Source organism: Mycobacterium sp. IDUB_19, from assembly GCF_055419445.1.
Map to the genome: position 1 here is coordinate 1 of NZ_JBVAXR010000021.1, position 92,417 is coordinate 92,417.

A 92,417-nucleotide genomic window follows, 5' to 3' on the forward strand; every position below is an offset into this window, starting at 1 on the left:
GTCGGGCGCCACCATGCCGGGGCGCGCTGCGATGTCCACGTCGATGGCGATCTGCTGCGGTTTTTCATCGGCGACGAACTGGTCAAGACCGCCGCCAGAACCAGTCGCGGCGAGGTAAGAAACAAACGGGCTCTTCGCACCAGCGGACAGACCTAAGCGCTAACAAAGAGTGTCAAGGATCAACCGATACCAAAACGTCAACCATCAACCGACTCTGAACAGGGGCACCACCTGACCAGTACTTGTCGCCACCTCACTGCGCGTCACGAGTCGGTGACGCTCGGGCAATGAGCGATGCCGAACTGCTTTTGGGGATACAGTGAGGTCAGTGTGCCCGTAGCAGCGGTTATCGCATGCTCTGAAGGGCATAACCATGAATTTTGGTTTGCTGGAACCGTTGGCCAGGCTGGTGACGACAGCGGAGGCGATCGAGGGACTTCGAGACCTCTTCGCCGCCGAAGAGCCATTGGACGATATAGCCGCGCGGGTCGCGGCCACGGCAGCCGCCGCGATCCCGAATGCGGACGCCGTCAGCATCACCGTGCTGTCGCGTCTTGGTGCGCGTACTGCGGCGTCCACAGATGCGCGGGCGCTGGAACTCGATCGCCAGCAGTACGCATCAGGCCGGGGGCCGTGTCTGGAAGCCGCGTCGGAGCGCAGGCCGGTGCGCGCGGTAGTCGGCGCCGAACATGACCGGTGGCCCGAATTCGTTGAGGCCGCCCGGCGCGTCGGGATCCGCGCAAGTTTGTCGGTTCCGCTGCTGATGCTCGGCCTGAATGAGGAGAACGAGCTTGTCGGCTCGCTCAACATCTACAGCCACACCGCATCAGCATTCGATCCGTTCGACGCCGAACTCATGCGCCTGTACACCGTTGCCGCCGGTCAAGCGATCAGCAACGCCGGCCGCTGGCAGCACTCCCGAGAAACTGTCACCCACCTCGAGCAAGCACTCATCTCGCGTTCCGACATCGACATGGCCAAGGGAGCTCTGATCGCGGTGCACGGCTGCGAGCCAGACGAGGCGTTCGCCATACTGGTGCATGAATCCCAAAGGCGCAACATCAAAGTGCGCGACGTCGCCCTCGAATTGCTCGACCGATTGAAGGCGTCTTCGTAGGTACTGCATTCGTAATTCAGACCCCATCGGGCGGTGTGTCGAATGCTGCGATTGCATACCACCCGTCGCCGTCGCGTCCATCGCGCGCCAATTGCATGGGCGGATAGTTCACCACGTGCGACGCGTCCGGCTTGTGCTGCTCCCAGGACACCGATGCCCGCAGCGTGTAATGCCCGGGCGTCAGGCCCGCCAGGTCCATAGAAACCAGCTCGGTGATCGCTACCGGGACCGGTTTCATATCGGAGTTGTCGCCGGATTGCTCCTGCACCAGGCCTTTGAGTTTCACCGTTGACGGCAGGGTTCGAACCACCGCTCCTACAGAATCCTCCAGCCGGTAGCTGGGGACCCATTTCTCAATCGCGGCGGCGGAGCCCTGGTTGGTCCAAGCCAGCGACATCGAAGCCAGCTTGCCGTGTATCGATTTCGATCCCGGCGGCACTTCGACCGAATACCGATAGCCGGCGAACGCGTTGGCTTGTGCCCACAGCATGTACAAGTCGGGGTCCATCGAAACGGTTGAATCCACGTCCGGGAAGTTGTAGGACGACGTCATCGAGACGTGATACTTGATGATGTCGTGCAGGCCCTTTTCGTAATACGCTCGCAGATCGCTTCCCATCGGCAACTGGCACCACTCGGTGATCACTAGCGCCGAGGCCAGCCGAGCTTTCAGCTCGCTGACGAGCGGATCGTCGGCCTGCACGTAATGAGAGCCTCCCGACTCGGCCCACGCCGGCAACGGCGCCTGGACGCCGAGGCAATCCGCGCGGATGCCTACCGGCGCGGCCAATTTCGCCGTGACGCCGTCGGCGAGCAGTTCGCGCACAATCTCCGGGTTCAGCGCTGTCGTCACCAATTGCGTATGGGGAAAGGCATTTACGTTCGCCGCGACCAGCTGCCGAATAGCCCCAACGGTAATGCTCTGATCACGAAACTGGCTGTAATACCCCAGCTTTGCGACGCTTTCATCAGGTGCCGGACCCGGCGCGCCCAGCTTGTCACGCAAATACGCGACGTGGTTCTCGCTAAAATCCCCATAACCGGAGAACTCAAAAACACTCAACCGCTCGTCGCCGTCATAACGGTGGCCCAGAGCGGCAAGCAATTGCCCGAAAGCGTTCAGGTAACTGGGATCATTCCAATTCGGTACCACCTGCGTCACCCCGGGTGCATCGCTGTTCGGCGGTCCGGGATAGTTGGTGGCCGCTGAACGCATCCAGTCGGGAATCGCAATGTTGGTGCTGTTCGGAAAGACATTGTCGCAGCAGGAGTTGTAGGCGACCACACGAAGAGTCAACCGCACGTTTCGGCAAGCCAGTTTCGCCAGCGCGTCATCGATCACACTGAAGTCGAACTTGCGACCGTCAGGAGCGTCGGGGGGCAGCGCGCTCGGATCGGTGGGCTGCAGCTGTCGCCAAGACACACGCAAGCTGGCGTCATATGACGCGGGCCATGCGCCATAGCGTTGCTGCGCGGGATTGCACTGTGGGAAAAGTGGTTTCAAGAGATCTTCGTACTGGCCGCGCAGTGGATTAGGGATATCTTCAACGGCGCGGTTGGCCTCGTTGCCTGAAAGCGGTGCTCGCACATACGATTCGAGCGACGCCGTCGTAACGCCGGAAATGACAAAGGACGGACCAAGGATGCACGCGAACAGTCGATTCCGGAGCTGCGGCAGTTGTAGGGTATTCATTTGTCACACCCCCTCACTGCGAGGCATCCGTGACGTTGACCGCAAATCGAGTTCGAAACGCTGCCATCCTTGTGGACATCCGAGCACTTGGCGGAAGGGGGCGCAATGGACTTAAGTCCCACAAAGTCGCGACGTTCGGAGTGGATCGCACCGTGCGTCAGCCGCGAGTGGCGCGGATGACCGCCCGACTGGGATGACGCGCGTGGAATATCTGGCCGCGTGCCGGCTCCGCAGGGAAAATTGCCCGGCTCAATGCTTTCAGCGAGTCACGAGTCTCGTTGAGGCAGGTAGGAATCACCGACCACAAACCCCGCTAGCGCAGCGTACGCGGCATCAATTCCGGAGAGTGACACACCCGATTGCCCCCGGCGCGCTTGGCCTCATACATCGCGGCGTCGGCGGTGCTGATCAAATCGTCGATGACTTGCATGTCGGGTATCGCCGGAAGCTCTACCAGTGCGACGGCCGAAGTCCCGATGCTCGCGGTAATCGGGAAGGGAACATCGGCTAGCGCTTGGCGAAGGCCTTCGGTCATATTCGCGTGCTGCCGCGTGGTGGCGGTATCGACGACGACGAATTCCTCGCCGCCGATGCGAGCGATCACCGCCGCGGGCCGACAGTTCTGCTCGAGAGCCGAGCCGACGGCGACCAACGCCTGGTCACCGACGGCATGCCCGTGCGTGTCGTTGATCTGCTTGAAGTTATCGAGGTCGATCACCGCCATCACCAGATACGTGCCGGCCGGGCGGCCGTGCAGTGCCATCAGCTCGGACACTGCGTTGTAGAACGAACGCCGGTTGTGCAGGCCGGTAAGTGAATCGCGGTCAGTACTTCGAAGGTCGTTCCGCAACGTATGCATCAGGGACAGAATGCCAAACGGCACACCAACATTGAGCACGGCAACGGTAATCAGACCGGCGCTGATCAGGGCGCCGTCGCCGGTGTCCACGATGAATCGGTGCGCCAGGATCGCCGCGCAGGTCGCGGCCACCGCGAAGTTGGTGAGCACTAGACGAATCGAGTGGAAGTACGCGATGAAGCCACCGAGGACGGCGAAAACCGTGCATCCCATCAAACCGGTGTAGGGGTTGGACAAGCACAAGGACGCGACGCCAATGGCGGCCATTGCCGAAAACGCGAAGAGGATCGATTCTCGTCGCGTGGGCCAATGGATCAGCCACACCGTTGCGCCGACGAGCCCCAATGCTGATATCGCGAGCGATATCGCCCGCAAGGCCGGCTGGGTAGGCCCGGTAGGGCTGCCCAGCATGATCACCGGCAGCGCCGACTGTGCGGCGATAACAATGAAATTCGATCTTTGCCAAATGGTTTGCAGACCGCGGTTTTTCAAATATGCGCTGAGCAGGTCGTAGTGGTCGGATTGTTTCACCAACCACCTACCCGTCCGAGGCCGGTGGCGATTACCACCTGGCTAATTAAATACCACAAACATTCATGTCGCATATGTTCGGGTGCCACCAGCGGGAAAAGGGTGCTAGCAGAGTCAAACGCCGTCTTTCCCCGTCATGTATTTATCCCAACGGCTATCCGTTTGCCAGACCCGAAACCGTCGGACCTGGCGACAGCTCGAGTGATACGGCGGTCGCAGACGGTGAGCGGCGGACTCCTACTACGGTCGCAGATCAAGATCGAACCTGAGCACGATGCGCTCCGGCAACCAAAATTCGTAGCGTCGATTTATGACACGACACGAAGCGCGATCCGATGACTGACATCGGCGCTGTGTGGAGGCGCTCGGCGGCCGCCGAATGCGCATTGGTAAACGGCTGGCTATCGGGTCTCGTTCTCACCGCGGGTTCAGCCAAGGTCGGCGCCGGATCTCTTCCGTTGCCGCGCAACAATATTGGCCGCGTTATCGCGGATTGGTTTGTGAGCAGTGCCGAGGCGGTGCGCAGTGCGTTTTGGACCCAGGCACCGCGTCGCGAGCCCAAGCAGCACTACCACCACCCGCAGCGCGAGGCTTTCATCGAGGATGCGGCGATGTCTCGCGAGATGCACAGATTGTGACGACCGGCGTATTGCGCGCTGGTACAGCAGGTTTCGTGCTTAAAGACATCCGGCCGAGCACCGCATCATTGCCACGTCGTAACGGATGGGCCTACGGCAGCACCGTGTGCATCAGCATCACGTCGTAGGCAGACCACAGCGACAGGTTGAAGTACAGGTCCCGCCCCGACGACCAGGGATGGATCATCGGCGCGTAGATACCACCGGGCATCTGGAACGACGAGACGAGCGGCTGCTCCCCACTCCACGGCCCCTGCGGCGTCGGCGCGGTCCTCGCCACGACGTCGTTGCTGCCACCGTTGGTGTAGAGCACCAGATACTGCTTCAAGTAGCTGTTGTACTGGGCCGACATCTCGCCGACCGGGCCGGGCCAAAGTGGCGTCGCCGCGCCCGGGTTGGCCGGGACCCAGTGCCCGCCGTTGTCGCCGTTCCAGTATTGGTACTTGCTCAAATCCGGCAGCTGACCCGGGGGAACACGTGACAGGAACGCCGCACCACCACGTCCCGACGGCGTCCCGAAGTCGTAGATGTAGCCGTCGTTGCCTTTCATGAACGCACCCATTTGGAAGTTCTCATTGCCCGGGGTGAATCCGACGCCCGGCACGGTGTCCGCGCCGGCCGTACGGATGCTGCCGGGGAAGATCCCCCAGTTCTGGCCGTTGTCGTTGGACCTCGCGATGGCCGAATAGTTGGTCGACCATTCGCCGTCGTGTCCCCATTGCCGAATCGACATGTAGCTCATGTACTGCGTTCGGCCGAGCGACATGGCAGATGTCGGAATGATTCCCGTTTCATGGCTCGCCTTGTGAATGGTGTTGACGACCTGCTTGGAAAGGCCGTTTGTCCATACCGGGGAGCCGGAGAAGTCGTTGTTGGGCACACCGTCCGCGATGTGGATCCCCTGGGACAAATCATGGTCGTTACTGCGGAACAGCACGTTGTACCGCCATTGCTGGCCGCGGACCTTGCAATAGCCGAAGGTGTCACCGAAAGCCATCAGGGCCTGGCGGTTGGTGGGATCGCCGTTGTCCCAGATGATTCCGAGGTCGGTCCCGGAAATACCGAAACGTTGCAGCGTCTTGTTCGGGCCGTTCGGACCGGTCACCCAGTCGACCAACGACGTCGGCGCTCCCGCGATCTGGGCGGGAGGCGGCAGTGCCGCCTCGGGCGCCGGCTGCGGCGCCGGCTGCAGACCGGGGGCCGCATTCGGGCGCAATGGCGTGACATTCGGTGACTGGGGCAGCCCCGGCACGGGCGGGTTCGGCGCCGGCGGCGGCACCACACCCGCCTGCGGAACCATCGGAGCCGAGTACCGCTGGCCGGGAGCCGTCGGCTTGAGCAGCGAAGCGATCAGCGGACCCAACTTGGGCAGCGGCGCCTGGTCATTCGTGTGAGAAGGCCTTCGCCCGGTCGGCGGTTGGACGACCGGCTGAGGCGCGGGCATCGCCGGCTGTGCAGCAGGAGGTTCGACGTTGGCGTCGGGCGCACCACATGGCGTGGCGTTTGCTGATGGCGCGGGGCCTGCCGCCACGATGTAGGCGATGGCAGCCACCGGCACCAGCGCTAGCGACATGGTCCGAAGAATCCCCGACAAAGTCACACCTTTCCAGGAGCGAGACGCCACATTGACGTTCCCAGTTGGCGTATGTGACGATAGTGATCTAAGGGACTTATGTGACTAGCCGGCAGCTAATAGGTATCCATCCGTGACCGCGTCGCAACCCTGGATTCGAGCCATCCCCCCACAGATTTGCTAGCCGAGTTCGTCAGGCCCTCCCGAACGCCGGTAGAACCGTCACACCAGTCACCCGAAGGACCCGGGACGGGTTGTGCCCGCCGCACAGCGACAACTGTCAACGTCGTCACGCCCTTCTTCGCGTGTGCGTCCTGGGCGTTGAGTGTGCGCCCAGGGCGCCGACACGCCGGGTGGGGCCGCCGCACCCGCACACTCAACGCCGTGGCACGCGTGGAATCCCGCGCGCTGTCGCTCAGAGGCGGGCACAACGCCATACCCAAACCCGACGGCACACCACGGAACCCGCGACGCGGGTGGCCGCCAATGACAGTCTGCGTTGCCAGGTCAGGCCAGGTACGCTCCGATCCGCAGCACACCCGGACTCTCGGGTGGGCACTCCGCCAAGGAGGGCGAGCGGTGAGCATGGGTAACGGTTTGCAACCCAAACGATTCGGAACCGGTCGCGCTTACCTTCGGCGAGTGGTCGCCGCCTCCATGGCCGGCACCGTCGTCGAATGGTACGAATTCTTCCTCTACGGCACCGCTGCCACGCTGGTGTTCGGCAAAGTCTTCTTCGCCAAGGGGGGCAACGACCTCGACGCCATTTTCGCCGCCTTCGTGACCTACGCCGTCGGCTTCGCCGCCCGACCACTGGGCGGCATCGTCTTCGGTCAACTCGGGGATCGACACGGACGCAAGAAGTTGTTGCAACTGAGCCTGCTACTGGTCGGTGTCTCCACCTTCTTGATGGGTTGCCTGCCGACGTTCGCTCAGATCGGTTACTGGGCTCCGGCGCTGCTGGTGATGTTGCGGTTCGTCCAGGGCTTTGCCGTCGGCGGCGAATGGGGCGGCGCCGTTCTGCTTGTCGCCGAGCACAGCCCGAATGCCAGCCGCGGTTTCTGGGCGAGTTGGCCGCAGGCCGGCGTGCCGGGCGGGAACATGCTGGCCACCGCGGTGCTACTGGTGCTCACCTCGACTCTGTCGGATGCGGAGTTCCTCAGCTGGGGCTGGCGAGTGGCCTTCTGGTTGTCCGCGATCGTCGTTCTGATCGGCTACTACATCCGCACCAAGGTCACCGACGCCCCGATCTTCCTCGAAACACAGCGGCAAGCAGAGCATTCCGAAACAACTCGCGCCAGCGTCCTCGAGGTGTTAAAGCGTTACCCGCGAGGCGTTTTCACCGCGATGGGACTGCGCGTGGGCGAAAATATCATGTACTACCTGGTGGTCACCTTCTCCATCACCTATCTCAAGGTGCAGGTCCACGCCAACACCAAGGCGATCTTGTGGTGGCTATTGGTCGCGCATGCCGTGCACTTCGCGGTCATTCCGCTATTCGGGCAACTGAGTGACCGATTCGGTAGGCGCCCAGTCTATTTCGCGGGCGCTGTCGCTGCCGGCACCTGGGGATTCTTCGCCTTCCCGATGATGAACAGCGGCAGCAACGCGATCGTCATGTCCGCGGTCGTGATCGGTTTGGTGTTCCACGGCGTGATGTACGCGGTTCAGCCCTCGGCCATGGCCGAGATGTTCCCGACCCGGATGCGATATTCGGGGGTGTCGCTGGGCTATCAGGTCACGTCCATACTGGCCGGGTCACTGGCGCCGATCATCGCCGTGAAACTGCTCGAGATCTACAAATCGTCGGTGCCCATCGCCTGGTATTTGGCGGCCGCCGCGGCGGTGAGCGCCCTGGCCGCCGTGGCCGCCCGCGAGACGAAAGGCATCGATCTCGCCGACGTCGACCTTGCCGACTCCCGGCGTGCGGCCGGACCGTCGCACCCGGTTCCCCGGCCTCCGGATGAACCCGAACCGACCGAGCTCATCGGCGGCGCCGTCTAGTCGCAATGCGCCGCTGAGCAGGGAAGTCGTCGTTGGCACAGGTCAGAGCGGTGTCAGCGAATCTCGGGGCAAGTTGCCTTGCCATGTTTGCCTGCGCCCGGGGATGGTAATGCCCCAACAGGGTGGGGGCGTCGGCCGGCCAACGCGCCCATCTAGGTCCCGTCGGTTCAGCCCGAGAGCCGACGGGTCCGCTATTTTCGGGGGCATCCAGGAGTACCGTGCGCTGGTATGGATGGCTCGGCAAATGTATGGATTCTCGGCGGCTACCAGAGCGACTTCGCCCGCAACCTCACCAAGGAGAACCGCGACTTCGCGGCATTGACCGCCGAGGTCGTCGACGCCACACTCGCCGCTGCCAAGGTGGACGCCGCCGACATCGGAGTGGTCCACGTCGGGAATGCCTTCGGCGAGATGTTCGCCAGTCAGGGCCACCTTGGCGCCATGCCGGCGACGGTGTGCGACGGGCTCTGGGACACCCCGGCCTCCCGGCATGAGGCCGCGTGCGCGTCCGGCAGCATCGCCGCGCTGTCGGCGATCGCCGATCTGCGCTCGGACGCCTACGACACCGCGCTGGTGGTCGGCATCGAGCTGGAGAAGCCCGTGCCCGGCGACATCGCCGCCGTGTATCTGGGCGCCGCCGCCTGGACCGGACACGAGGGAGCCGGCGCACGGTACCTGTGGCCGTCGATGTTCGCCCAAGTCGCCGACGAGTACGACCGGCGCTACGGCTTGGACGACACCCATCTGCGAGCGATCGCACATCTCAACTTCACCAACGCACGCCGCAACCCCAACGCCCAGACCCGCGACTGGACCGTCCCCGACCCGATCACCGACGACGACGCGACCAACCCGATCACCGAAGGCCGGCTACGGCGATTCGACTGCAGCCAAATGACCGACGGCGGTGCGGGATTGGTCCTGGTGAACGACGGCTATCTCCGCGACCATCCCGATGCCCGCCCGATCGGCCGCATCGACGGCTGGGGGCATCGCACCGTAGGGCTGGGTCTGCAGCAGAAGCTGGACCGGTCCGCCGACGACCCCTACGTACTCCCACACGTGCGGTCCGCGGTGCTCGACGCGCTGCACCGCGCGCAGGTGACCCTCGACGGCATCGACGGGTTCGAGGTGCACGACTGCTTCACCCCCAGCGAGTACCTGGCGATCGACCACATCGGGCTGACCGGCCCGGGCGAATCGTGGAAGGCCATCGAAAACGGGGAGATCGAAATCGGCGGACGACTCCCGATCAACCCCAGCGGCGGGCTGATCGGCGGCGGACACCCGGTCGGCGCGTCCGGTGTGCGGATGCTCCTTGACGCGGCCAAACAAGTCAGCGGTGCCGCCGGCGACTATCAAGTCGAGGGTGCAAACACCTTCGGAACGTTGAACTTCGGCGGCAGCACCGCCACAACGGTCAGCTTCGTCGTCAGCACAACCAAAGGCGCGTGACATGGATGTCGAGATCGTCGGCAAGTTCCTGTCGACCCTGCCCGAAGACGACGACCACCCCTACCGCACCGGCCCGTGGCGGCCACAGACCACCGAATGGGACGCCAACGACCTCGTCGCGGTGGAAGGGGAAATCCCCAACGACCTCGACGGCATCTACCTGCGCAACACCGAGAACCCGCTGCATCCGGCGTTGAAGACCTATCACCCGTTCGACGGCGACGGCATGGTGCACGTTGTCGGCTTCCGCGACGGAAAAGCCTTCTACCGCAACAGATTTATCCGCACCGATGGCTTATTGGCCGAGAACGATGCCGGCGCGCCGCTGTGGCCGGGTCTGGCCGAACCGGTTCAGTTGGCCCAGCGCGAGCAAGGCTGGGGCGCGCGTACAAAGATGAAGGACGCCTCGAGCACTGACGTCATCGTGCACCGCGGCATCGCGCTGACCAGCTTCTACCAGTGCGGGGATCTGTACCGGATCGACCCGTACTCGGCCAACACGCTCGGCAAGGAAAGCTGGAACGGACACTTTCCTTTTCCCTGGGGCGTGTCCGCGCATCCGAAGGTCGACAACAAAACCGGGGAGCTGCTGTTCTTCAACTACAGCAAGCAGGACCCGTACATGCGCTACGGCGTCGTCGACGAAGGCAATGAGCTCGCCCACTACGTCGACATCCCGCTGCCGGGTCCGCGTCTCCCCCACGACATGGCGTTCACCGAAAACTACGCCATCCTCAACGATTTCCCGTTGTTCTGGGACCCGCGGCTGCTCGAACACGATGTGCACCTGCCGCGCTTCTACCCGGACATCCCGTCGCGTTTCGCGGTGATACCGCGCCGCGGCTCGACCGCGGACATCCGATGGTTCGAGGCGGACCCGACGTTCGTGCTGCACTTCACCAACGCCTACGAGGACGGCGACGAGATCGTGCTGGACGGCTTCTTCGAAGGCGATCCTCAGCCGCTCGACACCGGAGGAAACAAGTGGGAGAAGCTATTTCGCTTCCTCGCACTCGATCGCCTGCAAGCCCGGCTGCACCGGTGGCGCTTCAATCTGGTCACCGGCGCGGTGAAAGAGGAGCAGCTGTCGGACTCCATCACCGAGTTCGGGACCATCAACGCCGACTACGCGGGCGGCAGCTACCGCTACACCTACGCCGCCACCGGGAAGCCGGGCTGGTTCCTGTTCGACGGATTGGTCAAACACGATCTGCTCACCGGAGGCCAGGAAGGCATCTCGTTCGGCGACGGCGTCTACGGCAGTGAGACCGCGATGGCACCGCGCGTTGGTGCCGCCGGTGAAGACGACGGCTACCTGGTCACCCTCACCACCGACATGAACGCCGATGCGTCCTATTGCGTGGTGTTCGACGCCGCCCGGATCGCCGACGGGCCGGTGTGCAAACTGCAACTGCCGGAACGTATTTCCAGTGGCACCCATTCGACTTGGGCGCCCGGATCCCAGTTGCGACGCTGGGACAGTGCCGAGTCTGCGGCCGCCGCCGTGGGGCTCTGAACTCCGCGGCCCTGCGACACGTCACCACAAGATGGCACACAACAACCATCAGCCCCGTCGGACAACGCACTGGCCAATCCAGTTGGCGCCGATCGGCGCCATTCGCTTCGCCCGCCGGTCGTCGAACTTTGAAGAGACCGTGCGGTTTTACCGCGAGCTGGTCGGGCTGCCACTGTTCGAGACATTCGAGGCCAGCTATGGCAGCAGCGGCGCGATTTTCGGTCTGCCCAGCTGGAACCTGACGATGGAGATCGTTGAGGCCGCCGACGGCGACGTCGCGGTCGACCAGCACGAGCAACTGTGCCTGTACTTCCCGGACCAGCAGTCGCAGCAGGCCGCGATCGCGCGCCTGCAGCAGGAGGGACTCGAAGCGGTCCAGCAGCACCCGTACTGGGAGGCGACGGGCGCGGTCACCTATCGCGACCCCGACGGCCGCGAGGTCGTGTTCGCGCCCTTTGTGTTCGGCGTCAACGAGCCCGGCGATAGTTCCGTCTCAGGCAAACACGAGTTCCCATCTGTCTGAGGTCTCACCGGCTGGAGCGACCGGAGATGACGGCCGCGATCAGCGACACAACCGAACACACGACCGCTCCGATCGCGGCGACCCCGCCGAGATAGAGTCCGTACTCCGCGGACACCGGCGGGTTGACGTTGAGTTTGTAGTACCACGCCACGAGCGCCACGATGAGCAACGAAATGATCAGCGCGGCAATCGAAGCAAGCCTCACGGACAGGCCCCGGCCCACCATCGCCCCGGCCACCAACAGAGCCGAGGACAACAGCACGATGAGCTGGCCCGCGCCGAACCCGGGCGGAAGCTGCAGGCTGCCGTGCTTGCCCCCGATCGCGCTGGCCCAGCCGCCGCCACCGACCGACGTCGTCAGCCACGGCAACCAGGCACTTACCGAGACGACCAGGGCAAACAACGCCACCAGCCATCCGGGGCGCAGACGGCGGGTCATGGGTGCGACCTTAGTAGGGCGCCGAACCGGCCGCCGCTCGCCACGCGCAGCTTCTGCTGGGACGGCGGGAAGTGTTAGCCGATGACCGGCTACGCGGCGGGTGAGACGGTCACGCCTGTAGCGACGACAGGTTGAAGTTGACGCCCATCGGATCGGTCGCCGCGGCCAGCCGGCCATACGGTGTGTCCTCGGCTCCCCGCAGCACGGCTCCGCCGTTCTCGGTGATCACCCGCAGCGTTTTGTCGACATCCTCGGCGCCGAAGAAAGTGGTCCAATGCGACGGCACGCCGTCGGGCAGAAGTGCCGCACCGTCCATCACGCCGAGCAATTGCTGTTCACCGAACCATGCTGTGGTGTAACGGAATTCGTCGGTGTCACTGATGCTCTCGGTCCGCCAGCCCAGAACAGCGCGATAGAAGTCCAGCGCGGCGCGGTAATCGCGGCTGGTCAGCTGATGCCAGACCGGTGAGCCGGCCTCGCCGATCACCTCGAAACCGCGGTGCTCCAGCGGCTGCCATAAGCCGAAGAACGCTCCAGACGGGTCGGTGGCGACGCCCATATACCCCTTGGCGGGTACTTCCATGGGTTCCACACACACCACGCCCCCGGCGGCGGTCGCCGCGGCCACCGTCGCGTGGACATCGGCGGTGTGGAAGTACGTCGCCCAATTATCGGGAGACTGAAACTCCGGCTGGTTGGCCATCATGCCGGCCACGCGGTGGCCGTCCTTGGCGGCGTTGATGTATCCGCCGTACTCGGGTCCGGCGGACTCGAACGTCCAGCCGAAGACCGTGCCGTAGAAGTTCTGGGCGCGGTCGACGTCCGACGTCGTCAAATCGATCCAGCAGGGAGCGCCCAATGGGGCGCCGTCACGGATGGGCACGATGTTCTCCTGTCAGTGTCCTTGCCCCGCACGGGGCTCACACACATCGACTGCCGCCAATCCGAAAACTCATCGCCGGGTGGCGGGTTTGAGGGCGAGGATCTGATCCACGCCCATCCGGCCTTCCTCAAACGCCAGCATCCCGCCCACCAGATACAACCGCCAGACACGGGCGACCTCGTCGCCCAGCAGCGCCACGAATTCGTCGAACCGCTGTTCCAGCGTCGCGATCCAACACTCGGCGGTGCGGGCGTAGTGCTCGCGCATCGCCTCGACGGATGTGACCTCGAAGTCCGCGTCCTGCAGGTAGCGCAACGTCTGCCAAAGCGGCCGCATATGCATGTCGGGAGCGATGTAGGCCTCGATGAACGCTCCCCCGCCCGGTGCCGCGCCGGCCCGTCGCGACATCTGCTGTAGCAACAGGCCGCCGCCGGGTTTGAGCGCGCGGCCAAGGATCCGCACGTAGGCCGGATACCACTGCTCACCGACGTGTTCGCCCATCTCGATGGAGCCGACGGCATCGAAGACGCCCGCCGACTCGGGGTCGTTGCCGAAGTCGCGGTAATCCTGCAGCCGAACCTCGACGCGGTTCGTCAGCCCGCGCTCGGCCGCGCGGGCCTCGATGAACTCGCGCTGCTGGGCGGAGAGCGTGATACCGGTGGCGTGCACGCCGTAGTGCTGCACCGCGTACAAGATCAGCGATCCCCAGCCGCACCCCACATCCAGCAGCCGCATGCCCGGCTCGAGTCTGAGCTTGCGACAGATCAGATCCAGCTTCGCGGTCTGCGCGTCGTGCAGCGATTGGCCTTCATCGGTGAAATACGCCGACGAGTAAGCCATGTGGTCGTCGAGCAGCAGCCGGTAGAAATCGTTGGACAGGTCATAGTGATGGGCGATCACCGCCCGATCGCGCCGGCGGCTGTGCAGCCGGCCGGATAGCCGCGCCTCGCTGGCCGGGATTCGCGGCGGCGGTCCTACGGCCCCGAGCCGCACCGCGCGCGTCGCCGCCACCATCGCGCCCCGCGCCGAGATCGAGGCGACCGGATGCGAACGGGCCAGCCGCCAGGCCCGGCGCAGGCCGTCAGCCAGGTCGCCCTCGACATCGACATCACCGGTCACGTAGGCGCGCGCCAGGCCGAGTTCACCTGGGCGCCAAAGTAATCGACGCAATGCACGTCGGGAACGGACTATCAGAACCGGGCCCTCTGGGTCGTTTAAGGGGCCGGCCTCGCTTCCGTCCCAGGCGCGCAGCCGAACCGGCAGTTCGAGACCGACGGTGGTTGCGAGCAGATCCGCCAGACGGTCAGCGGCCGACGCCACGATCTCCGTTGCGGCCGGGATCAGGAGCAGTGAACACGGTGACGAATCTTTCCAGGGATTCGTTGATGTCGCTTCTCAACGCTGCGGCGACGATCATGCCGATCGGCCCGAACAGCGCCGGGCCACCGAGGTGCACGTCAAAGCTGACGACCGAGCCGTCGTCTTTCGACTTGACCTTGGCCAGCAGCTTGACCTTGACGCCGCCGACGCCCTCTCCGTTGAGCGTCATGCCTTCCGGCGGCTTGTAGTGCACGATCGTCCATTTGATCCGATTGAGCATGCCCTTGACCTCGACGATCGATTCGATGACCGTGCCCTTTTGCAGGTCGTCGGGCAGCTTGCTGCGCCACACCCGGTGGATGCTCAGCCAGTCCTTGAAGCGGGACAGGTCGGAGGCGTGCTTCCAGGCCTCCTGCGGCGACAGCGGTACGTCGATGGATCCGGATAGTTTCGCCATGCGCTAGTTCTGCTGGTCGCCGGGGCCGACAGCCTTCTTGGCCTCTTCGGCCACCTTGTGGACGGTGTCGGAGTACTTGCCCTGCGTCTTGTCGTCGACGAACTCGCCCGCCTTGTCGATCGCCGTCTCCACCTTGTCGGCGTTCTGCGCCAACAGGTCCTTCGCCTTGTCCAGGAATCCCATGCGCTGTCCCTTCCCCGCGATCCCCGGGGCCGCCGGGGCATCCTGACTTTGCTGGTAGACCCTACTTGTCGGGGTCCGGATCACGCTCATCGCCCTAGTCGGCCTGCGGCCTCATCGGGCCGCCACAACCGCGGCTCGATCCCGAGCATCCCGGCCCGGATCCACCATGTCGCCTCGATCGCCGCGGCACCCAGCACCCCGATCCCCAGCGCGGTCGACGTGACCACCAGATTCGACGGGTCGAGCAGAAACTTCTGCTGCGCCAGCGGGATGCTGAAGATCGCGACATAGGCCAGGCCGCAGGCGGCCACCAGCGCGACCCGCCACCACTGGTAGGGACGCGCCACCACCGCGAGCACCCACAGCGCGGTCACCAGCAGCGTGATCAGCGCGGCGGTCGACGCTTGGTCCTGTTCGGCGAAGGTGGCATGACGGCCCCGGTAGGCCACCAGGTAGGAGACGAAAGTCGCGGTGCCGACGATCAATCCGGACGGCAGCGCCGAGGTCAGCACGCGCCGGACGAAGCCGGGGCAGGCACGCTCGTTGTTGGGCGCCAGCGACAGGATGAACGACGGGATGCCGATGGTGAACCACGCGGCGATGGTGACGTGGATCGGCTGGAACGGGTACAGCAGCGGATCCGCCCGCAGGGTTTTGGACAGCAGGCATTCGATACCCACGAACAGGGCGAGCAGCACCGAGTACACCGTCTTCGTCAGAAACAGGTTGGCGACCCGCTCGACGTTGCCGATCACCCGCCGACCCTCACCGACGACGTAGGGAAGCGTGGCAAATTTGTTGTCCAGCAACACGATTTGCGCCACGGCTCGCGATGCGGGGCTACCGGCGCCCATCGCCACGCCGATATCGGCGTCTTTGAGGGCCAGCACATCGTTGACGCCGTCGCCGGTCATCGCCACGGTGTGCCCGTGCGCCTGCAACGCGTGCACGATGGCCCGCTTCTGATCGGGCCGCACCCGACCAAAGGTGGTGTAGGTGTCCAGCGTGTCGGCCAATTCGCTTGGTTCCGTTGGTAATCGGCGTGCGTCCATCACCTCGCCGTGCAGCCCGAGCTTGGCCGCGACGGCACCGACCGACACCGCGTTGTCGCCCGAGATCACCTTCACCGAAACATCCTGGGCGGCAAAGTACTCCACTGTTTCGCGGGCGTCCGGCCGAACTTTCTGCTCCAGCACCACCAGCGCGACCGGCGTGACCTGGCCCGGTGCGCTGGGGTCATCCACCGCGACGTCGGCGGCGCCGCACAGCAGTACCCGCAACCCCCGCGCTCCGATCTGTTCGGCCTGCGCGGCGGCTGCCGAAGCCGGGTCCAGCAACACATCGGGCGCACCGATGACCCAGTTGCCGTGGTCGGAGTACGACACCCCGCTCCATTTGGTGGCCGACTTGAAAGGCGCTGTCGCCGTGGCGATCCAGCCGGGCGGCTGGTCAAAGCTTTCGGCGATCGCCTGCATGCTGGCGTTTGGACGCGCGTCGGCGCGGGCCAGCGCTGCCAGCGCATCCACGATGGCCACGGACTGTTGACCGGCGAGCTCGACGACATCGGAGACCCGCATACCGCTTTCGGTAAGGGTGCCCGTCTTGTCGGCGCACACCACGTCGACGCGGGCCAATCCCTCGATGGCGGGCAGCTCCTGCACCAGGCAACGACGCTGACCGAGCCTGACCACCCCGACCGCGAACGCCACCGACGTCAGCAGGACCAAGCCTTCGGGCACCATCGGCACCAGCGCGCCCACCGTCCGCAGCACGGACTGCCGCCACCCCGCGTGCGTGGTGAAGAACTGCGTGTAGATCGTCAGCAACCCGGCCGGTACCAACAGGTAGGTGATGAACTGCAGAATTCGGTTGATGCCATTGCGCAGTTCGGATTTCACCAATGTGAACTTGCTGGCGTCTTCGGCCAGCTTGGCGGCGTAGGACGCCGGGCCGACCTTCGTGGCCCTATAGGCGCCGGTGCCGGCGACGACGAAACTCCCCGACATGACCACGTCACCGGCGTCCTTTCCGATCGGGTCGGCCTCACCGGTCAGCAGCGATTCGTCGACCTCCAGGTTCTCCTCCTCGAGAACCTCGCCGTCGACGACAATCTGATCGCCCGGCCCCAGCTCGATGATGTCGTCGAGCACCACCTCGCTGGGCGGCAGTGCGTGAGTCCCGGATTGCCTGCGCACCAGCGGTTTCGCCTGCCCGACGATCGCCAGCTTGTCCAGCGTCTGCTTGGCCCGAATCTCCTGGACCATCCCGATGACGCTGTTGGCGATGATGAGCAGGCCGAACAGCCCGTTGATGATCGAACCCGTCGCCAGCACGATCACCAGCAGCACGCCGAGGATCGCGTTGATCCGGGTGAAGACGTTGGCGCGAACGATGTCCGCGGTGCTGCGGGCGGCGCGTGCCGGAACCGCGTTGCTGTTACCCTCGGCCACCCGCTGCGCCACCTCGGCGTCGGTTAGCCCGCCGTTCATCGGGAGAACGTTCCCAGCTTGTCGGTGTCGTAATACTCCAGATTCAGCGTGGGGCCGGCAAAGGTCGCTTTGGAAATCGTTCCAGGGGGCGCATTTTCGTCGGTTATCGAGAAGGTGAAGGTATCGCCATCCCAGTGCGAAAGGGCGAACGTCTGATTCTTCGGACCCAATGCCAGCTGCAGTTGCCCGCTATTTTGGGTGACGACCGCCGGACCCCAATAGTCGCTGGCGTAGACGCCGAGGTAGTCGGTGAGCGGTCGAGCCGGCGCGGGATTGGCCGGAGGCTGCTTGCCGACCAGCGAGCCCTCCGGGTTGTTCATCCAACCGAGCGCATGGTTGTACAGACTCACCCAGTTCTCCCGAATTTGGCCGTACTGAACGAGATCCATGAATTGCGCGGTCAGCGCTTCCGGAATGCCATACGGTGCCCCGTTGGTCAACGCGATGATGCCGACGTCCTCCGACGGCATCACGACGAAGTTGGTCGCCGCGCCCGACGAGAAGCCGCCGGAGTGGCTGTATTCGGTGCGCCCAGACGAGCTCACCGTGGCGTTGAATCCGTGACCGTAGGTGCCGGCCCGGGCTTTCGGTGATGCTGCGGGCATGGAGATGACCTGGGGCGTGATCGCGGATAGCAGGGCTTCGGGCGAGGTGATCTGCTGCCCGTTATAGGTTCCGTTGCCCATTACCATCGTCAGCCAGCGCGCCATGTCGTTGATCGAAGAACTCACCCCGCCTGCGGGCGTCTGCGCGTCGGGATCGCGCTGGAAGCGTGGCTCCCACTTGTCGCCGACCTTGACGTGCAGCACCGCATGGTTGGGCCTGGCCAAGTAATCGGCGTACTTCGAACTCGTCGACGCCATACCCAGCGGGCGATACAGCACCTCGTCGGACAGGTCCTGCCAGGATTTGCCGGCGGCGGCAGCCACGGCCTCGGCAGCCGCGGTCAAGCCAAAGTTGGTGTAGGCGTAGCTGCTTCGAAAAGGAGCCAGCGGTAGATCCTTGAGCCGCTCCAGCACTTGCCGACGGTCATAGCCGAGATCCTCCAGTTTGTCGCCGGCGTGATCGGGCAGCCCGGACCGGTGCGAGTACAGGTCGGCGACGGTCACATGTGCGGTGACGTAAGGATCCGACAGTGCAAACCACGGCAGCTTGGCCACCACTGGCGTATCCCAGGTGACGACGTTGTCGGTCACCTCATGTGCCACCACGGTCGCACCCACCGATTTCGATACCGAGGCCAGCTGGAAGACGGTGTCAGCGTCGACCTTGTTGTCCTGTCCGGTGCCTTTGCTGGCATCCTTGACGCCGAAACCTTTGGCGTACACGGTTTTTCCGCCACGAACGACTGCCACGGACATGCCCGGAACACCGGTGGTGTGCATCAGGTCGTTGACCAGGCCGTCAACCTTTGAAATGGCATCGTCGATGCGGCCCGGCGGAATGTCCAGACCCGACACTTCGTTGGGAGGCGCGTCAGACAACGCGGACGGCGGACTCGAGACGGGTTGCCCCGATCCGCATCCGACCAACGCGAGCAACACCGCAACGACAGCGGCAAGCGCCGCGCGTTTCGTCATGCTCGCAGACTTTAGCCCCGAACGCGGCTGGGGAGGTTCTCGGCAGCCATGTCGATCAAGCCCACGCAACGGCGAGCATACGATGGACCGACATGGGCCAGTATGAATCGGACATCCTCGCCCCAGGTCTCGACATCGTCTTCTGCGGCATGAACCCGGCAACGACTGCTGCCGCCGACGGCCATAACTTCTCGAACCGCAGCAACCGTTTTTGGTCCGTATTGCATCTAGCCGGATTCACCGACACGCGGTTGCGGCCCGAAGAGGAGCGCCGAATACTCGACTACGGTTGCGGAATCACCGCGGTCGTCAGTCGACCGACTCGACGGGCCAGCGATGTCTCGGCGGAAGAGTTCCGGCGCGCCCGACCCGAGTTCGAGGCGAAGATCCGACGCTACGCGCCGCGAGCCGTCGGCTTCCTGGGAAAACGTGCCCTGGCGGCGATGACCGGCGGATCGAAAATCGCCTGGGGTCGATATGCCCCCGGGTTTGCCGACACCACGGCATGGGTGCTGCCCAATCCAAGCGGACTCAACAGAGGATTCACACTGGACGATCTCGCCGGCGCTTACTCCGAACTACGTTGTGCGCTGACCGAATCCGGTCCTACAACCGCCACCACGGGTTGAATCGCAATGGCCCGGAAGGGTCGATGCGTTGACCGGGCGCGGGAACCGTCACCGTCACTTCGGCGGCATCCGCCGCCGCGAGCATTCGTTCGACCGGCTCGGCCCATGGGTGCGGCGCCAGCCGGAAGGTGCCCCAATGGATCGGCACCAGCAGCCCCGACCCGGTGGCGGTGAGATCCAGGTGAGCTTGGACCGCCTCCTCTGGGTTCATGTGAATGTCGGGCCAGCCCGGGTTGTAGGCGCCGATGGGCAACAGGGTCAGGTCGAACGGTCCGTGCTCTGAGCCGATCTGCCCGAAGCTGTTCGTGTACCCCGTGTCGCCGCCGAAGTAGGCGCGATGGCTGGGACCGACGATTCCCCACGATGCCCACAGCGTGGTGTTGCGGTCCAGGAAGCGCCCCGAAAAATGCCGTGCCGGCAGGCAGATCAGGGTCAGTTGGTCGACGTGGCCGGTTTCATTCCAGTCGAGTTCGACGATTCGATGCCCGGGGATGCCCCATGTGCGCAGGTGAGCACCCACGCCGAGCGGCACGAAGAACGGCGCTCGCTGCGTGCGGGCCAGCGCGACGACGGTGTCGATGTCCAGATGGTCGTAGTGGTCGTGGCTGATCACCACGGCGTCGACGGCAGGCAGCGCTTCGAGCTCCACCGGGGGCGGATGCAGGCGCTCCGGGCCGATCACGTCAGACGGCGAACAGCGATGACTCCACACCGGATCGGTGAGCACCCGGTAACCGTCGATCTCCAGCAGAGCCGTGGAGTGGCCGAGCCAGCTGACCGCCAATCGGCCGGGCTCGGCGTCGAAGGTCCCCGGCGCACCCAGCGGGATCGATGCCGGCGGCCGGCTCCGGCCGCGTCCGCCCATGAACTCCCATGCGATCAGCGCGAGTTGCTCGCGGTCCAGGTTGGCATTCGAGGCGGGGTCGAGGTTTAGGAATACGCCGTCTTGAAAATTGGGCGAGTGCTGCGTCACCGCCCGGATCGACGACGGGTCGGCGCCGAGCGCAGCCGGCGCCCCGTGCAGCGCGCGCAACATCCACCCGCCGGCGGCGAGCGTGACTGTGCCGGCGGCCAGGCGCAGCGCGGCGGGCACCATTACCGTCAGGCCCCCTGGAACCTCGGTGGCCGCTTCTCTACCCGGGCGACTTGCGCTTCGACAACGTCCTGGCTGCCCCAGGCCTTGTCGAAAAGTTCCTTGTGCACTGGCCAGGCCTCCTCGATAGAACCGTCGTCGTTGAGTACCCGCTTCGCGTGCTGGATCGCCAGCGGCGCCAGCCCGGCGATTTCCGCACCCCAGGCCTGGGCGTCTTGAAGCGTCCCGATCCGGTTGGCCATTCCGGTCTGCAGCGCCGTCTCGGCGGTCAACTTCTCCGCGGCCAGCAGCATCGCCCGGGCCCGGCCGTGTCCGACCAGCGACGCCAGCCGTCGAATGCTCCAGTTATCAAGGGCAAGACCATATTTGGAAGTCGGAAACTGGAAGAACGCATCCGGGGCGACGACCCGCAGATCGCACTGCATGGCCAGCTGCAGGCCCGCACCGATGGCCGGACCGTTGATGGCGCCGATCACCGGGATAGGCACCGCATCCAGGGCCTTGTGCAGTTCGATCAGCCGATCCGGGTAGTCGGCGGCGAACGCGTCACCGCTCAGGTCCGCACCGGCGCAGAACACTGTGCCCTGGCCGGTCAGCACGATCGCGCGGGTGGACCCGTCACCGGCCTTCAGCACGGCCTCGCGCAGCTCCTCGACCAGCTGCGAGTTCAGGGCGTTGCGGCGCTCGGGACGCTGCAACTCGATGGTCATAACGGCTTCGACCTGCGTGATACCGATCATGGGCGCCAGCCTATATAGCCTCGACGCGTGAGTCGCATCACGACCGACCAACTGCAGAATGCGGTGCTGGACGAAGGCTCCTTCGTCAGCTGGGACAGCGAACCGCTGGCGATACCGATTAGCGAGGCCTACGCGCGAGAGCTCGCCGACGCCCGGGCCGCCACCGGCCTGGATGAAGCGGTGCTCACCGGCGAAGGGCGAATATCCGGACGCCGGGTGGCGGTCGTGGTGTGCGAGTTCAGCTTCCTCGGTGGCTCGATCGGGGTGGCGGCGGCCGAACGCATCACCGCCGCCGTGCAGCGCGCCACGGCCGAGCGACTCCCGCTGCTGGCCTCGCCGAGCTCCGGCGGCACCCGCATGCAAGAGGGCACCGTCGCGTTTCTGCAGATGGTGAAGATCGCGGCGGCCGTCAGACTGCACAAGGGGGCGCACCTGCCCTACCTCGTCTACCTGCGGAACCCCACCACCGGCGGGGTTTTCGCGTCGTGGGGCTCGCTCGGTCACATCACCGTCGCCGAGCCCGGCGCGCTGATCGGGTTCCTCGGACCGCGGGTGTACGAGCAGCTCTACGGCGAACCGTTCCCGCCCGGGATCCAGACCGCGGAAAACCTGCAGCGGCATGGGGTTATCGACGGCGTCGTCGCCCTTGACGAACTGCGCCGGACGGTGGATCGCGCGCTGACGGTCATCGCCGACCCGCCCGAGCCGCTGCCCGCCCCGCAGCCCGCCGAGTCGATACCCGATGTGCCGGCCTGGGATTCGGTGGTCGCATCGCGACGGCCGGACCGGCCGGGTGTCGGCCATCTGCTGCGACACGGCGCCACCGACCGGGTGCTGTTGTCCGGTACCGGCAGCGGGGAGGCCGCGACCACCCTGTTGGCGCTGGCTCGATTCGCCGGCCAGCCCGCAGTGGTCCTCGGCCAGCAGCGCCTCACCGGCGGGCTCGTGGGGCCCGCCTCGTTGCGGGAAGCCCGTCGCGGCATGGCGCTGGCCGCTGAACTGCGGCTACCTCTGGTGTTGGTGATCGACACCGCAGGCCCCGCGCTGTCGGCCGAGGCAGAGCAGGGCGGGTTGGCCGGCCAGATCGCCCAATGCGTGGCCGAGCTGGTGACGCTGGACACCCCGACGGTGTCGGTGCTGCTGGGCCAGGGCAGCGGCGGGCCGGCGCTGGCGATGGTGCCCGCCGACCGGGTGCTGGCCGCGCTGCACGGCTGGCTGGCGCCGCTGCCCCCTGAGGGCGCCAGCGCGATCGTCTTCCGCGACACCGAGCATGCTCCCGAACTTGCTGCGGCCCAAGGTATTCGGTCGGCCGACCTGCTGCGCTCCGGGATCGTCGACGCCATCGTGCCCGAGCATCCCGACGCCGCCGACGAGCCGATCGAGTTCTCCCAGCGGCTGTCGGGCGCCATTGCCGCGGAGGTACACGCACTGCGCGACATCCCGGGCCCCGAGCGCATCACCGAGCGGCTGCACCGCTACCGCGGCATCGGGTTACCTTGAGACACTTGGCCCGTCAGCCCTCGGGTAGCCCGAGATAGCGCTGGATCGTCGGGCCCAGCCAATCGACGACTTCGTCGCGAGACATCTCGACGATAGGCGGAAGCCGTAAAACGAAGCGGCACAATGCCATTCCTAGAATTTGGGTGGCAACCAGCCCAGCCCGGGCACCGGATTCCTCGTCGGATACCAAAGATGCGGCCAGCGGCTGTATTTGGGCCTGAAAGATCTCCTGCATCCGTTGCGCGGCTTCGCCGTTGGTGGCGCTGGACCGCAGCAGAATCACCAACGCGTCGTCCTCCCAGCGCTCGAGAAAGTGCCGGACCAGCGACCGTCCCACCTGCGCGCGGTCCATCGTCGCGAAATCCGGGAACCGCAGGTCGAACTCCGCCGCGGCCGCGAACAGCTTGTCCTTGCTGCCGTAGTACCGCATCACCATCGCCGGATCCACTTCGGCATCGGCGGCGATCCCCCGGATCGTGGTCGCGTGGAAGCCGGCCGTCCCGAATCGCTCCCGGGCCGCGGCCAGGATCACCGCCTTGGTCTGCTCCGAGGATCGCCTCATGTCAACAACTGTAGGCCAACAGGTGTTGACATTGGGAACGCCGCGCGCCAGTATGGTGTTATGCCAACAAGCGTTGACTAGTTCCCCAGAAGCTTCTGCGAGAGGAGCCGAAACCATGAAAGACACCGATGTCCTGGTCGTAGGCGCCGGACCGACCGGCCTCACGCTTGCCGCGTCGCTGGTCGCCCGCGGCATCCGGACGGTAGTGACCGACAAGCTGACCCAGGGCACGAACACCTCCCGCGCCGCCGCGGTCAACGCCCGCACGCTCGAGGTGCTCGAAGACCTCGACGTGGCACGGCGAATGGTCAAAGCCGGGCTGATCGCGCCGCGCTTCACCATCCGGCATGGCCCGCGCGTTTTGATTCCGATCGACTTCAGCGAGCTGCCGACCGAACATCCGTACACACTGATGCTCTCGCAGGCCGACACGGAGCGGCTGCTGCTGGAGCGGCTGCACGAACTCGGCGGTGAGGTGATCCGGCCCAAGGTCTTGCGCAGCGTCACCCAAGATGCCGACGGGGCGACGGCCACTTTCGAGGATGGCGAAAGCATTCGGGCCGGCTACATCGTCGGGGCCGACGGAATGCACAGCACGGTTCGAGATCAAGTCGGAATCGGGTTTTCCGGGGGCGAATTCACCGAATCCTTTGCGCTTGCCGACGTCCGGGTCTCCGGGCAGGCACCTCGTGATGAGGTCATCCTGTTCTACGCCAACGAGGGACTGAATGTGCTGGCTCCGCTGCCGGACAACATCTTTCGCATCGTCGCGCCGACTGCTGCGGCCCCCCAGGAGCCGTCGCAAGAGTTCGTTCAGTCACTGTTGGACACCCGGGGCTTCGGACCGGGTCGGACGGTGGTCACCGAGCTACTGTGGGGAACTCGGTTCCGCATCCACCATCGTGTTGCCGACAACTACCGGGCCGGCCGTTTGCTGCTCGCCGGCGATGCCGCCCACGTGCACAGCCCCGCCGGCGGCCAGGGAATGAATCTCGGTATCACCGACGGGATTTCACTGGCGGCCGCACTCGCGGAAGTGCTGCAAGGCGGATCTGATGCGGCGTTGGACCGCTACTGCACCGTTCAGCGGCGCAAGGCCGAGCAGGTACTACGACTGACCGGCCGGCTGACCCGGATCTCGACGCTGCCGCGCCCGTTACGCCCGATCCGTAACTCGGGAATGCGGCTCGCCGCGCAGGTTCCCGCAGTGCGACGGCAGCTGGCGCTGCAGTTGAGCGGCCTGCGGAACCGCTGAGCCCGGATGCGCCCAGTGACAACGAAATCGAAGGCCCGAAACATCAACGCGTGCCAAGACCCCGAATGTCTCGGTCTGCCACCTGGATTCGATCAGGGCATGGCGTTATCGGTAGCCAGTCGCGGCTGAGACTCGAAAGCGTAACCATTTAGCCACCTGGCCACTCCCCAACGACCCGCACGGGATAACAAACAGGCACAATGGGCGACATGGACACTGGTGCCACCGCCCCGCGCGTCTTGGTCGTTGATGACGACTCCGATGTGCTCGCCTCACTGGAACGCGGCCTGCGCCTGTCCGGATTCGAAGTGGCAACCGCGGTGGACGGGGCCGAGGCCCTGCGCAGCGCGACCGAGACTCGGCCGGACGCGATCGTGCTCGATATCAACATGCCCGTGCTGGACGGCGTCAGTGTCGTCACCGCACTACGCGCCATGGACAACGACGTCCCGGTTTGCGTGCTGAGCGCGCGCAGCTCAGTCGACGACCGGGTGGCGGGTCTCGAGGCCGGCGCCGATGACTACCTCGTCAAGCCGTTCGTGCTGGCCGAACTGGTCGCACGCGTCAAGGCGCTGCTGCGCCGCCGCGGCTCCACCGCCTCGTCCTCCTCGGAAACCATCACGGTGGGCCCGCTGGAAGTGGACATCCCCGGCCGGCGGGCCCGGGTCAACGGCGTCGACGTTGACCTGACCAAGCGTGAGTTCGACCTGCTCGCGGTGCTGGCCGAGCACAAGACCGCCGTGCTGTCCCGTGCCCAGCTCTTGGAGCTGGTCTGGGGATACGACTTCGCCGCCGACACGAACGTCGTCGATGTGTTCATCGGATACCTGCGCCGCAAGCTCGAGGCCAACGGCGGCCCCAGGTTGCTGCACACCGTCCGCGGAGTCGGGTTCGTCCTGCGAATGCAGTAACGATGCGGTAGTCAGCAACAGCAAATGAAATTCCTGTCGCGGATCTTGGCCCGAACGCCCTCGCTGCGGACCCGGGTGGTGCTCGCAACAGCCATCGGCGCCGCGATTCCGGTGCTCATCGTCGGTGCCGTCGTCTGGGTCGGGATCACCAACGACCGCAAGGAACGGCTGGACCGCCGCCTCGACGAGGCCGCGGGCTTCGCGATCCCGTTCCTGCCGCGCGGCCTGGACGAAATCCCACGCTCGCCCAACGACCGTGATGCGATCATGACGATCCGGCGCGGCAGCCTGGTCAAGTCGAATTCCGACGTCACATTGCCCAGGCTCGACGTCGACTATGCCGACACCTACGTCGACGGCGTGCGCTATCGGGTGCGCACGGTGGAGATTCCGGGACCAGCGCCGACCTCCCTGGCCGTCGGCGCGACGTACGACGCCACCCTCGCCGAGACCAACAACCTGCACCGTAGGGTGCTGCTGATCTGCGGGTTCGCCATCTTCGCGTCGACGGTGTTCGCGTGGCTGCTGGCCTCCTTCGCGGTACGCCCGTTCAAACAGCTTGCGCAGCAAACCCGATCGATCGACGCGGGCGACGAGGCGCCACGGGTCGAAGTGCACGGCGCGACCGAGGCCGTCGAGATCGCCGAGGCCATGCGCGGCATGCTGCAACGAATTTGGGACGAGCAGAACCGAACCAAGGAGGCACTCTCGTCGGCACGCGATTTCGCTGCCGTGTCCTCCCACGAACTGCGCACTCCACTGACCGCGATGCGAACCAACCTCGAGGTGCTGTCGACCCTCGATCTTCCGGATGACCAGCGCAAAGAGGTGATCAGCGACGTCATCCGCACCCAGTCCCGGATCGAGGCGACCCTGACCGCGCTGGAGCGGTTGGCGCAGGGCGAACTGTCCACCTCGGACGATCACGTGCCGGTCGACATCACCGACCTCCTGGACCGCGCCGCTCATGACGCGACCCGGGTCTACCCGGACCTCGACGTATCCCTGGTGCCGTCGCCCACCTGCATCATCATCGGTCTGCCGGCGGGGTTGCGCCTTGCGGTCGACAACGCGATTGCCAACGCCGTCAAACATGGCGGCGCCACTCGGGTCCAGTTGTCGGCCGTCAGTTCGCGCGCCGGAGTGGACATCGCGGTCGACGACAACGGCTGTGGGCTGCCCGAAGGCGAGCGGCAGCTGGTATTCGAACGGTTCTCCCGCGGGTCGACGGCTTCGCATTCGGGGTCTGGCCTGGGGCTGGCGCTGGTCGCCCAGCAGGCCCATTTGCACGGCGGGACAGCTTCATTGGAAGACAGCCCGCTGGGCGGCGCCCGGCTCCTGCTGCGCATCCCCGCCCCCAGTTAGCGCCCGACCCTCACGTCCGTGAATTGTTGAGCCACGGCGTGAAGCCGGACCGCAACGCGGACTGCTCGTCCTTAAACCACACCTGGGCAACCGTTGCGTCGTAGACGGCATTGTCCGGGGTGTAGTAAAGCCGGGTATCCGTACTCGCCTTGACCAACCATCCCGCCGGGCCGCGGCCGTCCGGGTTGGCCCGCGCGGAGCCGGGCCCATACGGCGCGGGCGGCGGCACCGGAATTTTCCTCGTCGGCGACTCCCCAACGCTTTTCGCGATCGGAATCGTTGTTGTCCGCGACTCGATATCCGTGGGGATCTTCGTCGTCGGCGGGTCGGTCGCCACCCTCGTCGTCGGCGGGTCGGGTATCACAGTGCCGTCGGCCGATACTTCCAGCGGCACTTGGCGTTTGACAGGGCGGGCCAAGAGCGCCAGCGTCAACACCAACCCCAGCGCGAACGACAAGCCGAACAGCCACCAGTGCACGTGGTTCATCGGCGCGCACCCATCAGCGCGGCGATCACCCAGGCAACTCCCGATCCCGCCACGAATGCCAGCAGGTACCACAACCACTGGATCACGAAGTCCATGCTGGATCCTCCTCAGCCGACCGCGATTTCGACGCGGGCGCCACCGGTGGAGCCGAGCCGTCAACCGCAAGTTGGTCGACGACAGTCAGATTCGACCAGGTGTGCGCGGCCTCCCGCTCGATCGTGTTCTTCTGATCTTGGGATGCGGCAGTTCCGGTCAGGGTGATCGTGTCGCCGTTGACCGTGAGATTGAAGTCGGTAATCGACGCGCTGTTCTTGAAAATCGATCCGGCGTTTGAGAAATCGAGCGCGTCGACATTCGGGTTGATCCGGATCTGATCGACGATGTTGACACCGGCGGGCAATGAGTTCTTCAGCACCTTCGTCAGTACGGATTTGGCCGAATCGTCGGGAAAGTCGCCGGTGAGGGTTATGTCGTTGCCGTCGCGGACAATTGAAAGCGGCGCCAGGGACAGCGGCGGCTTACCGGGCTTGCCCGATGCCGCGGCCGCCGCCGGCGCACCGGTAGTGCGGGACTGCCCGAACGCGCCATGGCCGATTACAGCTATCAACAGCGGAATAACTACCAAACCGAGCAGCCAGGGCAAGCCCAACGACCGCTGATAGGAGATCGGACCCCTCCGCGAGTCGGCCGCTTGGCCGAAACTCGCCCGTAGACCCACGACTGCCCCCTCCTGATGCGCTTGCCGGGACGATGTCCGTCCCGGGGGCGATATGCAGCCTACCGACTCGGCCCCGCGACACCGCTTGCGTCGGGCACACTAGAGCGATGGGCAGTAGACCGACCGACAGCGAAACCCTGGCGCACATTCGCAACCTGGTTGCCGAGGAGAAAGACCTGCGGGCACAGTTGCAGCACCGCGATATCAGCGAGTCCGAGGAACACGAACGGCTGCGCCGGGTCGAGGTCGAACTCGACCAGTGCTGGGACCTGCTGCGTCAGCGGCGGGCGCTGCGCGAAACCGGTGGTGACCCGCGCGAGGCCGCGGTGCGTCCCGGCGATCAGGTCGAGGGCTACCTGGGCTAACAATGCCCCTCGATGACGCGCCCGATTGTGACGTCGTCGTCGTCGGCGCGGGCCACAACGGCCTGGTGGCAGCGGGCTATCTGGCCCGGGCCGGCCTTCGGGTTCGGTTACTCGAGCGGCTGGGGCACATCGGTGGAGCCGCGGTTTCGGCGCAGGCCTTCGACGGAGTCGAGGTCCGGGTGTCGCGGTACTCATACCTGGTCAGCTTGCTGCCGTCCCGCATCGTCGAGGACTTGGGCGCCGACCTGCGGTTGGCCCGGCGGCAGTTCTCGTCGTACACGCCCCAACCGGCGACGGGTGGGCGCCGCGGGCTGCTGATCGGCACGCACGATGGGCACGATTCGTTCCGCGCGGTCGGCGCCGCCGACGATGAGCCCGGTTTCGCCGAGTTCTACCGGCGCTGCCGCCTGGTGAGCGACCGGCTCTGGCCGACCCTGCTGGAACCGCTGCGCACCCGCGAACAGGCGCGCCGCCACGTCCTGGACGCCGGCGATCCCGAGGCCGCCGCCACCTGGCAGGCGATCGTCGATGAACCGATCGGGCACGCGATCGCCGACGCGGTGCGCGACGACCTGGTTCGCGGCGTAATCGCCACCGACGCGCTGATCGGCACCTTCGCCCGTCTCGACGACCCGTTGCTGCGGCAGAACATCTGCTTCCTGTATCACGTGCTCGGCGGGGATTGGGACGTCCCGATCGGCGGGATGGGGTCGGTGACCGCGGCCCTGGCCGCCACCGCGGTCCGTCACGGCGCCGAAATAACCACTGGCGCAGAGGTTTACAGCGTGGAACCGGACGGCCAGGTACGCTACCGCCACGACGGCGAAGAGCACCGGGTTCACGCACGCTTCGTCCTGGCCGGCGTCACACCGGCGGTATTGGCCGAACTGCTCGGCGACCCGCCGGCACCGCTGGCCCCGGGCGCGCAAGTGAAGGTGAACATGGTGCTGCGGCGTCTGCCGCGGTTGCGCGACAACAGCGTTGCCCCCGAACAAGCGTTCGCCGGCACGTTCCATGTCAACGAGATGTGGAGCCAACTGGATTCGGCCTACACACAAGCCGCCGCCGGGAAGCTACCGGATCCGTTGCCGTGCGAGGCGTACTGCCATTCGCTGACCGATCCCAGCATCCTGTCCGCCGGGCTGCGCAACTCGGGCGCGCAGACCATGACGGTGTTCGGCTTGCACACCCCTCACTCGTTGCTTGAGGGCGACTCCCCCGTCTCCCGCGACCAGCTGACCGAGGCGGTGCTTGCATCGCTGAATTCCGTTCTGGCCGAACCGATTCAGGACGTGCTGATGAGCGACGCGCAGGGCCGGCCATGCATCGAGACGACGACCACGCTGGACTTGCAGCGCACCCTGGGGATGACGGCAGGCAACATCTTCCACGGCGCGCTGTCCTGGCCGTTCGCGGACGACGACGAGGCGCTCGACAGCCCGGCCCGTCAATGGGGCGTGGCCACTGCCCACGCACGAATCATGTTGTGCGGCTCGGGTGCTCGCCGCGGCGGTGCCGTGTCCGGCATCGGGGGCCACAACGCCGCGATGGCGGTGCTGGCCTCCGGCTAGGGCTGGCTACCGTCCGTCGATCGAGGCGTAGTCGCGTTCGGTGTAGCCGGTGTAGATCTGGCGCGGACGGCCGATCTTGCTGTCGCCCTCGTCGTGCATCTCACGCCAGTGCGCGATCCATCCGGGCAGCCGGCCCAGTGCGAACAACACCGTGAACATCCGGACCGGGAAGCCGAGCGCCCGGTAGATCAGCCCGGTGTAGAAGTCGACGTTCGGGTACAGCTTGCGCTCGATGAAGTAGTCGTCGGTCAGCGCGGCCTCTTCGAGCTGCTTGGCGATGTCCAGTAGCGGATCGCCGCCGAGCTTCGCCAGGATCTTGTCGGCCTGCTCCTTGACGATCCGGGCGCGCGGGTCGTAGTTCTTGTAGACCCGGTGCCCGAAGCCCATCAGCTTGACGCCCTCTTCGCGGTTCTTCACCTTGCGGACGAACTCGCTGACGTCATCGCCGCTTTCGCGGATCTGGTCGAGCATCTCGAGCACGGCCTGGTTGGCGCCGCCGTGCAGCGGCCCCCACAGCGCGTTGATGCCACCGGAGATCGAGGTGAACAGGTTGGCCTGCGACGAGCCCACCAGTCGAACCGTCGACGTCGAGCAGTTCTGCTCGTGGTCGGCGTGCAGGATGAGCAGCATGTCCAGCGCCCGCACCACCTCGGGGTCGGCGTGGTAGGGCTCGGCGGGTAGCCCGAACGTCATGCGGAGGAAGTTCTCCACCAGCGACAGCGAGTTGTCCGGGTAGAGGAACGGCTGGCCGACGGACTTCTTGTAGGCGTAGGCGGCGATCGTCGGCAGCTTCGCCAGCAACCGGATCGTCGAGAGCTCGACGTCTGCGTTGTCCATCGGGTCCAGCGAATCGGGGTAGTACGCGGACAGCGCGTTGACGGCGCTGGAGAGCACCGGCATCGGGTGCGCGTTGCGCGGAAAGCCGTCGAAGAATCGCTTCAGGTCCTCATGCAGCATCGTGTGCAGCTGGATCCGCTTGGTGAAGTCGGCCAGCTGGTCGGCGGTGGGCAGCTCGCCATAAATCAGCAAATAGGAGACCTCGATGAAGGTCGACTTCTCGGCGAGCTGATCGATCGGGTAACCGCGGTAGCGCAGGATTCCCGCGTCGCCATCGATGTAAGTGATCGAGCTCTTGCACGCGGAGGTATTGACGAAGCCGTTGTCGAACGTCGTGTAGCCGGTCTTCGACAAAAGGGGACCGAGAGCAATACCGTCAGCTCCTTCGGTGGCGTTGACGATCGTTAGGTCGATCTCACCGCCTGGGTACTTCAGAGTTGCGGTGTCGTCGGTGTCGGCCACGAGAACCCCTTTGCGCTCTGGCTGGTATGGCTGCCCCTGACTAGGTGCGTACAGCTGAAGGTAGTCGTTAACGCGACGACGCGCCTGCCCGGGGTCTCCTCTGCTGAGCTCGCGGCTTTCTTGCTGGTGAACCCCGCCTTATCCTGCGGTGTTAGGCCTCACAGCTACGCGCCGATTGTGATCAGGGCTGCAGACGCTCGACGCGACCGCCGGCGACCCGAATGCGGTTGTGCAGCCGGTTTTCCCGTCCCTGCCAGAATTCGACCACCTCGGGCGTGATCAGGTATCCGCCCCAAGCCGGCGGCACCGGGACGTGCTCGGAATCGGCGAAGCGGGCGGTCACCTCGGACAGCTGATCGAGCAGCGCCGCACGGGACGCGATCGGCTGTGACTGGTGCGACGCCCACGCACCCAGCTGTGAGCCGCGCGGTCGCTTGAACCAGTAGTCCTCGGTGTCCTGCGGGTCGACCTTGGTCACCGCGCCCCGGATGTGGACTTGCCGCCCCAGCAGGTACCAGGGAAAGGTCGCCGACGCATACGGCGTCTGTCCCAGCTCGATGCCTTTGGCCGAGTCATAGTTCGTGAAAAAGGTGATCCCGGTCTCATCGACGCTCTTGCACAGCACCGAACGGCTCACCGGCATGCCGTCCGCGACGGTCGCCAGCACCATCGCGTTGGGCTCGGAAACTCCGAAACGTTCGGCGTCGTCAATCCACGTTCGCAACAACGCAAGCCAACCGTCATCGAGCCAGGAAGCGTCGAGGTCGGGACTACCGTCGCGCTCCGCTGACCCGTACTCCGCGCGCATCCGTTGCAGGTGATCTGTGTCAGTTACGCGGTCTGGTCCTGCCATCGGGCCAACGCTACCGGCGGTTGCTACCGGCCGGTAGCGTCCGCCCGGAGGCGAGGTGCAAGAATTTTCCTATGACTGTGGTCCCGGAAAATTTTGTCCCCGGCCTCGAAGGCGTGGTGGCCTTCACCACCGAGATCGCCGAGCCGGATAAAGACGGCGGCGCGCTGCGCTACCGCGGTGTCGACATCCAAGACCTGGTGAATCAAGAGGTCACCTTCGGTGACGTCTGGGGGCTCCTGGTCGACGGCAGATTCGGCCACGGGCTGCCGCCCGCCGAGCCGTTCCCGCTGCCGATCCACACCGGCGATGTTCGCGTGGACGTGCAGGCGGGCCTGGCGATGCTTGCGCCGATCTGGGGGTACAAGCCGCTGCTCGACACTGACGAAGCCACCGCCCGCGACCAGCTGGCCCGGGCATCGGTGATGGCGCTGTCCTATGTCGCACAGTCCGCACGCGGCATCTACCAACCGGCCGTTCCGCAACGGGTCATCGATGAATGCCAGACGGTCACAGCGCGTTTCATGACCCGCTGGCAGGGCGAGCCCGACCCTAAGCACGTCGAGGCCATCGATGCCTACTGGGTGTCGGCCGCCGAGCACGGCATGAACGCCTCGACCTTCACCGCGCGGGTGATCGCATCCACCGGCGCCGACGTCGCAGCGGCGCTGTCGGGAGCGATCGGGGCGATGAGCGGGCCGCTGCACGGTGGCGCCCCGGCGCGGGTCCTACCGATGCTCGAAGAGGTCGAGCGCACCGGCGACGCGCGTGCCCTGGTCAAGAAAATCCTGGACAGCGGCGACAAGCTGATGGGATTCGGGCACCGGGTCTACCGCGCGGAAGACCCGCGGGCACGAGTACTGCGGGCGACCGCCGAGCGGCTGGGCGCGCCGCGCCACGAGGTCGCGGTCGCACTGGAGCAAGCCGCCCTGGCCGAGCTGCGGGAGCGCCGCCCGGATCGGGCCATCGAGACCAACGTCGAGTTCTGGGCCGCGGTCATCCTGGACTTTGCCGAGGTACCGGCCAACATGATGCCGGCGATGTTCACCTGTGGACGCACCGCGGGCTGGTGTGCCCACATTCTCGAGCAGAAGCGGCTCGGCAAGCTGGTGCGCCCGTCGGCCATCTACGTGGGGCCGGCCCCGCGCAGCCCTGAGGCCGTTGAGGGCTGGGATCGGCTTCTCGCTCACGCCTGATTTGCTCGGGGGCCACTTGTCGGTGCCCGGCGATTGAATGGGTCTCGCCGCGATGATTTTGTGTCGCGGGCGCAGTCAATAACCGTGAGCCTGTCCCCGCCCGGGGCGGCCGCGAGACCGACAGCAAGGAGACCACAATGGCGATCAACATCGAACCCGCACTGTCCCCGCACCTCGTGGTGGACGACGCCGCGGCGGCGATCGACTTCTACGTCAAGGCTTTTGGAGCCGTTGAGCTGGGGCGAGTGCCCCGTCCGGACGGCAAACTGGTCCACGCTGCGGTGCGCATCAATGGGTTCCTGGTCATGCTCAACGACGATTTCCCGGAAGTGTGCGGCGGCAAGTCGATGACCCCGAAGGCACTGGGCGGCACTCCGGTGACCATCCACCTGACGGTCACCGACGTCGACGCCAAATTCCAGCAGGCATTGGATGCGGGAGCCACAGTGGTGACTCCGCTGGACGATCAATTCTGGGGTGACCGCTACGGCGTGGTCGCCGACCCGTTCGGCCACCACTGGTCGTTGGGACAGCCGGTGCGTGAGGTCAGCCCCGAAGAACTCCAAGCGGCGATGTCGGGCGCAACCGGCTAGCTAGCCGAGCAGCCGCGCCAGCAGCCGGCGTCGCAGGGGCGGCGCCGGTGGTGCGGTCGCCGCGGCCGCGAGCATGTCGGCGACATCGGTGAACTTGTTGCGCGGCCGGCCGTCATCGATGCCACGGGCGATCTCGGCGGCATCAATGGCGGCCCATCCGGCGGAGTCGACGACATCGGGTTGGCGTGCGTGCACCAGTTTGTCCAGCTCGTCCGGTTTGGTCACCGGGCCGGTCAGCATGCCGGCGTTGTAATCGGCGACCAGGGCCTGGACCGTTTGAACTGAGCACGACTTGTTGGTGCCGATGAATCCGGTCGGGCCGCGCTTGATCCACCCCGCGACGTACGCGCCGGGTACCGCCGCACCGGAGCCCGGGTCGACGACACGTCCGCCGTCGTTCGGGACGACGGACGCCGACTCGTCGAAAGGAAGGTCACGAATCAGCTTGCCGCGGTAGCCAATCGACGTCAGCACCAGGCCGGCATCGATCCGGAGGATCTCGTCGGTGCCGGTCACCGAGAATTCCACGCCGGCGGCACGTTGTTCACCCAGCACGCGCGCGGGCGTGAGCTGATAGGCCAGCCGGACGCGTGAGCGGTTTCCCAGAACCGAAGCGTCGCCGAGCTTGCTCAGGATCTCCAGCTTGTTCCGGGTCAACGTGTCCGAGGCGCTCGCGAGATCGCGTGCCACCAGATTGTGGTCATCGGCGTCGAGAACGACGTCGGATGCGCCTGTCAGGCCGATCAATTCGGGCAGCGTGAATGCCGAGTGAGCCGGGCCGCGCCGGGCGGCGATGACGACCTCGCGGACCGCGGAGTTGCGGAATGCTTCGAGTGCGCGATCGGATATGTCGGTGCGGGCCAGGTTCTCCGGGTTCGCCGTGAGCACGCGAGCGACGTCGAGGGCGACGTTGCCGTTGCCGATGATCACCACGCGTTCGTGGCTGAGATCGACGGGCAGATCGTGGAAGTCGGGATGGCCGTTTAGCCACGCGACGAGCTCGGTGGCGGTCCCGGTGCCCGGCAGGCCCATGCCGTTGATGTCCAGGCGGCGGTCGTCGGGCGCGCCGACCGCGTACAGCACGGCGTGATGGTGGGCCAGCAACTCGGCATGGCTGAGGTGCTTGCCGACCTCGACGTTGAGATAGAAGCGGAAGTGACGATGACGGGAGACCCGGTCGAAGAGCTGGGTCACCTTCTTCGTGTTCTGGTGGTCGGGCGCTACCCCCGCGCGCACCAAACCGTAAGGCGTGGGCAGCTTCTCGAAGACGTTGACCCGCACACCATGCTGGGTGAGCAGTTCATCGGCGGCATACATCGCCGCCGGCCCCGACCCGACAATCGCGACGGTCAGCGGTTGACGTCGGGCATGCACCTCGGCGGCCGGGATCACCGGGGCCAGCTTCGACGTCGGGGGCAGCTTCACGTCGTCCGGTCGCTCGGGGTAGAACGAGGCGTTGATCTCGACGAACGGCAGCTGTTTGGTTTCCAGCCGGTTGTCGGGAGCGATCGCTCCAACCGGACAGGCGCTCACGCACGCGCCGCAGTCCACGCAGGCGACCGGATCGATGTAGAGCATCTCCGTCGTCGCGAAGCCCGGCTCATCCGGCGACGGGTGAATGCAGTTCACCGGACAGGCGAAGACGCAGGACCCGTCGTTACAGCACGACTGGGTAATAACGTGCGGCATAGAGGAACTCGCAGTGACTACGCGGCCGGGACAGCGGCCAGGTGCTGCCGCTGCGGCTCGCTGCGGTAACGGGACGGCTTGCCGTTGATCTTGCAGATCCGCCACATCAGCCGCGCGGAGCGGTTTTCCATCAGGCCGGTGTCGTAGGCCAGCATCCGGACGTCACCGAACATGTCGCTGAGCCACTTGCGCGATTCCGGCGACCCGAAGAACAGTTCCTTCTTGACCTCACGAGGAATGTCGAACTCACGCCAGAAAGCCTTGGGCGGCACCACAATTGCCCGGCACAACATCTTCATGGTGAGCGGCAAGTACAGTGCGGTCCAGAAACGCTGCCTCTTGGTCAATTGCGGCAGTCGCTTCCGCAGGAACTCGTGCGCGAACGAGATGTGCCGCGCTTCCTCGGCCACGTGGATAGCCATCACCCGTTCCATGATCGGGTGCAGCGACTTACCTTCGCGCAGAACGTTTTTCTGGGTGTGATCGATCGGTTCCTCGCCGGCGAGTACTCCGATGAAGAATGCCACCGGCAGCGGCCCAGCCACTAGCGGAACCAACGGCGAGAACCACTTGAGCATCCGCGGCATGCCCGGAACGTCGGCGCCGATGCGGTTGACCATCTCCTGGAACATCATGGTGTGGTTGCACTCTTCGACGGATTCATGCAAGCAGTACCGATATTCCGGGGATCCGTTCGGCACCCAGAACGTGTAGTTCATCAGGCCACGGATCAGGATCGACTCGAAGTGCAGCCCCACCTTGGCCACGTTGGCCTGGCGCCACATACCGATCGCGATCTTGCGCTCTTCGGACTGAGCCTGATACCAGGGGTGGCGGCCCAACGGGTCGGTCGCCGGCAGAATCCACCGCGAGTCATTCGCGGTGACGGCGAATTCCGTTGATTCCCAATCGATGTCGGTGTACGGGTTGAAGTTACGCCGCACCGACCCCTCAGACAGTGTGGCAAGCATCTTCACGTACTCGGTGTCGTCGCGCACTTCCATCTTGCCGCGCCAACGCCGGACCATTCGCGTCCTAGCCATAGCCAAGCCCTCCCCAACGAGGTTTACATTTGGACGTCGTATGTCTAAACGGTACCGCAGGTACCGGTAATTGACTAGAGCCTTCCCGAACACTGTTGCCTGACCAGTGGTCAGTGGCCTGGTATGGCCTGGCTCACACTCGGTGGCCCGTCGTCGCCCGTTAGGTAGCCACCGCTGACACCGAACAAACGGGCCGCCCCATCACCATCGCCGGTCCGCTCACTACCCTGAGGAGCATGGCTGACCAGCTCCAGATCCCCGCTGACATCAAACCCCGTGACGGCCGCTTCGGGTGCGGCCCCTCCAAGGTCCGACCCGAACAACTACAGGCGCTGACCACCACCGCGGCCGCGCTGTTCGGCACCTCGCACCGGCAGGCGCCGGTCAAGAACCTGGTGGGCCGGGTGCGCAAGGGGGTGTCGGAGCTGTTCTCCGTGCCGGACGGCTACGAGGTCATCTTGGGCAATGGCGGCGCGACCGCGTTCTGGGACGCGGCCGCGTTCGGGCTGATCGACAAGCGCTCGCTGCACCTGACCTACGGCGAGTTCAGCTCGAAGTTCGCCTCGGCGGTCGCCAACAACCCGTTCGTCGGGGATCCGATCATCGTCAAGGCCGACGCCGGTAGCGCACCCGAGCCGCAGACCGACCCGTCGGTCGACGTGATCGCGTGGGCGCAGAACGAGACATCGACCGGCGTCGCGGTCCCGATCCGGCGCCCGGCCGGCTCGGGCGACGCGCTTGTCGTCATCGATGCGACGTCCGGCGCCGGCGGGCTCCCGGTCGACATCAGCGACACCGATGCCTATTACTTTTCGCCGCAGAAGAACTTCGCCAGCGATGGCGGCCTGTGGCTGGCCGTCATGAGCCCCGCCGCGCTGGCCCGAGTCGAGGCCATCGCCGGGTCCGGCCGCTGGGTTCCCGACTTCCTGTCGCTGCCGATCGCGATCGACAACAGCCTCAAGGACCAGACGTACAACACACCCGCGATCGGCACGCTGGTGCTGATGGCCGAACAGCTCGACTGGATGCTGGGCAACGGCGGACTGGACTGGGCGGTCAAGCGCACGGCCGATTCGTCGCAGCGGTTGTACTCGTGGGCGCAGGAGCGGCCCTACACCACGCCGTTCGTCACCGACCCGGCGCTGCGCTCCCAGGTGGTGGGCACGATTGATTTCGTCGACGACGTCGACGCGGCGGCGGTCGCCAAGGCTCTGCGGGCTAACGGGATCGTCGACACCGAGCCGTACCGCAAACTCGGCCGCAACCAGTTGAGGGTCGCGATGTTCCCCGCGGTCGACCCCGATGACATCACCGCCCTGACGCAGTGCATCGACTGGGTCGTCGAACGGCTTTAACGTCGCGCAAACCGCCCAGCGTGTCAGCACAGGTTGTGGGCGTTAGCTGGACTAAAGTGCGCCTCAGTGACGGGTCGTCGCTGACCTGCACAAAGCCTGCGAGGAGATGCCATGCGGGAACTCAAAATGGTTGGGCTCGACGCCGACAGCAAATACATCGTCTGCGAGGGCGATGACCCTGCGGAGCAGTTCAAGCTGCCGGCCGACGATCGACTGCGGGACCTGCTGCGGAAAGAAGGGGCGCCGCCGGAGCAACCGCACCTCGACATCGAAGTCACCAACATGCTGAGTCCCAAAGAGATTCAGGCCAAGATCCGGGCCGGCGCCTCCGTCGAGCAGGTCGCTGCGGCGTCGGGCTCGGACATCTCACGGGTCCGGCGGTTCGCCCACCCAGTGTTGCTGGAGCGCTACCGCGCCGCCGAGCTGGCAACGGCCGCGCATCCCCTGCTTGCCGATGGCCCCGCGGTGATGACCCTGCTGGAGACCGTGAGCACCGCACTGGTCGCGCGCGGCCTGGACCCCGGCGGACTGAGTTGGGATGCCTGGCGCAATGAAGACAACCGTTGGACGGTGCAGTTGGCGTGGAAGGTCGGTCGCTCCGACAACCTGGCGCATTTCTGCTTCATTCCGGGTGCGCACGGCGGAACGGTCGCCGCGATCGACGACGGAGCCAGTGAGTTGATCGACCCCAACTTCGAGCGTCCGCTGCGGCCGCTTGCCCGAGTGGCCCACGTCGAGTTCGAAGAGCCCGCGGTGCCGGCGCCCGCCGAGGCGGCGCCCGCCCCAACTCCGGAACCGCCGGTGCACAGCCGCCGGGGCAAGCCGGTCATTCCGGCCTGGGAGGACGTGCTGCTCGGGGTGCGCTCGGGCGGACAGCGCTAGCTACGACAGGGTGAGGGCGAGCACCACCACCCACGCGATCGCCACGCCCACTCCCGCGCCCAGCACAAACCAACGCAGAACCGGCGTGCGCCGCCATCCCCACAACGTCGGCGCCAGTCCGCCGGCAGCCACCACATTGAGCCCGACGGCCAACAGTGGGTGCACCCGGACCAGCCCGAGACTGAGCACCACAATCGCGGCGCCGGTCACCGCGGCGACAAACCCCGCCACCGTCAAACCCGTTGCCCAGGGCACAGACTGGGTGCGCTGGCCGAGTTTGTCGCTCACTCGCCGAGCCTAACCCGCTCGTAGAACGCCAACGCCGCGGCGGTCGCGACGTTGAGCGAGTCCGTGCCACGCGACATTGGGATACGTACCCGCACATCACTCAAGCGCAGGGTGGCCGGCGTCAGGCCCGGCCCTTCAGCACCCACCAGCACCGCGACGCGGTCGTCGCGCGCGGCCTCCATCGCCTCGGCCAGCGCGCACGCCCCACCGTCCGGAGTCATCGCCAGCAGCCGAAATCCGCTCTCTTTCAGCAACTCGAGATCCGCGGGCCAGTTCGCGGAGCGCGCATACGGCACCAGCAGCGCATGCCCCATGGAAACCCGAACGGCGCGCCGGTAGAGCGGATCGGCGCAGCCGCTGCCGAACACCACCGCGTCCACGCCCAGCCCGGCCGCGTTGCGGAAGATCGAGCCCAAGTTCTCGTGGTCGTTGACGCCTTCGAGCACGGCGACGGTTCGCGCGCCCTCGACCAGCTGCGCGACGGTCGGCTCCGGCACCCGACGCGCGGCGGCCAGCACCCCGCGGTTGAGGTGGAAGCCGACCACCTGGGCCATGACATCGGCGGAGGTTCGATAGAACGGTGCCCCGGCGCCGGCCAGGTCGTCTTCGAGCTCGTCGAGCCTGCGCTCGGTGCCGAGCAGGGCGTGCGGGGTGAAGCGCGACGCCAGCATGCGCTGCACGACGAGCACACCCTCGGCGATCACCAACCCTTTGCCGGTGGGCAGATCGGGGCGCCGGTCGATGCTGTTCAGGTCGCGGAAATCGTCGAGCCGCGGGTCGTCTGGATCATCGACGTCCTGGACATCCAGGGCCGGGCTCACGGGCTTTCGTCGACCAGCGCCAACATCAAGTCGGCCGCCTCGCGAAGGGTGGCGCGCTTATCGCTGTCCATGGTCGCGAGTTGCTCGGCCAGCCACTCCTGGCGGGCACGCCGGGCCGCTTTGACCAATTCGGCTCCGGACTCGGAGACAGACACCAGGACCTGCCGGCCGTCGACGGGGTGTGGGGTCCGGTCCACGAAGCCCTCGTCGGCCAGCGAGGCGATCACCCTGGTCATCGACGGGGGCCGGACGCGCTCGCGAATCGCCAAAGCGCCGGGCGTCATAGCGCCCTCGTTGGCCAGGGTTGTCAACGCCGACAGTTGAGAGAGCGACACCGGGGAGGACGGATTCCGAAACCGCAGTTGGCGCGCAAGTCGCATGACCGCCAACGACAGGTCGGCCGCCAGCCGCGCATCGCTGTCAGGCATGGCGCGAGGTTACATCGGAACATGAGAATCCGCGCTGAGAAACGTCGAACGGTGGCCTGGGACGCATCAGCTGATACGGGCTCCGCCGCGGCGGCATCGGCTGCGGGTTAGATTGATCGCGATGAGTGCCGAACCTGGCCATAGTCCCGAGCCGCCGCCGCTGCCGCCCGCGCTGCTGCAGGCGTGGCCGTTCATCACGATTGGCGCCGTCGGCTGGCTGATCGCCGTGGCCGCCGCGTTTCTTGTTCCCGCCCTAGAGAGTTGGCGTCCGGTGGCACTGGCCGGGCTGGGAACCGGCGTGGTGGGGACGTCGATCTTTCTGCTGCAGCTTGTCGGTGCCCGCCGTGGCGTGCGTGGCGCGCAGACGGGTCTGGAAACCTTTCTCGACCACAAATAGCTCGCCGGCCGCGAAAGTCTGGGCGTTGATCTCCGCCTTCCGGCGCATGCCGCAGTGGAGTCCGCAGTGTCGTTGGATGAAGTCGTTCGGCCCGCTGCGCCCGGGCACCCGAGGCGTCAAGAGCCGGCACGCCGAGAACGGCGTCAGCGCATACTCGAGCTTGTCGGTGAACGCGCTCTCGCCGGCGAACCGCAAAACGGCCGCAGAGAAAGCTGCGCCCGAACAAAAAGCCTTGCTCAGTGACCGCTTCGCAGTAACCCGAAGAGAGACAACGATGACATCAGACCATGCGCATAGCACAGGATTCAACTGGGATCAATTGGTAAAGATGCCCACCGTTAGCAATGAATGGCACAAAGGGCGTCAGGTTCTGAACTTTTACCCCAAGGACAAGGACTTTCGAGATTCGCCGGCGGCGCAGGAAATGGCGACAAAGCACTTTGGCGAGGCCGCCGCTCTAAACACAGATGCTGCTGTGCTCAAATTCGGCTCTGATCATGTTACGCTTCGCGGCGCATTTTTGGAGATGGGCGTGTGTACGGGGAAAACCATCAATTTTATTGCCGCGCTCAATCCGGAGCAACAGATCTGGGGATTCGATTCCTTCGAGGGGCTTCCCGAAGAATGGGCTCGCCCCGATATTTCAGTCCCTCAAGGTACTTTTCGGGTTAACATCGATGGGTGGATGCCACCGGTTCTCCATAATGTAAGCCTGGTAAAGGGACTATTTGATCAGACCCTTCCAAAATTCAAAGAACAAATTTTGAAATCTACTCCCATCGCTTTCTTGCATGTCGATTGCGATATTTATGCATCCACGAAGGAAGTTTTCGACCGGCTGGGCGATAATATCGTATCAGGCACCGTAATAGTATTTGATGAGATGTACAATTATCCAGGAGCCGAAGAGCACGAACTCAAGGCATTCGAGGAATTCCTGGAACGGACCGGGAAAAAATCGGTCTACCTAGCCTACAACCAGTATTTTGAACAAGCGGTTGCGCAGATAGCCTAGCCTCGATATTTGCAGGACAGGTTTTCCGCCAACTCAACATCCTGCTACACGCGGTTGCCCGCAAAACCGGGCCTAGTCCGGCGGCTCGGCCACGTCTGTGGGCGGCTCGGCCACGTCTGCCGGCGGCTTGGGCGGCTCCGCTGGGGGCTCGGGCACGTCTGCCGGGAGCTCCGCCGCTGCTTCCGACGATTCGGCGACCTCTTCCGCCGGCCCGGCTGGCTCCGGCGGCTGCATAACGTCGAGGACGCCGTCGTCGTACGGCTCGTACATCGGCGATCCGCTGCCCGCCGGAGCAGGCGTGTCGGAATGAGCACCGCAGCCGTATTGCTGGTCGACGATGTGTCCGTCGGCCGACAGTTCGTTGCCGCAGACCCCGAACATCGCGCCCAGCGACCCCGCCAGCGGCAGGAAGAAGCCGCAGTCGCGGCAGACTCGTTTGGTGGACCTCGCCATCGTCGAGTCGGGACCGTAGTCACCGGTGTGCCATCGCTCGGCAGCGTCAGCCCGGCCCCAGAGGCCCATCACCCAACGCCGGCCCAGCCCGACCTCGGCGGCCGTCTCGTCGACCTGAGGGTCCCCGCTGGAGGTGAAACCGGGAACCAGTCGTTCGTCGTTCGCGGCCGGTGGCAGCAGATCGCCGGGGCTCAAATCCCCTTGTCGTACCCGCTTGTCCCAGGGCATCCACTCGGGCGCCAACAGCGACGTCGGCCCCGGGATCAGCACAACTTCGCTGATCGTGGCCTGGTCGGCACCGGGATACGCGGCGACCACGGCGGCCCACTGCCACCCGATATAGCCGGGCAGGTGAGCCAAGAACCGGTGGGTGGCGGCGCTCGTGTCCTCGTAACTGACGCCCAGGTAGTCCCCGACCGCGTCCGCGCCGCTGAACTCCACGACGGCCGCCCTGGCCTGGTCGACGGCACCCTTGAGCACCGCCGCCAACCCTTCGGGCCATTCGGCCACGGTTGCCACGGCGGATTCCTCGGTGAGTCCGGTCACGCTCTCTTGTTCATCCATCGCGTCTCCAATACTAGGTTGGCGAGCCACGCCCGGTTGACCCTCGGCATAAGACAGAATTGATTCGTGTCTGGACGGCGGCGTGATGATCCGGGCCGTGTGGGCTCCAACCCGGGCCGCCGGACCCGCGATGGATCGGCGAATCCGCATCCTGGCATGGCCAACTACCCCACCGACGACGCGGACAATCGACGCACGCGCCGCCCACCGCCGCCGCCCAGCGCCAATCGCTATCTCCCGCCGCTGGGTCGCCAGAAACCACCCGACCGCGACACCCCACCCCCGCGTCGCCCCTCCCCCGGCGAACGGATCACCGTCACCCGCGCCGCCGCCCTCCGCAGCCGCGAGATGGGCTCCCGGATGTACTGGATGGTCCAGCGCGCGGCCACCGCCGATGGCGCCGACAAGTCCGGCCTGACGGCGCTGACGTGGCCGGTGGTCGCGAACTCCGCGGCGGACTCCGCGATGGCTGTCGCGCTGGCGAACACACTGTTCTTTGCCGCGGCCAGCGGGGAGAGCAAGTCCAAAGTTGCGCTGTACCTGTTGATCACCATCGCGCCCTTCGCGGTGATCGCCCCGCTCATCGGTCCTGCGCTGGACCGATTGCAGCACGGCCGCCGTGTCGCGCTGGCTCTGTCATTTGGGCTGCGCACCGCGCTGGCAGTGCTGCTGATCATGAACTATGACGGTGCCAGCGGCAGTTTCCCGTCGTGGGTGCTCTATCCGTGCGCGCTGGCGATGATGGTGTTCTCCAAGTCGTTCAGCGTGCTGCGCAGCGCGGTGACACCGCGGGTGATGCCGCCGACCATCGACCTGGTGCGGGTCAACGCCCGGCTGACCATGTTCGGTCTGCTCGGCGGCACCATCGTCGGCGGCGCGATCGCGGGCGGCGTCGAGTTCGTCGGCACACACCTGTTCAAACTGCCCGGGTCGCTGTTCGTCGTCGTCGCGGTCACGATCGCCGGTGCGATGCTGTCGATGCGGATACCGCGCTGGGTCGAGGTAACCGCGGGCGAGGTCCCCGCCACCCTGAGCTATCGCCAGGACAGTGAACCGCTGCGGCGGAGCTGGCATAAGAAAGTGGGCGGGGCACTTCGCCAGCCGTTGGGCCGCAACATTATTACCTCGTTGTGGGGCAATTGCACCATCAAGGTGATGGTCGGCTTCCTGTTTCTGTATCCCGCATTCGTCGCGAAGTCACACCAAGCCAACGGGTGGGCTCAGCTCGCGATGCTGGGCATCATCGGCGCCGCAGCCGGGATCGGTAACTTCGCCGGCAACTTCACCACGGCTCGGCTGAAACTGGGCAGGCCCGCCGTGCTGGTGGTGCGCTGCACCGTGGCGGTATGCGCGGTTGCCTTGGCCGCCGCGGTGGCCGGCACCCTGGCGGCGGCCGCGATCGCCACCCTGATCACCTCCGGTGCCAGTGCAATCGCGAAGGCGTCGCTGGACGCATCGCTGCAAGACGACCTGCCCGAGGAATCCCGGGCGTCGGGATTCGGGCGTTCGGAGTCGACGCTGCAGCTGGCCTGGGTTTTGGGCGGCGCGCTGGGCGTGTTGGTGTACACCGAGCTGTGGGTAGGCTTCACGGCCGTCAGTGCGATTTTGATCCTGGGGCTGGCGCAGACGGTCGTCAGTTTCCGCGGCAACTCGTTGATCCCGGGCCTCGGAGGTAACCGGCCGGTGATGGTCGAGCAGGAAGGCACGCCCCGCGACAGCGGCATGACCGCGGCGGCACCGCAGTGAAACGTGGTGTGGCCGTGCTGGTTGCGGTCGTGGTGACGCTGCTCGCGGTGGGGGCTGGAGTCGGCACGTGGTGGCTCTTGCGTAAACAAGGCCCGCAGCGGCCAGAGATCAGCGCGTATTCGCACGGGCAGTTGATCCGGGTGGGGCCCTACCTATATTGCAACGTGCTCAATCTCGACGACTGTCAGCAGCCGCAGGCTCAGGGCGAGCTGCGCGTCACCGACAACTATCCGGTGCAACTCTCGGTCCCCGAGGCGATTTCGCGGGCACCGTGGCGACTGCTGCAGGTGTATGAGGACCCCGCCAACACCGCGAGCACCATGTTCCGTCCGGGCACCCGGCTGGCCGTCACGATCCCGTCGGTCGACCCCCAGCGCGGACGGCTGACCGGAATAGTGGTGCAACTACTGACCTTGGTGGTGGACCCGGCAGGTGAACTGCACGACGTGCCGCACGCGGAATGGTCCGTCCGGCTCACACACTAGCGCCGAACGTCGACCGCTTTGAAGCGTCGAACGTCGACTTCTTGCGCCGTTTAGCGCCCTTTTGGCGCAATAAGTCGACGTTGGGCCGACGGTGTCGGTGCAGCGGAGCACTCTGTCAGCATGCAACCGCTGGAGTGGCCGTTCAGAGGAACTGAAGCGCTGGCAGCCGGAGTCGTCACGCCGCATCGATTGCGGACCGATTTCGAACCGGTTAATCGCAATGTGTACATCCCGCGAGGCAAGAAGCTGACGCCTGTGACCCGGGCCATCGCTGCGTGGCTTTGGTCAGGGCGTTCCGCAACACTGGCGGGCCTGTCCGCCGCGGCGCTACATCGCACCGCATGGATCGACGATTGGCTGCCAGCGGAGTTGAACCGGCGCAGTCGAGACAAAGCATGCGGCATCATCGTGCATAGCGACTCACTCGATGAAGATGAAGCGTGTGTGCGCGACGGGGTCAGTCTGACCACCCCGGCCCGCACGGCGTTTGACCTAGGCAGACGAAAAGGTCTGACCGCAGCGGTAATTCGGCTGGATGCACTGATGCACTCAACCGAGTTGAAGCAAGCCGATGTCGAACTCCTGGCCGACCGGCATCGGGGCGTGCGTGGGTTAGTGCAGTTGCGACAGGCCTTGCAGACGTGCGACGGCGGCGCCGAATCACCCTACGAAACAAAGACTCGCCTGGCCCTGCTCGGTGGTGGATTGCCGCGGCCGCAAACCCAGATCGCGGTGCTCAACGACTGGGCCGCGGTAATTGCGCGCATCGACTGGGGGCACCTCCCACTTGCGGGGGAGGGCTGGGAGGAATGGAAGGTCGGTGTCGAATTCGACGGCGCGCAACACTGGATCGACCCAGTGCAGCGAACCAGGGACATCGATCGACTCGCCGAACTTCAGGACCGGGGCTGGACGATCATCCGGGTGAGCGCCGACATGCTGCGACACCGGCCCCACGTCGTCGTGGCACGCACCCGCACTGCCCTACTCGCAGCGGGTTGCCCCCTCTGAACGCCGAACGTGGAGTTGTTGGGCAAAAGCGGCATGATTTCGCCCAACAAGTCGACGCTCGAGCTCAGAAAAAGGCCGGCACTTGCTCGCCGTCGATCGGCGGCCCGGGCGGCGTTCCGTCTCCGAAAGGCTTGCCCCCCAATGCTTCCCGCCCGTGCGCGGTAAGCCAATTAGTCAGATCCGGACCTTTGGGAACGATACGGGTCGGATTGATGTCGGCGTGCACGATGTAGTAGTGCTGCTTGATCTGGACGAAGTCGACGGTGTCGCCGAAACCCGGCGTCTGGAACAGGTCACGCGCGTAGGCCCACAGCACCGGCATCTCGCTCAGCTTGCTGCGGTTGCACTTGAAGTGCCCGTGGTAAACCGGGTCGAAGCGGGCCAGCGTGGTGAACAGTCGCACGTCGGCCTCGGTAATGTTGTCGCCCACCAGGTATCGCTGGTTGGTCAGGCGATCGCTCACCCAATCCAGCGCGGTGAACAGCCGGTCATAGGCGGCCTCGTAAGCCTGCTGCGAGCCGGCGAAACCGCACCGATACACCCCATTGTTGATTTCGGTGTAGATCCGCTTGCTCACCTCGTCGATCTCGGCGCGCAGCCGCTCGGGGTACAGCTCGGGCGCTCCGGCACGATGGAAGGCGGTCCACTCGGTCGACAGGTCCAGGGTCATCTGGGCGAAGTCGTTGGTGACGACCGCGCCGGTTGGGACGTCGACGATCGCCGGGACCGTAATCCCCTTGGGATAGTTGGGAAAACGCTTGAAGTAGGCATCCTGCAGCCGCGGGATCTTCAGAACCGGGTCGACGCCACCCGGGTCGAGGTCGAACGTCCAACTGCGCTGGTCATGGGTGGGACCGCAAAACCCAATGGAGAGAACATCTTCCAAGCCCAGCAATCGCCGGACGATGATCGCACGATTCGCCCAAGGGCAGGCGCGAGCGACGACGAGCCGATACCGCCCCGGCTCTACGGGATAACCGTCGCGTCCGTCGGCGGTGATGCGAGTGGTGATGTAGTCGGTGTCGCGGGTGAATTCGCCGGCACCGGCAACGTAGGTGGCCATGCGACAATTCTGCTACTCGGCGACTGAGCCCGTCGACGCGGACACCGTCAGAAACCGCCGAGCCAGATTGGCCTCGGTCGACTCCCCCGCTTCCCAGTGCGCGATCCACGGCCCGGTGCCCTCCGACTGATCGACGATCCCGTCCTCCAGCCAGCTGTACCGGCCCTGCATCACATCGTGGGTCAGCTGCACATCACTGCTGTCGGTGTTGGTCCACAACGCGGCGAACAGCGCCTCGACCCGCAAGGTCGCTTGCTGGCAGAACGCATCGGCCAGCTGGTAAGCCTGTTGCCCCAGCACCGGATCCGCGACGCGCTGCCCCTTGGCGCGCACGCACGCCGCCGACATCGCGAACAGCTCCGCACCGATATCGACGATGCGGCCCAGGAACCCCTGCTTCTGCTCCAGTTTCGCTTGCCAGCGCGCCATGCCGTAGAAGGTGTTGCGGGCCAGCTTGCGGGTGCAGCGTTCGATGAACCGCAGGTGTGACGCCAGCGGGCCGAACTCGCTGTACGCCCTGGGCCGCTGTCCGTCACCAAAAACCAGCTGCGGCAACCACTTTGCATAAAATCCGCTCGCGCCGACTGCGGCGGCGGCCTTCTCTCGCAGCTTCGTGTCGGGTTTCGCGAGGTCACCGGCGGCGCTCAAGTGGGCATCGACGGCTTCCCTGGCGATGAGCAGCTTCATGATCTCACTGGATCCTTCGAAGATGCGGTTGATCCGCAGATCGCGCAGCGCCTGCTCGGCCGGTACCGCGCGCTCGCCGCGCGCCGCTAGGGATTCCGCGGTTTCATAGCCACGGCCCCCACGGATCTGCAGCAGCTCATCGGCGATGACGCAGGCCATTTCACTGGACCACAACTTGGCCAGCGCCGCCTCGATGCGGATGTCGTTGCGCCCTTCGTCGGCCATCTGGGCAGACAGTTCGAGCACGGCATCGAGCGCATAGTTGGTGGCGGCGATGAACGAGATCTTGTGGGCCACCGCTTCATGTTTGGCCAACGGCTTGCCCCACTGCACCCGCTCGCCCGACCATTCGCGCGCGATCTTCAGCGCCCACTTGGACGACCCCGTCGCGTTCGCGGGGATCGAGAGGCGTCCGGCGTTGAGCGTGGTCAGCGCGATCTTCAGGCCGTCGCCTTCCCGCCCGATCAGGTTCTCGCTGGGCACCCGGACCGCGTGCAATCGGGTCACGCCGTTCTCGATGCCGCGCAGTCCCATGAACTTGTTGCGTCGCTCCACGGTGATCCCGGGCGAGTCCGCTTCGACCACGAACGCGCTGATGCCGCCGCGGTGCCCGTCGCTCTTGGGTACCCGGGCCATCACCACGAGCAGTTCGGCGACCACGCCGTTGGTGGTCCACAACTTCACGCCCTCGAGTTCGTAGGCCTGCCCGTCGTCGACCGGCGTCGCGGTAGCGGCCAGCCGCGCGGGGTCGGAACCCACGTCCGGCTCTGTCAGCAGAAAAGCCGAGATCGCGCCGGCGGCACAGCGCGGCAGAAACTTCCGCTTCTGCTCGTCGGTACCGGCAAGCTTCAGCGGCTCGGGCACGCCGATCGACTGATGCGCCGAGAGCAGCGCTCCGAGACTGGGGTGAACCGACGAAATCATCATCAACGCCCGGTTATAGGCGACTTGCGACATGTTGAGTCCGCCGTATTCGGACGGAATCTTCATGCCGAAACAACCCAATTCGGCTAAGCCCTTGACGTATTCATCGGGAATCTGCGCATCGCGCTCGATGACACTGCCCTCGACGGTGTTCAGGAATTCCCGCACCTTGCCAAGGAACTCGCGGGTGCGCGCCTCGTCGGCGTCCGACGGTTTGGGGAACGGGTGTATCAGTTCCAACGGAAAATGACCGAGAAACAACTCTTTGGCGAAGGACGGTTTATCCCAACCACTTTCGCGGGACTCTTCGGCGAGAGCTCTCGCCTGCTCCTCGGTGACCTGCGCCTGCTGTGCCATCGCAGCCTCCTCGCTACACGACTATCGCGAGGAGTGAGTACCCAAACTGAGACGCGGTACTCGCTCCGGGTTAGGCGTCGAGTTCCCGGGCCACGGCCTTGACCACCTCGGAGACGCGACGCGCCACCTTGCGGTCGGGGTAACGCCCCTTGCGCAACTCGGGCTGCACCGCGCTCTCCAGCAGCGTGATCATGTCCTCGACCATGCCGTGCAGCTCATCGGGGCCGTGCTTGTGTTCGACCGGTGTCTCGCGGCGCGTCTTGGCAAGGGTGGGCGGCGGATCGATCAGCTTGAGACTCAACGCCTGCGGTCCGCGCCGGCCAGAAGCCAAGCCGAACTCCACCCGCTGCCCTGCCTTGAGGCCCTCCACACCCTCGGGCAACGCCGACGAACGGACGTAAACGTCCTCGCCCTCTTCCTGGGACAGGAAGCCGAACCCCTTTTCGGCGTCGTACCACTTAACCTTGCCGGTCGGCACTGGTCTCACCTGCTTGTCTGAAGGAATAACTAGGAATGGACACACGAGAAGCGCCCCGCCTGTGCAGGACGCGATGCGGATTCAGATCCTACTCGGGTGGTTGGCGGGCAAGCACCCCCGTTTCCTCGTTACTCGCTAGGCTGGCAGTACTGCTGGAGGAGATATGCGCCTGATTCTGAACATAATCTGGCTGGTATTCGGCGGCCTCTGGATGGCCGTCGGATACCTGATTGCGGCGCTCGTCAGCTTCTTGCTCATCATTACGATTCCGTTCGGGTTTGCGTCGCTGCGCATCGCCTCCTACGCGTTATGGCCATTCGGCCGGACGATCGTCGACAAGCCGACCGCCGGAACCGGCGCCCTGATCGGAAACGTCATCTGGATAGTGCTGTTCGGCATCTGGCTGGCGATCGGTCATCTGGTGAGCGCGGCGGCCATGGCGGTGACGATCATCGGGATTCCGCTGGCGCTGGCCAACCTCAAGCTGATCCCGGTGTCGCTGATGCCGCTGGGCAAGGAGATCGTTCCGGTCGGGTCGCCGGCCCCACTGGCACGGGTTCCCGCATGACGCTGACCGCACTGGGCGTGCCGACGGTCCCGAGCCCGACGAGCGGCCCGCCACTCGACGCCGCGGACGCACCGACCGAGGGCCCGCTGCTCGACACCTACGGCAGGGCCGCGACCGATCTGCGGGTGTCGCTGACCGATCGCTGCAACCTGCGCTGCAGTTACTGCATGCCGGCCGAAGGACTGGACTGGCTGCCCGGCCAGCAGCTGCTGCGACCCGACGAGCTGGGCCGCCTGATGCATATCGCCGTGACCCGGCTCGGTGTGACCAGCGTGCGCTTTACCGGCGGTGAGCCGCTGTTGTCCCGCCACCTCGAAGAGGTGGTCACGGCGGCGGCCGGATTGCGGCCTCGTCCCGAGATCTCGGTGACCACCAACGCCGTCGGACTTGCGCGCCGGGCCGCGGGGCTGGCCGCCGCAGGGCTGGATCGGGTCAACATTTCGCTGGACAGCGTGAACCGGGATCGCTTCGCGGCGATCACACGCCGGGACCGGCTCGCTGACGTGCTGGCCGGCCTGGCCGCCGCCAAGGCAGCGGGGCTGACGCCGGTCAAAGTCAACGCCGTGCTGGATCCCGCCACCGGCCGCGAGGATGTCATTGAACTGCTGGGGTTCTGCCTCGAGCACGGCTACCAGTTGCGCGTCATCGAACAGATGCCGCTCGACGCCGGGCACCAATGGCGCCGGGACGCCGCGCTGACGGCCGACGACGTGCTGGCGGCGCTGCGGCCGCACTTCCGGCTGCGTCCGGACCCGACCCCGCGTGGTTCCGCGCCGGCCGAGCTCTGGCTGGCCGACACCGGCCCGAATACGCCGGGCGGAAAGTTCGGTGTCGTCGCGTCGGTGTCGCACGCCTTCTGCTCGACCTGTGATCGCACCCGGCTGACGGCCGACGGCCAGATCCGCAGCTGCCTGTTCTCCACCGACGAGACCGACCTGCGAGGTCTGCTGCGCGGCGGGGCGACCGACGACGCGATCGAGGCGGCCTGGCGCACCGCGATGTGGGGCAAGCCCGCCGGCCACGGAATCAACGACCCGAACTTCATCCAGCCCGACCGCCCGATGAGCGCGATCGGTGGCTGACCTCCCCGTCGACGCGGACGGCATCCAGGTGACCATCCGCTACTTCGCCGCGGCGCGCGCGGCCGCCGGAGCCGAATCGGAAGCGGTGGTGCTGCGCCAGGGCGCCACGGTGGCCGAGTTGGTTGAAAGGCTCGCCGGTTCGGGTACCCGACTCGCAACCGTGTTGAGCCGCTGCTCCTACCTCTGCGACGGCATTGCGGTTCGCGACGAAACCAAAGCGTTGCGCTCGGGTAACACGATTGACGTGTTACCTCCCTTCGCCGGCGGCTGATTTTGTGAGATAGCTCACGTAACGGAATGATAACGGCGCGGACACGGCCCGATATCGGGTAGTAGTGACCTGCGCAAATCCCCGGTGTTCCTGCGGCTTTCGCAGATGTCCGTGGGGGAAACGCCGAGTTTCGTAGAAAGTGACGCGGTCAACAGAACCCGCTACCGTCGCCGGAGGCTCGCCAAGCTAACCGGTGGCGTTCCTCCCCCTCCTATCGCGCCGAGCTCCATCCAATGGGCGGGGGACACCGTACGTGGATGGAGGCGGGGGACCCACCGGTCCACCGTGATCGACCAGGAGTCGCATGCGACTCCTTGGGGTGAAGCCGACATCGTCGCCCTGACGACGCCGGCCGGGTGACCTCTTGAACCCGAACCCGACAGCTGACCTCGCAGGCGTGTTACGAGAGGAATTTTCGGCGCGTATGAGTGGTCGTCACCGCAAGCCAACGACATCGAACATCAGCGTCGCCAAGATCGCCTTTACCGGGGCGGTTCTTGGTGGCGGCAGCATCGCTCTGGCTGGTCAAGCAGCCGCAGCCACCGATGGCGAATGGGATCAAGTAGCCCGCTGCGAATCCGGCGGCAACTGGGGAATCAACACCGGCAACGGCTACTACGGCGGCGTGCAGTTCAACTCAGGCACCTGGGCCTCGCATGGCGGCGGCGAGTACGCCCCGTCAGCTCAGCTGGCCACCAGGGATCAGCAGATCGCCGTTGCCGAGCGGGTGCTGGCGACCCAGGGTCGTGGCGCCTGGCCGGTATGTGGTGGTCCGCTGTCGGGTCCCACGCCGCGCGAGGTTCTGCCCGCACCGGCCGGCTTCGACGTGCCAGGCCTCAACGGCGGCCCGGCCCCCCTGGCCCCGCCGCCGGCAGACGCGCCTCCGCCCGACGCTCCGCCCCCGCCGCCTCCGCCGCCCGCGCCGGTGCAGCTGGCCTCCTTTGACCAACCGGCGCCCCCCGAGAACGTGCCGCCCGCCCCGCCCGCAGACCTGACGCCGCCGGCGCCTCCCGCGGACGCTCTGCCGCCGGCACCGCCCGCCGACGCACCGCCCCCCGCAGACGCTGTACCGCCCGCGCCTCCCGCCGACGCTCTGCCGCCGGCACCGCCCGCCGATGCTCCGCCGCCCGCGGACGCTGTTCCCCCGGCGCCTGCCGACGTGCCGCCGGCTCCCGGCGACGCCAACGGTGCGCCCGCTGCACCGCAGCAGGCCTCGAAGGTCGGCTACACGCAACGAGTGTGGGACGCGATCCGCGGCGAGGACGTCAACGGCAACGACGCGCTGGACTCGCTGGCGCTGTCGGCTCCCGTCAACTGACGCGTCGCGTGCCGGGTCGAATCCGGCGCTAGGCCGAACCCACCCATTCCTCGGTTCCGTCGTCGAAGAACTGGTGCTTCCACACCGGTAACCGCGCCTTGATGGTGTCGACCAGCTGGGCGCAGGTGGCGAATGCCTCTTGTCGGTGGTCGGCGGCGACCGCGGCCACCAGTGCCGCTTCTCCGATGTGCAGCGCGCCGATCCGGTGGCTGGCCGCGACCGCGCGCACGCCGCCGGATGCCTCGGCGACCTCGGCCACCACGTCGGCCATCACCTGTGCGGCCGACGGATGCGCGGAGTACTCCAGCCGCACCACCCGGCGTCCCTCGTCGTGGTCGCGAATCATGCCGACGAACCCGACGATGGCTCCGGCCGAACGATGGCCTACCAGCTCTTCATGCTCATCCAGAGAGATCGGCTGCTCGGTCATCGCGGCGCGCAGGACGACCGTCATCGCTCGTGGTCTTTGCCGGCGATCTGATCGAGGGCATGGTCGAGCACGTCGGCAAGCACCCCCAGCCCATCACGTACCCCGCCGGGCGATCCCGGGAGGTTGACGATCAAGGTCCGGCCGGCCACACCGCACACACCGCGCGACAGCACCGAAGTCGGCACCTTGGGGAGCCCGGAGTGGCGGATGGCGTCGGCCAGGCCGGGAATCATGTAGTCCACCACCGCCACGGTCTGGTCCGGGGTGGTGTCCGTCGGCGAGATGCCGGTGCCACCCGTAGTGACGATGACATCGACATCGTCGTCGAGCGCACCGCGCAGTGCCTCGCCTACCGGGTTCCCGTCGGCGACCACTTCCGGGTCCGCAGCCGAAAATCCATGCTGCTCAAGCCATTCGGCAATGATCGGCCCGCACTTGTCGGTGTACACACCGTCCGAGGCCCGAGTCGAGGCGACAATGATGCGTGCGGATCGGGCACTCATCACCGCACCCAATTTCCGGTCTTGCCACCCTCCTTGCGGAGCACACGGACGTCATCGATACGGGCCGCCGGGTCAACCGCCTTAATCATGTCGTAAAGCGTAAGCGCGGCGACGCTGACGGCGGTCAGCGCCTCCATCTCCACGCCCGTACGGTCGGTACTGCGCACCGTCGCGACGATCTCGATATCCGAGGTGCCAACGGTGAAATCCACGTCGACTCCGGTGAGCGCCAGCTGGTGGCAGAGCGGGATCAGGTCGCTGGTGCGCTTCGCCGCCAGGATGCCCGCCACCCGGGCCGTAGCCAACGCATCGCCTTTGGGCAGCCCGCCGCTGGAGATCAGCGCGACCACGTGCGCTGAGGTCCGCAATGAACCCGCGGCAACGGCGGTGCGCTTGGTGGCTCCCTTTTCGGTGACATCGACCATGTGCGCCGCTCCCCGTTCGTCGAGGTGCGACAGTGCGTCCGCGCGGGATTCCTCCGACTGACGGGCCTTCGCAGGCCTGGACGCCCCGGATGCCCCAGCCATCCCGGCGATACCTACCGGTTGACGACAGTGACCGGGTGGACGTAAGGCAGGTCGTCGGAGGGCAGCGGGAACACCAAGTCGCCGAACGGCGACAGTGCACCCGTGCGATCGGTCGCAAGCTCGCTCACCGCATGGTCGTCGGGGTCCGTCGCCGGCCAGCCGTTGTCGACGTACCTGGTTTTGCCCTCGTTGCTGTCAGCCACGCCGTCCATTCTGACAGGTCGCGTACGCGCGCGTGACGCTAGTCGGAATGCTCGGCTCTTTCCGTCCGACCGGCGGTACCTGCGGTGCGTCATCGCCGCCGCCTGGGCATCGGCGGGCTGCTTTACGCTGGTCAGCAAATGACCGACAACACCCCGGATATCCCGCTGGGGTCCTGGCTGGCCGACTTGCCCGACGAGCGGCTGATCCGACTGCTGGAACTACGGCCAGACCTTGCCCAGCCGCCACCCGGCAACATCGCGGCCCTGGCCGCGCGTGCCGGGGCTCGACAGTCGGTCAAGGCTGCCACCGACGAGCTCGACTTCCTGCGGCTGGCGGTACTCGACGCACTGTTGGTGCTGCACGCAGACACCGCTGGGGTGCCGACGGCGAAGCTGCTGGCGCTGATCGACGGCCGGGCCCCCGAGGCCGACGTGATCGACGCGTTGGACGACCTGCGGCAGCGCGCCCTGGTGTGGGGCAATACCGCGACGCGGTTGTCCGCCGACGCCGGCATGGCGTTGCCCTGGCATCCGGGCCAGGTGACGCTCGAGGACACCTCGCGCTCCGGCGAACAGATTTCGGAGCTGATCGACGGCCTCAACCCGGCACAGCAGGAGGTCCTGGACAAGCTGCTCGAAGGATCTCCGATGGGCCGGACCCGCGACGCCGCGCCCGGCGCTCCCGCGGATCGGCCGGTGCCGCAGCTGCTCGCGATGGGCCTGCTGCGACGGGTCGATGCCGAGACGGTGATCTTGCCCCGACACGTCGCGCAGGTGCTGCGCGGCGAGCAGCCCGGCCCGATGCAACTGACGGCACCCGACCCGGTGGTGTCCACCACCACGTCCGACGACGTTGACGCCTCGGCGGCCGGAGCCGTCATCGACCTGCTGCGTGAATTCGACGTGCTGCTGGAAAACCTCGGCACCACACCGGTTTCCGAGCTGCGCAGCGGCGGTCTGGGAGTTCGCGAAGTCAAACGGCTGGCCAAGACAACCGGCATTGACGAGCAGCGGCTGGGCCTGGTTCTCGAAGTCGCGGCCACGGCCGGGTTGATCGCCAGCGGTACGCCGGATCCCGAACCGGAGAACGGCGACGGCCTGTATTGGGCGCCGACGGTGGCCGCCGACCGCTTCGCCGCGATGTCCGCGGCCGAGCGGTGGCACCTGCTGGCCAGCGCATGGCTTGAACTTCCGGGCCGCCCAGCGCTGATCGGCGGCCGCGGCCCGGACGGCAAACCATATGCGGCCCTGTCTGAATCGCTGTACTCGACGGCGGCTCCGTTGGATCGGCGGTTGCTGCTGGGCTTGCTCGCCGACCTGCCTGTCGGCGCCGGTGTCGGCGCGGCCACGGCGTCGGCGGCGCTGATCTGGCGGCGTCCGCGATGGACCAGACGTCTGCAGCCGGGACCGGTGGCCGATCTGCTGGCCGAGGGCCACGCGCTCGGTTTGGTGGGCCGCGGAGCGATCAGCACTCCCGGCCGCGCGCTTCTGACCGAAACCGTCGACTTTTCTGCCACGGTCGACGCCATGGCGCGGGCACTGCCGAAACCGATCGACCACTTCCTGATGCAGGCCGACCTGACGATCGTGGTGCCCGGGCCGCTGCAACGCGATCTCGCCGACGAACTGGCGACGGTGGCCAACGTCGAATCAGCCGGCGCGGCGATGGTGTACCGCATCAGCGAGCAGTCGATCCGGCACGCGCTCGACGTCGGCAAAACTCGCGACTGGATGCAAACATTTTTCGCCGACCACTCCAAAACACCGGTGCCGCAAGGACTCACATATCTCATCGATGACGTCGCGCGCCGGCACGGCCAGCTGCGCATCGGCATGGCGGCATCGTTCGTACGCTGCGAAGACCCGGCCCTGCTGGCCCAGGCCGTAGCCGCGGGCGAGGACCTGCAGCTGCGGGCACTGGCCCCGACGGTCGCAGTGTCGCCCGCGCCGATCGCCGAGATGCTCTCGGTGCTCCGGGCTGCGGGCTTCGCCCCGGCCGCTGAGGATTCCACCGGCGCCATCGTCGACGTACGCCCGCGGCGGGCTCGGGTGCCCGCGCCACAGCAACGTCGGCCCTACCGCGCGTCACCGCGGCAAAACAGCGAGACACTGAACGCGGTCGTTTCAGTGCTACGCAAGGTGACTACCGCGCCGTTCGGCAATAGCCGCGTCGACCCAGCGGTGGCGATGTCGCTGCTGGCTGACGCGGCCAAGAAACAAGACACGCTGGTGATCGGCTACCTCGACGCCGCGGGGGTGGCCAGCCAGCGGATGGTGTCGCCGATCGCCATTCGAGGCGGGCAGCTGGTGGCCTTCGATTCGGCGTTGGGACGGCTGCGCGACTTCGCGATCCACCGCATCACGTCGGTGGTGTCGGCCGACAGCCGATAATGGATGACATGCGCGCCACGCCGATGCAGCGCGCGGAGCGCAATGAGGAGGAGTGGCGCTGAATGTCTGACGGACCATTGATCGTGCAGTCCGACAAGACGGTGCTGCTGGAAGTGGACCACGAGCTGGCCGACGCCGCGCGCGCCGCCATCGCGCCGTTCGCTGAGCTCGAGCGCGCACCAGAACACGTGCACACCTATCGCATCACTCCCCTGGCGCTGTGGAATGCCCGCGCGGCCGGCCATGACGCCGAGCAGGTCGTCGACGCGCTGGTCAGTTTCTCCCGCTACGCGGTGCCGCAGCCGTTGCTGGTCGACATCGTCGACACCATGGCACGGTACGGCCGGCTGCAACTGGTCAAAAGCCCGGTGCACGGCCTGACCCTGGTCAGCCTGGATCGCGCGGTGCTCGAGGAAGTACTGCGCAACAAGAAGATCGCACCGATGCTGGGTGCCCGGATCGACGACGACACCGTCGTCGTCCACGGCAGTGAGCGCGGCCGGGTCAAGCAGATGCTGCTCAAGATCGGTTGGCCCGCAGAGGATCTCGCCGGCTATGTCGATGGCGAGGCACATCCGATCAGCCTGGAACTGGGCGACTGGGAGCTACGCGATTACCAGCGGATGGCCACGGACTCGTTCTGGGCTGGCGGCTCCGGGGTGGTGGTGCTTCCGTGCGGTGCCGGCAAGACGCTGGTCGGCGCGGCCGCGATGGCAAAAGCCAGCGCGACGACGCTGATCTTGGTCACCAACATCGTGGCTGCCCGGCAATGGAAACGCGAACTCATCGCGCGCACCTCGCTGACCGAGGAGGAAATCGGTGAATACTCCGGCGAGCGCAAGGAAATCCGGCCCGTCACCATCTCGACGTACCAGATGGTCACCCGCCGAAGTAAAGGCGAATACCGCCATCTGGAACTCTTCGACAGCCGCGACTGGGGGCTGATCATCTACGACGAGGTGCACTTGTTGCCGGCACCGGTGTTCCGGATGACCGCCGACCTGCAGTCGAAACGACGGCTTGGCCTCACCGCCACGTTGATCCGCGAAGACGGCCGCGAGGGCGACGTGTTTTCTCTGATCGGCCCGAAACGCTACGACGCCCCGTGGAAGGACATCGAGGCGCAAGGCTGGATAGCGCCGGCGGAGTGCGTCGAAGTCCGGGTCACCATGACCGACAACGAACGAATGATCTACGCCACCGCCGAACCCGAAGAGCGTTACAAACTGTGCTCGACGGTGCACACCAAAATCGCTGTGGTCAAGTCGATTCTGGACAAACACCCCGGCGAGCAGACCCTGGTGATCGGTGCCTACCTGGATCAGCTCGACGAGCTCGGCGCCGAGCTGAACGCCCCGGTGATCCAGGGGTCCACCAAGACCAAGGAACGCGAGGCGTTGTTCGACGCCTTCCGCACCGGCGAGATATCGACGCTGGTGGTGTCCAAGGTTGCCAACTTCTCCATCGACTTGCCCGAAGCCTCTGTGGCCGTGCAGGTTTCGGGCACGTTCGGCTCGCGTCAGGAGGAGGCGCAACGACTGGGCCGGCTACTGCGACCCAAGGCCGACGGCGGCGGCGCCATCTTCTACTCGGTGGTGGCCCGCGACAGCCTGGACGCCGAATACGCCGCGCACCGGCAGCGCTTCCTGGCCGAGCAGGGCTACGGCTACATCATCCGCGATGCGGATGACCTTCTGGGACCGGCGATTTAGAGCGACAAGATCGATGCGCCCGCCGTTCACCGCGCACCGCGCTTTACGTCCTAGTGCAACTATTGCATAGTGCTATAGTAGTCCTAACTCCATCCGCTGGAGAGGGGGCGCGCATGAAGATCGCCATTGTCGGTGCCGGCATCGCCGGCCCGACGCTTGCGTACTGGCTATGGCGCTATGGCCACGAGCCGACCCTGATCGAAAAGGCGGCTCAGCTCCGCACGGGCGGCTATGTCGTGGACTTTTGGGGTGGCGGGTATGCCGTTGCAGAACGTATGGGACTTGCCGCCGAATTGCACGCCAAAGGATATGCGGTACAGGAGGTGCGACTGGTCGACCAGCATTCGCGCAAGGTGGGGGGCTTTTCGGCTGAGTTGTTCCGGCGGAACCTCGGTGGCCGGTTCGCCACGGTGCCCCGTGGTGATCTGGCGGCCATGATCAATCGCTGCATCGACCACCGTGCCGAAACCCTCTTCGGTGAAAGCGTTTCGGCCATCACACAACACGAGTCGGGCGTGCGGGTCACACTCGAGCGCGGCCGATCACGAGAATTCGACCTGCTCGTCGGCGCGGGCGGCATCCATTCGCCGGTGCGGGATTTGGTGTTCGGCCCGGAATCTCGATTTGAGACCGATCTCGGCTACCGAGTCGCGGCATTCGAAGCCGAGGGCTATCAGCCACGTGATGAACTCGTCTACCTCGCCTACACCATGCCCGGGCGCATGATCGCAAGATTCGCGATGCGCGGTGACAAGACCCTGTTTCTTTTCGTTTTCACCACCGACCACATGAGCGGCCCCGATCCACAGGATGTATCGCAGGCCAAGACCACCCTGCACCAGGTCTTCGGCAACGCGGGCTGGGAATGCCCGGGGATACTGCGCAAACTCGACGGGGCGGCCGATGTGTACTTCGACCGCGTGAGCCAAATCGTGATGGACCACTGGTCGGATGGCCGAGTGGCGCTCATCGGTGACGCCGCGGCCGCGGTTTCGCTGCTGGCCGGCGAGGGGGCGGGGCTGGCGATGGTGCAGGCCTACATACTGGCGGGCGAGCTCAATCGCGCAGGAGCCAATCACCAGGACGCGTTTCGCAGCTATGAACGACAGCTGCGTCCAATCGTTGAGGCCAGGCAGCGATCGGCGCGCGGATTCGCCGCGACGTTCGCCCCAAAGACCGCGCTGGGCCTGTGGACCCGCAATCAGGCGTCCAAACTGCTGAACATTCCGCGGCTGCCCGACTGGGTCGTCCGGCGCGAATTCCGCGACGACATTCCACTACCCGAATACGTCGCGTAGCCGACCGTGAACTAACCCCCAGCAGGTGCGGGCACCTCGCGGATTTAGAGCGACAGGATCGTCGCCGACGCGGTGCCGGGAGCGCCGTACACCTGCGCCAATCCGACCCGCGGGTTGCCGGGCACCTGGCGATCGCCCGCCTCGCCGCGCAGCTGACGCACCAGCTCGTGCACCTGCCGTAGCCCCGATGCGCCGATCGGCTCGCCGTTGGCGATCAATCCGCCATCGGTGTTCACCGGCATCGAGCCGTGAATCTCTGTCGCACCATCGGCCACCAGCTTCTCCTGCTCACCGTCGGCGCACAGTCCCGTCTCGGCCATGTGGATGACCTCGTTGCCGGCGTCGGTGTCCTGGAGTTGGGCGACGTCGACGTCCTCGGGCCCGATGCCCGCGGCCTCGTAGGCCGCCTTGGACGCGTACACCGTCGGGGAGACGTCCTCGTCGAGCGGCGCAAAGGTGGCATGCACCTCATATGCACCGAACGTGCGGGTGCGGATCTCGCAAGCACGCACGTACACCGGCTTGTCGGTGAACTTGTGCGCGATGTCAGCGCGGCACATGATGACGGCCGCGGCGCCCTCGTCGGGCGCGCAGAACATGTACTGCGTCAACGGGTAGTTGAGCACGGTCGAGTTGAGGATCTCCTCAACGGAGATCTCCTTGCGGCGGAAGGCATTCGGATTCAGCGCGCCGTTGCGGAAGTTCTTGTTGGCCACCCGCGCCAGAGTCTCCCGGGAGATGTTGTGGTCGTGCAGGTACTTGTTGGCCTTCATCCCGAAGAACTTGGTGGTGACGAACTGCCCGTTCTGCGCGTACCACTGCGGCAGTGCCAGCTTGGCGGGGTCGTCGGTGAAGGCTCCGCGCGGATGCTTGTCCAAGCCGATGGCGATGCCGATGTCGTACTTGCCCAACCGGATGGTGTCGGCGGTCTGCTGAATGGCACTGGCCGCCGTGGCACAAGCATTGAACACGTTGGTGAAGGTGATGCCGGTCAACCCGACCAATCGGGTCACCGCGTCCGGATTGGACACCTCGTGACTGCCGCCGAAGCCGAACTGGATGTCTTTCCACTGCACACCCGCATCGGTGAGCGCGCTTTGGATGGCCTCGGCGCCCATCTGCATCGCGGTCTTGTCGAACCTGCCGAAGGGATGCAGGCCCACACCGATGATGGCTACATCGTTGGTCATCTCAGGCTCCTTGTGGTTCTAGACCGGCTGGAAAGCGAACGTGATGATCTCGTTGCCGTCCGCGTCAGTGGCGAACGGCACCATGGTGAGCTCGACCTCCTGGCCGAACTGGAGTTTGGCCGGGTCGTTTTCGGTCAGCCGGCCCTCGACGCGGATCACGTCGCCGAGCTGAACCAGGCCCACACCGAACGGCACGAAGTCCTTGCCCGTCGGGCCGGCATAGGGAGCCCCGGGCGGGAATCCCTGGGTGGTCCACGCCACCACGGTGCCATTCCGCGGCAACAGCACGTCGCTCATTGCCCCGCCACTGCACCGCGGGCACCGCTCCTGCACCGGGAAGGTGGTGGCGCCGCAATCACCGCACCGACTGCCGATGAGCTGCGGGTTCTCCTCAGGCCAGGTTGAAATCTCGGGAGCGAGTGCCTTCTGCATCGAGGGGGTCCTCCGTCGTCCGTGAACAGATTTATGCTCACTGAACCGTATAACAGCCTTCCGAAAAGTGGAAATGGCATTCTCATGGCCCGCATCGGTGCCGAACGCTTGTTGATCGCGAGAGGGCGATATCTTGGCGCTATGACGGTCACGGTGATACTCGAGCTCAAATTCAAACCCGACGAGGTCGCTGCGGGGCGCGAGCTGATGGGCCGGACGCTGCAAGACACCCGGGCATTCAAGGGAAACGTCCGCACCGACGTGCTGGTCGACGAGGACGACGAAGCGCACTGGCTCATCTACGAAATCTGGGAGACGGTCGACGACGACGACGCCTACCGCGCGTTTCGCGCCGGCGAAGGCAAGGTGACACAGCTACCTCCCCTGCTGGCCGCCCCTCCGGTCAAGACGCGGTACACCACCACCGACATCTGAGCGCGCCCTAGCTCAGCGCGGGAATGACTTCGCGCTCGAACAATTCGATGCCGGAGCGGTCGTAGGCGGCTTCCGGGAAGTAGACGATCGCGTACTCGCAGCCGAGGTCGCGGATCTTGGTCAGCCGCTCGACCACCTGTTCCGTCGTGCCCGTCGCCGAGTCGGGAAGGCTGGTGGTCATCGAATCCGCAAGGGCCTCAGGCACATAGTTGACCAGCCGGTCGCGCACCCGCTGCTGGCGGTCTTTGACCTCGGCCTCAGAGGTGCCGATGATGGCGGTGAAGTTGGCCGAGCGCACGATGGCATCGAAGTCGGTGCCCAGGTCCCGGCAATGCTCGGCAAGCACCTCCGACTTGTGGGCAAACGCCTCGGGCTCCGGCGTGAAATTGGTGTACTGCGCATACTTCGCCGCGATGCGCAGCGTCACCTTCTCGCCCCCGCCGGCAATCCACAGTGGAATTCCGTTGTCCTGCAGCGGCTTCGGTTCGACGATCGCGCCGTCGACCTGATAGTGCTTGCCGTCGAGGCTGACCTTGCCGTCACGCCAGGCGTCACGCATGATCTGCACGCCTTCGTCCAGCCGGCCCAACCGCACGCCGGCCGAAGGGAATCCGTAACCGTAAGCGCGCCATTCGTGTTCGTACCAGCCGCCGCCGATACCCATCTGGATGCGGCCTCCCGAGATGATGTCGGCAGTGGCCGCCACCTTGGCCAGGTAAACGGGATTGCGGTAGCTCATTGCCGTGCACATTTGGCCGAGCTTGATCCGCGAAGTGGTCGCAGCATAGGCCGACATCAACGACCAGGCCTCGTGCGTCGCTTCCGCGCTCGGCATCGGGACGGTATGGAAATGGTCGTAGACCCACACCGAGTCCCAGGCGCTGCCGTCGGCGTAGGCCGCCAAGTCCCGCATCACCGCCCAGTGTTTCGCGGGGTCGATGCCTACCAGATCCATCCGCCAGCCCTGCGGAATGAAGAAAACAAAGCGCATGGTTAGCGACTCTAGCTGTCGGCGAGGCGAGCCGGAATGGCCTGAATTGCGTCGTTCGCTCACAGCAGATCGCTATGAACGGCCCAGCCTGCACTTGGCAACGGGACGGTAAATGAATGCATGACAAGCAAGGTGACCCAAGTGATTTTGGCCGGCGCGGGCGCTGTCGCGGCACTCGTACTATTCAGCGGCACACACCCGGGAGACCCTGCAACCCACGCCGCGTCCGGCCCGGGTGAGTCCAATGCCCGCATCGTCAACGTCGACGACGACGGCGGCGTCAACGACAACGGCCAGACCTCTGGCGATATCTTCACGCAGAACGCTCAGGACCAGAGCACCGCGAGCGGGGCGGGAACCTAACCGGCGTCAGACCCCCAGCGCGGCCAGTGCGGCTTCGACTGAGGTCGCGCGCAACGCCTCATAGGGGGTGTCCGGAAACTGTAAGCAGCAGTCCTGCAGGCCGCCAAAAGCCACCACCGCCCGGGTGGACTGCGCGAGCGTTAGCCGCGAGCCAAACACCAACTTGCCCAGCCGATCACGCCACGCCAGCACTTTGTCGATGAGGCCGAGGTCGGCCAGCATGGTCGATTCGGTGAGCACCAGCACGATGTACTCACGGTGCCGGTAGTGGAAATCGAAATAGCCTTCTAGCAATTCGCGGGGATCGATGTCGCGGTGGCCTTCCTGCTCGGCGACAAACCGCTCGCCGTCCTCGATCAACGGCATCACGATGCTGCGCACCAGTTCTTCGCGGGAAGTGAAGTGGTAGTACAACGCGGGTTTGGTGATCCCCAGCCGGTCCGCAATGTCCTGCAGGCTGGTCCGCTGCACGCCATGTTGAAGGAACAGCTCCCGGGCGACCTCCTGGATGCGCCGGCGGGTATCCGACCGCGGTCTCGTCACCCGAAAATTTTAGCTGACTTACCGATAGGTAAGTGATATGTTAGGGTCACCTAACTCGAAGGAGGTCGGCATGCGGATTCTCATCTCGGGGGCGAGCATCTCGGGCCCCGTACTGGCGTACTGGCTTACCCGCCACGGGTTTGATGTCACGATCGTCGAGCGCGCGTCCCAGTTGCGGAAGACCGGTGGCCACGCCGTCGACCTGTTCCGCCCGGCCATGGAAATCTCGGCAAAGATGGGCGTGCTGCCACAGATCGAGGCGCTCGCCACCGGGACCAACGAGCTGACCATGTATCGCGAGGGCGTCCAGCGACCGGCGCACGTGGATCTGAACAAAGTCTTCGGCGCGTCATCCGACCGGCATGTCGAGATCATGCGCGACGACCTCAGCGAGGCCTATTATCTCGCGGGCCGCGATGACGTCGAGTACCTCTTCGGCGACTCGATCACGTCCATCTCACCCGACGGTGACGTCACCTTCGAGCACAACAAGCCACGCACGTTCGACGTCGTCATCGGCGCCGACGGTCTGCACTCCAACGTCCGGCACCTGGTCTTCGGTGAGGACGCCGGGCGCACCAGGTTCCTCGGCGGTTACCTGGCGGTGGAGTCGGTGCCGAAATCACTTGCCCGCAATGGGGAAATGGCCGTACACATGGGCGCCGGCCGGATGGCGGGGATCTACACCGCGCAACCCCTCGATGACGCGCGTGCGCTGTTCATGTTCCGCAGCAAGGAAGAACTACAATACCACCACCGAGATGTCTTGCGGCAGAAGGAGTTATTGCGGACGACCTTTGCCGGCATGGATCCGGCGGTGGACGGTTGGCTCGCAGAGCTCGACCAGGCGCCGACCTTCTACTTCGACTCGATCATCCAGCTGGAGTTGGACACCTGGTCGCGTGGGCGGGTGGCACTGGTGGGCGACGCCGGGTACTGCCCCGGACCGGCGGTCGGCGGCAGCACCAGCATCGCGGTGCTGGGCGCCTATGTGCTGGCGGGCGAATTGGCAGAAGCCAAAGGCGATTACACGCGCGCGTTCCCGGCCTACGAACGGGCGATGGCCGACGCGGTCCGGCGCAGCCGTACCTTTGCGCGAGCGGCCGCCAAGACCATCGTCCCGGGCTCGCGGGCCGGAGTCTGGGCGCTGACCCGAGCCGCCCGGCTGATCTCGGTGCTCCCAGCCGGTCTCACCAGAGCCGTCGCCAAGATGAACGCCAACGGCGCCCGCCTCTACGACTCGATGGTGTACAAGGAGTACGCCGACGTTTGACAGAATGGCTCCAGCGAACCAGAGGCGCCTGCCACGAAAGGAACGAACTGCGATGGAGCTTGCCGGTGTCGGGATTTGGAGCAGTCAACTGCGCTACGGCGACCCAGCCGAATCCGCCGACGCGGCAGCAGAATTAGACGAGCTGGGATTCACGGCGCTGTGGATTCCGGATGTCGGCGGGCAGGTGTTCGACGCGGTTGCCCGACTGCTCGGCGCCACCAAGCGCACGGTCATCGCGACCGGGATCCTGAACCTGTGGATGCACGCGCCCGGCGACGTGGCCGAAAGCTATGCCGCGCTGACCGCGGAGCACGGGGACCGGTTCCTGTTGGGGATCGGCGTCAGCCATGCACCGCTGATCGACGCCGGTGAGCCCGGGCGATACCGCAAACCGCTGGCCGCGACCGCCGCGTTTCTGGACGGACTGGATGCCGCGCCGGAGCCGGTTCCCACCGAGAGCCGGGTGCTCGCCGCGCTCGGCCCGAAGATGCTGGACTTGTCGGCCACCCGCGCCCGCGGCGCACACCCTTACCTGGTCACACCCGAGCACACCGCCAGTGCCCGTTCGACTTTGGGCGAGGGTCCGCTGCTGCTACCCGAGCAGACGGTAATCCTCACCGATAGCGAACAGGAGGCCCGCCGCGTCGGAACCGACTGGCTGCGCTCCTATTTGGCGCTACCCAACTACGCCAACAATCTCCTGCGCAGCGGGTTCTCCGAAGACGATGTGGCACAGGTCAGCGATCGGCTTTTCAACGCGATCATCGCGTGGGGCGACGAAGACGCCATTCTGCGCAGGGTCGACGAACATCGTGCTGCCGGCGCCGACCACGTCTGCGTCCAGGTGCTGCTGGCCGATCCGCAGGCCTTCCCGCGTGAGCAATGGCGCCGGATCGCCGCCGCAATTTAGCGCTGTTTAGGCATACGGTTGGAGCATGGCCTCTAAGCACACCCTGTTTCGGGTCTTCTGCCGCATCGGCTTTACCCCGTGGGACGGTCATCCGATCGCACCAAATCTGCAGGACTTAGTCGAGGGGACCCATGACACGCCCCCGCTGCCCGTTGGATCAGCCCTTGATCTCGGATGCGGTACCGGGGACTCGTCGATCTACCTTGCACAACACGGGTGGAGAGTCACCGGCGTCGACTTTGTGCCGAAAGCTCTCGACAAGGCGCGGGCCAAGGCCGCCAACTTGCCGGTCGACTTCGTCGGGGCCGACGTCACGCGACTAAGTCAGACCGGGATCGGTACGAACTTCCAGTTGATCGTCGACAACGGCTGCCTACACAACATGAGCGACAACGACCGCGATGCCTACGCTCGCGAGGTCAGTGCGGTAGCTGCGCCGAATGCACGGCTGTTCATTGTCGCGTTCCTGCCCGGCGGAAGGTTCGGCGTGCGAGGCGTCGAGCCCGCCGAAATGGAACGACGATTCGTCCCCTCCTGGACGCTGCTGTCCGCCGGGAACGAGGGGCAGCTGGACCGCGAGCAAACGCCGGCGCGCTACTACCTCTTCCAGCGCAGCGCCTAACCTTCGAGCGTGAGCAACCGTTACGTCAGCGAGGCGGGCGGCAGGAAGCGGTCGCCGTATTTGGCGGCCAGTTCCTTGGCCCGGGCCACGAAGGCTTCCTTGCCGGTACCACCGGCGCCGGAGTAGCCGACGATGAACTGCGCGCTACCACCGGTGTACGGCGGGAAGCCGATGCCCATGATCGACCCGATGTTGGCGTCAGCGGTAGTCATCAGCACGTTCTCGTCGAGGCACTTCTGCGTCTCCAGCGCCTCGGCGAACAGCATCCGGTCGATCATGTCCTGCAGCGGCGGCTGCGAGGAGCCCGATTTGAACGTCTCGCGCAGTCCCGGCCACAGGCTGGTGCGCTTGCCGTCGACGTACTCGTAGAAGCCGGCGCCCTTCAACCGCGACGGCCGGCCAAGCTCGATCATCTTCTCGACGACGGCCTCCGCAGGGTGCGGCTCGTAGGTGCCACCCGCGTCCTCGACACCCTTGCGGCTGGCGACGGCGATCTTGTGCATCAGCTCCAAGTTGAGCTCGTCGGACAGCTGCAGCGGCGGCGCCGGGTAGCCGGCCTGCGAGCCGGCGTGCTCGACACTGGCCGGCTCGACACCCTCGCCGAGCATCGCAAGCGCCTCGTTCACGAACGTGCCGATAACGCGGCTGGTGAAGAAGCCGCGGCTGTCGTTGACGACGATCGGGGTCTTGCCGATGGCCAGCGTGTAGTCGAACACCCGGGCCAGCGCCTCGTCAGAAGTCTTCTCGCCCTTGATGATTTCGACCAGCGGCATCTTGTCGACCGGCGAGAAGAAGTGGATCCCGATGAAGTCCTCCTGCCGCTTCACGCCGGTCGCCAGACCGGTGATCGGCAGCGTCGAGGTGTTCGACCCGAGCAGCGCGTTGGGCTCGACGATGTCCTCGATCTCCTGGAACACCTTGTGCTTGAGGTCCTGGCTTTCGAAGACGGCCTCGATCACGAAGTCGACGCCCTTGAAGTCGGCGGGGTCGGCGGCCGGCGTGATGCGTGCCAGCAGCGCCTTGCTCTTCTCCTCGGTCGTCTTGCCACGCTGAAGTGCTTTGGCCTCAAGCTTTTCCGAGTAGTTCTTGCCCTTTTCGGCGGCCTCTAGGCTGACGTCCTTGAGCACCACGTCGTAGCCGGCCTTGGCCGAGACGTACGCGATGCCCGCGCCCATCATGCCCGCGCCGAGCACGCCGATTTTGTTGATCTTGACCGGCGCGATGCCGTCGGGTCGCGAACCGCCGCCGTTGATGGCCTGCAGGTCGAAGAAGAACGCCTGGATCATGTTCTTGGCGACCTGGCCGGTGACCAGCTGGGTGAAGTAGCGGCTCTCGATGCGGCTGGCGGTGTCGAAGTCCACCTGTGCGCCCTCGACGGCCGCGTCCAGGATGGCCCGCGGCGCCGGCATCGGCGCACCCTTGAGCTGCTTCTTCAGCAGCGCCGGGAACGACGGCAGGATGCCGGCCAGCGCCGGGCTGGACGGAGTGCCGCCAGGCATCTTGTAGCCCTTGGCATCCCACGGCTGGGTGTGCGATTCGGGGTTGGCCTTGATCCACGCCTTGGCCGCGGGTACCAGCTCCTCGACCGAGCCGACGAGCTCGTCGACCAGGCCGTTCTCCTTGGCTTGCGCGGGCTTGAACCGGGTGCCTTGCGACAGGATGTTCATGAACGCGTTCTGGATGCCGAACATCCGCACAGTGCGGGTCACCCCGCCGCCGCCGGGCAGCAGGCCCAGCGTCACCTCAGGGAACCCAACCACAAGGCCCTTGACGTCCGCGGCAATGCGGTGGTGACAGGCGAGCGTGATCTCCAGGCCGCCGCCGAGCGCGGCGCCGTTGATGGCGGCTACCACGGGCTTGCCGAGGGTCTCCAGCGCGCGCAGGTCACGCTTGACGGACTCGACGGTGTCGAACGCCTCGCCGGCGTTTTCCGGGCCGAGCTGGATCATGCCCTTCAGGTCACCGCCGGCGAAGAAGGTCTTCTTCGCGCTGGTGATGACCACACCGGTGATCGAATCCTTCTCTGCCACAAGGCGTTCGACTGCGTTATGCATCGACTCGGCGTAGTGCTCGTTCATGACGTTGGCCGATCCGGTGGGGTCGTCCAAGGTCAGGGTGACGATGCCGTCCCCGTCTTTGTCCCACTGAATGGTGTTCTCTGCCATGGCCTTAAACCCTCTCAATGATGGTCGCGACACCCATGCCGCCGCCGATGCACAGCGTGATCAGCGCGCGACGCGCGTTGCGGCGCTCGAGCTCGTCGACCATGGTTCCGGTGATCATGGCGCCGGTGGCGCCCAGCGGGTGGCCCATCGCGATGGCGCCACCGTTGACGTTGAGCTTCTCGTCCGGGATGTTGAGGTCCTTCTGGAACTTCAACACAACCGACGCGAACGCCTCGTTGAGTTCGAACAGGTCGATGTCGTCGATGGTCAGGCCCGCGCGGTCGAGCACCTTCTTGGTGGCGGGGGTCGGGCCGGTGAGCATGATGACCGGGTCGGCACCGCTGGTGGCGGTCGCCACGATGCGCGCCCGCGGAGTCAGCCCCTGCGACTTGCCCGCGGCCTCGGAGCCGACCAGCACCAGCGCGGCACCGTCGACGATGCCCGAGCTGTTGCCACCGGTGTGGACGTGGTTGATCTTTTCGACCCAGTGGTACTTCTGCAGCGCCACGTCGTCGAAGCCGCCCATCTCGCCGACGCCGTCGAAGGCGGTCTTCAGCTTGCCGAGGCTCTCCACGGTGGACCCGGGCCGCATGTGCTCGTCGTGGTCGAGGATGACCAGGCCGTTCTGGTCGCGCACCGGAATCACCGACTTGGCGAAGTAACCGCCCGACCACGCGGCGGCGGCGTTCTCCTGCGAACGGGCCGCGTAGGTGTCGACGTCTTCGCGGGAGAAGCCCTCGATGGTCGCGATCAGGTCGGCGCCGATGCCCTGCGGCACGAAACCGATCCGGTAGTTGGTCTCCGGGTCGGTCGCCCACGCGCCACCGTCGGAGCCCATCGGAACGCGGCTCATCGACTCGACACCACCGGCCAGCACCAGGTCGTCCCAGCCGGAGCGCACCTTCTGGGCAGCGGTGTTGACGGCCTCCAGGCCCGAGGCGCAGAACCGGTTGAGCTGCACGCCGCCGGTGGTCTCCGGCAACCCGGCCACCAAGGCAGCGGTACGGGCGATGTCACCACCCTGGTCACCGACCGGCGAAACCACGCCGAGGATCAGGTCGCTGATCAGGTTCTCGTCCAGGTCGGGGTTGCGCCTGCGTAGCTCGTCGACCAGGCCGACGACCAGATTCACCGGCTTGACCTCGTTCAGCGATCCGTTGCGTTGCTTGCCGCGGGGTGTGCGGATGGCCTCATAGATGAAGGCTTCTTCGGACATGTCGACTTCCTCTTCACAAATGGGTTTTCGGGTCCGTCTCACTGCACCCTAACAGGGGCTCCCGGCCAACCTGTTGGTTGGGCAAGTCTGCCCTGTTCAGCGGTCGACGCGAGTGTGAAGTTAGTTTCACGCTCGACGCCGACCGTGAAGTTAGTTTCACGTTCGGGCCGCGGTGTGGCTTGGCTCGATACTCACCCTAAGCTCGACGACCATGACGGTGTCGCGATTGCGGCCCTACGCGACCACGGTGTTCGCCGAAATGTCGGCGCTGGCCGCGCGGATCGGCGCGGTGAACCTGGGGCAGGGCTTTCCCGACGAGGACGGACCCCCGGCGTTGCTGAAGGCCGCGCAAGACGCGATCGCCGATGGTGCCAACCAGTACCCACCGGGGATCGGTATCGCTCCGCTGCGCCACGCCATCGCGGCACAGCGCAAGCGCCACTTCGGCCTCGAGTACGACCCCGACACCGAGGTCTTGGTGACGGTCGGCGCGACCGAGGCCATTGCCGCAGCGGTCATCGGCCTGGTCGAGCCCGGCTCGGAGGTATTGCTGATCGAACCCTTCTACGACTCCTACTCACCGGTGGTCGCGATGGCCGGCGCGCGCCGTGCAGCCGTACCGCTGGTCGCCGACGGCCGCGGCTTCGCGCTGGACACTGACGCGCTGCGGCGGGCGGTGACACCGGCGACCCGGGCGCTCATCGTCAACTCGCCGCACAACCCCACCGGCGCCGTGCTGAGCGCGACCGAACTGCAGGCCATCGCCGAGATCGCGGTGGCGGCCGACCTTTTGGTGATCACCGATGAGGTCTACGAGCACCTGGTGTTCGACGGCCGTCGCCATCTGCCGCTGGCCGGTTTCGACGGCATGGCGGAACGCACCATCACCATCTCCAGCGCGGCCAAGATGTTCAACTGCACCGGCTGGAAGATCGGGTGGGCTTGCGGCCCAGCGGAACTCATCGCCGGCGTGCGCGCGGCCAAACAGTATCTGACCTATGTCGGCGGCGCGCCGTTCCAGCCCGCGGTGGCCCTGGCGCTGGACACCGAGGACGCGTGGGTGGCCGAACTCCGGCGCTCGCTGCAAGCCCGACGCGATCGGCTGGCCGCGGGCCTCGCCGACATCGGTTTCACGGTGCACGACAGCTACGGCACTTATTTCCTCTGCGCCGACCCCCGTCCACTCGGGTACGACGACAGCACGACGTTCTGCGCGGCACTACCAGAAAAGGTTGGCGTGGCTGCCATTCCGATGTCGGCATTCTGCGATCCGGCGGCACCGCATGCCGAGCTGTGGAATCACTTGGTGCGCTTCACCTTCTGCAAGCGCGACGACACTCTCGACGAGGCGATCAAAAGACTGTCCGCGCTCAAGACCGCTTAGGATCCTTGTCACCCATCACGCGCTTTCGCAGGCCCTCCAGCGCGGCGTAGAGGACTTTGTTGCCGGCCGACTTCACCCAGAACCCGGGCAGCGGCGCCCTGAGCTCGATCGTGAGGCTGAACCGCACCCGGGTCTTGTCGTCGCCCTCGCGTTGCAGCTCATATTCGCCGTGCTGGGCATGTTGCTGGGCGGTCTTCTGCGCGTCCCAGACCATCCAGTCGGGGCCCCAGTGATATTCGACTATTTCGGTATCGGCGATGCCGCTCACCCTGATCGTCATTCTCACGTGGTGTGGCAGGCCGTCGGGATATCGGTCGACGACCTCGACCCGCTTGTGCAACGGCGACCAGGAGGGCACGGCGTCCATGTCGGCCAGCGCCTCCATGATTACTTCCTGGGGCGCCTCAATGACAATTTCAGACGATGCGCGTATGGCCACCGCCTACAAATTAGCAATCGCGGGCCCTCGTGAACTGAAAATTACGGTGTCTTATCCGAACCGCCGCCCATGATCAGGTCGCGCAGCCCCGTCACCGAGGCGTCAAGGACATGTTCCATTGCGCGCCTGACGACGAATCCGGGAATGGGCCCCGCCGGTTCGACAGTGATATCGAACCGCACCCGCGTCTTGTCGACACCCTCGGGTTTGAGGTTGTACTCCACATGCTGGCCGTGCTGTTGGGAGGTTCCTTTGGCGTCGTACACCACCCAGTCCGGGCCCCAGTGATATTCCAGGACCTCTTTATCGACGAGGCCGAAAATCCGGATGGTGGTTTTCACGTGGTGCGCGCGGCCGTCGGGATAACGGTCGATTACTTCGATCCGTTTATGCAGCGGCGACCAGGATTCCAGCACGTTGACGTCCTCGAGCGCCCCCATGACCACGTCAAGCGGCGCATCCACTATGAATTCACGTGATGCCTTTACAGCCACTGAGTTAAACCTAGCAACCCCACACCACGCACGGAACGTGTTCGGGGTAGTTATTAGCTACCAGTTGATTTCGTTGATCGGCGTGGTAGCGGCCGGCGGCGGCCCGACGGGCCCGGCCGGTGTTCGGGAGAAGCGCGGAGCGGGTGCGGCCTGCTCGACGCCGTGGGCGGTGATCACCGTCGACCGCGCGTTCAAATGGTTGTCGGTGGCGGCCTCGCTCCACGTCAGCACCGGCGTCACGCAGGCGTCGGTGCCGGCGAAGACCTGGGTCCACTCGTCACGCGTCCGGCTGGCGAACCGCTGCGCGAAGACGTCGTACATCTGCTGGTACGAACCGATTTCGAGCTGGCCCGGCACCTCGTCCGGCGACAGGCCGAGGCCGCTGAGCAACGCCGCGAAGAATTGCGGCTCGATGGCGCCGACGGCCATGTACTTGCCATCGGAGGTCTCATAGCAGCGATAGAACGGGGCGCCGCCGTCGAGCAGAAACGATTCCCGCCTGTCGCGCAGGCTGCCAATTCCCTTCATGGTCCACATCATTTGGGCCAGCACACTGACCCCGTCGACCATCGCGGCGTCGACTATCTGACCCTTGCCCGACCGTTCCCGCTCGTACAGCGCGACGGCGATACCGAGCAGCACCAGCATCGAACCGCCGCCGAAATCGGCGACCAGGTTCAGCGGCGGCATCGGCGGCCGGTCGGCGTAGCCCAGGGCCGACAACGCGCCGGTCTGCGACAAATAGTTGATGTCGTGACCCGCGGTCGAAGCCAGCGGCCCGTCCTGCCCCCAGCCGGTAATCCGGGCGTAGATCAGCCGCGGATTGACCGCCGCGCAGTCGTCGGGTCCGATGCCGAGTCGCTCGCAGGTGCCGGGCCGGAAGCAGTCCAGCAGCACATCGGCCTTGGCGGCAAGCTCCAGCAAGGCGCCCGGCTGCGACTTGACGTCCAGGTCGACGATGCGCTTGCCGCGGTGCAACAGGTCGCGGTCCTCGGCCGGCATCGTCACGCCCGTTTGGTGGCGACCCGCTTCGCCCGGCTTCGCCGCGCTTGCGATCGCCACGCCACCGGGGCGGCGCACCCGCACCACGTCGGCACCCAAATCGGCGAGCACCATCCCCGCGTGCGGCCCGGGTCCGATGCCGCCGAGTTCGATGACTTTGACCCCGGCCAGCGGCCCCCCGCTGGTCACGGCGGCTATTTACCCTTCTTCACCTGCAGCACCCGCTTGCGCAGGCCCTCGGTGCCGGTGTCGACGGTGCCCTTGATGGCGCGCTTCAAGACGAACCCGGGCAGCGGTACCACCGGGTCGACGCTGAGCTGGAACTTAACCTTGGTGGCGTCGCCGTCGGGCGTCAGCTTGTAGGACGCATCCTGTGACCGCTGCTGACCGGAGCTGATCAGCGTCCAGCTCACCTCGTTGTCGCCCCACGTGTACTCGATCACCTGCTCGTCGGTGATGCCCGCGGCTTTGACTTTCATCTTGACCTTGGTGGGGCGCCCGTCGGCGCCTCGCTCGAGAATCTCAACGCTCTGGTGGGGCGGCGACCACTCGGGAGCCGACTCGAGATCGGCGATGACATCGAGGATCTCTTGCGGGCTGGCTTCGATAACAACTTCGCGGGTTTCGTTGATCGCCATGGCCCGCACGATAGCGAAACGGCGTCCGGCCGGTGGCGAATTCGACCGAGCGTACCGTCGACTTCGTGACTGATACCACGCCCGACGCGAGTTCCGTGGACTCCGTCTACACCATCGGTGACTATCTGTTGGACCGTCTCGCCGAGCTTGGCGTCTCGGAGATCTTCGGCGTTCCCGGCGACTACAACCTGGAATTCCTCGACCACATCGTCGCGCATCCGAGAATTCGGTGGGTCGGTAACGCCAATGAGTTGAACGCCGGCTACGCCGCCGACGGGTACGGACGGCTACGCGGAATGTCAGCCGTGGTAACAACATTCGGAGTGGGCGAACTCTCCGCGACCAATGCGGTGGCCGGCAGCTACGCCGAGCACGTGCCCGTCGTGCATATCGTCGGCGGCCCCTCCAAGGACGCCCAAGGGACCAGACGGGCGCTGCACCATTCGCTCGGCGACGGCGACTTCGAGCACTTCTTCCGCATCAGCCGCGAAATCACCTGCGCTCAAGCCAATCTCATGCCGGCAACGGCATGCCGGGAGATCGACCGGGTGCTGTCTGAGGTGCGCGAGCAGAAGCGGCCCGGCTACATACTGATGTCCACCGATGTGGCACGCTTCCCGACCGAGCCCCCCGAAGCACCGCTGCCCCGCTACACCGGCGGCACCAGCCCTCGCGCGCTGTCGATGTTCGTCGACGCGGCGCGCGAGCTCATCGGCGACAACCGGTTGACCGTGCTGGCCGACCTGCTGGTCCACCGCTTGCAGGTGGTCAAAGAGCTCGAGGCACTACTGACCGCCGACGTGGTGCCCTACGCCACGCTGATGTGGGGCAAGAGCCTGCTCGACGAGAGCTCACCCAACTTCCTCGGGATCTACGCCGGCGCGGCCAGCGCACCGGCGGTGCGCGCCGCGGTTGAGGACGCACCCGTGTTGGTCACCGCCGGGGTGGTATTCACCGACATGGTGAGCGGCTTCTTCAGCCAGCACATCGACCCGGCCCGGACCATCGACGTCGGGCAATATCAGAGCACGGTGGCCGGCCACGTGTTCGCACCGTTGGAAATGGGCGCCGCGCTCGGGGCGCTGGCCGAGATCCTGACGCGGCGCGGGATCAGCTCACCACCGGTGGCGTCACCCAATGGCCAAGAGCCCGAAGCCGGAGCGCAAGCGCCCGCACGTGATCAGCCACTCACTCAGGAGATGGTGTGGGACCGGCTGTGCAACGCGCTGACACCCGGGAACGTGGTGCTCGCCGATCAAGGAACCTCCTTCTACGGTATGGCGGACCACCGGCTTCCCAAGGGGGTCACATTCATCGGCCAACCCCTATGGGGCTCAATCGGTTACACGTTGCCCGCGGCGCTCGGCGCGGCGGTCGCGCACCCCGACCGCAGGACGGTGCTGCTGATCGGTGACGGCGCCGCACAACTGACCGTGCAGGAACTCGGCACCTTCTTTCGCGAAGGGTTGTCCCCCGTCATCGTCGTGGTCAACAACGACGGCTACACGGTCGAACGGGCAATTCATGGGGAGACGGCGCCCTACAACGACATCGTCAGCTGGAGTTGGACCGACATTCCCAACGCGCTGGGGGTGGTCGATCACCTCGCGTTCCGCGCGCGAACCTATGGCGAACTCGACGACGCGCTCAGCGCGGCGGCCGGGCATCAGGATCGCATGGTGCTCGTCGAGGTGGTGTTGCCGCGCATGGAGATTCCGCCCCTGCTGGTCGAACTCGTTCAACCCATGTCACCGGACGGCAGTTGGCGCCGCTGAGCCGCGACCCGAAACCTAGGCCGGGTTCGGCTTCGACGATTTGAGTATGGCCTGGACGGTTCGCCGACAACGGCCGCAGTCGGCGCCCGCCCCGCAGGCGTGGGCGACGGCCTTTGTCGTCGTTGCCCCGGCATTGACGACATCCGTGACCGTCTGGCTGGTGACTCCGTTACACAGGCAGACGAACATCGAGCGGTCGGCCCACTTAACTCTCGATGCGCATGATGTTGGAGAACTGGCCGACAAACAGCGGCGGGTACGGCCCCACCCCCGCGCCCGACATCCATTGGGCCGCGGCGTCGGGGTGCTCGATCCACTGCCGCGCGCTCTGTTCGTCGGGGAACTCCTGCAGGATCAGTACCTCGTGATTGTCGTCGAAAGCCCGGAATACCCAAGTCTTTCGGATGCCGGCCGCGGTGAACCTGTCCATCGCCGAGTCGACGCCCGCGGTCAGCGCCGCCACGTCGTCGACCGACGCGATAGCGGCCACCACGACCCCGGGCACCTCTGCAGACGACGGAGGCGCCGGGACGAATCTGTCGATGATCTCTCCGGCGAACACCGCGGGGATGTCCTCGACACCCGCCTCGTCGAACCAGTCAAAGAAGACCCGCGATCGCAGCAACTCCACGATCGGCTCACGACTGTGCAGACCGATCATCACCAGTACCCGGCCGTAATCGTGCGTTGACGTATAGACCAGAACGTGATGGGCGCCGATGTCGGAGAGGGCGGTCCTGTTGCGCTCGAGCAGCGGCCACACCCGGCTCGGATCCGGGACCCGATAGTCCGACGCAATCACCATCGAGTGAATGTCGCCGTTGGTCATCGAAGTCGGTCCTTCATCACCTTTCCCGTCGCGTTGAGTGGGAGTGAATCAAGGAACTGTACCGCGCGCGGCACCTTGAATCCGGCCATGCGGTCACGGCACCAGCCGATCAATTCGTCGGCACCGACATCACCACCCCGGACAACAAAAGCCTTGCCCACCTGCCCGAGTCGCTCGTCGGGAACACCGATCACTGCCGCCTGCGCTACGGCCGGGTGGCTCAGCAGGAATCCCTCGATCTCGGCCGGGTAGGCGTTGAAGCCACCGACGATGAACATGTCCTTTTTGCGGCCGACGATGCGCAGGCGCCCGGTGTCGGTGAAATTTCCCAGGTCTCCGGTGTGTAGCCAGCCGTCGTCGTCGATCGCTTGCGCGGTGGCCGCGGGGTCATCGAGGTAGCCCTGCATGACGCCGTAACCGCGGGCGAGCACCTCCCCGTCGTCGGCAATGCGCACCTCGACGCCCTCACACGGCACGCCCGCCGTGGTGGCGACGTCCTCGAAGGAATCGCCGGGCAAGGACAGCGTGACGTTGCCGGCCTCGGTGAGTCCGTAACCGGTCATCAGCGTCTGGAACGGCAGTTCGTCGTGGATGCGGCGGACCAGCTCGACAGGGATGTCGGCGGCGCCGGTCACGCCGGCCCGCAACGTCGACAGCTTGGACTTGTCCCCCACCGTCAGCAACGAGTGGTATAACGTCGGCGGCCCGGGAAGCATCGTGATGGCTTCGCGCGCAATGAGTTCGACGACGGTGTCGACGTCGAACACCGCGACCGGCAGCATCGTCGCACCGCGCAGGAAAGACGTGATGAGTCCCGCTTTGAGGCCGAACGTGTGGAAATACGGGTTGATCTGCAGGTAGCGGTCACCCCGGCGCAGGTCCGCGAGCGTCGCCCACTCCTCGTACATGCGCAGCGTTTGGCGGTGGTTCATCATCGCGCCCTTCGGGCGGCCGGTCGTGCCCGAGGTGAAGATGATGTCCGAGATGTCGCAGCCGCTCACCGCCCGCTCGAACGGGGAACCGCTGGGAAGGAAGTCGGACTTCAGATCGATGACCGGCGTCCCCGCGGGCGCGGTGTAGTCCTGGCCCAGAAATCCCTTCTGCACCAGGACGGCCTTCACTCCGCTGCGGGCGATGATGTCGCCCGCTTCTTCGGTCTTGAACCGCGTGTTGACCGGCACCAGCACACCGCCCGCGGTGAGCAGTCCGAACGCCGCGATGATCCACTCCGCCGAGTTGGGCGCCCAGACGGCGACCCGGTCACCCTTGTCGACACCGAGGTCCGCGAATGCGCCTGCGGCACAACGAATTCGCTCGACGAGTTCGGTGAACGTGAAGCGCAGCGGACCGTCGACGACCGCTTCTGCATCGCCGAACCGGTCCGCCGCGCTCAAGACCATCTCGGGGATGGTCTGCCAGTTTGGCTGGTCCGTCACACCGTGACGAGACGAGACAGGTTTCCACCCATGATCTTTGCCTGGTCGTCGACGGACAGGTGCGACAGCGCGTTGACGTAGAACGTCGGCTCCGCCAGCCCTTCCGGGTGCGGCCAGTCCGAGCCGTACAAAACCTGATCCACCCCGACCAGGTTGACTAGATCGTCGATGCCGTCCTCGAAGAACGGGCTGACGTGGATTCGGTTCTTGACCATCTCGACGGGGTCGCTCGGGAAGGCTTCCGGGGCCTTGCGGAAGACCTCGGCCAGGCCGTCGAGCAGCGGGGTCATCCACTTCGAACCGGCCTCGACGATCGCCACCTTCAGCTTGGGATGGCGGTAGAGCGCGCCGTGGATCACCCAGGAGCCCACCGAGTCCTGGATCGGCCGCCATTCGTTGAGGATGCCCATCGCATTGGTCTGGAACGGCAGCATCTCTGCGCTGGCACCGTCCCACTCGGAGGTGTACCGGGAGTAGCCGCTGTCGCTGGAGTGCATGCCGACCAGCAGGTCGTACTCAACGACCCGCTCCCAGAACGGGTCGAACTCGGGCAGCGCGAACGACCGGGGGCCACGGAATCCGGGGACGGGAGCCGGGCGGACCAAGATGCAGCGGGCGCCGCGCTTGACTGCCCACTCCAGCTCCTCGATCGCCTTCTCGACGATCGGCAGGGTGATGACCGGGGTGGTGAAGATCCGGTTCTGGTAGTTGAAGCCCCAGACCTCATCGAGCCACTCATTCAGCGCGTGGACGAGGACGTGGATCGCAACGGGGTCGTCGGACAGCCGCTCCTCGAGGAGGCTGGCCAACGTCGGGAACATCAGGGTGCGGTCCAGGCCCAGCTCGTTCATCTTCTCCAGGCGCGGGCCGGGCTCGAAGAACGCCGGGATCGCGCGCATGGGCTCACCGAACAGCTCGCGCTTGGTCTTGCCGTCGGGGTTGCCGAACTTGAAGTACTCCTCCCAGGCACCCGGCCGGGCGACGACCTCGAAGGTCGGGTTGGGAATGTAGTTGCTGATCTGGCCACGGATCGCGATCTTGGTGCGCCCATTGATCTGCACGTACTGGACGTAGTCCTTGTACTCCTTGGGCAGGAACTTGGTCAGCGCCTCCGGCGGCTCGTAGAGATGGTTATCCGCATCAAAGATCGGAAACGGGACGTCTTCCCGATGCGACAACTGACCCATGGAATCCTCCTTCGCGTTTTGTGAGAATACTATTCTCTTGAGGCCCGAGACCGCAACGTGCCCCCGGCCGGGAGCGGGTTCCGCTGGTCAGCAGGTGGCGATGATTTTGAATTCGGCAGACGCCGCTTCATTCGGCTTGTCGGTTTTGAAACCGTTGGCGGTGCCGGTGATCGTGAATTTGTCCCCACTCATGCTCATGTCGGCGCTGCTGCCGCCGCCCCGGGAGTACATCCCGGTGAACCCACCAAGATTTTGGATGCGCACAGACTGGGCTGTCGCCGGTTGCGCCCCCTCGTCGATAACAACCTTGGCTCCGGCAAAGTTGCCGCCGATATCGATCGTCCGAGTCCATTCCCGTTGACTGCACTTCACGATGTGGAAATTCGCGTCGTTACCGTTGACGGTCACGGACGCCGTGCTGGAGAGTTGGGTCGGCGGTCGCGACGTGCACGCCCCGAGCCCGGCCACAGCGAGCACCGCGGCGGCCGCCGCGACGATTCGGTTCTGCACCGGGCCACCTCTATCCTTGATGAACAAGCCCTTTTAGCCTGCAGCGATGATGCTATTCTCGCCGCACGAGAATGCCAATATCGACAGCTCTTCGAGGAGCAAAGACGCATGCTGGATTTGGAGCTCGACAATGGGTTGGCGGTACTCACGATCGACCGCCCCCACGCGCGCAACGCGATCGCGCTCGACACCATGGACCAGCTGGAAAAGGCACTCGATGCGGCCGCGGGTGCCGCAGCCCTGGTGATCAAGGGTGCCGGCGATCGGGCATTCGTGTCGGGCGGTGACCTCAAGGAGCTCAGCGCGCTGCGCACCGAAGAGGATGCCGCCGCGATGGCAAAGCGGATGCGGACCATCTGCGACCAACTGGCGAACTTTCCCGCGCCGGTGATCGCCGCGCTCAACGGCCACGCCTTCGGCGGTGGTGCCGAAGTGGCCGTTGCCGCCGACATCCGGGTTGCCGCAAGCGATATCAAGATTGCGTTCAATCAGGTGACGCTGGAAATCATGCCGGCCTGGGGCGGTGCGGAGAGACTGGCAGCCCTGGTCGGAAAGAGCAAAGCCTTGCTTCTCGCCGGCAGCGGAAAAACCGTTGATGCCGCCGAGGCCGAGCGGATGGGGTTGGTGGACGTGGTGTTGCCGCGCGCCTCCTTCGAGGAAGGCTGGCGTTCGCTTGCCATCTCGCTGGCCCGCCAACCGGCTGCGGAGATAAAACGGGTAATCAGCGGTGTTTCGCCTGATGAGGCGATAGCATCCTTTGCACGTTTGTGGGTTGCCGACGCGCACTGGCAGGCCGCAGAGCGGGTAATGAACCGAAACGCCAAGCCGCGCCCGGCCGCCGGAGGAGCGACATGAGTACCAGCGTGAAGAGACTTCTGAGCACCGGATCGGCGATGACTGTGGCAGGGCTGGTGGTGGGTGCCGCTTTAGCCGTGAGCACCGGACGGGCCCATGCCGACCCGACCGCCGGCCCGATCATGCATCACGTCAAGTACGCCGTCACCGCCGAGAATCCGATCTACACGGACATCTATTACCTGGACCAACAGCCGGCAAGATTCTCCGATTACAGCCACAACCCCTATTCGTTCACACCGCACATCGACGTCGATCTCGGCCCGGGCAAGCCATGGACGTTCGATGTGGACATGACCGACCCCGACGATTACGCGATGGTCGTGGCGAGCACGGGCACCGAGCCCGGCACACCGGGGCTTCACTGCGTGCTGGCGGTGGACGGCGTCGTGGTCGTAGCCAAGGACGGCCTCAAAGGCGTGCTTTGCTCGCTGCGGAACTGGTGAACGACCCAGGTTTCCGGTACACCCTCGATCGGCTGCGGCTCGCCCTCAAGCCGGCGTAGGTAGTTCTCGACTAATTCCACGGTTTCCGCGTGACCGGCAGAAATACCAACCGCCTGCTCGAGCACCAGGAATCTCGACAGGCTGGACATCAGCACGGAAACCACCACCGGCGGCATCTCGGTGTTGTCCACGCCATACCGCTGCAGCGCAGTGGTCACCGCTTGCCGTTGTTCCTCCCGGAAACGTTGGGCGTAATAGGCGATTTCGGCACGCATCTCTTTGCGGTGATTGGCGAGCGCCATGAATTCCATCGAAATCCGGGTGAATGCGGGATCAGTCCCGAATCGCCACACCGCCCACAGCGGCTGCGACGACTGCATCAGCTGGGCGTGCACCTCGAGCGCTTCTTCACCGCGGCGGCGGAAGACCTCGAGGAACAGCTCCTCCATGGTGCGGAAGTAGTAGTGCACCAGCTGAGGTTTCAGCCCTGCCTTGTTCGCCAGACGGCGCGACGTGACGGCGGCGTAGCCCTCTTCGATCATCAATTGCTCGGCCGCGTCGAGCAGCAGGCCGCGGTTCTTGGCGTCGGGCGCCCCGATCCTGCGGGCCGATGTCATGCCGCTCTCCGTCCTGTCCGCGCTCGCCTGCCGACCACGGGAATCGTAGCGCGGCACGGCGTCGTGTCCTTGACCACGACATTACCGCCGTGCTAAGCAGGTGCTCAGCAGATTCTCGAAATCGGGCGGCGTTACCGCATGCCGCCGAACATCACCGGTAAACCCAGCCCAGGGAGACACAATCCGATGAGCAACTACGACTCGATCGACTTCTTCACCGATCAGTCTCTGGTCCCAGATCCGCACCCCTACTTCGACTACCTGCGCAGCCAAAACCCGGTGCTGCGCTTGCCACACTATGGGGTCGTCGCAGTCACCGGCTACGAGGAGGCCACCGAGGTCTACAAGGACCCCGAGACGTTCTCAAATATCGTCGCGCTCGGCGGCCCGTTCCCGCCGCTGCCTTTCCAAGTCGAGGGCGACGACATCAGCCCGCTGATCGATCAGCACCGCAGTTCGTTTCCGATGAACGAGCACATGGTCACCATGGATCCGCCGGACCACACAAAGGCTCGGTCGGTGCTGAGCAGGCTGCTGACGCCGAGCCGGCTGAAGCACAACGAGGAATTCATGTGGCGCCTCGCCGACCGCCAACTCGACGAATTCCTCAGCACCGGTGAGTGCGAGTTCATCTCGGAGTATTCCAAGCCATTCGCCACCTTGGTGATCGCCGACCTGCTCGGCGTTCCCGAGGAGGATCACAAGGAGTTCCGCTCCGTCTTGGGAGCCGACCGTCCCGGCGCTCGGGTGGGGGCACTTGACCACGAATCGGTCGGCACCAACCCACTGGAGTGGCTCGACGACAAATTCTGTTCCTATATCGAGGATCGCCGCAGCAATCCGCGCGAGGACGTGCTGACCGCGCTGGCGACCGCGAAATATCCAGACGGATCCACACCCGAGGTCATCGAAATCTCCCGCTCGGCCACGTTCCTTTTCGCCGCCGGACAGGAGACCACGGCGAAGCTGCTCAGCGCCGCACTCCAGGTGATTGGCGACCGCCCCGATGTACAACAGCAGCTGCGCGACGACCGCAGCCTGATTCCCGGGTTCATCGAGGAATCCCTGCGCATGGACAGCCCGGTCAAGAGCGACTGCCGGTTGGCCCGCCGGGCAACCTCGGTAGGCGGCGTCGATATAGCCCCGGGCACCGTTGTGATGGTGCTACCGGGGGCCGCCAATCGCGACCCGCGCCGGTTTGAGAACCCGCACGAGTTCGACTTGCGCCGCAAGAATGTTCGCGAACACATGGCCTTTGCCCGCGGGGTGCACTCCTGCCCGGGTGGACCTCTTGCGCGCGTGGAAGGCCGGGTCTCGATCGAACGCATCCTGGATCGGATGCCGCACATCGCGATCAACGAAGCCCACCACGGGCCGGTCGCTGACCGTCGATACACCTACGAGCCGACGTATATCTTGCGGGGCTTGAGCGAACTGCACCTGTCGTTCACGACCGCGGATGCGGTCGCACCCGTGGGCTGAACCGCTGTTGGGCGAGTACTAGCGGATCTGCGTTCCGACGAAATAACAGCCGAGCATCGCGACGGCCATCACCACCACCCAGGCGTCGGTCAGCCGGCAGAGCAGAACCGGAGCGTTTCGCACCTCCATGAACTCGCGAAAGATGATGCGCACCTTGATAAGTGCGATCACGATGACGCTCGACGTCACCACCGCACTGGACTTCAGCGACCCGTCGACCGTGTGGTCAATCCACAGGTAGCCGAGTGTGAGCAACGCCAGGATCACCCACACCACCAGCAGCCTCTTGTTGAATTTCACGCCTCACCTCACCACGTACAGCAGCGCGAAGATGAGCACCCACAGGAAGTCGACGGTGTGCCAGTAGGTAGCGCACGTTTCGACGATTTGCTGGGATTCCCGCGATCTCGATGCCGCACTTCGGAGTTGGTAAACGATGATGCCGAGGACGACGAAGCCGATCAGCAGATGGACGAAATGGATCCCGGTGAGAAAGAAGTAGTAGGTGAAGAAGTCGTTGCTGTCGAACCCGTTTCCCGTGTGGACCAGCCGCACCCACTCAAACACCTTGAAGAAGAGGAAAACTGCGGCGAATGCGACCGTGATGAACACGTCTCGCAGCGCCGCCCGGTATGCACCGGCGCGCGACGACTGAACACAACGCGCCACCGACCAGGAACTGAGCAGCAAGACCAGGGTGTTGAATACGCCGATACGCAGGTCCAGGTGCGCCTGGGAGTGTAAGAACAGCTCGGGACTTCGGGCTCGAAAGAACAGGTAGAAGCCGAAATATGCAGTGAAAACCAGTGTCTCGAACAACACGAAGGCCCACATGTCCGGCTGACCCGGCACGAATCTAGCTCGCCTGGTTGCTTCGCCGAGATCGGACATCAGGCCGCCGCCTTGGCATCTGCTCGATCGGCTTTCCGTCTCCCCGGCGGGTCCGGCAGCGGCCCGGTACCGAAGTCTTCGCGCCGGATCATCTGAAACAGCATGACGATGAAAGTGACTTGGTAGATGCCGAACACGACCATGTCCAGCCACCAAGCGATCTCGCCGTCCCATGCCAACACGCCACGCCGAAAGATCCAGCAGGGCGCCACGACGACCTCGGTCAGTGCGTTGCAGAGGTTGAGATAGCCGAACCATTTGGGGAACACCCGGTTCTTGTCGAGCAGAATCGCGACCATCCAGATCAGCGAGCCGATCAGGAAGACTCCCATGGTTCCGTCGAAAGACAGGAAGGCGAAGTCGTAGAGCCAACCGATCACTTCGGGGTCGCGCTCGGGTCGCAACGTCCCGACGATCAGGGCGATACAGAGCAGCAGCATTCCGGGAACCGCACTGAGCGAGTAGATGATCAGATACGAATATCCGAAGGCGCGGCTGACCGACATGCGTCGCATCGAGTACGCGATGAGGGCGTTGTTGATGGCGATCATGCCGCTGATGGCGAAGATGATCCCAAAGCCAAAGGGTATGCCGAGGTGGCGTTCGGAGAACCAGTGGACCTGTGTCGCGAGATCCCAGGTGGGTTCGGGCGGGGGTTGGACTTGCGCCACGATGAAGAACATCGGGAAGAATAAGTTGTAGAAGACGACGAGTACCCCCCATGCCAGCCAGAGCTCGCGCTTGGGGCCGTGCCACAGGTGCCAGGCGGTCCGCCGATACAGCGGGCCCGGGGGCGGCGCGGCCGGGGTCGTCGGCGGTGTGATCACCGCGCTCATGCGTTGACCAGTTCATCTGGGCGCCCGGGGTTCTCGGCGCGCTCCCGATAAATGGCTTGGCCCAACACGACGCCCATCACGACGATCCAGACCGCGATGGCAACATTTTTCACCCAGAACGACAGGAAGCCGTCCCACGCCAGCGGGCCGGTCAATGACACGCCAACGAAGGCAGCGGGCACCAACGCGGCCGCCACCAAAAGGTTGAAGTGAGCCACCCAACGGGGGAATACCGGACGTGTCTGGTCGTCGAAATAGATTGCCAGGGCCAAGATTACGCTTTGCCCGATCAGAAACGGGACCACGATGGTGAAGGTGATCCAACCGAAATCGTTGAGCAGCTGAGTCAGCTCCGGATTGCGTTCCGGGCGGAAGGCAGCCAGCAGCCAGCAGACGTTGGCGACGAGAAACAGAGTCGGACCGCCGGCCACGCAACCCAGCATCGCGTAGGAGAAGATCGGCGTCCGATGTGCCATCCGGCGGATCTGCAGCACAATCAGCGCCAGGATCGGGACGAGGCACACGCCGAACCAGTTGAACACGATCATGCTGTACCGGATCTCTGGAACGTGGGCCGGATCCCGATAGAACGCGGCAACCTGCTCCGCAGGCATCGTCGGTGACATCGGCGGATTGAAGCCCGGAAACAGGAAGAAGGCGGCGATCCAGAGGATCACCGCCACGGGCAACGTCCACAGCAGAACGACCTCGCCATCGATACGCCGCATCGCCGCGTGCGGGACTGGCGGATCTGTTGCGTCGCTCCCGCCGATGTCGGACATCGGTGACTCCCTTCAGCACGAAATCGCATGGCCCCATTCGGCTCGACACCGAAGCTAGCCGGTCGGCTAGCCTCGGTCAATAGGCGTCGTCTAGTCTCGTTGAGTGGGAACAGCACGGCAGCCGTTCACCGACGGGGAGCTGAGGGTCGTTGCGCACAGTCCTGCCCGGACCCGGGTACTCGATGCAGCGCTCGATCTGTTCGCACAGCACGGCGTCAGCGGCACGTCGCTGCAGATGATCGCAGACGCCGTCGGGATCACGAAAGCTGCTGTGTACCATCAGTTCCCGACCAAGGACCAGATCGTGATCGCGGTCACCGAACGCGAACTCGGCCGGCTGCTTCCGGCGCTCGAGGAAGCCGAGGCATACGGCGACGGGCCGCAGGCCCGCGATGCGCTGTTGGAACGCGTGGTCGAAATGGCGGTTCGCGACCGCCGGTTGGTGCGGACGCTGCAGTTCGATCCCGTCGTGGTGCGATTGCTGGCCGAACACAAGCCGCTGCAACGGTTTATGGACCGGCTGTATCGAGTGCTGCTGAGCGATGCCGGGTTAGACGGGCGGATCGAGGCGGCCATGTTCTCTGGGGCGATCAGCACTGCCGTCATGCACCCGCTGGTCGCTGACATTGACGACGACATACTGCTCGCGCGGCTTACCGACATGATCCGGCGCCTGCTCGGTTTGCGCCAGGAAGCGCCGAAGTCATCCAGCTGAGGGAACAACCAGGTAGTGGGTCAGTTTGGAAATCTCGTCTGTCAGATCAACGGTCTTGGGTCGATACCGGATTTCCTGACCGCGTCAATGCCCTTCTCCGCGGGGTTGGTTGGCGAGAAAGCACCGCACTCGGGTAACGGCATCGTTCGGCTTGACTCCCATACCCACTAAAATCCGGGCTACTTGGTCAGAAGGAACACCAGAATCGAGATCGTTCGCGATCACATGAACGCTGGGAAACCAAACTTCTGCGTCTACCCCCGGCGGCGGGGGCTTCGCGTCGCCGCCTACGCAGCGAACGTAACCATCGATGCCGGTGTCAGCGCGAGCAGACGGCGCCCCCAGCAGCACGACCGGGGCGATGGGCAGGACGGCGATGGCCATGCCGACCGCCGCAGCTACATAGCCGCAACGGCGTTGATAGCTGGAGCGAATAGCTCGCTGGCCGTTACTGAAATTGAGGATCTGCATCGCGATCGGCTCCCTAACGTCGCCCTTGCTGAATCCTAACTCTTTCAGACTGACCGATAAGAGTCTTCAGTCAGCTTGAATTCCCACGTGCCCGAAAGTCGCCGGCAAATTACCCGGCTTCGGACTGACCCACTACCGAAGAACAGGGAGGCTACGTGTCGGCGCGGACCCAGCTCATAATGCCGTCGTGGGCAAAACAGATCAGGAAAAGGCCATCGGGCGACTGCGCGACGTAGTTCTGGTAGTTCTGGCAGTTAGCGCCTTCGTCCTTGACTCCCGCCATTGGAGGTGACCGGAACCATCGCGGCTGATATCTCCTCGGCGAACCGCAGAACATCAGGCGTCCGGGCTGCGAGGCGAAGGAGACATAACCGTCCGTGACACCGAAGGCGTAGTAGGTGGTGTTGTCACACGGTGCTCCGAGGACCTGATGCGCCATGATGCCCGGAGTGCAGTCGGGGTAGTCGCAGACGGTGGGCCCGGCGAAGGACGGCGGCGCGGCCAGCGCACTGGCGCCGAGCAACGCGGCAAATAGGGCCACGATTATTCGCACCCGATTACTTTGCCACACCTGAAAAGAAAATTCTCCTGGTTGGAGAAGATCGCCTGCGCAAGAATTGCCGCAGGAGCAGGACCCCCGAACGCTACTCCGTCCCGTTCCCTGACAAGCGGGCATTTCCGCATGTAAGAGCGACGAAGGCAGCTGCGAGACTAAGGCTTTGAGCCCAGCCCGAAGTGATAAGCTTCTTCTCCGTGCACGATCCGGAGGGCCCCGACGCCGACGATTGTGGTGACGCGAGGGATGTAACCAGTCCCGGCGAACCACAGTCGCGCTCCGCGGTCGACTCCGGCGCCGCAGCGCCCGCCTCGGAAACGGACGCAGAAGACGAAGTTGCCGAGGCTGAGGCGCGCGCTGAGGCGGCTCGGGCGCGCCTCGCGCAGCTGCGCCGGGCCGCGGAAACCGGGGACGCAGACGACGACGCCGTGTCTCGAGATGCCGAGCAGCGCCCCGCAAATCCGACCCGGAAACGGCTAGGGTCGCCGCGTCGCCCAGGGCGTCCGCGGTGGCTCCGCCGCCCAGGGCGCAAATCGATAGCCGTCGGCGTCGGCGTCGTGGTCGCCGCCGCTTCTCTCGGCGCGAGCGGTTACATGCTGTGGCAGCACCACATCGCATTGCACAATCGGCAGCTCGCGGCGGAGTTCACTTCAGCCGCCCGGCAAGGGATCACGACGCTGATGTCGGTTGACCCCGATCATGCCAAGGAGGACGTCCAGCGCATGATCGATGCCTCGACGGGCGACCTCAACAGCCAACTGTCAGCGATGTCACTCCTCATGGTCAAGAAGGCCGAGGACTCGAAGGTCGGCAGCAAGGTCACCGTGGAAGCCGTCGCCGTCGAGTCGTTGAGCGACAATTCGGGAGTCGTGCTCGTGACGGCGAAAACCGATGCCACTGGGCCGGATAACGCCAAACCCCCACCGGCCTTGTTTCGGCTCAGTGTCAATCTGGACCGCGACGGCGGTCAGCTCAAGATGTCGAAAGTTGATTACCTGTCATGATTGTCGAGCGTGACTCGTCGCTGGACAGCACCGCAGCAGCAATTGACGGCCTGGAAACTCCGCCCGCCGATGAAGATGGACGGTCACCCGCTGACGAGGGGTCGGCACGCTTGCGCCGGCTGGCAGCGATCCGGCGCGGGGCCAGAAGGTGTTTGGCAAGGTGGCGTTCAATAGTCGCGACAACGTTGGTCCTTGTCGCCGTGGGAGTTGCTGCCGGGGTGTACTTCACTGTGTACCGGCCGGATCAGCGGGTCGGCGATGCGGCGGCACACCGGGCAATCCGGGCGGCGTCAGATGGCGCCGTGGCGGTGTTGTCGTATTCCTACGACCATTTGGATCGCGATTTCTCCACCGCGAAATCGCATCTCACCGGCGAGTTTTTGGCCTACTACAGCAAATTCTCCGAAAATATCGTCGGGCCCACGGCGCGGCAGTTGCAACTGACGGCGACCGCCAAGGTGAGTCGGGCCGCAGTTTCGGATTTGCATCCTGATTCGGCCGTCGTGCTGGTTTTCGTCGACCAGACCACAGCAAGCATGCAAAAGAAAGATCCCGCGAAGAACGAAAGTAGCGTGCTCGTCACCCTGAGAAAGATCGACGGTTCCTGGTTGATCGCGAAATTCGACCCGGTTGGATGAGCGCGGCAAATCTTTGTTCTAACCGTTACCGGGTCGGCCGAAGCGGTGTAACGTCATCGCTCGAGAACGCCGCAACCGATGGCGAAAAGCTGCCAGAGGCACTGTCGGATTATGCGCTTCGAGGAGCACCTGATGCGTTCAGCTAAAACACTCACCACCGCAACGCTGGTGGCTGCCACCGTATTCGGCGGTTTGGGCACTGCCTCCACAGCCCGGGCGACAACGAAGGAAGAGGTGGCCATCAACGGGACATTCCGCGCTACGTCCATCGGCGACTACGCCCAGAGAAATGACCAATACTTCGGCGAGCCGACGGTCTACCAAACATGGACCATCAGCTCGACGTGCGACACATTCCAGGAATGCCACGGCACGGTGAGGAGCGACCAGGGCTGGAGCGCGGCCCTATATATGAATGATGGGCAGGTGTGGAAGGTGAAGCGCGAAGTACCGAATTGGGAGCGGTGCGAAGACGGCACCGCGTTCCCCGGACAGCAGACCTTCTCATTCTTCCCAGTGAACGACAATGGTGGATTTCAAATCGGCTCGCGGACGCTCTCCGGCAAGGACAAGACGGTCGGCCCAAGCGGGGCCTGCGGGCAAAACCAGTGGCTTGATATCGCAATGCCGTTGCGCCTGGACCAGCTGAGCTGACCGGGCGGGTCGGCGCTTCATTGCCGGCCCAGCCGCAGACGGCCTTAAGTGGGAAGCATGTCCTTCCACGTTTTAGGCGCCTGAGACGTCGCGAGATCCGACTGCTGGTACAACTTCCCGTCCGGACCGACATACCGACCGGTGCGCGGATCGTACTTTGCCACCACGATCGACGGCGCGGGCTTAGATGCGTTGCCTCCGAACGAGCTTGGCGCAGCCTGAGGCTGTCCACCGTTGACCTGATCCTGTGGTGCTGGCGCAGCGGGTGGCGGGGGTGCCGCGGGAAGCTCTCCGGGTGCCGGGACGTCGAGTGGGGCAAAAGCCGGAACGTCAGCCGACATTGGCGAGATAGGCGCCAGCCTCGGTCCCGACGACGGCACGGGGGGTACAGCTGCGCCAACCGTGTCCGGTGGTGGATTTTCTCCCCGCGGCCCCGCCGGTGTTCCACGCGGCACCGCTCCCGGCGGCAGCGGCGTTCCCCCAACCGGGCCGAAGATCCTGTCGTTGCCCGTAATCCGGTCGTCGGGCGGGACGCCCTGGGCGAGCAGGTTCGGATCCAGAGGGTAGGGACCGAGAGTGTGCTGGCGCATCGCCAGCGGCATGAACGGCTTGTCGCTGTTGCAGATTTCGACGGTAGGCGCGCGTTTACCGGGGTGACCCATGCAGGGATAGTTGCGCGCACCGCGAACCGCCATTGGTGAATCCTGCGGGAGTTTGCAATACAACCCGTCCGGTGTATCGATGTCGCTCAGGTCGTCCGGGGATCGCCATGTGTTGGGCGGCATGAAGCCGACCGTGCAAATAGGCGGGTCGTCGATCGTGAGTGCGAAGTCGCCCCAGGCCTTACCGTCGGGATGGTTTTCGCCCGTAGCAGCCTGCTCGATAGCAACCGACGACGGCAGCAGCACCAGCAGTTGCTCGATCGAGGGGTGGTAGGTGACGCCGATCTGCCCGATCGTGGTCAGGTTGGCAAGTAAGACGGGCAGTGTCGGTTTGATTTGTTCGAGCAGCCGGGAGGCCTCGTCCGCAGCACCTGGTCCGTTTTGCAGGATGGTGCGGAAGTGGGAATCGTTGTCCACCAACACATCCGAAATCCCGGCGAAGCTACGTGCCCACGTCCTGATCGAATCGGTGGTGCGTGCTTGCGTATCCAAGAGCGGCCCAGTGTCTTCGGTGAGGGCTTTGGTGCGATCGACGACGCTGTTGGAGTCGCGGGACAGTGTCTCTGTGGAATCGATCAGTGAGCCCAGGTCGTAACCGGAACCGTTGAAGCTCTGGAAGGTCTCGTCCAGCAATTGGCCGAGTTTGGTCTTCGGGATGCTGCCGACCAAGGCATTGAGCTGCTCGAGCATCGGCCCGACCGCCTGCGGAATCGTCGTGTCGCGCGCGGCGATAACCGAGCCGTCGTGCAGGTACGGCGGCGAATCGGTTTTGGGCCGTAGGTCCACATACTGTTCACCTACCGCAGAGACACTGAGCACCTGCGCCGTCAGGTCCGCGGGGACCTTGGGTGAAGTGTTAAGGGACAGCGTCGCTTTCGCACCGGTCGGCGTCAAACCCACCGAGGTGACCTTGCCGAGCTGAACCCCACGGTAGGTCACGTTGGAAAACTGGTACAGGCCGCCGGTAGCCGGCAGCTCCAGCGTCACCGTCATCCGGCCAATGCCCAGCAGGGTCGGCGCTTGGATGTAGAAGAGGACCATCCCGATCACGCCGAGGGTCCCGACGATCGTGAAAATCCACAGCTGGAGCCGAACGAAGCGCGTCAGCATCTATCCGCCACCTCCCGTCGGTGCCGTTGCCGGCGGCACTTGGCCAAGACCCGCGTCAGGCACCGCTGCCGGCGGCGGCCCAGGCAGCGGAGCCGCACCCGGCGCATTTCCAGGCAGCGGGACCCCAGGTGGAGGCCCAGGCAGGGGAAGCGCATTGGGATCGACCCACGGTGGTCTCAGCGGGTTATGCAACGGATCAAGTGTGTAATTCATGCGATACGGGTCCCCAGGCTCCGGTACCACGGGTTCGTCGAGCTGTCCCCAGTGGGTCCCCAACAGCAATCCCTTCTTGAGCCGTGGAATCGAGAGATCCAGATCGACGTGCAGGTTGAAGTAATCACCTCGGACCGCTCGGTCGACGAAGTTCTGGGTGAACGGGAACACGAATCCCGCCGCGATCGCCATGCCGAACTCCGGTCCCACATCGGCGAGCGCTTTGATGGCCGGCTCCAGGTTTTTGAGATTCTTGACCAGGTCGTCC

Annotated in this window: 96 protein-coding genes, 4 pseudogenes and 1 riboswitch; of the genes and pseudogenes, 45 read left to right on the forward strand and 55 right to left on the reverse strand. The window is 65.3% G+C overall.

Going from position 1 to position 92,417, the window contains the following annotated elements:
* Window positions 1–156: pseudogene (locus ACZY0B_RS17070) on the forward strand (IS481 family transposase); the annotation flags it as partial.
* A 217-nt stretch (window positions 157–373) separates the two neighbouring features.
* Window positions 374–1,117, forward strand: a complete 744-nt coding sequence (locus ACZY0B_RS17075) for an ANTAR domain-containing protein (protein WP_463765327.1) — start codon at window positions 374–376, stop codon at window positions 1,115–1,117.
* Between the two features lie 16 nt (window positions 1,118–1,133).
* Here ACZY0B_RS17075 and ACZY0B_RS17080 read toward each other — a convergent pair whose 3' ends face one another.
* Together ACZY0B_RS17080 and ACZY0B_RS17085 are read right to left on the reverse strand one after the other, a co-directional pair.
* Window positions 1,134–2,810 (reverse strand): hypothetical protein, encoded by a 1,677-nt coding sequence (locus ACZY0B_RS17080; protein ID WP_463765329.1) that lies wholly within the window; start codon window positions 2,808–2,810, stop codon window positions 1,134–1,136.
* A gap of 313 nt (window positions 2,811–3,123) precedes the next feature.
* Complete coding sequence (locus tag ACZY0B_RS17085; RefSeq protein WP_463765330.1) at window positions 3,124–4,200, reverse strand: GGDEF domain-containing protein; 1,077 nt, start codon at window positions 4,198–4,200, stop codon at window positions 3,124–3,126.
* A 500-nt stretch (window positions 4,201–4,700) separates the two neighbouring features.
* Between ACZY0B_RS17085 and ACZY0B_RS17090 the strand changes: the two genes are divergently transcribed.
* Window positions 4,701–4,838: a hypothetical protein gene (locus ACZY0B_RS17090; protein ID WP_463765331.1), complete on the forward strand. Its 138-nt coding sequence runs from the start codon at window positions 4,701–4,703 to the stop codon at window positions 4,836–4,838.
* A gap of 91 nt (window positions 4,839–4,929) precedes the next feature.
* Here the strand turns inward: ACZY0B_RS17090 and ACZY0B_RS17095 are convergent, their stop codons facing one another.
* A complete protein-coding gene (locus ACZY0B_RS17095; RefSeq protein WP_463765332.1) occupies window positions 4,930–6,411 on the reverse strand; it encodes a DUF4185 domain-containing protein in 1,482 nt (493 codons plus the stop codon).
* Window positions 6,412–6,996: 585 nt separating this feature from the next.
* On the opposite strand from ACZY0B_RS17095, the gene ACZY0B_RS17100 reads away from it, so the two are divergent.
* From ACZY0B_RS17100 to ACZY0B_RS17115, 4 genes are all read left to right on the forward strand, one after another.
* Entirely contained in the window at window positions 6,997–8,415 is a 1,419-nt protein-coding gene (locus ACZY0B_RS17100; protein ID WP_463765415.1) for an MFS transporter, read from the forward strand.
* A 228-nt stretch (window positions 8,416–8,643) separates the two neighbouring features.
* The gene (locus tag ACZY0B_RS17105) at window positions 8,644–9,870 is read left to right on the forward strand and encodes an acetyl-CoA acetyltransferase (RefSeq protein ID WP_463765333.1); all 1,227 of its coding nucleotides are present in this window, start codon (window positions 8,644–8,646) and stop codon (window positions 9,868–9,870) included.
* Window position 9,871: 1 nt separating this feature from the next.
* Complete coding sequence (locus ACZY0B_RS17110) at window positions 9,872–11,386, forward strand: carotenoid oxygenase family protein (protein ID WP_463765334.1); 1,515 nt, start codon at window positions 9,872–9,874, stop codon at window positions 11,384–11,386.
* Window positions 11,387–11,417: 31 nt separating this feature from the next.
* The gene (locus tag ACZY0B_RS17115; RefSeq protein ID WP_463765335.1) at window positions 11,418–11,909 is read left to right on the forward strand and encodes a VOC family protein; all 492 of its coding nucleotides are present in this window, start codon (window positions 11,418–11,420) and stop codon (window positions 11,907–11,909) included.
* 4 nt (window positions 11,910–11,913) lie between these two features.
* Here the strand turns inward: ACZY0B_RS17115 and ACZY0B_RS17120 are convergent, their stop codons facing one another.
* The 7 genes from ACZY0B_RS17120 to ACZY0B_RS17150 form a co-directional block, all read right to left on the reverse strand.
* Window positions 11,914–12,348 carry a hypothetical protein gene (locus tag ACZY0B_RS17120; RefSeq protein ID WP_463765336.1) on the reverse strand — a complete coding sequence of 145 codons (435 nt, stop codon included), beginning with the start codon at window positions 12,346–12,348 and terminating at the stop codon, window positions 11,914–11,916.
* Window positions 12,349–12,457: 109 nt separating this feature from the next.
* Window positions 12,458–13,231 (reverse strand): VOC family protein, encoded by a 774-nt coding sequence (locus ACZY0B_RS17125; RefSeq protein WP_463765337.1) that lies wholly within the window; start codon window positions 13,229–13,231, stop codon window positions 12,458–12,460.
* 69 nt (window positions 13,232–13,300) lie between these two features.
* The gene (locus tag ACZY0B_RS17130) at window positions 13,301–14,551 is read right to left on the reverse strand and encodes a class I SAM-dependent methyltransferase (protein ID WP_463765338.1); all 1,251 of its coding nucleotides are present in this window, start codon (window positions 14,549–14,551) and stop codon (window positions 13,301–13,303) included.
* Complete coding sequence (locus ACZY0B_RS17135) at window positions 14,535–15,008, reverse strand: type II toxin-antitoxin system Rv0910 family toxin (protein WP_463765339.1); 474 nt, start codon at window positions 15,006–15,008, stop codon at window positions 14,535–14,537. The genes ACZY0B_RS17130 and ACZY0B_RS17135 overlap by 17 nt, the downstream gene beginning before the upstream one ends.
* A 3-nt stretch (window positions 15,009–15,011) precedes the next feature.
* On the reverse strand, window positions 15,012–15,191 hold the full coding sequence (locus tag ACZY0B_RS17140; RefSeq protein ID WP_463765416.1) for an antitoxin: 180 nt from the start codon (window positions 15,189–15,191) through the stop codon (window positions 15,012–15,014).
* 86 nt (window positions 15,192–15,277) lie between these two features.
* Complete coding sequence (locus ACZY0B_RS17145; protein ID WP_463765340.1) at window positions 15,278–17,680, reverse strand: cation-translocating P-type ATPase; 2,403 nt, start codon at window positions 17,678–17,680, stop codon at window positions 15,278–15,280.
* Entirely contained in the window at window positions 17,677–19,260 is a 1,584-nt protein-coding gene (locus ACZY0B_RS17150) for a serine hydrolase (RefSeq protein WP_463765341.1), read from the reverse strand. Before ACZY0B_RS17150 ends, ACZY0B_RS17145 begins: the two co-directional genes overlap by 4 nt.
* Window positions 19,261–19,352: 92 nt before the next feature.
* Between ACZY0B_RS17150 and mug the strand changes: the two genes are divergently transcribed.
* Window positions 19,353–19,889 (forward strand): G/U mismatch-specific DNA glycosylase, encoded by a 537-nt coding sequence (gene mug, locus ACZY0B_RS17155; RefSeq protein WP_463765342.1) that lies wholly within the window; start codon window positions 19,353–19,355, stop codon window positions 19,887–19,889.
* On the opposite strand, the gene ACZY0B_RS17160 is transcribed toward mug, so the two are convergent.
* On the reverse strand, window positions 19,867–20,985 hold the full coding sequence (locus tag ACZY0B_RS17160; RefSeq protein ID WP_463765343.1) for an MBL fold metallo-hydrolase: 1,119 nt from the start codon (window positions 20,983–20,985) through the stop codon (window positions 19,867–19,869). The two genes, mug and ACZY0B_RS17160, sit on opposite strands and share 23 nt — an antisense overlap.
* A gap of 5 nt (window positions 20,986–20,990) precedes the next feature.
* Window positions 20,991–21,722 carry an enoyl-CoA hydratase gene (locus ACZY0B_RS17165; RefSeq protein ID WP_463765344.1) on the reverse strand — a complete coding sequence of 244 codons (732 nt, stop codon included), beginning with the start codon at window positions 21,720–21,722 and terminating at the stop codon, window positions 20,991–20,993.
* A gap of 27 nt (window positions 21,723–21,749) precedes the next feature.
* Here ACZY0B_RS17165 and ACZY0B_RS17170 point away from each other — a divergent pair, with 27 nt between their 5' ends.
* Window positions 21,750–23,222, forward strand: coding sequence for a carboxyl transferase domain-containing protein (locus ACZY0B_RS17170; protein WP_463765345.1), 1,473 nt, complete (start codon window positions 21,750–21,752; stop codon window positions 23,220–23,222).
* Between the two features lie 13 nt (window positions 23,223–23,235).
* Here ACZY0B_RS17170 and ACZY0B_RS17175 read toward each other — a convergent pair whose 3' ends face one another.
* Entirely contained in the window at window positions 23,236–23,784 is a 549-nt protein-coding gene (locus ACZY0B_RS17175; RefSeq protein WP_463765346.1) for a TetR/AcrR family transcriptional regulator, read from the reverse strand.
* 115 nt (window positions 23,785–23,899) lie between these two features.
* On the opposite strand from ACZY0B_RS17175, the gene ACZY0B_RS17180 reads away from it, so the two are divergent.
* The 3 genes from ACZY0B_RS17180 (at window position 23,900) to ACZY0B_RS17190 (ending at window position 27,315) form a co-directional block, all read left to right on the forward strand.
* A complete protein-coding gene (locus ACZY0B_RS17180; RefSeq protein WP_463765347.1) occupies window positions 23,900–25,039 on the forward strand; it encodes an FAD-dependent monooxygenase in 1,140 nt (379 codons plus the stop codon).
* A gap of 200 nt (window positions 25,040–25,239) precedes the next feature.
* A complete protein-coding gene (gene prrA / locus ACZY0B_RS17185) occupies window positions 25,240–25,950 on the forward strand; it encodes a two-component system response regulator PrrA (protein WP_463765348.1) in 711 nt (236 codons plus the stop codon).
* A 24-nt stretch (window positions 25,951–25,974) separates the two neighbouring features.
* Window positions 25,975–27,315 carry a sensor histidine kinase gene (locus tag ACZY0B_RS17190; RefSeq protein ID WP_463765349.1) on the forward strand — a complete coding sequence of 447 codons (1,341 nt, stop codon included), beginning with the start codon at window positions 25,975–25,977 and terminating at the stop codon, window positions 27,313–27,315.
* A 10-nt stretch (window positions 27,316–27,325) separates the two neighbouring features.
* Here the strand turns inward: ACZY0B_RS17190 and arfC are convergent, their stop codons facing one another.
* From arfC to arfA, 3 genes and pseudogenes are all read right to left on the reverse strand, one after another.
* Complete coding sequence (arfC, locus tag ACZY0B_RS17195; protein ID WP_463765350.1) at window positions 27,326–27,802, reverse strand: channel accessory protein ArfC, sunset domain variant; 477 nt, start codon at window positions 27,800–27,802, stop codon at window positions 27,326–27,328.
* A 14-nt stretch (window positions 27,803–27,816) separates the two neighbouring features.
* A pseudogene (arfB, locus tag ACZY0B_RS17200) lies at window positions 27,817–27,897 on the reverse strand (channel accessory protein ArfB); the annotation flags it as partial.
* Window positions 27,885–28,520 (reverse strand): channel-forming protein ArfA/OmpATb, encoded by a 636-nt coding sequence (gene arfA / locus ACZY0B_RS17205; protein WP_463765351.1) that lies wholly within the window; start codon window positions 28,518–28,520, stop codon window positions 27,885–27,887. The gene arfA and the pseudogene arfB, both read right to left, overlap by 13 nt.
* A 107-nt stretch (window positions 28,521–28,627) precedes the next feature.
* Between arfA and ACZY0B_RS17210 the strand changes: the two genes are divergently transcribed.
* Entirely contained in the window at window positions 28,628–28,885 is a 258-nt protein-coding gene (locus tag ACZY0B_RS17210; protein WP_463765352.1) for a DUF2630 family protein, read from the forward strand.
* A 2-nt stretch (window positions 28,886–28,887) separates the two neighbouring features.
* Window positions 28,888–30,456 carry a phytoene desaturase family protein gene (locus ACZY0B_RS17215; RefSeq protein WP_463765354.1) on the forward strand — a complete coding sequence of 523 codons (1,569 nt, stop codon included), beginning with the start codon at window positions 28,888–28,890 and terminating at the stop codon, window positions 30,454–30,456.
* A gap of 6 nt (window positions 30,457–30,462) precedes the next feature.
* Here the strand turns inward: ACZY0B_RS17215 and ACZY0B_RS17220 are convergent, their stop codons facing one another.
* Window positions 30,463–31,755: a citrate synthase gene (locus ACZY0B_RS17220; RefSeq protein ID WP_463765355.1), complete on the reverse strand. Its 1,293-nt coding sequence runs from the start codon at window positions 31,753–31,755 to the stop codon at window positions 30,463–30,465.
* Window positions 31,756–31,936: 181 nt separating this feature from the next.
* Window positions 31,937–32,563, reverse strand: coding sequence for a pyridoxamine 5'-phosphate oxidase (gene pdxH, locus ACZY0B_RS17225; protein WP_463765417.1), 627 nt, complete (start codon window positions 32,561–32,563; stop codon window positions 31,937–31,939).
* 116 nt (window positions 32,564–32,679) lie between these two features.
* On the opposite strand from pdxH, the gene ACZY0B_RS17230 reads away from it, so the two are divergent.
* Both ACZY0B_RS17230 and ACZY0B_RS17235 read left to right on the forward strand, forming a co-directional pair.
* Window positions 32,680–33,801: a citrate synthase 2 gene (locus ACZY0B_RS17230; protein ID WP_463765356.1), complete on the forward strand. Its 1,122-nt coding sequence runs from the start codon at window positions 32,680–32,682 to the stop codon at window positions 33,799–33,801.
* Window positions 33,802–33,938: 137 nt separating this feature from the next.
* Window positions 33,939–34,394 (forward strand): VOC family protein, encoded by a 456-nt coding sequence (locus ACZY0B_RS17235; RefSeq protein WP_463765357.1) that lies wholly within the window; start codon window positions 33,939–33,941, stop codon window positions 34,392–34,394.
* On the opposite strand, the gene ACZY0B_RS17240 is transcribed toward ACZY0B_RS17235, so the two are convergent.
* Both ACZY0B_RS17240 and ACZY0B_RS17245 read right to left on the reverse strand, forming a co-directional pair.
* Window positions 34,395–36,083 (reverse strand): FAD-dependent oxidoreductase, encoded by a 1,689-nt coding sequence (locus ACZY0B_RS17240; RefSeq protein WP_463765358.1) that lies wholly within the window; start codon window positions 36,081–36,083, stop codon window positions 34,395–34,397.
* Between the two features lie 17 nt (window positions 36,084–36,100).
* Window positions 36,101–37,126, reverse strand: coding sequence for an AurF N-oxygenase family protein (locus tag ACZY0B_RS17245; protein ID WP_463765359.1), 1,026 nt, complete (start codon window positions 37,124–37,126; stop codon window positions 36,101–36,103).
* A 236-nt stretch (window positions 37,127–37,362) separates the two neighbouring features.
* Here ACZY0B_RS17245 and serC point away from each other — a divergent pair, with 236 nt between their 5' ends.
* Together serC and sepH are read left to right on the forward strand one after the other, a co-directional pair.
* Complete coding sequence (gene serC, locus ACZY0B_RS17250) at window positions 37,363–38,481, forward strand: phosphoserine transaminase (RefSeq protein ID WP_463765360.1); 1,119 nt, start codon at window positions 37,363–37,365, stop codon at window positions 38,479–38,481.
* A 111-nt stretch (window positions 38,482–38,592) separates the two neighbouring features.
* Window positions 38,593–39,363, forward strand: a complete 771-nt coding sequence (gene sepH / locus ACZY0B_RS17255) for a septation protein SepH (protein WP_463765361.1) — start codon at window positions 38,593–38,595, stop codon at window positions 39,361–39,363.
* On the opposite strand, the gene ACZY0B_RS17260 is transcribed toward sepH, so the two are convergent.
* The 3 genes from ACZY0B_RS17260 to ACZY0B_RS17270 are packed head-to-tail and all read right to left on the reverse strand — an operon-like array spanning window position 39,364 to window position 40,900.
* Window positions 39,364–39,651: a DUF2537 domain-containing protein gene (locus ACZY0B_RS17260; RefSeq protein ID WP_463765362.1), complete on the reverse strand. Its 288-nt coding sequence runs from the start codon at window positions 39,649–39,651 to the stop codon at window positions 39,364–39,366.
* Window positions 39,648–40,472 (reverse strand): TrmH family RNA methyltransferase, encoded by an 825-nt coding sequence (locus ACZY0B_RS17265; protein WP_463765363.1) that lies wholly within the window; start codon window positions 40,470–40,472, stop codon window positions 39,648–39,650. Before ACZY0B_RS17265 ends, ACZY0B_RS17260 begins: the two co-directional genes overlap by 4 nt.
* Window positions 40,469–40,900, reverse strand: coding sequence for an Rv0880 family HTH-type transcriptional regulator (locus ACZY0B_RS17270; protein ID WP_370496663.1), 432 nt, complete (start codon window positions 40,898–40,900; stop codon window positions 40,469–40,471). Before ACZY0B_RS17270 ends, ACZY0B_RS17265 begins: the two co-directional genes overlap by 4 nt.
* A gap of 121 nt (window positions 40,901–41,021) precedes the next feature.
* On the opposite strand from ACZY0B_RS17270, the gene ACZY0B_RS17275 reads away from it, so the two are divergent.
* From ACZY0B_RS17275 to ACZY0B_RS17285, 3 genes and pseudogenes are all read left to right on the forward strand, one after another.
* Window positions 41,022–41,297 carry a DUF2530 domain-containing protein gene (locus ACZY0B_RS17275; RefSeq protein WP_463765364.1) on the forward strand — a complete coding sequence of 92 codons (276 nt, stop codon included), beginning with the start codon at window positions 41,022–41,024 and terminating at the stop codon, window positions 41,295–41,297.
* Window positions 41,254–41,475: pseudogene (locus ACZY0B_RS17280) on the forward strand (SRPBCC family protein); the annotation flags it as partial. The gene ACZY0B_RS17275 and the pseudogene ACZY0B_RS17280, both read left to right, overlap by 44 nt.
* 246 nt (window positions 41,476–41,721) lie before the next feature.
* Complete coding sequence (locus ACZY0B_RS17285) at window positions 41,722–42,312, forward strand: TylF/MycF/NovP-related O-methyltransferase (protein ID WP_463765418.1); 591 nt, start codon at window positions 41,722–41,724, stop codon at window positions 42,310–42,312.
* A gap of 72 nt (window positions 42,313–42,384) precedes the next feature.
* Here the strand turns inward: ACZY0B_RS17285 and ACZY0B_RS17290 are convergent, their stop codons facing one another.
* On the reverse strand, window positions 42,385–43,311 hold the full coding sequence (locus ACZY0B_RS17290; protein ID WP_463765419.1) for a DUF3027 domain-containing protein: 927 nt from the start codon (window positions 43,309–43,311) through the stop codon (window positions 42,385–42,387).
* A gap of 117 nt (window positions 43,312–43,428) precedes the next feature.
* On the opposite strand from ACZY0B_RS17290, the gene ACZY0B_RS17295 reads away from it, so the two are divergent.
* From ACZY0B_RS17295 to ACZY0B_RS17305, 3 genes are all read left to right on the forward strand, one after another.
* Window positions 43,429–45,075: an MFS transporter gene (locus tag ACZY0B_RS17295; RefSeq protein ID WP_463765420.1), complete on the forward strand. Its 1,647-nt coding sequence runs from the start codon at window positions 43,429–43,431 to the stop codon at window positions 45,073–45,075.
* Window positions 45,072–45,560, forward strand: a complete 489-nt coding sequence (locus ACZY0B_RS17300; protein WP_463765365.1) for a DUF2771 domain-containing protein — start codon at window positions 45,072–45,074, stop codon at window positions 45,558–45,560. The genes ACZY0B_RS17295 and ACZY0B_RS17300 overlap by 4 nt, the downstream gene beginning before the upstream one ends.
* Window positions 45,561–45,680: 120 nt before the next feature.
* On the forward strand, window positions 45,681–46,571 hold the full coding sequence (locus ACZY0B_RS17305) for an endonuclease domain-containing protein (protein WP_463765366.1): 891 nt from the start codon (window positions 45,681–45,683) through the stop codon (window positions 46,569–46,571).
* 64 nt (window positions 46,572–46,635) lie between these two features.
* Here ACZY0B_RS17305 and ACZY0B_RS17310 read toward each other — a convergent pair whose 3' ends face one another.
* From ACZY0B_RS17310 to ACZY0B_RS17320, 3 genes are all read right to left on the reverse strand, one after another.
* Window positions 46,636–47,634, reverse strand: coding sequence for a glutathione S-transferase family protein (locus ACZY0B_RS17310; protein ID WP_463765367.1), 999 nt, complete (start codon window positions 47,632–47,634; stop codon window positions 46,636–46,638).
* Between the two features lie 12 nt (window positions 47,635–47,646).
* A complete protein-coding gene (locus tag ACZY0B_RS17315; protein WP_463765368.1) occupies window positions 47,647–49,602 on the reverse strand; it encodes an acyl-CoA dehydrogenase family protein in 1,956 nt (651 codons plus the stop codon).
* A gap of 70 nt (window positions 49,603–49,672) precedes the next feature.
* On the reverse strand, window positions 49,673–50,080 hold the full coding sequence (locus tag ACZY0B_RS17320) for a cold-shock protein (RefSeq protein WP_463765369.1): 408 nt from the start codon (window positions 50,078–50,080) through the stop codon (window positions 49,673–49,675).
* Between the two features lie 163 nt (window positions 50,081–50,243).
* On the opposite strand from ACZY0B_RS17320, the gene ACZY0B_RS17325 reads away from it, so the two are divergent.
* The 4 genes from ACZY0B_RS17325 (at window position 50,244) to ACZY0B_RS17340 (ending at window position 53,319) form a co-directional block, all read left to right on the forward strand.
* Window positions 50,244–50,648, forward strand: a complete 405-nt coding sequence (locus ACZY0B_RS17325; RefSeq protein WP_463765370.1) for a YccF domain-containing protein — start codon at window positions 50,244–50,246, stop codon at window positions 50,646–50,648.
* Window positions 50,645–51,730, forward strand: a complete 1,086-nt coding sequence (gene moaA, locus ACZY0B_RS17330) for a GTP 3',8-cyclase MoaA (RefSeq protein WP_463765371.1) — start codon at window positions 50,645–50,647, stop codon at window positions 51,728–51,730. Before ACZY0B_RS17325 ends, moaA begins: the two co-directional genes overlap by 4 nt.
* Window positions 51,723–52,001 (forward strand): MoaD/ThiS family protein, encoded by a 279-nt coding sequence (locus tag ACZY0B_RS17335; RefSeq protein ID WP_463765372.1) that lies wholly within the window; start codon window positions 51,723–51,725, stop codon window positions 51,999–52,001. Before moaA ends, ACZY0B_RS17335 begins: the two co-directional genes overlap by 8 nt.
* 207 nt (window positions 52,002–52,208) lie before the next feature.
* A riboswitch (cyclic di-AMP (ydaO/yuaA leader) is annotated at window positions 52,209–52,415 on the forward strand.
* A 10-nt stretch (window positions 52,416–52,425) separates the two neighbouring features.
* Window positions 52,426–53,319 carry a transglycosylase family protein gene (locus tag ACZY0B_RS17340; RefSeq protein WP_463765373.1) on the forward strand — a complete coding sequence of 298 codons (894 nt, stop codon included), beginning with the start codon at window positions 52,426–52,428 and terminating at the stop codon, window positions 53,317–53,319.
* A 28-nt stretch (window positions 53,320–53,347) separates the two neighbouring features.
* On the opposite strand, the gene ACZY0B_RS17345 is transcribed toward ACZY0B_RS17340, so the two are convergent.
* From ACZY0B_RS17345 to ACZY0B_RS17360, 4 genes are read right to left on the reverse strand one after another with little or no spacing between them, the layout of a single operon-like run.
* Window positions 53,348–53,773 (reverse strand): molybdenum cofactor biosynthesis protein MoaE, encoded by a 426-nt coding sequence (locus ACZY0B_RS17345; protein WP_463765375.1) that lies wholly within the window; start codon window positions 53,771–53,773, stop codon window positions 53,348–53,350.
* Window positions 53,770–54,252, reverse strand: coding sequence for a MogA/MoaB family molybdenum cofactor biosynthesis protein (locus ACZY0B_RS17350; RefSeq protein WP_463765376.1), 483 nt, complete (start codon window positions 54,250–54,252; stop codon window positions 53,770–53,772). Before ACZY0B_RS17350 ends, ACZY0B_RS17345 begins: the two co-directional genes overlap by 4 nt.
* Window positions 54,252–54,779, reverse strand: a complete 528-nt coding sequence (moaC, locus tag ACZY0B_RS17355; RefSeq protein ID WP_463765377.1) for a cyclic pyranopterin monophosphate synthase MoaC — start codon at window positions 54,777–54,779, stop codon at window positions 54,252–54,254. Before moaC ends, ACZY0B_RS17350 begins: the two co-directional genes overlap by 1 nt.
* A gap of 11 nt (window positions 54,780–54,790) precedes the next feature.
* Entirely contained in the window at window positions 54,791–54,991 is a 201-nt protein-coding gene (locus tag ACZY0B_RS17360) for a hypothetical protein (protein ID WP_463765378.1), read from the reverse strand.
* Window positions 54,992–55,120: 129 nt separating this feature from the next.
* On the opposite strand from ACZY0B_RS17360, the gene ACZY0B_RS17365 reads away from it, so the two are divergent.
* From ACZY0B_RS17365 to ACZY0B_RS17375, 3 genes are all read left to right on the forward strand, one after another.
* A complete protein-coding gene (locus ACZY0B_RS17365; RefSeq protein WP_463765379.1) occupies window positions 55,121–57,373 on the forward strand; it encodes a helicase-associated domain-containing protein in 2,253 nt (750 codons plus the stop codon).
* Between the two features lie 62 nt (window positions 57,374–57,435).
* Window positions 57,436–59,085: a DNA repair helicase XPB gene (locus ACZY0B_RS17370; protein WP_463765380.1), complete on the forward strand. Its 1,650-nt coding sequence runs from the start codon at window positions 57,436–57,438 to the stop codon at window positions 59,083–59,085.
* Between the two features lie 113 nt (window positions 59,086–59,198).
* Window positions 59,199–60,383, forward strand: coding sequence for an FAD-binding domain (locus tag ACZY0B_RS17375; protein ID WP_463765381.1), 1,185 nt, complete (start codon window positions 59,199–59,201; stop codon window positions 60,381–60,383).
* Between the two features lie 44 nt (window positions 60,384–60,427).
* Here the strand turns inward: ACZY0B_RS17375 and ACZY0B_RS17380 are convergent, their stop codons facing one another.
* The gene (locus tag ACZY0B_RS17380) at window positions 60,428–61,573 is read right to left on the reverse strand and encodes a thiolase family protein (RefSeq protein ID WP_463765382.1); all 1,146 of its coding nucleotides are present in this window, start codon (window positions 61,571–61,573) and stop codon (window positions 60,428–60,430) included.
* An 18-nt stretch (window positions 61,574–61,591) separates the two neighbouring features.
* On the reverse strand, window positions 61,592–62,005 hold the full coding sequence (locus tag ACZY0B_RS17385) for a Zn-ribbon domain-containing OB-fold protein (protein WP_463765383.1): 414 nt from the start codon (window positions 62,003–62,005) through the stop codon (window positions 61,592–61,594).
* A 141-nt stretch (window positions 62,006–62,146) separates the two neighbouring features.
* Here ACZY0B_RS17385 and ACZY0B_RS17390 point away from each other — a divergent pair, with 141 nt between their 5' ends.
* Window positions 62,147–62,440 carry a putative quinol monooxygenase gene (locus tag ACZY0B_RS17390; RefSeq protein ID WP_463765384.1) on the forward strand — a complete coding sequence of 98 codons (294 nt, stop codon included), beginning with the start codon at window positions 62,147–62,149 and terminating at the stop codon, window positions 62,438–62,440.
* Between the two features lie 7 nt (window positions 62,441–62,447).
* Here ACZY0B_RS17390 and ACZY0B_RS17395 read toward each other — a convergent pair whose 3' ends face one another.
* On the reverse strand, window positions 62,448–63,431 hold the full coding sequence (locus ACZY0B_RS17395; protein ID WP_463765385.1) for an LLM class F420-dependent oxidoreductase: 984 nt from the start codon (window positions 63,429–63,431) through the stop codon (window positions 62,448–62,450).
* A 120-nt stretch (window positions 63,432–63,551) separates the two neighbouring features.
* Here ACZY0B_RS17395 and ACZY0B_RS17400 point away from each other — a divergent pair, with 120 nt between their 5' ends.
* Window positions 63,552–63,794 carry a hypothetical protein gene (locus ACZY0B_RS17400; protein ID WP_463765386.1) on the forward strand — a complete coding sequence of 81 codons (243 nt, stop codon included), beginning with the start codon at window positions 63,552–63,554 and terminating at the stop codon, window positions 63,792–63,794.
* Window positions 63,795–63,800: 6 nt separating this feature from the next.
* Here the strand turns inward: ACZY0B_RS17400 and ACZY0B_RS17405 are convergent, their stop codons facing one another.
* Window positions 63,801–64,337, reverse strand: a complete 537-nt coding sequence (locus ACZY0B_RS17405; protein WP_463765387.1) for a TetR/AcrR family transcriptional regulator — start codon at window positions 64,335–64,337, stop codon at window positions 63,801–63,803.
* A gap of 70 nt (window positions 64,338–64,407) precedes the next feature.
* On the opposite strand from ACZY0B_RS17405, the gene ACZY0B_RS17410 reads away from it, so the two are divergent.
* The 3 genes from ACZY0B_RS17410 to ACZY0B_RS17420 are packed head-to-tail and all read left to right on the forward strand — an operon-like array spanning window position 64,408 to window position 67,142.
* Window positions 64,408–65,610 (forward strand): FAD-dependent monooxygenase, encoded by a 1,203-nt coding sequence (locus ACZY0B_RS17410; RefSeq protein WP_463765388.1) that lies wholly within the window; start codon window positions 64,408–64,410, stop codon window positions 65,608–65,610.
* A gap of 52 nt (window positions 65,611–65,662) precedes the next feature.
* Window positions 65,663–66,520, forward strand: coding sequence for an LLM class F420-dependent oxidoreductase (locus tag ACZY0B_RS17415; protein ID WP_463765389.1), 858 nt, complete (start codon window positions 65,663–65,665; stop codon window positions 66,518–66,520).
* 25 nt (window positions 66,521–66,545) lie between these two features.
* Window positions 66,546–67,142, forward strand: coding sequence for a class I SAM-dependent methyltransferase (locus tag ACZY0B_RS17420; protein WP_463765390.1), 597 nt, complete (start codon window positions 66,546–66,548; stop codon window positions 67,140–67,142).
* Between the two features lie 20 nt (window positions 67,143–67,162).
* Here ACZY0B_RS17420 and ACZY0B_RS17425 read toward each other — a convergent pair whose 3' ends face one another.
* On the reverse strand, window positions 67,163–69,307 hold the full coding sequence (locus ACZY0B_RS17425) for a 3-hydroxyacyl-CoA dehydrogenase NAD-binding domain-containing protein (protein ID WP_463765391.1): 2,145 nt from the start codon (window positions 69,305–69,307) through the stop codon (window positions 67,163–67,165).
* Window positions 69,308–69,311: 4 nt separating this feature from the next.
* Complete coding sequence (locus ACZY0B_RS17430; RefSeq protein WP_463765392.1) at window positions 69,312–70,523, reverse strand: acetyl-CoA C-acetyltransferase; 1,212 nt, start codon at window positions 70,521–70,523, stop codon at window positions 69,312–69,314.
* 211 nt (window positions 70,524–70,734) lie between these two features.
* On the opposite strand from ACZY0B_RS17430, the gene ACZY0B_RS17435 reads away from it, so the two are divergent.
* Window positions 70,735–71,907, forward strand: coding sequence for a pyridoxal phosphate-dependent aminotransferase (locus tag ACZY0B_RS17435; protein ID WP_463765393.1), 1,173 nt, complete (start codon window positions 70,735–70,737; stop codon window positions 71,905–71,907).
* On the opposite strand, the gene ACZY0B_RS17440 is transcribed toward ACZY0B_RS17435, so the two are convergent.
* From ACZY0B_RS17440 to ACZY0B_RS17455, 4 genes are read right to left on the reverse strand one after another with little or no spacing between them, the layout of a single operon-like run.
* Complete coding sequence (locus tag ACZY0B_RS17440; protein ID WP_463765394.1) at window positions 71,894–72,346, reverse strand: SRPBCC family protein; 453 nt, start codon at window positions 72,344–72,346, stop codon at window positions 71,894–71,896. The genes ACZY0B_RS17435 and ACZY0B_RS17440 overlap by 14 nt on opposite strands.
* Window positions 72,347–72,387: 41 nt before the next feature.
* Window positions 72,388–72,840: an SRPBCC family protein gene (locus ACZY0B_RS17445; RefSeq protein ID WP_463765395.1), complete on the reverse strand. Its 453-nt coding sequence runs from the start codon at window positions 72,838–72,840 to the stop codon at window positions 72,388–72,390.
* Window positions 72,841–72,897: 57 nt separating this feature from the next.
* On the reverse strand, window positions 72,898–74,031 hold the full coding sequence (locus ACZY0B_RS17450) for a CaiB/BaiF CoA transferase family protein (protein WP_463765396.1): 1,134 nt from the start codon (window positions 74,029–74,031) through the stop codon (window positions 72,898–72,900).
* Between the two features lie 5 nt (window positions 74,032–74,036).
* The gene (locus ACZY0B_RS17455; RefSeq protein WP_463765397.1) at window positions 74,037–74,480 is read right to left on the reverse strand and encodes an SRPBCC family protein; all 444 of its coding nucleotides are present in this window, start codon (window positions 74,478–74,480) and stop codon (window positions 74,037–74,039) included.
* A 65-nt stretch (window positions 74,481–74,545) separates the two neighbouring features.
* On the opposite strand from ACZY0B_RS17455, the gene ACZY0B_RS17460 reads away from it, so the two are divergent.
* Window positions 74,546–76,255, forward strand: coding sequence for an alpha-keto acid decarboxylase family protein (locus ACZY0B_RS17460; RefSeq protein WP_463765398.1), 1,710 nt, complete (start codon window positions 74,546–74,548; stop codon window positions 76,253–76,255).
* A 15-nt stretch (window positions 76,256–76,270) separates the two neighbouring features.
* On the opposite strand, the gene ACZY0B_RS17465 is transcribed toward ACZY0B_RS17460, so the two are convergent.
* From ACZY0B_RS17465 to ACZY0B_RS17485, 5 genes are all read right to left on the reverse strand, one after another.
* On the reverse strand, window positions 76,271–76,444 hold the full coding sequence (locus ACZY0B_RS17465; protein ID WP_463765399.1) for a (2Fe-2S)-binding protein: 174 nt from the start codon (window positions 76,442–76,444) through the stop codon (window positions 76,271–76,273).
* Window positions 76,445–76,460: 16 nt separating this feature from the next.
* Complete coding sequence (locus tag ACZY0B_RS17470) at window positions 76,461–77,084, reverse strand: fatty-acid--CoA ligase (RefSeq protein ID WP_463765400.1); 624 nt, start codon at window positions 77,082–77,084, stop codon at window positions 76,461–76,463.
* Window positions 77,081–78,484 carry a FadD3 family acyl-CoA ligase gene (locus ACZY0B_RS17475; protein WP_463765421.1) on the reverse strand — a complete coding sequence of 468 codons (1,404 nt, stop codon included), beginning with the start codon at window positions 78,482–78,484 and terminating at the stop codon, window positions 77,081–77,083. The genes ACZY0B_RS17470 and ACZY0B_RS17475 overlap by 4 nt, the downstream gene beginning before the upstream one ends.
* Before the next feature lie 32 nt (window positions 78,485–78,516).
* Complete coding sequence (locus ACZY0B_RS17480; RefSeq protein ID WP_463765401.1) at window positions 78,517–79,707, reverse strand: amidohydrolase family protein; 1,191 nt, start codon at window positions 79,705–79,707, stop codon at window positions 78,517–78,519.
* An 87-nt stretch (window positions 79,708–79,794) separates the two neighbouring features.
* Window positions 79,795–80,217, reverse strand: a complete 423-nt coding sequence (locus ACZY0B_RS17485; RefSeq protein ID WP_463765402.1) for a lipoprotein LpqH — start codon at window positions 80,215–80,217, stop codon at window positions 79,795–79,797.
* Between the two features lie 108 nt (window positions 80,218–80,325).
* On the opposite strand from ACZY0B_RS17485, the gene ACZY0B_RS17490 reads away from it, so the two are divergent.
* Together ACZY0B_RS17490 and ACZY0B_RS17495 are read left to right on the forward strand one after the other, a co-directional pair.
* Window positions 80,326–81,072 carry an enoyl-CoA hydratase/isomerase family protein gene (locus ACZY0B_RS17490; RefSeq protein WP_463765403.1) on the forward strand — a complete coding sequence of 249 codons (747 nt, stop codon included), beginning with the start codon at window positions 80,326–80,328 and terminating at the stop codon, window positions 81,070–81,072.
* Window positions 81,073–81,110: 38 nt separating this feature from the next.
* Window positions 81,111–81,518 carry a hypothetical protein gene (locus tag ACZY0B_RS17495; protein ID WP_463765422.1) on the forward strand — a complete coding sequence of 136 codons (408 nt, stop codon included), beginning with the start codon at window positions 81,111–81,113 and terminating at the stop codon, window positions 81,516–81,518.
* Here ACZY0B_RS17495 and ACZY0B_RS17500 read toward each other — a convergent pair.
* Window positions 81,434–82,135, reverse strand: a complete 702-nt coding sequence (locus ACZY0B_RS17500) for a TetR/AcrR family transcriptional regulator (RefSeq protein ID WP_463765404.1) — start codon at window positions 82,133–82,135, stop codon at window positions 81,434–81,436. The genes ACZY0B_RS17495 and ACZY0B_RS17500 overlap by 85 nt on opposite strands.
* A gap of 186 nt (window positions 82,136–82,321) precedes the next feature.
* Here ACZY0B_RS17500 and ACZY0B_RS17505 point away from each other — a divergent pair, with 186 nt between their 5' ends.
* Window positions 82,322–83,617 carry a cytochrome P450 gene (locus ACZY0B_RS17505; protein WP_463765405.1) on the forward strand — a complete coding sequence of 432 codons (1,296 nt, stop codon included), beginning with the start codon at window positions 82,322–82,324 and terminating at the stop codon, window positions 83,615–83,617.
* Between the two features lie 18 nt (window positions 83,618–83,635).
* Here ACZY0B_RS17505 and ACZY0B_RS17510 read toward each other — a convergent pair whose 3' ends face one another.
* Genes ACZY0B_RS17510 through ACZY0B_RS17525 form a run of 4 tightly spaced genes read right to left on the reverse strand, consistent with a single transcriptional unit; the run spans window position 83,636 to window position 86,126 of the window.
* Window positions 83,636–83,917 (reverse strand): cytochrome C oxidase subunit IV family protein, encoded by a 282-nt coding sequence (locus ACZY0B_RS17510; protein ID WP_463765406.1) that lies wholly within the window; start codon window positions 83,915–83,917, stop codon window positions 83,636–83,638.
* 3 nt (window positions 83,918–83,920) lie between these two features.
* Window positions 83,921–84,508 carry a cytochrome c oxidase subunit 3 family protein gene (locus ACZY0B_RS17515; protein ID WP_463765407.1) on the reverse strand — a complete coding sequence of 196 codons (588 nt, stop codon included), beginning with the start codon at window positions 84,506–84,508 and terminating at the stop codon, window positions 83,921–83,923.
* Window positions 84,508–85,344 (reverse strand): hypothetical protein, encoded by an 837-nt coding sequence (locus tag ACZY0B_RS17520; RefSeq protein WP_463765408.1) that lies wholly within the window; start codon window positions 85,342–85,344, stop codon window positions 84,508–84,510. The genes ACZY0B_RS17515 and ACZY0B_RS17520 overlap by 1 nt, the downstream gene beginning before the upstream one ends.
* Complete coding sequence (locus ACZY0B_RS17525) at window positions 85,341–86,126, reverse strand: hypothetical protein (RefSeq protein ID WP_463765409.1); 786 nt, start codon at window positions 86,124–86,126, stop codon at window positions 85,341–85,343. The genes ACZY0B_RS17520 and ACZY0B_RS17525 overlap by 4 nt, the downstream gene beginning before the upstream one ends.
* A 103-nt stretch (window positions 86,127–86,229) precedes the next feature.
* On the opposite strand from ACZY0B_RS17525, the gene ACZY0B_RS17530 reads away from it, so the two are divergent.
* On the forward strand, window positions 86,230–86,841 hold the full coding sequence (locus tag ACZY0B_RS17530; protein WP_463765410.1) for a TetR/AcrR family transcriptional regulator: 612 nt from the start codon (window positions 86,230–86,232) through the stop codon (window positions 86,839–86,841).
* Between the two features lie 84 nt (window positions 86,842–86,925).
* On the opposite strand, the gene ACZY0B_RS17535 is transcribed toward ACZY0B_RS17530, so the two are convergent.
* Both ACZY0B_RS17535 and ACZY0B_RS17540 read right to left on the reverse strand, forming a co-directional pair.
* Window positions 86,926–87,225: a hypothetical protein gene (locus ACZY0B_RS17535; RefSeq protein WP_463765423.1), complete on the reverse strand. Its 300-nt coding sequence runs from the start codon at window positions 87,223–87,225 to the stop codon at window positions 86,926–86,928.
* 238 nt (window positions 87,226–87,463) lie between these two features.
* Window positions 87,464–87,865 (reverse strand): hypothetical protein, encoded by a 402-nt coding sequence (locus tag ACZY0B_RS17540; RefSeq protein ID WP_463765411.1) that lies wholly within the window; start codon window positions 87,863–87,865, stop codon window positions 87,464–87,466.
* 200 nt (window positions 87,866–88,065) lie between these two features.
* On the opposite strand from ACZY0B_RS17540, the gene ACZY0B_RS17545 reads away from it, so the two are divergent.
* The 3 genes from ACZY0B_RS17545 (at window position 88,066) to ACZY0B_RS17555 (ending at window position 90,164) form a co-directional block, all read left to right on the forward strand.
* Complete coding sequence (locus tag ACZY0B_RS17545) at window positions 88,066–88,872, forward strand: hypothetical protein (protein WP_463765412.1); 807 nt, start codon at window positions 88,066–88,068, stop codon at window positions 88,870–88,872.
* A complete protein-coding gene (locus ACZY0B_RS17550) occupies window positions 88,869–89,510 on the forward strand; it encodes a hypothetical protein (protein WP_463765413.1) in 642 nt (213 codons plus the stop codon). Before ACZY0B_RS17545 ends, ACZY0B_RS17550 begins: the two co-directional genes overlap by 4 nt.
* A 132-nt stretch (window positions 89,511–89,642) precedes the next feature.
* Window positions 89,643–90,164 (forward strand): Rv2253/PknI dimerization domain-containing protein, encoded by a 522-nt coding sequence (locus tag ACZY0B_RS17555; RefSeq protein WP_463765424.1) that lies wholly within the window; start codon window positions 89,643–89,645, stop codon window positions 90,162–90,164.
* A 44-nt stretch (window positions 90,165–90,208) separates the two neighbouring features.
* Here ACZY0B_RS17555 and ACZY0B_RS17560 read toward each other — a convergent pair whose 3' ends face one another.
* Window positions 90,209–91,936, reverse strand: a complete 1,728-nt coding sequence (locus ACZY0B_RS17560) for an MCE family protein (RefSeq protein WP_463765414.1) — start codon at window positions 91,934–91,936, stop codon at window positions 90,209–90,211.
* Window positions 91,937–92,417: pseudogene (locus ACZY0B_RS17565) on the reverse strand (MCE family protein); the annotation flags it as partial. It lies immediately after the preceding gene.

Coding starts and splice junctions, on each gene's coding strand:
- ACZY0B_RS17275 (WP_463765364.1), top strand. CDS start 41,022: ATGAGTGCCGAACCTGGCCATAGTCCCGAGCCGCCGCCGCTGCCGCCC.
- ACZY0B_RS17390 (WP_463765384.1), top strand. CDS start 62,147: ATGACGGTCACGGTGATACTCGAGCTCAAATTCAAACCCGACGAGGTC.
- ACZY0B_RS17435 (WP_463765393.1), top strand. CDS start 70,735: ATGACGGTGTCGCGATTGCGGCCCTACGCGACCACGGTGTTCGCCGAA.
- serC (WP_463765360.1), top strand. CDS start 37,363: ATGGCTGACCAGCTCCAGATCCCCGCTGACATCAAACCCCGTGACGGC.
- ACZY0B_RS17340 (WP_463765373.1), top strand. CDS start 52,426: ATGAGTGGTCGTCACCGCAAGCCAACGACATCGAACATCAGCGTCGCC.
- ACZY0B_RS17110 (WP_463765334.1), top strand. CDS start 9,872: ATGGATGTCGAGATCGTCGGCAAGTTCCTGTCGACCCTGCCCGAAGAC.
- ACZY0B_RS17120 (WP_463765336.1), bottom strand. CDS start 12,348: ATGACCCGCCGTCTGCGCCCCGGATGGCTGGTGGCGTTGTTTGCCCTG.
- ACZY0B_RS17475 (WP_463765421.1), bottom strand. CDS start 78,484: ATGGTCTTGAGCGCGGCGGACCGGTTCGGCGATGCAGAAGCGGTCGTC.
- ACZY0B_RS17235 (WP_463765357.1), top strand. CDS start 33,939: ATGGCGATCAACATCGAACCCGCACTGTCCCCGCACCTCGTGGTGGAC.
- ACZY0B_RS17395 (WP_463765385.1), bottom strand. CDS start 63,431: ATGCGCTTTGTTTTCTTCATTCCGCAGGGCTGGCGGATGGATCTGGTA.
- ACZY0B_RS17190 (WP_463765349.1), top strand. CDS start 25,975: ATGAAATTCCTGTCGCGGATCTTGGCCCGAACGCCCTCGCTGCGGACC.
- ACZY0B_RS17305 (WP_463765366.1), top strand. CDS start 45,681: ATGCAACCGCTGGAGTGGCCGTTCAGAGGAACTGAAGCGCTGGCAGCC.
- ACZY0B_RS17100 (WP_463765415.1), top strand. CDS start 6,997: ATGGGTAACGGTTTGCAACCCAAACGATTCGGAACCGGTCGCGCTTAC.
- ACZY0B_RS17525 (WP_463765409.1), bottom strand. CDS start 86,126: ATGTCCGACATCGGCGGGAGCGACGCAACAGATCCGCCAGTCCCGCAC.
- ACZY0B_RS17210 (WP_463765352.1), top strand. CDS start 28,628: ATGGGCAGTAGACCGACCGACAGCGAAACCCTGGCGCACATTCGCAAC.
- ACZY0B_RS17325 (WP_463765370.1), top strand. CDS start 50,244: ATGCGCCTGATTCTGAACATAATCTGGCTGGTATTCGGCGGCCTCTGG.
- ACZY0B_RS17555 (WP_463765424.1), top strand. CDS start 89,643: ATGCGTTCAGCTAAAACACTCACCACCGCAACGCTGGTGGCTGCCACC.
- ACZY0B_RS17165 (WP_463765344.1), bottom strand. CDS start 21,722: ATGATCGGTATCACGCAGGTCGAAGCCGTTATGACCATCGAGTTGCAG.
- mug (WP_463765342.1), top strand. CDS start 19,353: ATGGGCCAGTATGAATCGGACATCCTCGCCCCAGGTCTCGACATCGTC.
- ACZY0B_RS17180 (WP_463765347.1), top strand. CDS start 23,900: ATGAAAGACACCGATGTCCTGGTCGTAGGCGCCGGACCGACCGGCCTC.
- ACZY0B_RS17520 (WP_463765408.1), bottom strand. CDS start 85,344: ATGAGCGCGGTGATCACACCGCCGACGACCCCGGCCGCGCCGCCCCCG.
- ACZY0B_RS17230 (WP_463765356.1), top strand. CDS start 32,680: ATGACTGTGGTCCCGGAAAATTTTGTCCCCGGCCTCGAAGGCGTGGTG.
- ACZY0B_RS17385 (WP_463765383.1), bottom strand. CDS start 62,005: ATGCAGAAGGCACTCGCTCCCGAGATTTCAACCTGGCCTGAGGAGAAC.
- ACZY0B_RS17560 (WP_463765414.1), bottom strand. CDS start 91,936: ATGCTGACGCGCTTCGTTCGGCTCCAGCTGTGGATTTTCACGATCGTC.
- ACZY0B_RS17245 (WP_463765359.1), bottom strand. CDS start 37,126: ATGGCTAGGACGCGAATGGTCCGGCGTTGGCGCGGCAAGATGGAAGTG.
- ACZY0B_RS17455 (WP_463765397.1), bottom strand. CDS start 74,480: ATGGCGATCAACGAAACCCGCGAAGTTGTTATCGAAGCCAGCCCGCAA.
- ACZY0B_RS17075 (WP_463765327.1), top strand. CDS start 374: ATGAATTTTGGTTTGCTGGAACCGTTGGCCAGGCTGGTGACGACAGCG.
- ACZY0B_RS17410 (WP_463765388.1), top strand. CDS start 64,408: ATGCGGATTCTCATCTCGGGGGCGAGCATCTCGGGCCCCGTACTGGCG.
- ACZY0B_RS17115 (WP_463765335.1), top strand. CDS start 11,418: ATGGCACACAACAACCATCAGCCCCGTCGGACAACGCACTGGCCAATC.
- prrA (WP_463765348.1), top strand. CDS start 25,240: ATGGGCGACATGGACACTGGTGCCACCGCCCCGCGCGTCTTGGTCGTT.
- ACZY0B_RS17495 (WP_463765422.1), top strand. CDS start 81,111: ATGACTGTGGCAGGGCTGGTGGTGGGTGCCGCTTTAGCCGTGAGCACC.
- ACZY0B_RS17380 (WP_463765382.1), bottom strand. CDS start 61,573: ATGACCAACGATGTAGCCATCATCGGTGTGGGCCTGCATCCCTTCGGC.
- ACZY0B_RS17400 (WP_463765386.1), top strand. CDS start 63,552: ATGACAAGCAAGGTGACCCAAGTGATTTTGGCCGGCGCGGGCGCTGTC.
- ACZY0B_RS17080 (WP_463765329.1), bottom strand. CDS start 2,810: ATGAATACCCTACAACTGCCGCAGCTCCGGAATCGACTGTTCGCGTGC.
- ACZY0B_RS17140 (WP_463765416.1), bottom strand. CDS start 15,191: ATGGGATTCCTGGACAAGGCGAAGGACCTGTTGGCGCAGAACGCCGAC.
- ACZY0B_RS17415 (WP_463765389.1), top strand. CDS start 65,663: ATGGAGCTTGCCGGTGTCGGGATTTGGAGCAGTCAACTGCGCTACGGC.
- ACZY0B_RS17240 (WP_463765358.1), bottom strand. CDS start 36,083: ATGCCGCACGTTATTACCCAGTCGTGCTGTAACGACGGGTCCTGCGTC.
- ACZY0B_RS17160 (WP_463765343.1), bottom strand. CDS start 20,985: ATGGTGCCCGCCGCGCTGCGCCTGGCCGCCGGCACAGTCACGCTCGCC.
- ACZY0B_RS17515 (WP_463765407.1), bottom strand. CDS start 84,508: ATGTCCGATCTCGGCGAAGCAACCAGGCGAGCTAGATTCGTGCCGGGT.
- ACZY0B_RS17425 (WP_463765391.1), bottom strand. CDS start 69,307: ATGGCAGAGAACACCATTCAGTGGGACAAAGACGGGGACGGCATCGTC.
- ACZY0B_RS17360 (WP_463765378.1), bottom strand. CDS start 54,991: ATGGACGGCGTGGCTGACAGCAACGAGGGCAAAACCAGGTACGTCGAC.
- ACZY0B_RS17430 (WP_463765392.1), bottom strand. CDS start 70,523: ATGTCCGAAGAAGCCTTCATCTATGAGGCCATCCGCACACCCCGCGGC.
- ACZY0B_RS17145 (WP_463765340.1), bottom strand. CDS start 17,680: ATGAACGGCGGGCTAACCGACGCCGAGGTGGCGCAGCGGGTGGCCGAG.
- ACZY0B_RS17420 (WP_463765390.1), top strand. CDS start 66,546: ATGGCCTCTAAGCACACCCTGTTTCGGGTCTTCTGCCGCATCGGCTTT.
- ACZY0B_RS17175 (WP_463765346.1), bottom strand. CDS start 23,784: ATGAGGCGATCCTCGGAGCAGACCAAGGCGGTGATCCTGGCCGCGGCC.
- sepH (WP_463765361.1), top strand. CDS start 38,593: ATGCGGGAACTCAAAATGGTTGGGCTCGACGCCGACAGCAAATACATC.
- ACZY0B_RS17135 (WP_463765339.1), bottom strand. CDS start 15,008: ATGGCGAAACTATCCGGATCCATCGACGTACCGCTGTCGCCGCAGGAG.
- moaA (WP_463765371.1), top strand. CDS start 50,645: ATGACGCTGACCGCACTGGGCGTGCCGACGGTCCCGAGCCCGACGAGC.
- ACZY0B_RS17150 (WP_463765341.1), bottom strand. CDS start 19,260: ATGACGAAACGCGCGGCGCTTGCCGCTGTCGTTGCGGTGTTGCTCGCG.
- ACZY0B_RS17535 (WP_463765423.1), bottom strand. CDS start 87,225: ATGGCCATCGCCGTCCTGCCCATCGCCCCGGTCGTGCTGCTGGGGGCG.
- ACZY0B_RS17375 (WP_463765381.1), top strand. CDS start 59,199: ATGAAGATCGCCATTGTCGGTGCCGGCATCGCCGGCCCGACGCTTGCG.
- ACZY0B_RS17105 (WP_463765333.1), top strand. CDS start 8,644: ATGGATGGCTCGGCAAATGTATGGATTCTCGGCGGCTACCAGAGCGAC.
- ACZY0B_RS17315 (WP_463765368.1), bottom strand. CDS start 49,602: ATGGCACAGCAGGCGCAGGTCACCGAGGAGCAGGCGAGAGCTCTCGCC.
- ACZY0B_RS17285 (WP_463765418.1), top strand. CDS start 41,722: ATGGCGACAAAGCACTTTGGCGAGGCCGCCGCTCTAAACACAGATGCT.
- arfC (WP_463765350.1), bottom strand. CDS start 27,802: ATGAACCACGTGCACTGGTGGCTGTTCGGCTTGTCGTTCGCGCTGGGG.
- ACZY0B_RS17095 (WP_463765332.1), bottom strand. CDS start 6,411: ATGTCGCTAGCGCTGGTGCCGGTGGCTGCCATCGCCTACATCGTGGCG.
- ACZY0B_RS17350 (WP_463765376.1), bottom strand. CDS start 54,252: ATGAGTGCCCGATCCGCACGCATCATTGTCGCCTCGACTCGGGCCTCG.
- ACZY0B_RS17365 (WP_463765379.1), top strand. CDS start 55,121: ATGACCGACAACACCCCGGATATCCCGCTGGGGTCCTGGCTGGCCGAC.
- ACZY0B_RS17465 (WP_463765399.1), bottom strand. CDS start 76,444: ATGTTCGTCTGCCTGTGTAACGGAGTCACCAGCCAGACGGTCACGGAT.
- ACZY0B_RS17500 (WP_463765404.1), bottom strand. CDS start 82,135: ATGACATCGGCCCGCAGGATCGGGGCGCCCGACGCCAAGAACCGCGGC.
- ACZY0B_RS17505 (WP_463765405.1), top strand. CDS start 82,322: ATGAGCAACTACGACTCGATCGACTTCTTCACCGATCAGTCTCTGGTC.
- moaC (WP_463765377.1), bottom strand. CDS start 54,779: ATGGCTGGGGCATCCGGGGCGTCCAGGCCTGCGAAGGCCCGTCAGTCG.
- ACZY0B_RS17270 (WP_370496663.1), bottom strand. CDS start 40,900: ATGCCTGACAGCGATGCGCGGCTGGCGGCCGACCTGTCGTTGGCGGTC.
- ACZY0B_RS17345 (WP_463765375.1), bottom strand. CDS start 53,773: ATGACGGTCGTCCTGCGCGCCGCGATGACCGAGCAGCCGATCTCTCTG.
- ACZY0B_RS17310 (WP_463765367.1), bottom strand. CDS start 47,634: ATGGCCACCTACGTTGCCGGTGCCGGCGAATTCACCCGCGACACCGAC.
- pdxH (WP_463765417.1), bottom strand. CDS start 32,563: ATGCGCGCGGAGTACGGGTCAGCGGAGCGCGACGGTAGTCCCGACCTC.
- ACZY0B_RS17370 (WP_463765380.1), top strand. CDS start 57,436: ATGTCTGACGGACCATTGATCGTGCAGTCCGACAAGACGGTGCTGCTG.
- ACZY0B_RS17480 (WP_463765401.1), bottom strand. CDS start 79,707: ATGGGTCAGTTGTCGCATCGGGAAGACGTCCCGTTTCCGATCTTTGAT.
- ACZY0B_RS17550 (WP_463765413.1), top strand. CDS start 88,869: ATGATTGTCGAGCGTGACTCGTCGCTGGACAGCACCGCAGCAGCAATT.
- ACZY0B_RS17470 (WP_463765400.1), bottom strand. CDS start 77,084: ATGACCAACGGCGACATTCACTCGATGGTGATTGCGTCGGACTATCGG.
- ACZY0B_RS17215 (WP_463765354.1), top strand. CDS start 28,888: ATGCCCCTCGATGACGCGCCCGATTGTGACGTCGTCGTCGTCGGCGCG.
- ACZY0B_RS17490 (WP_463765403.1), top strand. CDS start 80,326: ATGCTGGATTTGGAGCTCGACAATGGGTTGGCGGTACTCACGATCGAC.